Genomic DNA, 115,343 nt, shown 5'->3' on the forward strand with positions numbered 1-115,343 from the left:
CACCAGAAGCAGACTCCGCACCCCATGCTCGGCCACCAGATGCCGGGCCACCCGCGCACCCAACCCACCAGTACCACCCGTGATCAATACGGTCCCGCCCGCATCCCACACAGGAACCGTCTCATCACCCGGCCCAGCGAGCACCAGACGCGGCACCCACACCTCACCCTCACGCACCAGCAACTCCGGCTCGCCCAGGGCGACCAGCCGACCGAGCGGAACCGAGTCGTCGGAGTCGATCAGCACGAACCGGCCCGGGTTCTCCGCCTGCGCGGCCCGCACCAACCCCCAGACGGGAGCCTGTCGTACGTCCACCCGTCCAGCGCCGGCCGCACCGCGCGTGAGGACCGCCAGCACCGCACCCTCGGGCCGGTCCACCGCCAGCCACTCCTGCACGGCCTCCAGCGCACGGCCCACCACGCCTCGTACGGCATCGGGCACGGCCGCGTCCTTTGCCTCCACCACGCACTCGTAAACAGCGGGTGTCGGCCCCTCGGGAGCCTCGTCGCTCAGGGCGACGGGCTGCCAGTCCACCCGGAACAGCGAGTCGGCGGTCCCGGAGGCGGACTGCTGGTCCCAGACGGGCCGGGAGAGCAGGGACTCCACCGACAGCACGGGGGTGCCGTGCTCGTCGGCGACGGTCAGCGACAGGCCGTCCTGCTGGGCGACGGGCCTGATCCGGACCCGGAGCGCCTTCGCCCCGGCCGCGTGCAGGGCGACACCGTTCCAGGCGAAGGGGAGCAGGGTCTGCCCGCCGTCCTCGCGGCCCGGTATGCCGAGCAGCCCGACGTGCATCGCCGCGTCGAGGAGGGCGGGGTGGAGGCCGAAGCGGGCGGCGTCCTCGTGGGCGGACTCGGGCAGGCGGACCTCGGCGTACAGCTCCTCACCGAGGCGCCAGGCCGCGGTGAGGCCCTGGAACACCGGTCCGTAGTGGTAGCCGGCCTCCGCGAGGTCCTGGTAGGCGCCGTCGACAGTCAGCTCGTCGGCACCGGCCGGCGGCCAGTCCATGAGGCCGTCCGGCCCGGCCTCGTCCGTCACGGGTGCCAGGACCCCTTCGGCGTGGCGGGTCCACGGCAGGTCCGGCTGGTCGTCGGCGCGCGAGTGGATTGCCACGGTCCGGCGCCCGGTCTCGTCCGCCGCCCCGACCGCCACCTGGACGGCGACGCCGCCGAGGGGCTGCAGGACGAGGGGCGCCTGAAGGGTCAGCTCCTCCAGCAGTCCGCAGTCGAGCTGCTCGCCCGCCCGGACGGCCAGTTCGACGAAGCCGGTACCGGGCAGCAGGACGCTCCCGAGGACGTTGTGGTCGACGATCCAGCCGTGCGTACCGGCCGACAGCCTGCCGGTGAGCACGGCACCGCCGTCATCGGGCAGGATCACGGCCGCACGGAGCACCGGGTGGTCGAGCGCGACCTGCCCGGAGGCGGCGACGGCGCCCCCCTCGGACACAGGCGCTTCGAGCCAGTAGCGGCTGCGCTGGAAGGCGTACGTGGGCAGCTCGACGGTCCGCGCCCCGGCACCGGCGTAGAACGCCCGCCAGTCCACCTGTCCGCCGCCCACGAACACCTGCGCCAGCCCTCCGGCCAGGGACTCGGGCTCGGGACGGTTCCTGCGGACGAGCGGGACGAACGCGCTGGTGTCCTCGGCGGCCGAGCCGGCGCCGAGGGCGGTCAGGATCGCGTCCGGACCGATCTCGACGAACGTACGGGCTCCGAGGGCTTCCGCGGCGTTCACGGCGTCGGCGAAACGGACAGGACGACGGACCTGATCGACCCAGTACTCCGGCGACTGCCAGCCGGTGGACGGAGCGCCGGTGACGGTGGAGACGACCGGGATGCGGGGCTCGTTGAACGTCAACTCGTTGGTGACCGCCCGGAACTCGTCGAGCATCGGGTCCATCAGCGAGGAATGGAACGCGTGCGAGACGGGAAGACGGCTGGTCTTCCGCCCGGATGCGGCGAAGTGCTCGCCCACGGCAAGCGCCTCGGACTCGACACCCGAAACAACCACTGACTGAGGTCCGTTGACGGCGGCGATGGACACCCCGTCCGTGAGGAGGGAAAGCACCTCGTCCTCGGTCGCCTGGACAGCGACCATCGCGCCGCCGGCGGGCAGCGCCTGCATCAGACGGCCCCGGGCAACGACCAGCTTCGCCGCGTCCGCCAGAGAGAGCACCCCAGCGACATGCGCGGCGGCCAGCTCACCGATCGAGTGACCCACCACAACGTCGGGCTTGACGCCCCACGCCTCCACCAGCCGGAACAACGCCACCTCGAACGCGAACAACGCAGGCTGGGTGAGGGCGGTCGCGTTCAGCGCGTCCGCGTCCTCCCCCCACACCACGTCACGCAACCCACGACCGAGATGCGCGTCCACCTCACCGCACACCGCGTCGAACGCCTCGGCGAACACCGGGAACACGTCATACAGCTCACGACCCATCCCCAGCCGCTGCGCACCCTGACCCGTGAACAGAAACGCCGACTTGCCCTTGGCCACCGCACCCCGTACCAACCTCGGGTGCTCCTCGCCCGCCGCCAGCGCGGCCAGCGCACCCGTACGGTCGTCGAGGACCACCGCCCGGTGCTCGAACACCGAACGCGAGGCAACCAGCGAGTGGCCGATGTCCTCGGCCCGGTGGTCACCGGCCACGGACAGCAGCCGCGACGCCTGCTCGGCCAGGGCCTCGGGGGTCTTCGCGGACAGCACCCACGGGGCGACAGCCAGGTCCGCCCCCGCACCGCCGCCCGCAGGGGCCTCGGGGGCCTCCTCCACGATCACGTGCGCGTTCGTCCCGCTCAACCCGAACGACGACACACCGGCCCGCCTCGGACGCCCCGTCGGCGCCCACTCCCGGGCCTCCGTCAACAGCTCCACCTCACCCGCCGACCAGTCGATCTGGTCCGAGCGCTCCTCCGCGTGCAGGGACGGCGGCAGCACACCGTGGCGCATGGCCATGACCATCTTGATGATGCCCGCCACACCGGCCGCTGCCTGCGTGTGGCCCATGTTCGACTTGATGGAGCCGAGCCACAGGGGCAGGTCCTCCTCGCGCCCCTGTCCGTAGGTCGCGAGCAGCGCCTGCGCCTCGATCGGGTCACCGAGCCGGGTGCCCGTGCCGTGCGCCTCGACCGCGTCGACCTCCGCCGCCGTCAGACCCGCGTCGGACAGGGCATTGCGGATCACGCGCTGCTGGGCCGGACCGTTGGGGGCGGTGAGGCCGTTGCTGGCGCCGTCCTGGTTGAGGGCCGAGCCACGGACCACGGCGAGCACGGGGTGCCCGTTGCGCCGGGCGTCCGACAGCCGCTCAAGCAGCAGCACACCCGCGCCCTCGCCCCAGCCCGTACCATCCGCACCCGCGCCGAAGGACTTGCAGCGCCCGTCCGGGGAGAGGCCGCGCTGCTCGCTGAAGTACACGAGCATGTCGGGCGTCGACATCACTGTCACACCGCCGGCCAGGGCGAGTGAGCACTCACCCGACCGCAGCGCCTGCGCCGCCGAGTGGAGGGCGACCAGGGACGAGGAACAGGCGGTGTCGACGGTGACCGCAGGGCCTTCCAGACCCAGCGTGTAGGCGACCCGGCCGGACACCAGGCTTCCCGCCGTGCCACCCGCGTAGTCGTGGTACATCACCCCGGCGTACACACCGGTACGGCTGCCCTTGAGCGTCGTCGGGTCCACGCCCGCCCGCTCGATCGCCTCCCAGGACACCTCGAGCAGCAGCCGCTGCTGCGGATCCATGATCGCGGCCTCGCGCGGGCTGATCCCGAAGAACGCGGGATCGAACTCGGCCGCGTCGTAGAGGAATCCCCCGTCACGCGCGTACGACTTCCCCGGCGCGCCCGGTTCCGGGTCGTACACGTCCGGGTCCCAGCCCCGGTCGTCGGGGAGCGGGGCGATGGCGTCCACACCGTCCGCGACCAGGCGCCACAGCTCGTCGGGGGTGGTCACACCGCCCGGGTAGCGGCAGGCCATGCCCACGATCACGACCGGGTCGTCGGCGCCCGCCCGGGCGACGGCCGGGGCCTGTTCGCGGTCCGCGTCCGGGGTGCCGTCGAGGAGCGTCAGGACGAAGGCCGCGACGGCCTCAGCGGTCGGGTGGTCGAAGATCAGCGTCGCCGGGAGCCGCAGCCCGGTCTCGGTGTCGAGCCGGTTGCGGAGCTCGACGGCCGTCAGGGAGTCGAAGCCCAGCTCGTCGAAGGCGCGGCCCGGCTCGATGGCCTCGCCCGAGGCGTGTCCGAGGACGGCCGCGATCTTCGTACGGACCAGGTCCAGGACGGCCCCGGCGCGGTCGGCGCCGGTCAGGCCCGCGAGCCGGGTCCGCAGGACCGGCGAACCACCGCGCGCGGCACGGCGGCCGGGGGCCCGGACGAGTCCCCGCAGCAGGGCGGGGACCTCGTCGGCGTGGGCGCGCAGGACCGGGAGGTCGAGGCGTACGGGCACCGAGGCCGGGACGTCCGATCGCAGGGCGGCGTCGAAGAGGGCGAGGCCTCGGTCGGCGGGGATCGCGGGGGTGCCGGCCTCGCGCATGCGGTCCAGTTCGGCCGCACCGAGTCCGGTGCCCATGCCTCCGGGGGTGTCCCAGAGCCCGAAGGCCATCGCACAGGCCGGAAGGCCCTCGGCGCGGCGTTCGGCGGCGAGCGCGTCGAGGAAGGCGTTGGCGGCGGCGTAGTTGGCCTGGCCCGTGGAGCCGAGGGTGCCCGCGATGGACGAGAACAGGACGAACGCGGTGAGGTCCAGGTCGCGGGTGAGCTCGTGCAGGTGCCAGGCGGCGTCCGCCTTGGGCGCGAAGACGCCCCGGAGGCGGTCGGCGGTCAGCGAGGTGATCATCGCGTCGTCCAGGACGCCGGCGGCGTGGACGACACCCCGCAGGGGGTGCGCCGGGTCGACGCCCGCCAGGAGCGCGGCCACGGCCTCACGGTCGGCCACGTCGCACGCGGCGAAGGTCACGCTCGCGCCCGACTCGGCCAGCTCCGCCCGCAGTTCCCCGGCCCCGGGCGCCTGTTCGCCCCGGCGGCCGGCCAGCAGCAGGTGGCGTACGCCGTGTTCGGCGACGAGGTGGCGGGCGACGAGCGCGCCGAGGCCGCCCGTTCCGCCGGTGATCAGCACGGTGCCGTCCGCGTCCCACACCGGCCCGGTCCTGGGAGACTCGGTGACGCGGGCCAGCCGGGGGGTCAGCGCCCGCCCGTCGCGTACGGCGGACTCCGGCTCCTCGCCGGGCCCGGTGTGCGGCAGTCCCTCGGGGGCGTCCGTGTCGAGCAGCACGAACCGGCCCGGGTTCTCCGCCTGCGCGGCCCGGACCAGGCCCCAGACGGACGCCTGCCGTACGTCGACCGGCTCACCGTCCACGGCGGCGACCGCGCCTCGTGTGACGACGAGGAGAGTGGCGGCGGCGAACCGCTGGTCCGCCAGCCACTGCCGTACGACGTCCAGGACGTGCACCGCCACGGTGTGCGCGGCCGAGGGCACGTCGTCCCCCGCTCCCGCAGCGACCGGGGCGCAGTCCAGGACGACCGTGCCGGTCAGGGGACCCTCGGCGGGTATGTCCTCCCAGCGCTGCCACTCACCGGGTGCGGACGCGGTACCGGCCGGCTGCCAGACGACCCGGTACAGCGGGTCCGTGGCCGTACCCGTACCGCCGGGCGTCGAATCCATCGCCCGGCCGACGACTCCGCCGACCGAGGCGACCGGGGCGCCCGAGGCATCCGCGATCTGCAGGGCCAGGCTTTCCGGAGTGGGCCGCGAGATGCGGACCCGGGCCGCCGCCGTGCCGTCCGCGTACAGCCGCACGTCCTTCCAGACGAACGGCAGGACCGTTCCGCCGCTCTGCTCGCCGGCGCTCTCCACCAGCGCGGCGTGCATCGAGGCGTCCAGCAGGGCCGGGTGCAGGCCGTAGTCCTCGGCCGGTACGTCGTCGTCGAGCGCGACCTCGGCGTAGAGGTCTCCGTCGAGCCGCCAGGCAGCCGTCAGCCCCTGGAAGGCGGGGCCGTACGCGAGGCCCTGCTCGCGCAGGCTCTCGTACGCGCCGTCGAGCGCGACCGGCACCGCGCCGGCCGGCGGCCATGCGGACAGTTCGAAGGCGGGCGCCTCCGCCTCCTCGGCCAGCACACCTTCCGCGTGCAGCACCCAGTCGGCATCGGCACCGCTCTCCTGCCGCGCGTACACCCCGACCGTGCGCCGGGCGGAGTCGTCCGCCGCCCCCACGACGACCTGCACGGCGACGGCACCGGCCTCGGGCAGGACGAGCGGCGCGTGCAGGGCCAGCTCCTCCAGCACCGCGCAGCCGACGTGGTCGCCGGCGCGCACGGCGAGTTCGACGAACCCGGCACCGGGGAAGAGCACGGCCTCCCGCACCACATGGTCCGCGAGCCACGGCAGAGCGGCCACGGCGAGCCGTCCGCTCAGGACCGCGCCCCCGGAGTCGGCCAGGGTGACCACGGAACCGAGCAACGGGTGCGGGTGGGGCGTGCTCCCCGGCTTCACCGCGTCGAGCCAGAACCGGGTGCGCTGGAAGGGGTACGTGGGAAGGTCGACCCTTCCCGCGCCCGTACCGGCGTAGAACGCCTGCCAGTCGATCCGCACCCCGTCCACGTACAGCCGGCCCAGCCCTCCGGCCAGGGACTCGGGCTCGGGACGGTTCCTGCGTACGAGAGGGACGAACGCGCTGGTGTCCTCGGTGGCCGAGCCTGCGCCGAGGGCGGTCAGGATCGCGTCGGGCCCGATCTCGACGAACGTACGGGCTCCGAGGGCTTCCGCGGCGTTCACGGCGTCGGCGAAGCGGACAGGACGACGGACCTGGTCGACCCAGTACTCCGGCGACTGCCAGTCCGAGGACAGCTCGCCAGTCACCGTGGAGACGACCGGGATGCGGGGCTCGTTGAACGTCAACTCGCTCGCGATGGCCCGGAACTCGTCGAGCATCGGGTCCATCAGCGAGGAATGGAACGCGTGCGAGACGGGAAGACGGCTGGTCTTCCGGCCGGCCGCCGAGAAGTGCTCGCCTACGGCGAGGGCTTCCGCCTCGATGCCGGAGACCACGACCGCCTGCGGACCGTTGACAGCCGCGATGGACACCCCGCCCGTCAGGAGCGGAAGCACCTCGTCCTCACTGGCCTGCACGGCGACCATCGCACCACCGGCCGGAAGCGCCTGCATCAGCCGGCCCCGCGCGACGACCAGCTTCGCCGCGTCCGCCAGAGACAGCACCCCGGCCACATGCGCGGCGGCCAGCTCACCGATCGAGTGACCCACCACGACATCGGGCTTGACACCCCACGTCTCGACGAGACGGAACAACGCCACCTCGAACGCGAACAGCGCGGGCTGAGTGAACGCAGTGCTGTTCAGCGCATCCGCGTCCTCCCCCCACACCACCTCACGCAACACAGTTCCGAGATGCGCGTCCACCTCCGCACACACCGCGTCAAACGCCTCGGCGAACACCGGAAACGCCTCATACAACTCACGCCCCATACCGAGCCGCTGCGCACCCTGACCCGTGAACAGGAACGCCGACCTGCCGACCGCCCGCGTCACCCCCTTCACCAGCCCCGGATGCTCCTCGCCCGCCGCCAACGCCGCCAGCGCACCCGTACGGTCACCGAGCACCACCGCCCGGTGGGTGAACGCCGTACGGGTAGTGACGAGAGACAACCCGATGTCCTCGGCCCGGTGGTCACCGGCCACGGACAGCAGCCGCGACGCCTGCTCGGCCAGGGCCTCGGGGGTCTTCGCGGACAGCACCCACGGGGCGACAGCCAGGTCCGCCCCCGCACCGCCGCCCGCAGGGGCCTCGGGGGCCTCCTCCACGATGACGTGCGCGTTCGTCCCGCTCAGCCCGAACGACGACACACCGGCCCGCCTCGGACGCCCCGTCGGCGCCCACTCCCGGGCCTCCGTCAACAGCTCCACGTCACCCGCCGACCAGTCCACCTGGTCGGAGGGCGCGTCGACATGGAGGGTCTTGGGAAGGACGCCGTGGCGCATGGCCATGACCATCTTGATGATGCCCGCGACACCGGCCGCTGCCTGCGTGTGGCCGAAGTTCGACTTCACCGAGCCCAGCCACAGCGGCCGGTCCGCGGGCCTGCCCCGGCCGTAGGTGGCGAGCAGCGCCTGCGCCTCGATGGGGTCACCGAGCCGGGTGCCCGTGCCGTGCGCCTCGACGGCGTCGACCTCCGCCGCCGTCAGACCCGCGTCGGACAGGGCATTGCGGATCACGCGCTGCTGGGCCGGACCGTTGGGGACGGTCATCGCGGCCGAAGCGCCGTCCTGGTTGACCGCCGAGCCGCTGACGAGGGCGAGCACGGGGTGCCCGTTGCGGCGGGCGTCCGACAGCCGCTCAAGCAGCAGCACACCCGCGCCCTCGCCCCAGCCCGTACCGTCGGCCGCCGACGCGAACGGCTTGCAGCGGCCGTCCGGGGAGAGGCCGCGCTGCCCGCTGAAGTACACGAGCATGTCGGGCGTCGACATCACCGTCACACCGCCGGCCAGGGCGAGTGAGCACTCACCCGACCGCAGCGCCTGCGCCGCCGTGTGCAGGGCGACCAGAGACGAGGAACAGGCGGTGTCGATGGTCACCGCCGGACCCTCCAGGCCGAGCGTGTAGGCGACCCGGCCGGAGACGAAGCTCCCGGCCGCACCGTCGGCGTAGTCGTGGTACATCACACCGGCGTAGACACCGGTACGGCTGCCCTTGAGCGTCGTCGGGTCCACGCCCGCCCGCTCGATCGCCTCCCAGGACACCTCGAGCAGCAGCCGCTGCTGCGGATCCATGGCCAGCGCCTCGCGCGGGCTGATCCCGAAGAAGTCCGGGTCGAACTCCGCCGCGTCGTACAGGAACGCGCCGTCCCGGGCGTACGACTTGCCGGGCAACCCCGGCTCGGGGTCGTACACGTCCGGATCCCAGCCCCGGTCGGCCGGGAAGCCGGACACCGCGTCGACACCCCCGGCCACCAGCCGCCACAGGTCCTCCGGCGTGCCGGCCCCGCCGGGGTAGCGGCACGCCATGGCGACGATCGCGATCGGGTCGTTGCTCGCGGCGGTGAGCCGGGCGTTCTCCTCGCGCAGCCGCTCGTTGTCCGTGAGCGACTTACGGAGCGCCGCCACGACCTGTTCCATCGATGTGCTGGTCACGTCATCCTCATCATCCAGCGTCGGGATCAGCTGAGTTCGCCGCCGGCCAGGGCGGCTCGTACGAGGTCGTCCACGGCCATCTCCTCGATGGCCTGCCCCGGTTCTTCGGTCGTGGCCGCAGCGGCCCGGTCGGGTTCGGTCCGCGCCAGGCCGAGCAGCGTGTCGAGCAGCCCCGCCTCGCGCAGGCGGGCGGTGGGGATCGACAGCAGGGCCCGGCGTACGGCCTCGTCGTCCGGCGCCTCCCCGCTGCCCGTGGTGTCCGCCGCCGGCTCGGGCGCCAGGCCCTCGCGCAGGAATCCGGCCAGAGCGGCGGAGTTGGGGTAGTCGAACATCAGGGTGGCGGGCAGGCGCAGCCCGGTCGCCTTCTGGAGCCGGTTGCGCAGCTCGATCGCGCCGAGGGAGTCGAGGCCCAGTTCGGTGAAGCCCCGGTCGGCGGCGACCCCGGACGGGTCGCCGTGACCGAGCACGGCGGCGGCGTGGCCGCGTACCAGCTCCTCCAGATAGCGGTCCTGCTCAGGCCCGGTGCGCAGCCCGGCCAGCTTGGCGCGGACGAGGGAGCCCCCGCTGTCGCCCGCACCGGCGGCCGGTACGGCGGCGGGCTTGGGCCCCTTGCGGGCGGGCGGTCCGGCCAGGCCGCGCAGCAGGGCCGGGATCTCGTCGGCCCGCTCGCGCAGTGCGGCCCGGTCGAGCCGGACCGGGGCGAGCAGCGCCGCGTCCTGGGCCATCGCCGCGTCGAACAGCGCGAGCCCGTCGGGGAAGGACAGCTCCAGGACCCCGGAGCGGCCCATGCGGCGCAGGTCCGCGTCGGTGAGTTCGGGTCCTTCCCCGACCGTGCCCTCCCACAAACCCCAGGCGAGCGAGACGGCGGCGAGCCCGGCGGACCGGCGTTCGGCGGCGAGAGCGTCGAGGAAGACGTTGGCCGCCGCGTAGGTGGCCTGTCCGGCGGGAAGGATCTGGCCCCCCGCGGAGGAGTACAGGACGAACGCCGTCAGGTCCATGTTCCGGGTCAGCTCGTGCAGGTGCCAGGCCGCGTCCACCTTGGGCCGCAGCACCTTGCCGACCTGTTCCGGAGTGACGGCGCCGACCAGCGCGTTGTCCATGACACCGGCCGCGTGCACGACCCCGGTCAGCGGGTGCCCGGCCGGGATGTCGTCGAGCAGTGCGGCGAGCGCGTACCGGTCGGCGGCGTCCACGGCGACGATGCGCACGGATTCGGCACCGGCCTCGGTGAGTTCGGCGTGCAGTTCCGCCGCGCCCGGTGCGTCCGTGCCCCGCCGGCTGGTGAGGACGAGATGGCGCACGCCCTGCTCGGTGACCAGGTGCCGGGCGAGCACCGCGCCCAGCAGGCCGGTGCCGCCGGTGATCAGCACAGTGCCGTCCCGGCGCCACTCCGTGGCCTCGCCGCCGCCGGTGGCGGGGGCGTACCGGGGGACCAGGACCTTGCCGCCGCGTACGGCGATCTCGGTCTCGGCCGTGGCCAGGGCGGCGGGCAGGGCTGCCAGGGACTCGGGGGCCGCGTCGAGGTCGACGACGGTGAACCGGCCCGGGTTCTCGGCCTGCGCCGCGCGCAGCACACCCCACAGCGGTGCCTGTACGCAGTCCGTCTCGTCCCCGTCGCCCGCAACGACGGCGTCACGGGTGACGAGCACCAGCCGCGCGTCCGCGAACCGGGCCTCGGCCAGCCACTGGCCGAGCGTGTCGAGGAGCCGGCCGACGGACGTACGAACCTGCTCGGGCACACCGCCCGTGGTGCCGAAGACATCGGAGACGTCCGGTGCGGTCAGCAGCACCGTCCCCGGCACCCCGGGTTCCGCGATGGCGTCGGCGAGCGTGGAGACCGACCGGAGGCCCGGCAGCGCGCTCCCGACGACGAGCCAGTCGTCGGTGCCCGTCACCCTTGCGCCGGGCTGCGCCGCCTGCCAGTCGATACGGAACAGCTCGGCGCCCTTGCCGTTCCCGTCGCCCGCCAGCTGTGCGGCGGACACCTCGCGGACCACCAGCGACTCGACGGTGGCCACGGGCTCGCCGGTCGGCGCGGTGATCCGCAGCGACACGGCGTCCGGGCCTGGCTTCGTCAGCCGTACGCGCAGGGCAGTGGCCCCGGTGGCGTGCAGGGTGACCCCGTTCCAGGCGAACGGCAGGGCCGCGCGGACGGGCCCGTCGTGGTCCCCGTCGAAGACGCGCTCCACGTGCAGCGCCGCGTCGAGCAGCGCGGGGTGCAGGGCGAACGCGGCGGCCTCGGTGCGGGCGTGGTCGGGCAGGCCGATCTCCGCGAACAGCTCGTCCCCGCGCCGCCAGGCGGCCGTGAGCCCCTGGAACACCGGTCCGTACCCGTAGCCGAGCCCGGCCAGGTCCTCGTACATTCCGCTCACGTCCACTGCCCGGGCCCCGGCCGGCGGCCAGGACTCCAGGTCCGGCACGACGGGCGCGGGCTCCACGGCGAGCACACCCCGGGCGTTACGGGTCCACGGCGCGTCGGCCGGGAGGTCCTCGGCGCGCGAGTACACGACGACGTCGCGCCGCCCCGCCTCGTCGGCCTCGCCCACGGTGACCTGGACGGCGACGCCGCCCTTGGCCGGCAGCAGCAGCGGGGTCTCCTGCGTCAGCTCCTCCAGCTGCGCGCACCCGGCCTCGTGCCCGGCCCGGAGCGCCATCTCGATGTACGCGGTGCCGGGCAGCAGCACGCTGCCGTGCACGGCGTGGTCGGCGAGCCACGGGTGCGTGGCGACGGACAGCCGGCCGGTGAGCACTGGGGCCCCGGTCTCCGCCGACACGACCACCGCACTGAGCAACGGGTGCCCTGCGGGCAGCTGGCCGAGCCCTGCCGCGTCCCCGACAGCGGCGGGGGCGTCGAGCCAGTAACGGGTGCGCAGGAAGGGGTACGTGGGAAGGTCGACCCTGCGCGCCTCCGTACCCGCGTGAACCGTCTCCCAATCGACCTCCACGCCCCGGGTCCAGAGCGCTCCGGCACCGGACAGGGCCGTGGCGGCTTCGTCGCGGTCCTTGCGTACGAGAGGAACGAAGGCGGTGGTCTCGTCGGTGGCCGAGCCTGCGCCGAGGGCGGTCAGGACCGCGTCCGGACCGATCTCGACGAACGTACGGACACCGAAGGCCTCGGCGGCGACTACGGCGTCGGCGAAACGGACAGGGCTGCGGACCTGGTCGACCCAGTACTCCGGCGACTGCCAGCCGGAGGAGGACAGCTCGCCACTCACCGTGGACACGACCGGGACACGCGGCTCGTTGAACGTCAACTCGCTCGTGACCGCCCGGAACTCGTCGAGCATCGGATCCATCAGCGAGGAATGAAACGCGTGCGAAACGGGAAGACGGCTGGTCTTCCGCCCGGCCGCCGAGAAGTGCTCACCCACGGCAAGCGCCTCGGACTCCACACCCGAAACAACCACAGACCGCGGCCCGTTCACCGCCGCGATGCCTACCCCGTCCGTGAGGAGGGGAAGCACCTCGTCCTCGGTCGCCTGCACAGCGACCATCGCGCCGCCGGCGGGAAGCGCCTGCATCAGCCGGCCACGCGCGACGACCAGCTTCGCCGCGTCCGCCAGCGACAACACACCCGCCACATGCGCGGCGGCCAGCTCACCGATCGAGTGACCCACCACAACATCGGGCTTAACACCCCACGCCTCGACGAGACGGAACAACGCCACCTCGAACGCGAACAACGCGGGCTGAGTGAACACAGTGCTGTTCAGCGCATCCGCGTCCTCCCCCCACACCACCTCACGCAACACAGTTCCGAGATGCGCGTCCACCTCCGCACACACCGCATCGAACGCCTCGGCGAACACCGGAAACGCCTCATACAGCTCACGACCCATCCCCAGCCGCTGCGCACCCTGACCCGTGAACAGAAACGCCGACTTACCCTTGGCCACCGCACCCCGTACGCCCTCGCCCTCCACGAAGGCGCCCAGCTCACGCAGCGCGCTCTCCGTGTCCATGGCCAGGACCACGCCACGGTGTTCCAGGCGCGCCCGGCCGGCGGCCAGGGTGTGGGCGATGTCGCGAAGGTCCAGGTCGGGGTGGGCGAGCAGGCGGTCGCGGAGAGCGGCGGCCTGGCGGGCGGGGGCCTCGGGGTCCGAACCGGACAGCACCAGGGGCAGCGGGTGGACGAGGTCCGGGCGCGCCTGAGGCTCCTCGGCCGGGCGGGCCGACTTCGGGGCCTCCTCGACGATCAGGTGGGCGTTCGTCCCGCTGAGCCCGAACGAGGAGACGGTCGCGCGGCGCGGCCGGCCCTCGCGGCGCGGCCACGGCCGGGCCTCGGTGAGGAGGCGTACGTGCCCGGCCTCCCAGTCCACCTCGGGCGAGGGCTCGTCCACGTGCAGGGTCTTGGGCATCAGGCCGTTGCGCAGGGCCATGACGGACTTGATGACGCCACTGACGCCGGCCGCCGCCTGGGCGTGGCCGATGTTCGACTTGATGGAACCGAGCCACACCGGGTCGTCGGCGGTCCGTCCCTGACCGTAGGTGGCGAGGAGGGCCTGTGCCTCGATCGGGTCGCCGAGCCGGGTGCCCGTGCCGTGGCCCTCCACGAGGTCCACGTCGGCGGTGGTGAGACCGCTCGCGGCCAGGGCGCGCTGGATGACACGCTGCTGCGAGGGGCCGTTCGGGGCGGTCAGGCCGTTGCTCGCGCCGTCCTGGTTGATGGCGGAGCCGCGGATGACGGCGAGGACGTCGTGGCCGAGGCGTTCCGCGTCGGACAGCCGCTCGACGAGGAGCAGCCCGACGCCTTCCGCCCAGCCCGTGCCGTCGGCGCCGCCCGCGAACGCCTTGCAGCGGCCGTCCGCGGCGAGCCCGCGCTGCTGGGCGAACTCCACGTAGATCTCGGGCGTCGACATCACGGTGACACCGCCCGCGAGCGCCATGCCGACCTCGCCGCGCCGCAGCGCCTGGCAGGCCATGTGCAGCGCGACCAGCGACGACGAGCACGCCGTGTCCACGCTGACGGCGGGCCCTTCCAGGCCGAGGGTGTAGGCGACCCGACCGGTGAGGATCGAGGCCGCGGTGCCGTTGCCGAGGTAGCCGGCGACGTCGTCGGGGATGTTCTGGAGGCGGGAGGCGTAGTCGTGGTACATCACGCCGGCGTAGACGCCGGTCTGGCTGCCGCGCATGGCCGTCGGGTCGATGCCCGCGTCCTCGAACGCCTCCCATGCCGACTGGAGGAGAAGCCGCTGCTGCGGGTCCATGGCGACGGCCTCGCGCGGGCTGATCCCGAAGAAGGCCGGGTCGAACTCTGCGGCGTCGTAGAGGAAGCCGCCTTCCCGCGCGTACGTCTTTCCGTGCAGTCCGGGCTCGGGGTCGTAGATGCCGTCGGTGTCCCACCCGCGGTCGGCGGGGAAGCCGGCGACGGCGTCACGCCCCTCGGCGACCAGGCTCCACAGGTCCTCGGCGTTGCGGACCCCGCCGGGGAACCGGCAGCTGATGCCGACGATCGCGATGGGCTCGTCGTCGGAGAGCCCGTTCACCGGTACCGTCTCGGCGGCCGTCTCCTCCTGCGCGCCGCCGAGTTCGCCGTCCAGGTAGTCCGCGACGGCCCGGGTGTTCGGGTAGTCGAAGACGAGCGTGACGGGCAGCCGGAGGCCGGTGGCGGCGTTGAGCGCGTTACGCAGTTCCACCGCGGCCAGCGAGTCGAAACCCAGCTCCTTGAACGCGCGGTCGATGCCGACGGTGTCCGCGGACTCGTGGCCGAGGACCGCCGCGACCTGTCCGGCGACCAGCTCGCGCAGCGTCCGGACCCGCTCGTCGGCGGTGAGGGACGACAGCCGGCGGGCCAGGGTGTCGACGGCCGGTGCGGCGGCGGCCGTACGGCGGAGCGCGGGCCGGGCGGCGGCCGCGGCTGCCCGCAGCAGCGGCGGTACGTCGGAGCCGCGGGCGTGCAGGGCCGCCGCGTCGACGAGGAGCGGGGCGACCAGGGCGTGCCGGGTGCGCAGCCCTTCGTCGAACAGGGCGATGCCCCGGTCGGCGGGCAGGGCGGGCAGCCCGAGCCGGTTCATCTTCTCGACGTCGGCGTCGGTGAGTTCGCCGCCGAGCCCGGTGTTGACGGCCCACAGTCCGTACGCGAGCGAGGTGGCGGGCAGTCCCAGGGTGTGCCGGTGGGCGGCGAGGGCGTCCAGGAACACGTTGGCCGCCGCATAGTTGCCCTGTCCGGCGGGAAGAACGAGGCCGCCGGCGGAGGAGAACATCACGAACGCGGACAGGTCCAGCCCGGCGGTGAGCTCGTGCAGGTGCCAGGCCGCGTCCGCCTTGGGCCGCAGCACGGTGTCCAGGCTCTCCGGGGTGAGCGCCCCGATCAGGCCAGGGTCGACCACCCCGGCCGCGTGCACGACACCGCCCAGCGGGTGCGCCTGCGGGACGGAGTCGAGGACACTTGCCAGCGCTTCCCGGTCCGAAACATCGCAGGCGGCGATCCGGACGTCCGCCGCCCCGGCCCCGATGAGCCGGTCGCGGAGCTCGGCCGCGCCGGGCGCGTCGAGGCCCCTGCGGCTGGTGAGCACGAGGTGGCGGACGCCGTGGCGCTCGACCAGGTGCTGGGCGACGCGTGCGCCGAGTCCGCCCGTGCCGCCAGTGACGAGGACGGTGCGCTCGCCGTCCCAGGGCGCGTCGGCCTCGGGCACGGCCGTCCGGACGAGCCGGGGGATGAGGAAGCGGCCGTCGCGCCGGGCGAGTTCGGGCTCGCCCTGGGCCAGCGCGGCGCCGGCGACGGCCGGGAAGTCCTCCGCGTCCAGGTCGTCGCCCGGGTCCACGTCCAGCAGGACGATCCGGCCCGGGTTCTCGGCCTGGGCCGCCCGGACGATGCCCCACAGGGGGGCCTGGGTCAGGTCGGGGGCGGTGGTCCGGTCGGTGGCGACGGCGCCCCGGGTGACGACGACGAGAGTGGTGGACTCGAACCGCTCGTCGGTCAGCCAGGACTGCAGCAGGTCGAGTACGTACGAGGTGGTGGCGCGGGTGGCCTCGGGCACCGGCCAGCCGCCCGGGGTCGGGCAGCAGGCCAGGACGACGGCCGAGGGCTCGGAGAGGATCGCGAGCCCGTACTCGTCCAGCACGGCGGCCGACGAGGGAAGCGGCTCGGCAGGCTGCTGGAGCGGCGTCCACTCGATGTGGTGCAAGGCGTCCGAGAGCGGCCCGTCGGCCGGGGCCAGCTGGGCGGCGGAGACCGGGCGGCAGATCAGGGACGACACGGTCATCACGGGGCTGCCGGTCTCGTCGGCGACGACCATCGCCGACTCCTCCGCGCCCCGGATGCGCCGCACGTACACGCGCAGCGCGGCGGCGCCCGTCGCGTGCAGGGACACCCCGCTCCAGGCGAACGGCAGCAGGGCTTCGGTGCCGCCCTCGCCCTGGTCCACCAGGACGTCCACATGCATGGCGGTGTCCAGGAGCGCCGGGTGCAGCCCGTAGTCGGCGGCCTCGGCGCGCACGGACTCGGGCAGCGCGACCTCGGCGAACAGTTCGTCGCCCCGCCGCCAGGCCGCTGTCAGCCCCTGGAACGCGGGGCCGTACCCGTAACCGCGCTCACTCAACCGCTCGTACGCGCCCTCGACCTCGACGGGGGTGGCGCCGCGCGGCGGCCACTGGGTGAGGTCGGCGCCGGGCACCTCGGGCGGTGCGCCGGTGGCGAGGAAGCCGGTGGCGTGCCGCGTCCAGGCGTCCTCGGGGGCGCCGTCGAGGCGCGAGTGGATGTGCAGGGGGCGGCGACCCGACGCGTCGGGGGCCCCGGCGGCGACGCGCAGGGACGCGCCACCGTGCTCGGGGAGGACGAGCGGCGCCTCCAGGGTCATTTCCTCCAGGAGGTCGCAACCGACCTGGTCCCCGAGGCGCACGGCCAGCTCGACGAACCCGGTACCGGGCAGCAGCACTGCCCCGTGCACCCCGTGGTCCGCCACCCAGGGCTGCCCGGCGGCCGAGAGCCGGCCGGTCAGGACGACCGAGCCGGATTCGGGCGCGAACACGGCGGCGCTGAGCACCGGGTGCTCGACGGCATCCAGCCCGGCCGACCCCACATCACCGGTCTTCGCGGTGACATCGAGCCAGTAGCGCTTGCGCTGGAAGGCATACGTGGGCAGGTCGACGAGAGGCCCGGTGGCGCCCAGGAGCGCACTCCAGTCCACCTCGGCACCCCGGGCCCACACCGCCCCGAGACCGCTCAGGGCCTCCCGGGCTTCGTCGCGGTCCTTGCGGACGAGCGGGACGAACGCGCTGGTCTCGTCGGTGGCCGAGCCGGCGCCGAGGGCGGTCAGGATCGCGTCCGGACCGATCTCGACGAACGTACGGGCTCCGAGGGCCTCGGCGGCGTTCACGGCGTCGGCGAAGCGGACAGGGCTGCGAACTTGGTCGACCCAGTACTCCGGCGACTGCCAGCCGGAGGAGGACGCGGACCCGGTGACGGTGGACACGACCGGAATGCGGGGCTCGTTGAACGTCAACTCGCTCGCGATGGCCCGGAACTCGTCGAGCATCGGGTCCATCAGCGAGGAATGGAACGCGTGCGAGACGGGAAGACGGCTGGTCTTCCGCCCGGCCGCCGAGAAGTGCTCACCGATGGCAAGCGCCTCGGACTCCACACCCGAAACAACCACAGACCGCGGTCCGTTCACCGCCGCGATGCCCACCCCGTCCGTGAGGAGGGGAAGGACCTCGTCCTCACTGGCCTGTACGGCGACCATCGCACCGCCGGCCGGCAGCGCCTGCATCAACCGGCCCCGGGCAACAACCAGCTTCGCCGCGTCCGCCAGCGACAACACACCCGCCACATGCGCGGCGGCCAGCTCACCGATCGAGTGACCCACCACAACATCGGGCTTGACGCCCCACGCCTCGACGAGACGGAACAACGCCACCTCGAACGCGAACAACGCAGGCTGAGTGAACGCAGTGCTGTTCAGCGCATCCGCGTCCTCCCCCCACACCACCTCACGCAACGCCGTTCCAAGGTGCGCGTCCACCTCACCGCACACCGCGTCGAACGCCTCGGCGAACACCGGGAACGCCTCATACAGCTCACGCCCCATACCGAGCCGCTGCGCACCCTGACCCGTGAACAGGAACGCTGTCTTGGCCTCCTGCACGCTGTCCGCGCCGGCCAGCAGCTCCAGCGCACCGGCGAGTTCCGCGCGGTCGGCGCCGACCGCGAGGGCGCGGTGCTCCAGGGCGGCGCGGCCGGTGACGAGGGTGAGGGCGGCAGGGGCCAGGTCGTCGTCGGAGAGCTGGGCGAGCCGGTCGCGCAGACGCTCGGCCTGTGCACGCAGGGCCTCGGGGGTGGCGCCGGAGACGGGCCAGGCGAGCAGCGCGGGGGCGGGCGCGGCCACGGGCGCGGCCGGCGCCGCCTCCTCCTGCGCCTCCTCGATGATCACGTGCGCGTTCGTCCCGCTGATACCGAAGGACGAGATGCCCGCACGCCGAGGACGGTCCGTCGGCTGCCACTCCCGGGCCTCCGTGAGCAGTTCCACGTCACCGGCCGACCAGTCGACCTGGTCCGACGGGGTTTCGGCGTACAGGGACTTGGGAAGCACGCCGTGGCGCATGGCCATGACCATCTTGATGATGCCCGCGACACCGGCGGCAGCCTGCGTGTGGCCCATGTTCGACTTGATGGACCCCAGCCACAGGGGCCGGCCCTCGGGCCGCTCCTGCCCGTAGGTCTCCAGGAGCGCCTGCGCCTCGATCGGGTCACCGAGCCGGGTGCCCGTGCCGTGCGCCTCCACGACGTCGACCTCGGCGGCCGACAGCCCGGCGTTGGCGAGCGCGCCACGGATCACGCGCTGCTGGGCCGGCCCGTTTGGGGCGGTGAGGCCGTTGCTGGCACCGTCCTGGTTGAGCGCGGAGCCCCGGACCACGGCGAGCACGCGGTGGCCGTTGCGGCGGGCGTCGGACAGGCGCTCAAGCAGCAGCACACCCGCGCCCTCGCCCCAGCCCGTACCGTCCGCGCCCGCGCCGAAGGACTTGCAGCGGCCGTCCGACGAAAGACCGCGCTGGCGGGCCATGTCGAGGAAGGTGTCGGGCGTGGACATGATCGTGACGCCGCCGGCCAGGGCGAGCGAGCACTCGCCCGCCCGCAGCGCACGGGCCGCCATGTGCAGCGCGACCAGCGACGACGAGCACGCCGTGTCCACACTGACCGCAGGGCCTTCGAGCCCCAGCGTGTACGCGACCCGGCCCGACACCACGCTCGCGAGGCTGCCGTTGCCGTGGTAGCCGGCCACGTCGTCGGGAAGCGGGCCGAGCCGCAGCCCCCAGTCGTGGTACATCACCCCCGCGAACACGCCGGTCGAGCTGCCCTTCACCGAGCGCGGGTCGATCCCCGCACGCTCGAAGGTCTCCCAGGCGACCTCCAGGAGGAGCCGCTGCTGCGGGTCCATCGCCTGGGCCTCGCGCGGGCTGATCCCGAAGAACGCGGGGTCGAACTGGGCGGCGTCGTAGAGGAACGCGCCCTCCGTGGAGTACGTACGGCCCGGCTTGCCGATCTCCGGGTCGTACAGGTCGGTGTCCCAGCCCCGGTCGGTGGGAAAGGGCCCGATGGCGTCGGAGCCCTCGGCGACGAGCTGCCACAGCTCCTCGGGCGAGGTCACCCCGCCCGGATAGCGGCAGGCCATGGAGACGATGACGATCGGGTCGTCCTCCGTGGCACCGGCGCGGGCCACCGGCGCCGCCGGACCGGCCGCCGTGGCCTCGCCCACCAGCTTGGTCACCAGGTGCTCGGCGAGAGCCGTGGCGGTGGGGTAGTCGAAGGTCAGGGTGGCGCTGAGACGCAGCCCGGTCGCGGTCGCGAGCCGGTTGCGCAGCTCCACGGCTGCCAGCGAGTCGAAGCCCGTCTCCATGAACGCGCGGGTGGCACTGACCTCGTCCGCGCTCTGGTAGCCGAGGACGGCGGCCGTCTCGGTGCGCACCATCCGCAGGACGTGCGCGAGCCGGTCGGCGGCGCCCAGCTCCGCGAGGCGCGCCGCGAGCGGGGCGGCCCCGGTGGCGGCGGGCGCCCCGGCCGTCTGTGCGGCGGGGACCGTGCGGGGGCGTACCAGGGCGCGCAGCAGGGTGGGCGTGCCGTCCGTACGGTTGCGTACAGCGCGCTGGTTGACGCGTACGGGGACCACGGCCGGCTCGAAGGTGGTGGTCAGGGCCTTGTCGAGCTGGGCGAGGTTCTCCTCGAAGGACAGCGAGTCCAGGCCGAGGCGTTCGATGCGGGTCAGCGCGGCGGCGTCGAGCGTCGCGCCCATACCGCCTCCCCCGGCCCACAGGCCCCACGCGAGCGAGGTCACGACCTGCCCGGCGGCGGCCCTGCGGGCGGCGAGAGCGTCCAGGAAGAGGTTGGCGGCGGCGTAGTTGCCCTGTCCGGCGCCGTCCAGAACGGTCGAGGCGGAGGAGAAGAGGACGAAGGCCGCCAGGCCGAGGTCCGCCGTCAGCTCGTGCAGGTGCCAGCCGGCGTCCACCTTGGGCCGCAGCACGGTGTCGAGCCGGTCGGCGGTCAGGTGGCCGACCAGGCCGTCGTCGATGACGCCCGCCGCGTGGACCACGGCCCGCAGCGGGTGCGCGGACGGGATGGCGGCGAGCAGGGCGGCCAGGGCGTCCCGGTCCGCGACATTGGTGGCGCTGACGGTGGCCTCGGCGCCCGCATCGGCCAGATCCGCGAGGAGTTCGCGCGCACCGGGGGCGTCCGCGCCGCGGCGGCTGGTGAGGATCAGGTGGCGTACGCCGTGCTCGCGGACGAGGTGGCGGGCGAGTTCGGCGCCCACGCCGCCCGTGCCGCCGGTCAGGAGCACGGTTCCGGTCGCGTCCCAGGGCGCGGGGCGCTCCTCGTCGAGGGCGGGCACCGCGGCCAGCCGGGGGACGTACAGGCGGTCGCCGCGCAGGGCCATTTCGGGCTCGGACGAGGCGGCCAGGGCACGGCCGAGGTGGCACGCACCGGTCTCGTCGGTGTCGACGAGCACGAAGCGGCCGGGGTTCTCCGCCTCCGCCGAGCGTACGAGGCCCCACACGGGTGCCTGACCGAGGTCCACATCGGTGCCGGGCACGGCGGCCCCGCCCCGCGTGACGACGGCGAGCTTCGACCCGGCGTACCGGTCGTCCGCCAGCCACGTCTGTACGGCGGCGAGCACGTCGGCGGTGACGGCACGCACGGCGGCGGGCACATCGCCGTCCGGGGTGGGCGGGGTGCGGTAGACGACGAGGGGCGGGACTTCCTCACCCGGGTCCTCACCGAACACGCCGAAGCCGGCTTCACCCGAAGGGAGTTCCAGCTCGTTCCACCGCACGGCGAGCAGCGGGTCCGAGCGGTCGGCGGCGAGCTGGTCGGCGGTGACCGCGCGCAGCAGCAGGGACTCGACGCGGGCGACCGGGGCGCCGGACGCGTCGGCGACCGTCACGTCCAGTTCCTCGGCACCGCGTGCGGTGATGCGTACGCGTACGGCGGACGCCCCGGCGGCGTACAGCACGGCCCTGTTCCAGGAGAACGGGATCCAGGTGCCCTCGGGCCGGTTGCCCGCCGTCGCGAGGGCGTGGTCGGCGGGGTGCAGGGCGGCGTCCAGCAGCGCCGGGTGCAGACCGTAGCCCGGCGCGTCGGCGCGTACGTGCTCCGGGAGTTCGACGTCGGCGTAGACCTCGCCGTCGAGCAGCCAGGCGGCACGGACCCCGTGGAAGGCGGGCCCGTAGCCGTAGCCCTCGTCGGCCATGTCGGCGTACAGGGTGCTGACATCGAGCGGGACGGCACCGGCCGGCGGCCAGGCGCCGGACAGGGCGGTGGTATCCGGTGCGGGGGCTGCCGGGGCCAGCACACCGGTGGCGTGACGGGTCCAGGCGTCCTCGGAGGTTTCCGAGCCGTCCGGACGGGAGAAGCACTCGACGCTCCGGCGGCCCGACGCGTCGGCCGGCGCCACGACGACCTGGAGGTCGACGCCCCCGGTCGCGGGCAGCACCAGCGGGGCCTGGAGGGTCAGCTCCTCGACGAGCCCGCAGCCGGTCTCCGTACCGGCGCGCAGGGCGAGTTCGACCAGGGCCGTGCCCGGAAGCAGCGTGACGCCCGCGATGGTGTGGTCGGCGGTCCACGGGTGGGTACGCGGCGACACCCGGCCCGTGAGCACGGTGGTACCGGTCCCGGCGAGGTCACCGGCCGAGGTCAGGACGGGGTGCTGCGAGGCGAGCCGGCCGAGCCCGGTGGCGGCGGACGGCTCGGGGGTCAGCCAGTAGCGGCGGGTGCGGAAGGCGTACGTGGGCAGTTCGACACGGTGCGTGGCGCGGCCCGCGTACAGGGCCTCCCAGTCGATGTGCGCACCCCGGGCGTGGGCGAGACCGGCGGCGCCCAGCGCCTCGCGGACCTCGTCCTTGCCGGCGCGAAGCAGCGGGGCGAAGAAGGTGTCGGACTCGCGTTCCTCGGGAAGGCAGCCCTGTCCGAGGGCGCTGAGGACGCCGTCCGGGCCCAGCTCCAGGAAGGTGCGGGCGCCGCCCTGTCCGACGAGCCAGTCCATGGCGTCCGCGAAGCGCACGGCGCTGCGGACGTGCCCGGTCCAGTAGTCCGGCGAGCACAGCTCCTCGGCGATCGCCAGGCGCCCGGTGACGGTGGAGACGAGAGGGATCGTGGGCGCGGAGTAGGTCAGGACCCCGGCGACCCGGCGGAACTCCTCCAGCATCGGCGTCATGAGCGGTGAGTGGAAGGCGTGGCTGACCTGGAGCCGCTTGGTCTTGCGGCCCTGCGCGGCGAACCGCTCGGCCAGCGCGACGGTGGCCTCCTCCTCACCGGAGAGCACCAGAGCGCCGGGACCGTTGAGCGCGGCCACGGCGACCCGCTCCCCGAGGAACGGAAGCACCTCCTCCTCGGTGGCCTGGACGGCGATCATCGCGCCACCGGCCGGGAGTTCCTGCATCAGCCGGCCCCGGGCACCGACGAGGATCGCCGCGTCCTCCAGGTTCAGCACCCCGGCGGCATGGGCGGCCGCGATCTCCCCGATGGAGTGACCGGCCAGGAAGTCGGGCCGGATGCCCCAGGACTCGACGAGGCGGAACAGGGCGACCTCGACGGCGAACAGCGCGGTCTGCGCGTAGCGCGTCTGGTCGAGCAGGGCCGCTTCCCCGGAGCCCTCCTCGGCGAACAGGACGTCCCACAGCGAGACGTCGAGCTGGAGGTCGAGCCAGCCGATGGCGTCGGCGAGGGCGTCCGCGAAGACCGGGTAGGTGTCGTAGAGCCGACGGCCCATCGCGAGGCGCTGGCTGCCCTGGCCGGTGAAGAGGAACGCGAGCCGTCCGGCGGGCAGCGTGCCCGTGCGGACGTCCGCGGTGCCGGTGGTCCCGGTCCCGGCGGCCAGGGCGCGCAGCCCTGCGAGCAGTTCGTCGCGGCCGTCCGCGACGACGGTGGCACGGTGTTCGAGGGCGGCGCGGCCGGTGCCGAGCGCGTGCCCGAGATCGGCGGCGGTGAGGTCGTCCCGCCCGTCCAGGAAGTCCGCCAGCCGGGCGGCCTGGGCGCGCAGCCCGTCCTCGGACCGTGCGCCGACGGGCACGAGCACGGGCCCGGTGACGGACTCTTCCGCGACGGGGGCCTCGTCCTCCGCCGGCGGTTCCTCCACGATCACATGGGCGTTGGTGCCGCTGATGCCGAAGCCGGAGACGCCCGCCCGGCGCGGCCGGTCCTCCGTCTGCGGCCACGCGACGGGCTCGGTGAGCAGCTGGACGGTCCCGGCGGACCAGTCGACGTTGCCGCTGGGGGTGTCGACGTGCAGGGTGCGGGGAAGGACCCCGTTCCGCATCGCCATGATCATCTTCATCAGGCCGGCCACACCGGCGGCCGCCTGGGTGTGCCCGAGGTTCGACTTGACCGAGCCGAGCCACAGCGGCCGGTCACCGGGCCGGTCCTTGCCGTAGGTGGCGATGAGGGCGCTCGCCTCGATCGGGTCACCGAGGGTGGTGCCGGTGCCGTGCGCCTCGACCGCGTCCACCTCGGCGGCGGTCAGCCCGGCGTCGGCGAGGGCCTGGGTGATGACGCGCTGCTGGGCGGTGCCGCTGGGGGCGGTGAGCCCGTTGCTCGCGCCGTCCTGGTTGATGGCCGAGCCCCGGACGACGGCGAGGATGTTGTGGCCGTTGCGCCGGGCGTCGGAGAGCCGTTCCACCACGAGCAGCCCGACACCCTCCGCGAAGGAGGTCCCGTCGGCACCGTCCGCGAAGGCCTTGATCTGCCCGTCCGGGGCGAGACCGCGCTGCCGGCTGAACTCCGTGAACAGCCCGGGGGTGCTGAGGACGGTGACCCCGCCCGCCAGCGCCATCGAGCACTCGCCCCGGCGCAGCGACTGGACGGCGAGGTGCAGGGAGACCAGGGACCCGGAGCACGCCGTGTCGACGGTGAGCGCGGGACCCTCCAGGCCGAGCGCGTACGCGACCCGCCCCGAGGTGACGCTGAGCGCGCCGCCGGTGACGAGGTACCCGGTCAGGTTCTCGGGGGCGTCCTGCACGCGGGGCCCGTACTCGGAAGGACCGGCGCCGATGAACACGCCCGTACGACTGCCGCGCAGCGAGGTCGGGTCGATCCCCGTACGTTCCAGCGCCTCCCACGCCGTCTCCAGGAGGAGCCGCTGCTGCGGGTCCATGGCCAGCGCCTCGCGCGGGCCGATCCCGAAGAACTCGGCGTCGAACTCGGCGGCGTCGTGCAGGAACCCGCCGGTTCGCGTGTAGCAGGTGCCGGGAACGGTGGGGTCGTCGTCGAACAGGGCGTCCAGGTCCCAGCCCCGGTTGTCGGGGAACGGCCCGACGGCACTCCCGCCCGCCTCGACCAGGTCCCACAGGTCCTCGGCCGAGCGGATGCCGCCGGGGAAGCGGCCGCTGATGCCGACGACCGCGATGGGCTCCCCGTCGAAGGCGGGCGCCTGCTCCGCCACGGGCTCCGCCACGGCCCGCCCGGCGGGCGCGCCGAGCAGCTCCGTACGGACGCGGTCGGCGAGCAGTTCGGGGCTCGGGTGGTCGAAGGCGGCGGTCACGGGCAGGGCGAGCCCGGTCGCCGCGTTGATGCGCGCGTGCAGGTCGACGAGGGCGATGGAATCCAGCCCCAGTTCCCGGAACGAGGTTTGGGCGACGACCACCGGATCGGCGTCGGGACGCACCTTGCGCAGGCACTCGGCGGTCTGCTCGCAGACGAGGTCGGTCAGGAGCCTGGTCTGCTCGCTCCCGGGTAGCCCGGAAAGCCGGCCGGCCAGGGCGGCCCCGGGGTTCTCCCCCGGACGGACCTCCGAGCGGCCCCCCGGACGGACCTCCGCGCCGGACATGTCATCAGCGACAGGATCGAAGCCCGCGGACATCTGCACGCTCCCAGCTCGTATCGAATGCCCCGCGCCATTCCAGCCACGGGGTGTCCGCACGCTAGGTCGCCCCCGAAGGGCGGCGACACCCCTATCCCCCCAGGTGTTGACCCTGCCCACAGGGCCCTCGCGCCCCTGCGAAACCGCCGGTGACAGGGGTGGTGACGGACGAGATGCCTGCTGGGCCCGGGTCCCGGCGGGCCGGGGAGCGGTCAGGGGGGTGGTCGGTGTTCTCCGCGCACGCCCCGGACCCCTTCAATGGCACGCACTGCCCAGGGCGCCGCCATCGGCGGGCCCGATGGCCGAAGAGACGGGTGGATCATGACCGTTGCCGATGTCAGTGTCCGAGTGGCCGAACGAGGAGCGATCAAGGAGGCCGTGGAGCTGGGCCCTTCGCCGAGCGCCACCGAGGCGCAGCGCGCACGGGGCAAGCTGACCGTGCGCGAACGGCTGGACCTGCTGTTCGATCCGGGGACCTTCCGCGAGATCGAACAGCTGCGCCGCCACCGCGCGGCCGGATTCGGCCTGGAGGACCGCAGGCCGCACACCGACGGCGTCGTGACCGGCTGGGGCCGGGTCGAGGGCCGGAAGGTGTTCGTGTACGCGCACGACTTCCGGATCTTCGGCGGCTCGCTCGGTGAGGCGCACGCCCAGAAGATCCACAAGGTGATGGACCTCGCGCTGGCGGCGGGAGCACCGCTCGTGTCGCTGAGCGACGGCGCGGGCGCCCGTATCCAGGAGGGCGTCACCGCACTCGCCGGCTACGGCGGCATCTTCCGCCGCAACGTGGCCGCGTCCGGGGTGATCCCGCAGATCAGCGTGATGCTCGGCCCGTGCGCGGGCGGGGCGACGTACTCCCCGGCGCTGACGGACTACGTGTTCATGGTCCGCGACATCTCACAGATGTACATCACGGGCCCCGACGTCGTGCAGGCCGTCACCGGCGAGAAGATCACGCACAACGACCTCGGCGGCGCGCAGGTGCACTCCACGGTCTCGGGCGCGAGCGCCTTCCTGTACGACACCGAGGAGGAGTGCCTGGAGGAGGTACGTCACCTGCTCACCCTCCTCCCCTCCAACAACCGCGAGCTCCCGCCGTCGATCCCCTGCGAGGACCCGGTCGACCGCCCCGGCGACGCCCTGTCCCGCCTGGTCCCCGCCGACCCGAACCTCTCGTACGACATGCGGGCGGTGATCGAGGAGATCGTCGACGACGGCGACCTCTTCGAGGTGCACGCCAACTGGGCGACCAACATCATCTGCGGCCTGGCCCGCCTCGACGGCCACGTGGTCGGCATCGTCGCCAACCAGCCCGCCTCCCTCGCCGGCGTCCTGGACATCCACGCCTCCGAGAAGGCCGCGCGCTTCGTGCAGACCTGCGACGCGTTCAGCATCCCGCTCGTCACGCTGGTCGACGTCCCCGGGTTCCTGCCCGGCAGCGACCAGGAGCACAACGGGGTCATCCGCCACGGCGCGAAGCTCCTGTACGCGTACTGCAACGCCACGGTCCCCCGCGTACAGGTCATCCTGCGCAAGGCCTACGGCGGTGCGTACATCGTCATGGACTCCCGCTCCATCGGCGCCGACCTCTCCTTCGCCTGGCCCACCAACGAGATCGCGGTGATGGGAGCGGAGGGCGCCGCCAACGTGGTCTTCCGCCGTGAGATCGCCGCCGCCGACGACCCGGAAGCGGCGCGCGCCCAGCGCGTCAAGCAGTACCGCCAGGAGCTGATGCACCCGTACTACGCGGCCGAACGCGGCCTGGTGGACGACGTCATCGACCCCGCCTCCACCCGCCAGGTGCTGGCCGACGCCCTGGACGTCCTGCGCACCAAGCACGTGCCGCTACCCGAACGCAAGCACGGCAACCCTCCGTTCTGACATGGCCGACTCCCACATCCGCATCGAAGGCGGAACCCCGACCCCCACGGAGCTCGCTGCCGTCCTCCTGGTCCTGCTCTCGGCGACGAGGGCCCAGGAGCCCCCCGCGAACCCCTCCCCACCACGGGCCGACTGGGGCCCCGCACGCGGCTGGCGCCCCCCGGGAACCTGGCCGGCCCTGTAACCCGACTGCGTAAGGAACTCCATGCCCACGCCCACCACGCTGAAGGCCAACAGCGCCTGGCTGCGCCGCTTCCACCCCTCGGACGAGGCCCCGGTACGCCTCTTCTGCCTGCCCCACGCGGGAGGCTCGGCGAGCTACTACTTCCCGGTGTCCCGAGCCCTGGCCCCGGCCGCGGACGTGATCGCGGTCCAGTACCCCGGCCGCCAGGACCGCCGCACCGAACCGTGCGTGGACGACGTCCACCGCCTGGCCGACCTGGTCACCGCCGAAATGCTGCCGTGGTGCGACCGCCCGATCGCCCTGTTCGGCCACAGCCTGGGCGCGACCCTGGGCTTCGAGGTCGCCCTCCGCCTGGAAGCGGCCGGCACCACCCCCGTCGCCCTGTTCGCCTCAGGCCGCCGAGCCCCTTCCCGCCACCGCGAGAACGAAAACGTCCACGCCTCCCCCGACGCCCAACTCCTGACCACCATCCGCCGCATGAGCGGCACCGACCCCGCGGTCCTGGCCGACGAAGAACTGCTCCGCTCCATCCTCCCGGCCATCCGCGCCGACTACAGAGCCGCAGAAACCTACCGCTACCAGGGCTCCACCCCTCTGACCTGCCCGATCGAGGTCCTGAACGGCACGGAGGATCCCGAGGTGACGGAGAGCGAAGCCACAGCCTGGACCACCCACACCACGGGCCCCTGCACCTTCCACACCTACAAAGGCGGCCACTTCTACCTGAACGACCACGCCCCGGCAGTCATCAACCTGATCCGCGAACGCCTCGTGTAGAAGGCCGTGAAGGGCGAAGACCAGACCGGGCCTTCGCCCTTCCCCGTTCCGCCGGACCTACTCCTCGTCCGCCGCCTCACCGGCGGCTTCGGAGTCGGGCTCGGGAAGCACGCTGACCCGCAAGCACCCATCCGTACCGACCATGTCGGGCAACTGGGAAAGAGGGGCTCGGCCCGCGCTGCGAACGGGACTCTTCTCGGGGGCGCCCGCGCCCCTCCAGATCAGCCCACACGACCTTGCCCCAACGACGCGTGTCCCTCCCCCCCATCGGATGCCGGGGCCGCGACGAGCAGGAGACCCCGCCCGCTCTCGTCACCGTCCTCCGCTCGACACTCCACGGGCAGCGCGCGGGAGAAGTCCGTAATGGCCACACGGACCCTCCGTTCGATGACGCGCTCCACTGCCACCCGGCTGGACTCCCGACAGCCGTGCTGCACAGCCTTGGCCATCAGCTCGCTCATCACCAAGGCGCCGTCCTCGACCAGCTCCTCCAGCTCCCAACGGCAAAGGGCGGTATCGGTGAGGCGCCTGGCGGCTGCGGTGCTCTCCGGCTTGCGCGGCAGTGTCCGGCTGCACCCGGGTCATGGCGCGCCTTCTTCACTCACCGGCGTCGCGCTCTCCCCGAAGTCAAAGCGCGATCGGCTTGTAAGTCATCGCTCGATCGACAACCTTGTCAGCGCTCAGGTCTGGATCGAAGTCCCAGTAGATGTAGTCGCTGATGTGAGGGCACCCGAGCCCGCGGTGCAAAGCATCCAGGATCGCACTGTCTTCAGCTTCATCGGCGACGTCGCCGTCCAAGAGACGCTGGATGAGCGGCAACGCTTCTTCGCGGCTCATTCTCCGGTGAGGATCCGACGTCGTCACTGTGTCTCGTTCGGTCGACGGCGATCTTGGCTCCGCCCGCGAGGGCCATTCACGTGCATGGCAGCACCTGCCAAAGAATCGCTGCCCGCGGGCAGCGGCCGTGCGGCCTGAAGGCCATAGCTCATGTGCGAGAGCCTACGAGGGCGAGCAGGCAGAGGGGAACGACCGCGGAAGGGGCAGGGGCCCGCCCTGGCACGTTCGGATCGTCGGCGCGATCGTTCGGCACCTCCGGGCCGGCGACCTCGCCTCGCGGCGGGCGGTGGCCCGGTTGCGCGCCTCGTCACCCCTACCCGGCAAACGCCAGAGGCCCCGGATTTCTCCGGGGCCTCTGGCCTGCTGTGCACTCGGCAGGATTCGAACCTGCAACCTTCTGATCCGTAGTCAGATGCTCTATCCGTTAAGCTACGAGTGCTTGTGCTTCCGGGGTTTTTTTCTGCCCCGTCGGCGTTGCGAGAACAACATTACATGACCTGCGCCGGGACGCGAAATCCATTACCCGCACCCCGCCTGACCTGGGCAAACGCCGGGCACATGGCCGGGAACGACCGAAGCCCCGGGCCTGGGGCCCGGGGCTTCGGTGGTGGTGCGGAGGCGGAGGGATTTGAACCCTCGATGGGGTGTAAGCCCCAAACCGCATTAGCAGTGCGGCGCCATAGACCGGACTAGGCGACGCCTCCAGCGCAACAGTTCGCGCGAGCGCGAGTGGTGCGTGCAGATGATGACACAGTTACACGCTGCGCCACCAATCGCGGCCTACGGTACTAGGCCGTCGGCCGGGAGGGCAAAGCGGTTGCCGTGCGCAACGCCGGGGCCGGTGGCGCGTTAGTCATGCCGGGGGCGCCGCCCCCGCAGGTTCTTCCGCCACAGGAGTCCGCAATGATGCGCCGTCTCGCCCTCACCGCTGTCGCGTCCCTCGCCGCGCTGTCCGCCGCCGCGCCCGCCGCCACCGCCGCCTCGGCCGGGCCCCTGCCGTTGCCCCTGGGGCTCCCCCTGCTCCAGGACGACGGGGCGGGTACCCGGCTCACCGTCGTCGTCGCGGGGTCGGGAAATCCGGAGGCGGACGGGAGGTACGAGCTGCGGTGCGAGCCGGCCGGAGGAAGCCACCCGGTCGCGGCGCAGGCGTGCGAGCGGCTGGGGCAGCTGGAGGCGGAAGGGGCGGACCCGTTCGCGCCGGTGCCCCGGGACGCGATGTGTACGCAGCAGTACGGCGGGGAAGCCACCGCCCGGGTCACCGGTACCTGGCACGGTCACCAGGTCGACGCCACGTTCAAGCGGACCGACGGGTGCGAGATCGCCCGGTGGAACGGCCTGCGCCCGGTCCTGCCGAACCTGCGGTGAACCGCCCCCGGGGCCCGGCTCCGGGTCTCCGCGGGGCGCGGCGCGGGTCGGAGCCGTACACCAAATGCACCAAACCTTGGTGAGAGCTCCCCCCATCCGCAGTCCCACGCCCCTCCCCTGCCTTTAGACTCCTTCAGTGACAGCCTGAAGGCCCGAGGGCAAGATGGGGCCGCTGTCGGGCAAGGTGCAGTAATCAGGGAGGAAGCGTCGTCGTGAGCAGCAGGCCATCCCGAGGCACTGCTCGCCTCGCAGCCATACTCGATGCCCTTCCGGACGGGCTTCTGCTCGTCAACTGCAACGGCACGGTCGTCAACGCCAACACCATCGCCCTCGAAATGTTCGAGACGCCGGGCACCGCGCTCGTCGGTCGCGGGCTGCTCGATCTGCTGCCGGAGTTCGACTCCAAGCTGATCCCGGGGTCGATGCGCCGGCCCGAGGCTGCGGACGAGCGGGGCCGTACCAAGCCCACACGCATGATCGCGCGGCGTACCGACGGACACGAGTACCCCGTCGAGGTGACGAGCGCCAGCCTGGAGGACGGGCACGCGGCGTACAAGGACGTCCAGGGTTCTTACGGGGGCAGCTACACGGGTGACGAGCTGCTGATGCTCGTCGTGCGCGACCTCTCCGGCACCGTCGACACCGAGGCCGAGCTGGCCCGCTCCCAGCGCCAGACCGAGATGATCCTGCGGGCCGCGGCCGAGGGTGTCGTCGGTACGGACACGGACGGCCGGGTCGTCCTGGTCAACCCCGCCGCCGCGCAGATCCTCGGCTTCCGGGCCAGCGATCTCGGCGGCCAGGAGCTGCATCCGCTGGTCCTGCACTCGCGTGCGGAGGGTGAGCCCTTCCCCTACGAGGAGTCCCCCCTCGCCGACACGCTCAAGTCGGGACGCAAACATCGGGTGCGCGGGCAGGTTCTGTGGTCCAAGAGCGGGGAACAGGTGCCGGTCGACCTGACCACCGCGCCCGTCCGTGACGGCGACCAGCTCGTCGGCGCCGTGATGACGTTCACCGACCGCCGCCCCTACGAGGAGCTGGACAAGCGGCGCAAGGCCGAGATCGCCGAGCTGACCGCGAGCCACACCGCCGAGGTCACCGAACTCACCGAACGGCACGCCGCCGAAATCGCCGCCCTGACCGAGGCGCACGCCACCGAGCTGGCCGACCGCACCGAGCGTTACGCCTCGGAGCTGGAGAAGCAGACCGAGCGGCTGACGGAGCTCACCGCCCGGCACACCCAGCTCACCGCCGTGCTCGACGAGTCGCTGCGCGGCCCCCTGGAGGAGCTGCGCGGCGAACTCTCCACGCTCGCCGCCGACCCGGCCGGCCAGCTGTGGCCCGAGGCGAACCAGATCCTGCACCACCTGGCCGCGGGCTACGCGCGTATGACGACGCTGATCGACAACGTGCTGAGCTACCAGCGCCTCGACGGCGGCGCCGAGGCGCTCGTCAAGACGCGGGTGCTGCTCGACGGGGTCGTCACGGCCGGCATCGACGCCTCGGTCGAGCTGATCGGACCCGGGCGCGCCCAGTTCGCGGTGCACGCGCCGCCGATCGAGGCGGAGGTCGATGCCGGACGCCTGGTGACCGCCCTCGCCCACCTCGTCGCGGACGTGGCCGGTGTCGATTCGACCGGCAAGGCCCGGGTCGTGCCCGGCGGCGGTTACGTCGACTCGACCGTCGTGGTCGCCGCCGCCCAGCGCGGTGACGTCGTCCGCATCGAGGTGCGCGGACCGTTCGCCGGGGGAGACCCGGTGCACGTGCCGATCGTGAGCGGCATCGTCCGTGCGCACGGCGGTGTGCTCCAGACGCACGAGATGCCGGGCATGAGCGGCAGTGCGTACGTGCTTGAGGTACCGATCGGCGCCGGTGCGGGCACCGTGGCGCCGGAGCCGCCCGTGGCGGCGGTACCGGCGGTGGAGGCCGCCCCTCAGGTGGCGCCCGAGACCGTTCCCCTGGGGGAGCCCGATCATGCGGACCCGACACCGGCGGTGTCGGACGCGCCCGAGGCGGGCAGGGGGCGGCGCCGGGCGCGGCGTTCGTCCACCGACGCCTTCCTGGAGAGCCCCGTGGGTGGCTCCGACGACACCGGTGAGCTGGAAGCGGCACCCGGGGACACCGGCGCGGCCGCGCCGACCGGGCGCCGGCGTGCACGCCGTGCGGCCCCCGCTCCCGAAGGGGCCCCGCACGAGCTGATCCCCGCCCAGCAGGCCGAGGGCTCCGGACGCCGGCGCGGGCGGCCCAGCCCCGCCGAGACGGCCGCCCAGGTGCCGGGACAGGCCCTCGCGCTGCCCTCGGCCGCTCCGTCGGAGGGGTCCGTGGTGACCGCCGCCGAGGGTGCGCAGGGTGCGGGTGCCCGGCCGCAGCGCGGGCAGACCGTGCCGCCGCAGGGCGTTCCGGCCGAGGCGCAGGTCCCGGTCGCGGCCGGCGGACACCAGGGGCACCCGGGCGGGGAGAGCCGGCTGGCCCTTCCTCCTGTCGTGAACGCCGTGGAGTCCTCTGCCCCCGCCGCCTTCTCGAACCTCGACGAGGCCGCCCGCACGGCTCCCGGCGCGGTGGCCCCCTCCCCGTCGCTGCCCGCACCGGCATCGCAGCCGACCGGCCGACGCGCCCGCCGCGCACTGGCCGCCGCACAGGACCGCGTCGCCGCAGACGCGGGACCACGCGTCCCCTTCGCGCTCCCGCCCGCCGACGCGGACCGCACGCCGACGGGCGGCGAGGAGCCGGAGGGCTCGGGACTTGCTGCCGCCGGCACGACGGGGACCGTCGGTACGCGCGAGTCCGGGAGCGGTTCGTACGAGGTCGGCGTGGGTACGCGTGAGGCCGCGACCGGTACGTATGAGCTTGGGTCCGCGCTGCCCGGCACGCACGCCGCCTCCGCACCCGAGGCCCTGACCGGTGCGCCGGAGCACTCCCCCGTCACGCCGCAGGCCCAGCCCGTCCCCACCGGCCGGCGCCGCGCCCGCCACGGGGACACGGGCCCGCAGGAGGCACGGGCCGAGTCCTTCGCGCTGCCCGCGCAGACACCGGGAACCCCGGTCGCCCAGCCCACTGCCGACCAGCCCGCACCTTTCGCACTGCCCGCACCTTTCACACTGCCCGCGCAGACCACACCGCCGGGCGCGGCGGTACCGCCCGCGCCGGCCACCACGGCCGCCCGGCCCGCAACACCCGCGTCCAGCCCGGGTGCCCCGCCCTCACCCTCCACCCCGCCCACCGGCACCCCGGTCGTCGACCCGAGGCTCGGCGCGCCCGACGCGCCCTTCGCGCCGCCTGCCCAGTCCGGCGCGCGCGCGGAGCATCCCGCGCAGACCGCCCCCGGTGAGCGAAGCGCGTCGCCGTCTGCCCAGCCCGGCGGCTGGGGGGAGGACGACGCCTCCGGGCATGGCCCCGCCGCGCCGGAGACGCAGAGCACCGGACGTACCGCCCACACCACCGGTACGGCGGCCCCCACCGCGGCCGCCCCCGCCGCACCCCCGGCCCGTCCCCGTACGCTGGCGCCCGCACCCGACGCGCGGCGGCAGCCGTTGCCCGCCGAGGCGCCCATGCCGGGATCGCCGGACTCGACCCATGGGCGCGCGTTCAGCGTGCGCACGCTCGGGCAGGGCGTGCCGTTCGCCCAGCACATCGCCCACCAGCAGAACCAGACCCTCGGCGGCGGCAGCAGCGTCGGGCGGCGTCGCAAGCTCGCCGCGCCGCCCGAGCCGGAGCCCGGTCAGGAGGAGCGCGCCGCGCTCCCCACGCCGGCTCCCGCGGCCCCGCAGCCCGGTCCCGCGGCCTCCGGCCCCACGGCCCCGGCCAGCGGCGGCACGGTGCACGGGCAGGGGTCCGGGCAGCTCCTCTCCGCCCCTGCGGCCGAGGGGCGCGCGTACGCCATAGGGGCGCCCGACGAAGGCGCGGCCGAGGGGCCCGAACCGCTGGACGGTCCCGGTGGCGCGGTCGAGGTCGCCAACCGGCCGTCCCCGCAGCCCGTCGACGACGAGCTGCCCCCCGAGCCACTGGACAACCCGCGCCGGCTGCTCGTATGGCCCGCGCCCGACGTCTCCACGCAGCAGGCGCTGAGCGATCGCGGTTACCGGCCGGTGATCGTGCACTCGCGCGAGGAGGTGGACGCGCAGATCGCGGCGTTCCCCGCCGCACTGTTCGTAGACCCGTTGACCGGGCCGATCACCCGAAAGGCGTTGCAGTCCCTGCGACAGGCGGCGGTGGCCGCCGAGGTGCCCGTGCTGGTGACGGCCGGTCTGGGGCAGGCCTCGCGGGAGGCGGCGTACGGCGCCGATCCGGCCGTCCTCCTGAAGGCGCTCGCTCCGCGCGACAGCGAACAGCACCCGCCGCGCGTGCTGCTGATCGAGGAGCACGAGGGCATCGCGGTCGCGCTGACCGAGACGCTGGAGCGGCGGGGCATGCAGGTGGCATGCGCCGCGACGGACAGCGAGGCCGTGTCGCTGGCGACCCGGATGCGGCCGAACCTGGTGGTGATGGACCTGATGCAGGTACGCCGTCGCCGGGCCGGCATCGTGGACTGGCTGCGCGCCAACGGGCAGCTGAACCGCACGCCGCTGGTCGTCTACACCTCGGCCGGCATCGACCAGTCCGACCTGCCCCGGCTCAGCTCGGGCGAGACCGTGCTGTTCCTGGCGGAGCGCTCGACGAGCGACGAGGTGCAGTCCCGCATCGTCGACCTGCTCGCGAAGATCGGCACGAACTGACCGGCGTGAAACGGCATACGACGAGGGCGGTACGGGAACGCACCCGTACCGCCCTCGCGCTGTCCGGACAGTGGCTCAGAGCTGCGTGATGTCCAGCTCGCCCTGCGCGTATTGCTTGCGGATAACCTTTTTATCGAACTTCCCCACGCTCGTCTTCGGAACGGACGGGATGACCGACCACCGCTCCGGCAGCTGCCACTTCGCGATGCCGGACTCGGCGAGGAAGGCGCGCAGCGCCTCGTAGTCGGCGGTGGCGCCCTCCTTGAGGACGACCGTCGCGAGCGGGCGCTCGCCCCACTTCTCGTCCGGGACGGCCACGACGGCGGCCTCCGCGACGTCCGGGTGGGCCATCAGGGCGTTCTCCAGCTCTACGCTGGAGATCCATTCGCCGCCGGACTTGATGACGTCCTTGGCGCGGTCGGTGAGCGTGAGGAAGCCGTCCTCACTGATGACGCCGACGTCACCGGTCTTCAGCCAGCCGTCCTCGCTGAACTTGTCCTCGGGGCGCAGCATCTCGCCGTCCGCGCCGCCGTAGTAGGCGCCCGCGATCCAGGCGCCGCGCACCTCCAGCTCACCGGCCGATTCGCCGTCCCACGGCAGGTGTTCGCCGCCCGGGCCGACGAGCCGCGCCTCGACGCCGGCCGGGAAGCGCCCCTGGGTGACGCGGTAGGGCCATTCCTGCTCCTCGGTCAGGCCGGCGGGCGGATTGGCCATGGTGCCGAGCGGGGAGGTCTCCGTCATGCCCCAGGCGTGGCAGAGGCGCACGCCGAGCTTGTCGTACGCCTCCATGAGGGAGGGCGGGCAGGCGGCGCCGCCGATCGTGACGTTGGCCATGGAGGTGAGGTCGCGCGGGTTGGCGGTGACCTCGGCGAGCAGGCCCTGCCAGATGGTGGGGACGGCGGCGGCGTGCGTCGGGCGCTCGCGCTCGATCATGTCGGCGAGCGGGGCGGGCTGGAGGAAACGGTCGGGCATCAGCATGTTGACACCGGACATGAACGTCGCGTGCGGCAGGCCCCAGGCGTTGACGTGGAACTGGGGGACGACGACCAGGGTGGTGTCCTTGTCGGTCAGGCCCATCGACTCGGACATGTTGACCTGCATGGAGTGCAGGTAGATCGAGCGGTGGGAGTAGACGACGCCCTTGGGCTCACCGGTCGTGCCGGAGGTGTAGCACATCGCGGCGGCCTGTCGCTCGTCCAGCTCGGGCCAGTCGTAGCTGGTGGGGCGGCCGGCGAGCAGTTCCTCGTACTCGTGCACGCGCACCGCCGCGCCGTCCAGGACGGAGCGGTCACCAGGACCGGACACGATCACGTGCTCGAGCGACGTCAGCTGGGGAAGCAGCGGCGCGAGGAGCGGCAGCAGGGAGCCGTTGACGATGACGACCTTGTCGTCGGCGTGCTTGACGACCCAGACCAGCTGCTCGGCGGGGAGGCGGAGGTTCAGCGTGTGGAGGACGGCGCCCATGGACGGGATGGCGAGGTACGCCTCCACGTGCTCGGCGTTGTTCCACATAAGGGTGGCGACGCGCTGATCGGCGTCGATGCCGAGTTCGTCGCGCAGGGCGTTGGCGAGCTGCATGGCGCGCCGGCCGATCTCGGCGAAGCTGCGCCGGTGCGGCTCCGGCTCTCCGGTCCAGGTCGTAACCTGCGACTTCCCGTGAATCGTCATCCCATGCGTCAGGATGCGGGTGACAGTCAGCGGTACGTCCTGCATGGTGCTGAGCACGGCGTCCTCCCGGTGGGCGCTACGCGGCAGTAAGGTACCGCTGATTCTGCGCACATACCGAGCGGTATGTCACTACTCCCGAGGGTACGAATCGGTGTCGTCCCGCAATGTCACACCGGCCGGGACCGGGCCGGATCGCCCTGTCCCATCTCTCCTGTCCCACCTCTACGGAGGCCACCGCTCAGCGGACCGGCGTCAGCTCCGGGTCCTGGCGCAGCTTGCCGAGCGCCCGGGAGACCGCGCTCTTGACCGTACCGACGGACACGCCGAGCACTTCGGCTGTCTGCGCCTCGCTCAGGTCTTCGTAGTACCGCAGGACGACCATGGCCCGCTGGCGGGCCGGCAGCTTCAGCACCGCGCGCCACATCGCGTCGTGCAGCGACTGCCGCTCCGCGGGGTCGGGGCCGGGGACCGCCTCCTGCTCGGGCAGTTCCTCGCAGGCGAACTCGTCGACCTTGCGCTTGCGCCACTGCGAGGTCCTGGTGTTCAGCAGGGCCCGGCGGACGTATCCGTCGAGGGCCCGGTGGTCCTCGATCCGGTCCCAGGCGACGTACGTCTTGGTGAGCGCCGTCTGCAGCAGGTCCTCGGCGTCGCTGGGGTTGGCGGTGAGCGAGCGGGCCGCCCGCAGCAGCACCGGCCCGCGCGCCTGCACGAACGACGTGAACGAGGGATACGGAAGGTACGGCGCCGCCGACGCGCGCGCCCCGCGCGAAGCGCGGCCGGGAGTTCCCGGCGTGCCCGCCGGGGCGGAGGTGCGCGCCGGCGCGAAAGTGCGTACCGCGGCCGACGTGCATGCCGGTGCGGCTCCCCTGGAGGTCCCCGTGCGGACTGGCGTGGTCATGGCTCCACGCTAGGAGCGGGGTCCGCCGCCCGGATCGCCCCCAGGTCCCGAAACCGCGTCCGCCTCAGGGTGTAGAACCGGACCCCCCTCCACCTCCTGTAGGTGGAGGGGGCCGCGCTCCGGTCCTCCGGGTCGCGCCCGAGGTGTGCCCGCCCGCGGGCCCGGCCCCGGCCGGCCCTGCGCCGGGCCACATGCCGGACGGCCCGCCCGTACGCCGAAGGGGCGTACGGGCGGGCCGTCATGGTGCGTCCGTCGCGGTCCGGCCCCCCGACCGGGCCGCGCACGGAACCGGGACTCACCAGAGATTCGTGAAGTTCACCGCCAGGTTGTACGTGGCCTGATCGATGTCGGTGAAGCCGGAGCCGTTCGCCTGGGCGGAGTTGCTCTGGTTCGACGCCCCGGCACCGGTCGCCTGCTGCTGCGAGGTCGACGAGTTGCCCGCGTTGTTCCCGCCGACCCCGCTGCCGCTGATCGTGGCCACGCCCGCGTTCGATCCGTTGCTCGCGAACGAGCCGTTGTCCGCCTGGGCCACTCCGCCGAGGAGAACGGCGGCCAGAGGCAGCGCGGCAACGACGGCGAGGACACGAGCGGTACGGATGCTTGCCATGTCTGTTCCTCCAGGAACCGGAAGTAGGGCTGAGGCTGAACCCGGGCCGGCGGCCGACCGCCCGGCGATGATCACGACGTCGCGGACCAAAGCTGCCCACCGCCGTACCGGCGAATCACCCACAGCTTCCGGTTCCCCCGCAAGCGTGAGGAACGAGAACCAAACCCTCGGCCCGGGGCGAACCGCGCGCCCCGCGCTCGCATAAGAGACGCCCGGAGGGGGAAGGCGGGAGCGGACCCGCCCGGATTCGAACCGGCTTCCTCACGGTTCTGGAGACCCCGCGTGACGACCTCTGCGCTACGGCTCCGCCCCCGCCGGCCGTCCTGGAAGCGCGGGCGCATACGGAAACGGCCCCCGACCGGTTCTCCCGGTCGGGGGCCGTTCACCTGGCGGTGGGTGTGGGATTTGAACCCACGGTGACTCGCGCCACGACGGTTTTCAAGACCGTTCCCTTAGGCCGCTCGGGCAACCCACCCCGCGCCGGCGCGGTCGGTGAGGACCGGTGCGGCGCGGGAACAGCCTAGCCGGTCAGCTGTCGCCCTTGCGCTCCCCCAGGGTCACTTCGGCCGTCGCCGTCTTGCCGTCGCGTTCGTAGGTCAGGGTGACCCGGTCCCCCGGCTTGTGGGTCCAGATCTCGCCGATCAGGGTGGGGCCGCTGTCGATGACGGTGTCGTTGAACTTCGTGATGACGTCGCCCGCGCGCAGGCCCGCCTTGGCCGCCGGGCCGCCCTTCGTGACCGCGTCCGTGCCGCCCGTGCCGCGGTCCGAGATGACGGCGCCGCCGCTCTCCTCGCCCATCGTCACCGTGGCGCCGATGACCGGGTAGACCGGCTGGCCGGTCTTGATCAGCTGCTGGGCGACGGTCGTCGCCTGGTTGATCGGGATCGCGAAGCCGAGGCCGATGGAGCCGGCCTGGCTCTGGCCGGAGCTGCCGGTCGACTGGATCGCCGAGTTGATCCCGATGACCGCGCCGCCCGAGCTGAGCAGCGGGCCACCGGAGTTGCCCGGGTTGATCGACGCGTCGGTCTGCAGGGCGCTCATGTACGAGTTGCTGCCGCCGTTGCCGTCCCCGGAGGCGACCGGACGGTTCTTCGCGCTGATGATGCCCGTGGTGACCGTGTTGGACAGACCGAACGGGGCACCGATCGCGATCGTCGAGTCGCCGACCGCCACCTTGTCCGAGTTGCCCAGCGGCAGCGGGGCCAGGGACTGCGGGGGGTTCTTCAGCTTGATGACGGCCACGTCGTAGCCCTGGGCACGGCCGACCACCTCGGCGTCGTACTTCTTGCCGTTGGAGAACGTCGCCGTGAGCTGGCCGCTGTCCGCCGCGGAGGCCACCACGTGGTTGTTGGTGAGGATGTGGCCTTCCTTGTCGTACACGAAGCCGGTGCCCGTACCGCCCTCGCCGTCACCGCCCTGCGCCTCGATCGTGACCACGCTGGGCAGCGCCTTGGCGGCCACACCGGCGACCGTGCCCGGATCGCGCTTGAGGTCCTGCGGGTTGGCCGAGGCCGAGACCGTCGTCGAGCCGGAGCCGTCGTTGCTGTCCGCGGCCCAGTAGCCGAGGGCACCGCCGATGCCACCCGCCACGAGCGCCGCCACCACCACGGCGGCCACCAGAGCTCCCGCGCCCCGCTTGCGCGGCGACTCGGGCGTGTGCGTTCCGCCGGGCGGGCCCCAGACCGGACCGCCACCGCCGCCGTGCGCCCCCTGGGCGTAGGCGGGGACGGCGGGCGGAGGCGGGGGCCAGCCCGCGTCGGCCGCGGACTGCGGCGGGGGCGGGGGCGCGTACTGCGGGGTCGCCGGGAACGCGGCCGTCTGCTCGGGTGCGTGCGGCGCGGGCTGCTGCTCCGGCGCGGGCCGGACCGGCTGCTGCCGGGTGTCCGGGGCGTCCGGGTGGGACGCGGCGGGGGGCGCGTCCTGGGGGTGCGCCTGGGGAGCGTCGGCCGGCACGGGAGGTGCGGACGGAACGGACGAGGCGGCCTCGGCCCCGGTGCCCTCGTTGCCCTCGTTCTCTGTGCTCACAGCTCTTTACTCCTCGGTTCCACATCAGTCATTCGGCAAGAGATCCGCTGTGTACGTGTCTGGAGCCAGCTTTTCCCAGGACACGTCAGGCCACTGTAAGCAGGACCTGTGGATCTGCGCACGGCCCTTACATCGGACAAAAGGACCCCTCGTAGCAAGGTGCGCACGGCCGTGTTCCCGCGGTGACACCATGACCCGCGTGACCCAAGCACGGCAGCAGCACCCCATGCAGCATCCCATCCAGGTCATCGCCCACCGGGGCGCGTCCGACGACGCCCCCGAGCACACCCTCGCCGCGTACCGGAAGGCGATCGAGGACGGTGCCGACGCCCTGGAGTGCGACGTACGCCTCACGGCCGACGGCCACCTCGTCTGCGTGCACGACCGCAGGGTGAACCGTACGTCCAACGGCCGCGGCGCGGTCTCCGCCCTGGAGCTGAACGCGCTCGCCGCCCTCGACTTCGGCTCCTGGAAGGACCGTGACGAGACGGAGTCACCGGACTGGGACCCGGTGCCGGGCGAGCTCACCTCCGTACTCACCCTGGAGCGGCTGCTCGAACTCCTCGTCGAGACGAGGGCGTCCGGGCGGCCGCTCCAGCTGGCCATCGAGACCAAGCACCCGACCCGCTGGGCGGGGCAGGTCGAGGAACGGCTCCTGCATCTGCTGAAACGCTTCGGGCTCGATGCGCCCCCGCCGGCCGGCACCCCCGCGCCGGTACGCGTCATGAGCTTCTCGGCCCGCTCCCTGCACCGCGTCCGGATCGCCGTACCCCATCTGCCCACCGTGTACCTGATGCAGTTCGTGTCGCCCCGGCTGCGCGACGGACGCCTGCCCGCCGGGGCGCGGATCGCCGGCCCCAGCATGCGGATCGTGCGCAGCCATCCCGGCTACATCGAACGGCTCCACCGGGCCGGGCACCGGGCGCACGTCTGGACGGTCAACGAACCGGAGGACGTCGAACTCTGCGTACGGCTCGGGGTCGAGGCCATCATCACCAACCGCCCCAAGCAGGTCCTGGCCCAGCTGGACCGTTCGTAACATCAGCGAACCGGCACATCTGCGCATGAACCCATCTGTGCATGAACCCATCTGCGCATGAGCTCATCTGCGCATGAGCCCATCTCCACCTCACCGGATCAACTACGGGGAGTACACCGGCGCACTCGGACCGTGCCTGTTCGTGACGAGTGCGTCACTGACAGACCATTGGCCGGTTTCCGGCACAGCTCAGGAGGGCATCCACTCCGTGGCGTGGGGGCAAAGGAGGTCTCGGGGGTGGCGTTGGTGGTGGCACAGGAGGTGCCCACGTCGTCGAGCATGGCCGTACCCCATGGTCCTGCGGGCGTGGGCCAGGCGCGGCGCCGGATGCGCGAGCAGTTGCGCAGCCACGGGGTGTCGGATTCGGTCGTCGACGATGCGGTGTTGGTTCTTTCCGAGTTGCTCAGCAACGCCTGCCGGCACGGCAGGCCGCTGGGCAGGCACAACGAGAGGGGGGACGGCGCCGTGCGCGCCGCCTGGCGCGTCGACAGGACGGGTGGACTGACCGTCGAGGTGACGGACGGCGGCGGCCCGACCCGGCCGGTTCCGGCCACACCTTCGGTGACCGCGCGTGGCGGCCGGGGGCTCAACATCATCAGCGCTCTGGCCCAGGAGTGGGGCGTACGCGACGGCGCCTCGGGCGAAGTCACCGTCTGGGTACTGCTCGACGGGGGCCACGGCTCCCACCGCCGGCCCGGTGGACGGGAGGGCGGACGGGGCGGTCGGCGGACGGCCGGCATGGCCGGACTGCCGAGCGCGCAGAGGGCCGCCGTCATCCCGGGATTCGAGGGGCTGGATTTCACCGGCGCGTTCGATGACGCGTTCGACGACGTGGGCTGAGGACGCGGACCGGGCCGCCCGCGCGGCCGGTTGTGCCCGGGCGGGCTGCGGGACGGCTAGGCTCGCGGGCCAGACCGCACTGTCGCAATCGGGAGTAAGCCCACCATGGCGAAGAAGCGCCCTCAGACCAAGGCCGGGAAGCAGCAGCTCAAGGACGGCGAGATCCCGGTGGTCGGGGCTCGCGAACCCTGCCCGTGCGGTTCGGGCCGCCGCTACAAGGCATGTCACGGCCGCGCCGCGGCCCAGGCCGTGACCGAGCTGGTCCAGCGCCCCTTCGAGGGCCTGGCCGGGGAGTGCGACTGGGTCGCGCTGCGCGAGCTGGTCCCCGCGGCCACGGCCGAACTGACGCTCAAGGGCGGCCTGCCCGAGGGGGTGCCGTCGGTGACGCTGGCGACGGTCCTCCCGATGGCGTGGCCCGCGCTGCGCCGCGACGACGGTTCCGTCCTGCTCGCCCTGCAGAACGACACCTCCTCCGGCGACCTCAGCCGGGACCTCGCCGACACCCTGCAGCGCGCGCTGGAGGCGGAGCCCGGTTCGCCCGTCGCCGCCCGCCGCGTGCCGGCCGACGGCCCCCGGCTGCAGGACCTCCTGGACGCCGATGCGCCGTTCGAGCCGGTCGTCCACTCCGGCTTCGAGTTCTGGGTGCCGGACGCGGAGAACGCCACGGCCGAGGTGACCGCGTCGCTGGAGCGTGCGAACGAGGCGGCGATCCCCACCACCCTGCTCTCCGGTACGGATGCCGCCTACTGGTGCGAGACGCCGGAGAAGAACCACCTGCGCTGGGTCATGCCGCACGCCGAGGAGCAGCTGCTCGACGCGCTCGCCCGGCTGCACGCCGCGGGCGAGTCGTCGCTCGGCGATGACACCCGGCTGGTCGGCTCGTTCCGGGCGCACGGGCTGATGGTCCCGGTCTGGGACCTGCCGAGCGTGATGGGGGCCGAGGACTGCGAGAAGCCCGCCGCCGCGTTCGCGGAGCGGCTCGCGACGGCGCTCGCGTCGACCGCGCCGCTCACCGCCGAGGAGCGGCGGGCCCGCGGCGGCCTCACCAACCGCCAGGTGACGCTCAGCTGACCGTGTCCGCCGCTCGGGCCGGACGGTGACTCCCGTCACAACTCACCGTACTGACAGGTAAATCGCTGTCCGAATACCCGAGATCGAATTTGCGAACGGCAGATCTCTTGTTACCGTTCTAGAAGCCCGGTCGCTGGTGCATCCCCCGTCGCCAGCGATCGGGCGTCCTCATTTCCGGGTACGGCGCGCATCGCGCGCCCGGAACGCGCGGCTCCGCGCACGGGCTCCGTACAGGCGGCGCACAGCCCCGCCGCCACTCCCTCCGCCCCAGCTCCCTCCGCACGATGTCCCGGCGTCATCCCTGCGGCGGACGAAGCCGGTTGGAGCCCCCGGCCGTCGGGGAACATCGCCCGAAACGCCGTCAGAAAGCCCGGCGCCGGCCCGCTTCGCGGCCGACCGAATTCATGCGACGACCCCATCACGGAACAAACGGATGCCACGCGAGCAGTCCGGTCGTTTACGTGGAAATCGTGAAACGGAGTGGAAGAGCGGAGGGAAGGATGGAAGTTTTTCGCCGGAGATCGGACAGGGAAGCGGCAGAACTCCGTAATGAATGCCGCCCGCAAGGGCAAACATGCATCGGAATCCGGCCAACCCTGCCATCGACCGCTCAGTGCGCGAGTCTGCTGCCGCCGTCCGGGGCACCCGTGCTCGCCTCGACCAGCGCGTCCAGCACGTCCCCCACGTCCGGGAGCCAGGGCGCCGCGGCCGGCGCGGCGGCGCGCTTGGGGCGCGGGCCGGTAGCGCGACCCGGCGCGCGCTCCCAGCGCACCTGCCCCGTCCCGATCTCCGACGGCGGCAGGACGACATAGCCGCCCTCTCCGTGGAACCGCAGCGAGCTGGGCACCCAGTCCTGCGCGTACAGCAGCTCGCCGAGCCGTTCGAGGGTGTACGGGGCGACCAGCAGCGCCCACCGGGTGGGCGTCGCCACCACGGGCCCCGGCCGCAGCCCCGCCCGGTCGAGCCCGGCCAGGGCCCGGGCACCGGCCACCGCCGGGAGGCTCAGCGCGCACGGCGCCCGCCCACCCGTCGCAAGCAGCACCGGTGCGGCCGGCCGGTTCGTCCACCACCAGCGCACCATCCGGGCGTCGGTGGTCGCGGCGAGCGGGCCGGGGTCGAACGGGTGCGCGCCGGGCACCGCGCACTCCGGATCGGGGCACGCGCAGCAGCGGTCGCGGTCACCGCCGCCGCCCGCTTCCCGCAGCCCCGCGCCGGGGACCACGGGCCACTGCCACACCGTGGCGCAGGTCAGGGCCGCTTCGAGCCGGGCGGAACCGCCCTTGCGACCGAGCCTGCGTCGCCTTCCGAGGATCTCGCGCATGAGCGCTCGTTCCTTTCCGTTGAACGCCGAGGGTCCGCCTCACACCGTGCGCGGTCACACCATGCCTGCGGATCTTCTGGGTGTACGTGCTCGTCGAGCCTGCGGTACGGGTCGTTCGTCGGTACCGAGCGTGAGCTGTGCTGAGCCGGATCGAGCTGCTTGCAGTCGACATCGTGGCGCGTGCGGGGCGCACGGCGCGCCTGCCGCCCGCGCGTACGGCCTCACCACTCGGGGGGTGGGGCGCGGCCGTCACAGGAGAGGACGTCCGGGCCTGCTGCCGGGTTCCGGGGGCGGGCGGACCGCCCCTGGCCATCCAAGAATTACGTACCCAGCATGCCCGGAATGACGCTCCCCCTGGGACTTCACCCGGAGGCGCACCCCCGTCGGGCAGACCCAGTCGACCGCCAATGGTCACTACTGGGTGCGGTTTTTGGCCAAGTTGTTTAAGGCACGGACACCGCGTTTCCCGTGGGGACAATGCTGGACATCGCCTCACTTGTACGTGTACATGTGGATGCACTGGTAGCGGCGCAAAATGACATGGGGGTTTGCGATGCTATTCGACGGAACACACCGCTCGGAAAGCCGACGAACATGAGCGCTCCGCACCTGCCAAAAGTGGCTGGAATCGATCCCACAGTTCCGGTTTCGGCGCACACTGCCGAGCCGATCGACGAGGTCCCGGCCGCGCCCGGCGCCTTCATCCAGGACCGGCTGGCCGGCTGGGTCTCCGACCTCACCACGCTCCACGAGCTCACCGAGCGGCTGGCCAGAACCAGCACGCTCGACGACGCACTGCACGAGTTCCTCGACGCCGGGGCCGCATTGGTCGGCGCCCGCCGGGGGCTGGTCGCCTTCGAACCGTCCGACCGCCGCGGCCCCGTCAGCACCATCGGGCTCGGGCTGGCCCACGCCGAACTGGGCCAGATCGAGACCGTGCCGCGCAGCGCCACCTCCTACGGCCGCCTCCTGGAGGGCCTGCCCGGCCCGGACGCCCCGCCGGCCGCCCCCGATCTGCTCGGCGACAGCGACCTGGACCCCCGCAGACGCGAGGTCGCCGCCCGCCTCGGCTACGCCGCCAGCTACGCGCTCCCCCTCACCACCGATACGACCGGCCGGCTCGGCGCCGCCGTCTGGCTCTACGACGAGCCCGCGGAACCGCTGGAGCGCCAACGCCACCTCGTGGGCCTGTACGCCGGATACGCCTCCGAGCACCTGGCCCGTCTCCTGGAACTGGAACGGGCCAGAACGGATGTCGCCACCGTGACCGAGGAGCTCCTGCCCAGCCGGCTGCCCCGGGTCCCCGGCGTCCAGCTCGCCGTCCGCCACGAGGTGGCCCCGCGGGGCGGCAACGACTGGTACGACGCGCTGGCCCTGCCGGAGGGCGCGCTCGGTCTCGCCGTCGGCTCGGTGGACGGCTCGGGCCCCAGCGCGCTGGCCGCCATGGGACGGCTGCGCGCCGGACTGCGCGCGTACGCCGTGATGGAGGGCGAGGACCCGGTCGCCGTGCTCTCCGACCTCGAACTGCTGCTCCGGCTGACCGAGCCGGCCCGCTCGGCGACCGCCCTCTTCGCTTACTGCGAACCGGCCCGCCGCAGGCTCCTGCTGGCCGGGGCCGGGCACACACCGCCGCTGATCATCGGCGAGCGCCGCACCTCGTACGTGGAGACCACGCTGTCCGCCCCGCTGGGCATGCTCTCCTGCTGGGAGGCGCCCAGCGTGGACATCACCCCCGCGCCCGGCGAGACGGTTCTGCTGTACACCGACGGGCTGCTGCGCCGGGCCGGTGACTCGATGGACCGGGCGTACGCCCGGCTCCACGCGGCGGCGGCGAGCGTCCCGAAGGTGCTGCGCCGGGACGCCGCAGCGGTGGCCGACCACGTGGTGCGCACCGTGCTGCCGGAGGGAGCCGGGCCTGCGGACGGCGCCGAGGACGTGGTCGTACTCGCGGCCCGGTTCGACTGAGCCGTTCCCGGTGCGGCGCGCACAGGTCCTTCCCGTGTAAGAGGTCTTCCGGCCCTGGGCCCCCTTCCGTACGCCCGTACGATGGAGGAGGTCCAGTGTCGTATCCAAGGAGAACAGTCGTGTCTGAGGAGTTCCCGGAGACCCCGGAGACCGAAGAGACAGAGCCGGTCAAGCAGCGGAAGAACGGCCTGTACCCGGGCGTTTCCGACGAGCTCGCCGCGAGCATGCAGTCCGGCTGGGCCGACACCGAGCTGCACGGCCTGGAGCCGATCGCCCAGGCCGGTCACACCGCCGACCGACGCGCCGCCCTGTCCGCGCGCTTCCCCGGCGAGCGGCTGGTCATTCCCGCGGGCCGGCTGAAGACCCGCTCCAATGACACCGAGTACGCCTTCCGCGCCTCCACCGAGTACGCGTACCTCACCGGCGACCAGACCCAGGACGGCGTCCTCGTCCTGGAGCCGACGGCCGACGGCCACGAGGCGACCATCTACCTGCTGCCCCGCTCCAACCGGGAGAACGGCGAGTTCTGGCTCGACGGCCAGGGCGAGCTGTGGGTCGGCCGCCGCCACTCCCTCGCCGAGGCCGAACAGCTGCTGGGCATCCCCGCCAAGGACGTGCGCGAACTGCCCGCCGCACTCGCCGAGGCCACCGGTCCCGTCCGCAACGTCCGCGGTCACGACGCCGGCATCGAGGCCGCGCTCACCGACAAGGTCACCGCCGAGCGCGACGAGGAGCTGCGGGTCTACCTCTCCGAGGCACGCCTGGTGAAGGACGCCTTCGAGATCGCCGAGCTGACGAAGGCCTGCGACATCACCGCGCGCGGCTTCGAGGACGTCGTGAAGGTCCTCGACAAGGCCGAGGCCACCAGCGAGCGCTACATCGAGGGAACGTTCTTCCTGCGTGCCCGCATCGAGGGCAACGACATCGGGTACGGCTCGATCTGCGCCGCCGGCCCGCACGCGACCACCCTGCACTGGGTGCGCAACGACGGCGCCGTCCGCTCGGGCGAGCTGCTGCTGCTGGACGCCGGGGTGGAGACCAACGACCTCTACACGGCCGACGTGACCCGCACCCTTCCCATCAGCGGCACCTTCACACCGCTCCAGCGCAAGATCTACGACGCGGTGTACGAGGCGCAGGAGGCGGGTATCGCCGCGGTCAGGCCCGGCGCCGACTTCCGCGACTTCCACGACGCCGCGCAGCGGGTGCTCACCGAAAAGCTCGTCGAGTGGGGCCTGCTCGGCGACCTGTCGGTGGACAAGGTCCTGGAGCTCGGCCTCCAGCGCCGCTGGACCCTGCACGGCACCGGCCACATGCTCGGCATGGACGTCCACGACTGCGCCGCCGCGCGCACCGAGGCGTATGTGAACGGGAAGCTGGAGCCGGGCGTCTGCCTCACCGTCGAGCCCGGTCTCTACTTCCAGGCCGACGACCTGACCGTGCCCGAGGAATACCGCGGCATCGGCGTCCGGATCGAGGACGACATCCTGGTCACCGAGGACGGCAACCGGAACCTCTCCGACAAGCTGCCCCGGCAGGCCGACGAGGTCGAGGCGTGGATGGCTCGGCTCAAGGGCTGACTCATCACCTGCCGTACGCAGGGGAGGGCGCCCCGCTCAGGACACCATGAGCAGGGCGCCCTCGCGCCATTTCAGGATCTTGTCGAAGCTCACCACCGCGCCGGCGCACCCCGGGCGGTTGCCGAAGTGGACATGGTCGGCGAGCTGTTCGATCAGGCACAGACCCCGTCCCTCCTCGGCGGTGACGGGCGGGTACGACGCGTACTGCGGATCCGGCAGCCCGCTTCCGGGCTCCCGCTTCGGTGTGTGCGGTCCGCCCCGGGTGGGAAAACCGGGCCCCGAATCGGCGACTTCGATGCGGCACTTCTCGCCGTCCAGATACGCGGTGACCCGGTACTGGCCACTGGCCGTGGCCGACGGCTCCTCCCAGGCGTCCCGGGCCTTCCCGGTGGCGCCGGAGGTTCCGGCGTGCTCCCCGCCGTGCTCGACCGCGTTCGCACAGGCTTCGCTGAGCGCGAGAGACAGGTCGAAGGAGATGTCCGGGTCCACGCCCGCGGATTCCATCGTGCCGAGCAGGAACCGACGGGCGAGTGGGACGCTCGCAGCTTCGCGCCGCAAATGCAGTGACCACCAGATGCTCATGCTCCGGCCTCCTGGCTGCGGCTAGACATACCGATACGTATTGCCGCACCGGGGCGGTCGTAAGCACGCGCGTGCTCTGATGCCGCTCATTCGGCGGATAGCCGGATGTGCCACACCGGTGTATTCGCACCCCACCCGCCCGTTCCGCCCCGTCCAGGCCGGCCGCAATCCGGCCGAACGGCCCTGCTCACGCCCAATCCGCCCGGAAGGCGACCTTCCGGACCTGCCGTACGGGGGCGGGGGGCCGGGTGGGATGATGGGCCCGCCATGTCTGTGTCTGTGGGACGCGCCGGAGCCGGTCTGCGGCTACTGAGGGCCGCGGTGTTCGCCGCGGTCTGCGTCGCGTTGTCCGCGGCCGGGCATGCGCTGGCAGCCTGCGCGACCGTTCCCTGGTGGACCCTGCTCGCCGCGTTCCTCGGCGTGCTCGCAGTGGCCGTCCCCCTCGCGGGTCGCGAACGCTCCCTCCCCTCCATCACCGCGGCCCTGGCCGGCGGGCAGCTCGCCCTGCACACCCTGTTCGGGATGGGCACCCACGCCACGGCCTCCGGGACGGCGGGCGGCGAGGACGCGCTGATCCGGTTCGCGGCGAGCCTCGTCTGCGGGGCCGGACCCCACCGGCTGAACGCCGCCGAGGCGCGGCACATCGTCGGCACCGCGGGGATCGACCCGGCGACGGTGACCATCCAGGCGCACCAGCACCTGGCCGCGGCCCCCTCCGGCGGCATGGGGCCCACCGGCCCGGCCGGTCTCTCCGACACGCTGCCCAGCCTGCCCATGCTGCTCGGGCACCTGCTGGCCGCCCTGGCCACCGGCTGGCTGCTGCGGCGGGGCGAGGTCGCCCTGTTCCGCCTCGCCCGGCTGTCGGCCCACGGCGCCCAGCAGGTCGCGGCCGGGGCCAGGCTCAGGGCGCTGCGGGACGCGTTCCGTCTCGTCGCCGCCCTCCACGCGGGCCTGGCCGGCGAGTCGGCGACCGGGCCGCGCACGCCTCGTACGGCCGTGGACGCACCGCGTCCGGCCACCGGCGATCCGTTGCAGCACATGGTGATCAGGCGCGGACCGCCCTCCGCACTCGTTCTCGCAGCCTGACGCGACACCCTCCACGCGATGCGTACCGGCCCCATGCTCCGCACCCCTCGGTGCGGGGTACGGACCGGGCACGCGTCCCACCCGTACGGAGGTGTGCCGCGATGCCGGTGCGCATCCGCGCGCCGGAGCGCCTTCCCTTCGTGCCTCTGTGGAGTGATCCCTGTCATGAACGTTTCCCGCATCGCCCTCGCCGGCGGCGTCGCCGCGTCCACCGTGCTGCTGCTCGCCGGTACGGCCTCCGCCCACGTCAGCGTCCAGCCGCAGGGCGAGGCCGCCAAGGGCGGCTACGCCGTCATCAACTTCAAGGTCCCCAACGAGCGTGACAACGCCTCGACGACCAAGCTCGAGGTCAGCTTCCCGACCGACCACCCGCTGGCGTCCGTCATGCCGCAGCCGGTGCCCGGCTGGGACATCGAGGTGACGACGAGCAAGCTGGCCAAGCCGCTGGAGATGCACGGCAAGACGATCAACGAGGCCGTCTCCAAGGTCACCTGGACCGGCGGAAAGATCGAGCCCGGCCGCTTCCAGCAGTTCCCGCTCTCCGTCGGCCAGCTCCCCGAGGACGCCGACCAGCTGGTGTTCAAGGCCATCCAGACGTACTCCGACAAGGAGGTCGTCCGCTGGATCGAGGAGCCGAAGGAAGGCGCCGACGAGCCGGAGAGCCCCGCTCCCGTGCTCAAGCTGACGGCCCCGGCCGGTGACGCGCACGGTGCCACCGCCGCGGCCGGTTCGGACTCCTCGAAGTCGTCCGGCTCCTCGGACTCCGCCGGGAAGAACGGGGAGACCACCGCCGCTTCGTCGTCCTCCCAGGACAACACCGCCCGGGTGCTCGGCATCGTCGGCATCGTCATCGGTGTGGCCGGCGTGGCCTTCGGTGTCCTGGCCGGGCGCCGCCGTACGACCTGACCGGCCCCAGGGGGCCAGGACCCTCCTGGCCCCATCTGCTCCACCGACCCACCAGGAAACAGTGCTCCATGGTTAAGAAGATCGTGCCGGCCGCGGCGCTCGTCGTCGCGGCCGCGCTCACCCTGTCCGCCTGCGGCGGCAGTGACAACGACGGCAAGAAACCCGTCGCCGACGTGTCGATGGAGGCGAAGACGCAGGCCGCGACGGTGCTCGACCAGCCGTTCACCAAGCCGGACCTCGTCCTGACCGACACGCACGGCAAGAAGTACGACCTGCGCAAGGAGACCAAGGGCAAGCCGACGCTCATCTACTTCGGCTACACCAACTGCCCCGACGTCTGCCCGCTCATCATGAGCAACATCGCCATCGCCAAGAAGTCCCTGCCCGCGGCCGACCAGGACAAGCTCCGGGTCGTCTTCGTCACCACCGACCCGGAACGGGACACCCCCGCCTCCCTCGGCAGCTGGCTCAAGGCGCAGGACCCCTCCTTCATCGGTCTCACCGGCGACTTCCCGGCCATCCAGGCCGGCGCCCGGCAGATCGGCATCGGCATCGACGCGCCGAAGAAGGAGAAGGACGGCACGGTCGTCTCGATGCACGGCTCGCAGGTCATCGCGTTCTCCCCGAAGACCGACAAGGGATACGTGCTGTACAGCGAGGACACCACGCCCGACGACTACACCAAGGACCTCCCCAAGATCGTCGAGGGGGAGAACCCGTGAACCACCGCACGGCCCTCGCCGGTGTCCTGGCCCTGACCACGGGCCTGACCCTGGCGGGGTGTTCGTCCTCCGCCGACAGACCGGAGCTGAAGGTCGTCGGCGGGTTCATGCCGCAGCCCGTCAACGACATGGCGGCCGGCTTCCTCATCGTGCAGAACCACGGCACCGGGGACGACCGCCTCACCTCGGTCACCAGCCCGCTGTCGGACGACGTCACCATCCACGAGACGAAGAACCAGGTCATGCGCAAGGTGACGTCCTTCGACGTGCCCGCGGGCGGGGAGCTGGATCTCGAACGCGGTGGCAACCACATCATGTTCATGAAGCTCAAGCAGCAGCCCAAGCAGGGCCAGAAGGTGTCCGTGGAACTGCACTTCGAGAAGGCCGGCGCGATCGAGGTCGACCTTCCCGTGAAGGAGACCACCCACAACCCGAAGAAGCAGTGAGGGACTGACACGCCATGACAGCCACCGCCCCGCCCTTCGGGCCGTCCCCGTCCGCCCCGCGACGGCCGCTCGCCGCGGCCGGACTCCTCACCGCGCTGCTCGGCGCGGTATTCGGTCTGCTGCTGGCCGTCGCGGCCCCCGCGTCGGCCCACGCCGCACTCACCGGGAGCGATCCGCAGGACGGGGCGGTGGTCGCCACGGCACCCGAGGAGGTCACCCTCACCTTCTCCGAGCAGGTCGCCCTCGGCGCGGACTCCATCCGCGTCCTGGACCCGTCGGGCAAGCGCGCCGACACGAAGGCCGCCCCGCGCGATCTGCACAGCGGCGCCACCGTGAAGTACGGCGTCGCCCTGCGCGACGGCCTGCCCGACGGCACGTACACCGTGGCCTGGCAGGCGGTCTCCGCCGACAGTCACCCGGTCTCCGGCGCCTTCACCTTCTCCATCGGGGCACCCTCCGAAACCACCGTCGCCCTCCCCCGCGACGAGGCCGGAGGCGGTCTCGTCGGCACGCTCTATGACATCGCGCGCTACGCCGCGTACGCCGGGTTCATCGTGCTCGCGGGCGGCGCCGCATTCGTCCTGGCCTGCTGGCAGCGCGGTGCGGGCGCGCGTCCGCTGCAGCGGCTGGTCGTACACGGCTGGATGACGTTCACCGCGGCGACGCTCGCGATGCTGCTCCTGCGCAGCTCGTACACCGGTTCCGGCAAGCTCGGGGACGTCCTCGACCTCGACGGCCTGAAGGCGGTCCTCGACACCAAGCCCGGGGCCGCGCTGGTCTCCCGGCTCCTGCTGCTCGGCGCGAGCGCGCTGTTCGTCGCGGTGCTGTTCGGCGCGTACGCCAAGCGCGAGGACCCGCGCGAGAAGAAGGACCTCACCTTCGGCCTCGCCATCGGCGGCGCGGTGATCGCCGCCGGTCTCGCCGGCACCTGGGCGCTGGCCGAGCACGCCTCGACCGGCATCCAGCCCGGCATCGCCATGCCCGTCGACGTGCTCCACCTGCTGGCCGTAGCCGCCTGGCTCGGCGGGCTGGTGGCGCTGCTGACCGCGCTGTACCGCACGCCCGACCTGACCGCGGCAGCCGTACGCCGCTTCTCCACGATCGCCTTCGTCAGCGTGGTCGTCCTCGTGGCGACCGGGGTCTACCAGTCGTGGCGGCAGGTCGGCACCTGGTCGGCGCTGACCGGAACGGGTTATGGACAGCTGCTGCTCGTCAAGGTGGGACTCGTCGCCGTCCTGGTGGGGATCGCGTCCGTGTCGCGCCGGTGGACGGGTCGGCTCGCGGTGGGCAGCGGGGTGGACGCCGGTGCCACGGAGGAGGACGTGGTCGAGCCGGTCACGGCCCAACGGACAGAAGCGGAGGCTGCGGAGGATCCCGTGCGGGCCGCCCAGCTCGCCCGGCAGCGGGCCGCCGTGGCCACCGCCGAGAAGAAGCGGATACGCGACGCCGACCCGGGCCGGTCGGGGCTGCGCCGCTCCGTGCTGGCCGAGGTCGGCGTCGCGGTGGCCCTGCTGGCGGTGACCACCGTCCTCACGTCGACCGAGCCGGGCCGTACGCAGGAGGAGGCGGCGCGCTCGTCGGCGGCGGCCGCGCCCGTGGAGAGCGGTCCCGTCACCCTCGCCCTGCCCTTCGACACGGGCGGCGAGAACGGCAAGGGCACGGTACGGATGGACATCGACCCGGCCCGTACCGGCGCCAACGTGATCCACCTGTGGATCGAGGGCCCCGGCAGGAAGCCCATGGACGTCCCCGAGGTGAAGCTCGCCTTCACCCTGGAGTCCAAGGACATCGGCCCGCTCCCGGCCGTCCCGGTCCGGCTGACCGAGGGGCACTGGACGGCCACGGGCCTCCAGCTCCCGATCGCCGGCGACTGGCACGTCGCGGTGACGGTGCGGACCTCGGACATCGACCAGACGACGGTCACCAAGAACGTGAAGATCGGCTGAGCAGGACCGTGAGCGGAAACAGCACAGGCAGCAAGGGCAGCGACGACAGCGGGACCGGTGCCCTCACCCGGCGACGGTTGCTCGGCACCGCCGGCGCCGCCGGCACGGCCGGACTGGTGCTCGGAGCGGTCGGCGGCGCCACCGGCTATGCCGCGACCCGTGAAGAGGCACCGACCTCACTGTCCACGGTCGGCTCCACCGAGGTGATGTTTCACGGGAAACATCAACCGGGGATCACCACTCCGCTTCAGGCGTGCGGCCATCTGGTCGCCTTCGACCTCGCCGCCGGCGCCGGGCGCAAGCAGGCCGCGGCCCTGATGCGCCGGTGGTCCGCGGTGGCCCAGCGGCTGATGGCCGGCGAACCCGTCGACGGCGCGGCGGACGGGCCCGGACACGACACCGGTGTCGCCCTGGACGCCGGCCCGTCCTCGCTGACCGTCACCTTCGGCTTCGGCGCCACCTTCTTCGAACGCACGGGCCTCACCGCGCGCCGCCCGCCGGGGCTCGACCCTCTGCCGCCGTTCTCCTCCGACCACCTCGACGCCGACCGGTCCAACGGTGACCTGTGGGTCCAGATCGGCGCCGACGACGCGCTCGTCGCCTTCCACGCGCTGCGGGCCGTACAGAAGGAGGCCGCTTCGACGGCCACCGTGCGCTGGCAGATGAACGGCTTCAACCGCACCCCCGGTGCCACCGCGAAGCCGATGACGGCCCGTAACCTGATGGGCCAGATCGACGGCACCGGCAACCCGAAGCCCACCGACAGCGACTTCGACAAGCGCGTGTTCGTCCCCGGTGGCCAGGACGCGGCGTACGACTGGCTCGCGGGCGGCTCCTACGCGGTGGTCCGGCGGATCAGGATGCTGCTCGACGACTGGGAGAAGCTGTCGGTGGAGCGCCAGGAACGGGTCATCGGCCGGCGCAAGGCGGACGGCGCCCCGCTCAGCGGCGGCACCGAGACCACCGCGATGGACCTCGACAGGGCGGGCCCGGACGGCAAGCCGCTGATCCCGGCCAACGCGCACGCCCGGATCTCCTCCCCCGAGCGCAACAGCGGTGCGGCGATGCTGCGCCGGCCGTTCTCGTACCACGACGGGATCGCCTCGGACGGCACCCCGGACGCCGGGCTGCTGTTCATCTGCTGGCAGGCCGACCCGCTGCGCGGATTCGTCCCGGTGCAGCGCAAGCTCGACCGGGGGGACGCGCTCTCGCCCTTCCTGCGCCACGAGGCGAGCGGGCTGTTCGCGGTACCGGGCGGTGCGTCGGCCGGGGAGTACGTGGGCCAGCGGCTCCTGGAGTCCTGAACGGTCCTGCGCAGTCGTGCACCACCGGGGCTCAACAGTCCGGGGCCCCGGGGTGCTCACCGCGCATTAGGGTGACGGTATGTCCGCCACGCGCTACGTCTATCTCGGCCCCGAGGGCACCTTCACCGAGGTCGCCCTCCGTACGCTCCCGGAAGCCGCCACCCGCGAACTGGTCCCGATGGTCTCCGTACCGGCGGCTCTGGACGCGGTGCGCAGCGGTACGGCCGCCGCGGCACTCGTACCGATCGAGAACTCCGTCGAGGGCGGCATCACCACCACCCTCGACCAGCTGACCAGCGGCGAACCGTTGATGATCTACCGCGAGGTACTGCTCTCCATCACCTTCGCGCTGCTCGTACGGCCCGGCACCAAACTGTCCGACATCAAGACGGTCACCGCTCACCCGGCCGCACAGCCGCAGGTGCGCAACTGGATGGCCGCTCACCTCCCCCAGGCGGTCTGGGAGTCGGCGGCGTCCAACGCGGACGGCGCGCGGCTCGTGCAGGAGGGCCGGTACGACGCGGCCTTCGCAGGGGAGTTCGCGGCGGCGAGGTACGGGCTCGAACCGCTGGTGACCGAGATCCACGACGCGGAGAACGCGCAGACCCGCTTCGTGCTGGTGGGGCGGCCGGCCCGGCCCGCGGCGCCGACCGGTGCGGACAAGACCTCCGTGGTCATCTGGCTGGGCGACGACCGGCCCGGTGCCCTGCTGGAGCTGCTCCAGGAGTTCGCGGTGCGCGGGGTCAACCTGATGCTGATCCAGTCGCGGCCGACCGGAGCGGGCATCGGCAACTACTGTTTCGCGGTGGACGCCGAAGGCCACATCTCCGACCGCCGGGTCGGCGAGGCGTTGATGGGGCTCAAGCGCATCTGCCCGAATGTCCGGTTCCTCGGCTCCTACCCGCGGGCCGGTGTGACGCCGTCCGATGTGCGCCCCCTGCGCGCGGGCACGTCCGACGCCGACTTCACCGAAGCCTCCGACTGGCTGGCACGCAACCAGGACGGGCGCGCCTGACAGCACCCCGACGCCCGGCCGTCCGGAGTCGGCGGCCGAGCGCCGTCGCTTGCCCTCATGGCCGGTGGGATCAGCGGATTGTCCTCGCCGAAAAGTTATCCACAGGCATGGGCCGGCACCTGGGGACAAGTCGACACCGCAATCCGACATGGTCGACAAATCAACGCAGCACCCCCAGACCCGTCCACAGAGCTTCAGGTCGCCCGCTGTCAGCCCAATTCCATTGATCAACCCTTTAGAGCTAGCAATTCCCACCCGAACGAGCGTGTGAAGTGGGTTTGAACTCTGAATCCACGCGCTTTCCGCAGCCTGTCGCAATGACCCCCTCCGCATCCACAGACTTCCCCCACAGCCTGTGGATAACTTTCCCGAACCGCCCACCCCTGTGGACAAGTGGCGACCAACTGCCCAGCCCCGCAAGGGTGGTGCGTCAAGAAACCGCACCCTTTCTGCCCCCTTCAGGGGAATAGGGCGCCTTTTCCCCGACGCGCGGCCGGACCCGCCTCCCGACCCTCTCCAGAATGCCAAATACTGCCAATTCGGGCAAAACCCCACGCTTGTCCCTATCGGTTCAAGTGGGGGAAGCCCACACCGGTAGCCTGGAGCAGTGATTGACCTTCGCCTGATTCGTGAGGACCCCGACCGTGTTCGCGCCTCCCAGCGCAACCGGGGAGAGGACGTCGCACTCGTCGATGCCCTGCTCTCCGCCGATGAACGGCGCAGGTCGTCCGGGGTCGCATTCGACGAGCTCCGTTCCGAGCAGAAATCGCTCGGCAAACTCATCCCCAAGGCTTCTCCCGAGGAGCGCGCCGAACTCCTGAAGCGCGCCGAGCAGCTCAAGGCCGACGTCAAGGCGGCCGACGCGGCCCAGGACGAGGCCGACACGGAGACCAGGAACCTGCTGCTGCGGCTCGGCAACATCGTCCACCCGGACGTGCCGGTCGGCGGCGAGGAGGACTTCGTCGTCCTGGAGACCCACGGGACGATCCGCGACTTCGGCGCCGAGGGATTCGAGCCCAAGGACCACCTGGAGCTCGGCGAGGCACTGGGCGCGATCGACATGGAGCGCGGCGCCAAGGTGTCCGGCTCGCGCTTCTACTACCTGACGGGTGTGGGCGCTCTGCTGGAGCTCGCGCTCGTCAACGCGGCGATCACCCAGGCCACCGAGGCCGGCTTCACCCCGATGCTGACCCCGACGCTGGTCCGCCCGCGGGCCATGGAGGGCACCGGATTCCTCGGCCAGGCCGCGGAGGACGTGTACCACCTGGACAAGGACGACCAGTACCTGGTCGGCACCTCCGAGGTACCGCTCGCCGCGTACCACATGGACGAGATCATCGACGCGGACAAGCTGCCGCTGCGCTACGCCGGCTACTCGTCCTGCTACCGCCGCGAGGCCGGAACATACGGCAAGGACACCCGCGGCATCTTCCGGGTCCACCAGTTCAGCAAGGTCGAGATGTTCTCGTACGTCGACCCCGCGGACGCGGAGGCCGAGCACCTGCGCCTGCTGGACTGGGAGAAGCAGTGGCTCACCGGCCTGGAACTGCCCTTCCAGGTCATCGATGTCGCCAGCGGCGACCTGGGGGCCTCGGCCACCAGGAAGTACGACTGCGAGGCGTGGATCCCGACCCAGGGCAAGTACCGCGAGCTCACTTCCGCGTCCAACTGCGGTGAGTTCCAGGCGCGCAGGCTCTCGGTCCGGATGCGTGACAACCGCGACGGCAAGAAGGTCATGCAGCCCCTGGCCACGCTGAACGGCACGCTCTGCGCCGTCCCGCGCACCATCGTGGCGATCCTGGAGAACCACCAGCTGGCCGACGGTTCGGTGCGGGTGCCCGAGGTGCTCCGCCCCTACCTGGGCGGGCGCGAGCTCCTGGAACCGGTCGCCAAGTGACCTTTCCCTACAAGCTCGTCGCCACCGACCTCGACGGCACCCTGCTGCGCGACGACGAGACCGTCTCCGCACGGACGCGCGAGGCCCTGACCGCCGCCGCGGCAGCCGGCGCGGCGCACATCGTCGTCACCGGCCGCGCCGTGCCGTGGACCCGGCACATCCTGGACGACCTCGGCTACGACGGCCTGGCCGTCTGCGCGCAGGGCGCGCAGGTCTACCACGCGGGTGAGCGCAGACTGCTGACGTCGCTCACCCTGGACCGGCAGCTCGCCGGGCTCGCCCTGTCCAAGGTCGAGGCCGAGGTCGGTCCGCTGGCGCTGGCCGCGAGCCGTGACGGGCTCGACGGCGAGGTGCTGGTCGGGCCGGGCTACCGCGTGCAGGAGGGGCCGCGTCCGGCCGTCTTCGTCCAGGACCCGGCCGAGATGTGGGCCGCTCCGCTGAACAAGGTCTACATACAGCATCCGGAGCTGGACGACGACGCGCTGGCCAAGGCCGCGCGGGCGGCGGTCGGGAATCTGGTGGATGTGGTCATGGCGGGCCCGGGGGTCGTGGAGATCCTTCCGCTGGGACTGAGCAAGGCCACCGGCCTCTCGCTGGCGGCACGCCGGCTGGGCGTGAAGGCGGCGGACACGATCGCCTTCGGTGACATGCCCAACGACATCCCGATGTTCGCCTGGGCCCGGCACGGGGTGGCCATGGCCAACGCCCACGACGACCTGAAGGCCGTCGCTCAGGAGACGACCACGTCGAACGAGGACGACGGCATCGCGGTGGTACTGGAGCGGCTGCTCCGGGAGTCGTGATCCACCGCTCTCCTCGCGCGGCTCAGGGACCGGGGCGCCGCCTCGGTCCCTGAGCCTTTCTCCACGCCTCCCGGGATCGGATCAGCGCTGGTTGCGGCGGTTCGGCTCCTTCGGATCGCGCGCGAGAGCGTCCATGCGGTCGTCGAGCCGGCCGATGTCCTCGGAGACCCCGCTCAGCCGCACGCTCATGGCGCCGACGACCTGGTGGGTGGCCTCCAGCCTGCGGTCGAGGCTGTCGAGCCGGTGCGACATCCGGTTGAGGACCGGGCCGAGCTCCTGGAGCGCGGTGCCCACACCGGCCAGGTGGCTCTCGACCCGGGTGACACGGTGTTCGAGCGACGCGTACCCGGCGCGCAGGTCCTGTTCGGCGTCGAGCAGATACGTACGTACGCACCGCGCGACGTCGCTGTCGCGAAGAAGCATGGCGACGTTGAGCACGGTCCGCCGGGTGAAGAGACGGAGCTGAGTGACTGCCTGTGGATAACTTTCGGCGCCTTCACCGCCCCATAGGGACACCATGTCCCTATGGAAGACCTCCAGTTCAGAGCCTCGAAGCGTTCTGAGTCCGTTCTCCTCCAGCTCGGCTCGATGGCGCTGGGTCACCTTTTTGACGACCTCTGTGGATACTTCGAAGTAACGAGCCACGTCCTCTGTGCGAAGGTGAATCCCGTCTGGGAGCATGACAAGGCATTTCACCTTGTCCAGGGCGTCGACGCGCCCCATCTGTTCGACGCGCAGCGCGCGTGATTCGAGCAAAGCGACTTCCGTCGGCATGAGCTGTCTTCCGTTCGTGAAAGCTACGGGGGAATGGACAGCCCTCTCCCCGGGCCTCAGGGGCGGAGGACGCTCACGGTTGCCACTCACTCACGGAACCGACCGGCGGGTGCTCCCTCGCCGTATCGGCCATCTGTACTTTCACGAACGCTACGACGCCACGGATTCCAGTTGCCTCCACGCACCGTGAACAACGCACCGATAACCGTACAGTTACGCGGAGGACTGTCCGGCATGTGAAAGTCCCCGGCCGATCGGCCGGGGACTTTCACATGCCGGAAGGGCAGGCGCTCACTCCTCGCCGGCGAGCTTCAGCGTGCGCAGCTTCTGCCCCGCGTACCAGGTCGCCGCCACGGTGACCACGGCCAGCAGGACCGTGGCGAGCGGCAGCCCCACGTCCGAGGTGATCGTGCCGTTGCCGCCGGTCTTCTCCGCCAGCGCGAGCGACCACTGCTGCACGCTGAGCGTGCGCGCGCCCGGCACCAGGCTGCCGAACAGGGCCTCCCACACCAGCGCGTAGACGAGGCCCAGCACCACCGCGTGCCGGCTGACCGTGCCCAGCAGCAGGAACAGCGCGCTGTAGGCGATGGAGGCGACCAGGGCGGCGATCGTGTAGGCCACCGCGATCTGCTGGCCGTTGCCGTTGAGGATCAGACCGGCGACCAGCGTCGGCACCGCCGAGAAGACCATGGTCACCGCGATCGCGACGATCAGCTTGGTGAAGATGATCGTCGGCCGGCTCACCGGCTTGGCCAGCAGGTAGACGATCGAGCCGTCGTCGATCTCCGGTCCGATGGCACCCGTACCGGCGATCACACCGATCAGGGGCACCATGGTGGCGATGGCGAATCCGCCCAGCACGTCCGAGGCCACCTGGTCGTCGGCCCCCGCGAACATCCGTACCGCCACCGCGATGACGATCAGCAGCGCGGGCAGGACGAAGAGGATGGCGGCGCGGCGCCGGCCGAGCAGCGCCCGGTAGGTGAGCCGGGCGACTGTGGGGTCGTACATGACGTCACAGCTCCTTGTCGGCCTCAGGCCGCTACGAGATAGGAAAAGACCGATTCGAGGGACTCGTCGGACGGTGAAACGGTCAGCAGACGGATGCCCCGCTCGCGTGCGACCTTGGGCAACAGCGTGGTGAAGCGGCCGAAATCGACCGCCTGGATACGCAGGGCGTTCTCGCTCAGATCCACTTCGATTCCGGCTGTGGACGGGTCGGCGATGAGCGCGGCGGCCAGGGCCCGGTCGTCACTGGACCGTACGAGATAGCGGTGCGGACGGTCCGTCATCAGCCGGCGGATGCGGCGGAAGTCACCGGACGCCGCGTGCCGGCCCGCGACGATCACCTCGATGTGCGAGGCGAGCTGTTCGACCTCTTCGAGGATGTGCGAGGAGAAGAGGACCGTCCGGCCCTCCGCGCCCATCCGGCGCAGCAGGTCCATCAACTGCATCCGCTGGCGCGGGTCCATCCCGTTGAACGGCTCGTCGAGCAGCAGCACGGAGGGGTTGTGGACCAGCGCGGACGCCATCTTCACGCGCTGGCGCATGCCCTTGCTGTACGTCGCGATCTTGCGGTCCTGCGCGTACTCCATCTCGACCGTGGCCAGTGCCGCGGCCGCCTCGGCGTCGCCCAGCCCGTGCAGTTCGGCGTTGGCCACCACGAATTCGCGGCCGGTCAGGAAGTCGTACATCCCCTCCCGCTCCGGCACGATGCCGATCTCCCGGTACACCGTCTCGTTGCGCCAGATCGGCTTCCCGTCGAGCGTGACCGTGCCCGTGGAGGGGGCGAGGAACCCGGCCATCATGTTGATCAGCGTCGACTTGCCGGCGCCGTTGGGGCCGAGCAGACCCGTGACACCGGGCCCCACGGTCATGCTGACGTCGTTGACGGCGACCACATTGCCGAACCAGCGGGAGGTGTGGTCGATCTCGATGGTGGTCACAGCCCGACCCTCCGGTAGCGGCGCATCAGCACGGCGTACGAGCCGGCGACGAGCGCGAGAACAACGAGCAGGTAGACGACGCCGGCGCCGGCGCCCGGACCGTTCCCGCCGGGGAAGGCCGAGGACGCCCCGAGGAACGCGGTCTGCACCCCGTCGACCAGCGTGATCGGGGAGAACAGCCCCAGCCACGGCACCGCACCCTCGGAGCCGGTGTTCCAGGCGATGCCCTGGATGGTCGAGACCGCCCCGTACGTGATGGTCAGCAGCGCGATGACGGCCGCGACGCCGAAGCCGCGGCGCGGCGTCAGCGCGGCCATCACGAGACCGAGACCGGCGAAGAGCACGGAGAGCAGCAGCACGGAAACCATCCCCTGGGCGAACCACTCGGTCTGGTCCCCGAAGTCGAACTTCCCCAGCAGCGCCCCGATGTAGAGGATCACGACCGGCGCACCCGTGAGCACGAAGACCGCGGAGGCCATGGCGGCGAACTTGGCGAGGACGTAGTCGCCGTGCTCGATCGGCCGCGAGAAGTACAGCGGGACGGTCTTGAACCGCAGGTCCCTGGAGACCGCCTGCGGTGCCTGCGCGGCGATGAACAGGCCGATGACGGCCTGCAGGTAGATCGCGAACGACGTGTACTTGATCGGAAGTTTCGTCGTCCCCGGGGTGGCAATGGCGACGGCCACGATGATCGCCGCCACCAGGCACATCACGCCGAACAGCAGCATGGGCAGCACCTTGGACTTGGCCGACCGGCCCAGGCCGAAGGAGCCGCGCAGGGTCTGCGAGTACAACGAGCGGCGGGCGTAGGCGCGCCCGAGCCGCGGGCCGTCGTAGGCGCGGTAGCCGATGTTGTGGATCCGGGAGGTCTCGCTCCCGGCCGCGGCGCCGGTCTCAGTGCTCATCGCGTCCGCTCCCCTTCTCCAGTACGGGTCCGGCCGGCACGGCCGCGGGCCGCGCCTCGTCGCTGCGGAACACCTCGGCGATGTGGTGGCGGCGCTGTTCCATCCGTACGAGGCCGAGTCCGAGCTCCGCGACGCTGTCGCGCACGAGGTCGTACGTCTCCTCGCCGGTCGCCTCGATCAGCAGGATGTGGCCGGCGCCGGGCAGTCCCTGTGCGTCCAGCCCGATGAGTTCGACGCCCGCCCCGGTGAGGGAACGGCGCAGGGCGTCCGTGCCGTCCGGGTGGGCGTCGCTGTCGGTGACCTCGACCGCGAGGGTCGCGGTGGTCTGGGTGAAGTCACTGGTGGAGCTGGACCGCAGCAGCTTTCCGCCGTCGATGACGACGACGTGGTCGCAGGTGCGTTCCAGCTCGCCGAGCAGGTGCGAGGTGACCAGGACCGAGATGCCGAAGTCGGTGTGGATCCGGCGGATCAGGCCGAGCATCTCGTCGCGCCCGACCGGGTCGAGCCCGTTGGTCGGCTCGTCGAGCAGGACCAGCTGCGGGTCGTGCACCAGCGCCTGGGCCAGCTTCACCCGCTGCTTCATGCCCGTCGAGTAGCCACCGATCGGGCGGTAGCGCTCCTCGTACAGGCCGACGTGGCGCAGGGTGTCAGCGGTGCGTTCGCGGGCGGCGGTCGGCGGCAGCCCGGACATGCGCGCCATGTGGACGACGAACTCGGTGGCCGAGACGTCGGGCGGCAGGCAGTCGTGCTCCGGCATGTAGCCGACCCGCTCGCGGATGGCGGCCCCGCTGGTCGAGACGTCGAGGCCGAGCACCGCGGCCCGGCCCTCGGTCGCGGGGGACAGACCCAGCAGGATCTTGATCAACGTGGACTTGCCGGCTCCGTTGGCACCCACCAGCCCGGTCACACCCGGGCCGATGTCCAAGGAGAGCCGGTCAAGTGCGGTCACCCGGGGGAACCGTTTGCTCAGGCCTTCGGCAGCAATGACATTCACAGGTCCGACGGTAGTGGCGCGGGCCGCAGCAGTCGTCAGACCTGACGGCTGGATCGGCGTCAGACTCGAGTTGTAGGGAACCCGTAAGGGGACCTCACGAAGGACTACCCGAAAGCCCCCGGCGAAAGCCGCCGGCGAAAGCCGCCGCGGCCTGCACAGAGGGTTGTCCACAGGCCGCACACCCCACTTGACGCGACCCGCCGGGCGTTGTCAGATTCATCAGCGTCACGTTACGGGCACGTACCGCACACGGCAGGGAACGGACGGTGGCATGGCGTCACGAGGGAAGAACGAACGGCCGTCGGGCACGGGGGAGTCCGGAAGGAGCGGCGGCGCGCGGCTGCGCGAGCTGCCGGGGGCGCGCGAGCGCCGGGTGGCCACGGGCGGCATCGAGCTGTGCGTGGTCGAGCTGGGGGAAGCGGAGCGGCCGACGATCGTTCTCGTGCACGGCTATCCGGACAGCAAGGAGGTCTGGACCCAGGTCGCCGTGCGGCTCGCCGAGGAGTGGCACGTCGTGCTGTACGACGTACGCGGCCACGGCGCTTCGACGGCTCCCAAGCCCCTGCGCGGCGGCTTTACGCTGGAGAAGCTGACCGACGACTTCCTGGCCGTGGCCGACGCGGTGAGCCCGGACCGCCCGGTGCATGTCGTCGGGCACGATTGGGGATCGGTCCAGTGCTGGGAGTTCGCCACGGTCGGTCGTACGGAGGGCCGCATCGCGTCCTTCACCTCTATGTCCGGCCCGTCCCTGGACCATTTCGGCCACTGGATCAAGCGCCGGGTGAACCGTCCCACCCCTCGCCGGGTCGGCCAGCTCATCGGCCAGGGCGCCAAGTCCTGGTACGTGTATCTGCTGCACACCCCGGTCCTGCCGGAGCTGGCCTGGCGCGGACCGCTCGGCAAGCGGTGGCCGGGCATCCTGGAGCGGCTGGAGAAGGTGCCTCCGGGCGACTACCCGACGTCCTCGCTGCCCGACGACGCGGCGCACGGGGCCTGGCTCTACCGGGACAACGTGCGCAGCCGGCTGCGCAGGCCGCGCACCGACGCGTACGCGCACGTGCCGGTGCAGCTGATCACGCCGACCGGGGACGTGTTCCTCTCGGAGCAGCTCCACGACGAACTCGACACCTGGGTTCCGCAGTTGACCCGCCGGTCGCTGACGGCCAAGCACTGGGTGCCGCGCACCCGGCCCGACCGGCTGGCCTGCTGGATCGGTGAGTTCGCGGCGGCCACCGAGGCGGCCCGCGAGACAGGTGTTCCGGTGGAGGCCCGCCCGACGGGGCCCTACGCGGAGCGGTTCGGCGGCCGGCTCGTGCTGGTGACGGGCGCCGCGGGCGGGATAGGGCGCGCCACGGCGCTGGCCTTCGCGGAGGCGGGCGCCCGGGTGGTGGCCGTCGACCGGGACGCCGAAGGCGCCGAGCGGACCGCGGAGTCGGCCCGGCTGGCCGGGGCGCCCGAGGCCTGGGGCGAGGCGGTGGACGTGAGCGACGAGCAGGCCATGGAGAAGCTCGCCGCCCGGGTGGCCGCTGAGTACGGCGTCGTGGACGTGCTGGTCAACAACGCGGGCATCGGCATGTCCGGCCCGTTCCTGGAGACCACTTCCGAGGACTGGAGGAACGTCCTCGACGTGAACCTGTGGGGGGTCATCCACGGCTGCCGCCTCTTCGGCCGGCAGATGGCGGAGCGCGGAGAGGGGGGCCACATCGTCAACACCGCTTCCGCGGCCGCCTTCCAGCCGTCCCGCGCCCTGCCCGCGTACAGCACGTCGAAGGCCGCCGTGCTGATGCTCAGCGAGTGCCTGCGCGCCGAGCTCGCCGAGAAGTCGATCGGGGTCAGCGCGATCTGCCCCGGGATCGTCAACACCGGCATCACGTCCACCGCACGGTTCGTGGGGACGGACGCGGCGGAGGAGCAGCGGCTGCGCAAGCGGACCGGAAAGCTCTACGGCGCCCGGAACTACCCGCCGGAGAAGGTCGCGGCCGCGGTTCTCCGGGCGGTCGTGCGCAACCAGGCCGTCGTACCGGTGACGCCGGAGGCCCGCACCCTGCGTTTCCTGTCACGCGTCGGCCCCGGCGTGCGGCGGGGCATCGCCCGGCTGAAACCGCCGCTGTGAGCCGGGGGGTCCGGGGGCGGCGGGAGTGGGTTCCTGCACGGAGGTACCCAACTCGCCGAACATCGAGGGGGAACAACCGACACGCAGGCAGTATTCGGGGCCGTGGAGCTGAGCACTCTCGCACCGGTGCCGGAGCACGAGGGCGAGTTCATCGCGCCGAGCCCCCAGGAATCGCCGGCGGCAGCCGAGTTGTACGCGGCAGACGGGCCGCTGTACGCAATCGCCGCTCAGCAGGGGGAAGTTCGAGACCAGGTAGAACAGATCTCTTCCCGTTCACCGGAGTTCCTCGCCGAACACGTTTCGCGCGACAGTCCGGCCGCCGGCCGCCCACCGACGCGGCTGCAGCCCTCGCGGCGTCGATGATGCGGCGGCCGCGTCCCCTCGCCCCCACAAGCCCTCACCGCCGAACAGGTCCGCGCCATAAGGTTGTTCGCCATGATCTGTCCGGAGGAGCACCTCGCGGCGGACGGAACGACCGTCACGGGCTCCTCCGGACAGCGCGAAGTCTCCGTTGCACTGCCGCCCTCCCCGATCGAGGCGGTGGAAAAGCCGGTTGGCCGCGAGGGCAGGGCGGGCTTCATCGCGGTCGCAGCACAACGGGAGGTGAAAAAGAGGACGTTGGACGCGCTCGCATCAACCACTCGCAATTGACAATAACTTGGGCAAAAGGCTCATTTCGCAAGCCACTTGTCCACAGAAACGCCAACCAACCTGTGGATAAGTCGAGTTGGCTGTGGATCAAACCTCTGAGCGAGAATCGTTCCGGTGAAGCCCGGCCGAAATGCGGATGCGTCGGGACCGTGTCAGGGGCACGCTGAAGGGATGGATGAAAGACGCACCGTCAAGGTGTCCAAGTACCTCTCCAAGCACCTGCGGCACCAGCCCGAGCGGATCGGGCTCACGCTCGACGCCCAGGGATGGGTGCCGATCGACGAGCTGCTGCAAGCGGCGGCCCGCCATCACTTCCCGATCAGCAGGGCGGAGCTCGACCAGGTGGTCGCCTCCAACGACAAGCAGCGCTTCGCCGTGGCCGGGGGCCGCATCCGGGCGAACCAGGGGCACACCGTGGCCGTGGACCTGGGGCTGCCGCCGGCCGAACCGCCCGCGTACCTCTATCACGGCACGGTCGGCCGGGCCCTGGACGCGATCCGCGCCGAGGGGCTGCGTCCGATGAACCGCACCCATGTGCATCTCTCGCCCGACCGCGAGACCGCCACCCACGTCGGGGCCCGGCGCGGCCGCCCCGTCGTGCTGTCCGTGGACGCGGGCGCGATGCACCGGGCGGGCCACACGTTCCGGGTCAGCGCCAACGGGGTGTGGCTCACGGATGCCGTGCCCGCCGAGTTCCTGCGCCTGCCGGGCTGAAGCGGAGCCCGAGAACGCAGGCCCCCCGGGTCTTCGTCAGCCGGCCAGCTGAGCCGCGCCCCGCGTCGCGATCTCCTCGAACAGCTTCTCGTCCGGCACCGCCGCGTCGAACCCCGGCCCGTCGGCGGGCACCGGTGCATGGATGACGATCTCGGTGAATCCCCGCTCCGCATGCCTGCCCGCGAAGTCCACGAACGCGTCGACGGAGTCGAAGGGCCGGCCCCCGCCCGAGGCGAGGACCGGGTTGAACTCCGGGGTGAACCCGGTGAGCAGGACCTTGTCGAGCTCCGCCACATCCCGGCCGGCCTCCGCACAGGCGCGGCCCAGCCCCTCCATCTGCCGGCCGAGGGCGTCGAGCGACTGCGCGGCGCTGCCCTCCTGGTACAGCTTCGGGCTGCCCGTGGTCACCCACGCCCGGCCGTGGCGCGCGGCGAGCGCCAGGCCACGCGGCCCCGTGGCGGCGACGGCGAAGGGCAGGCGGGGGCGCTGCACGCAGCCGGGCAGGTTCCGCGCCTCGGTGGCCGCGTAGAACTCCCCCTCGTACGACTTTCCGGCCGGCTCGCGCAGCAGGGCGTCGAGCAGGGTGACGAACTCACCGAAGCGGTCGGCACGCTGCCGCGGCGTCCACGGCGCCTCGTCGCTCCTCAGCAAGGTCGTCGCGTCGAAGCCGTCGCCACCCGCGCCGATGCCCAGCGTGAGTCGGCCTGCCGAGATGTCGTCGAGGGTGATCAGCTCCTTGGCCAGGGTGACCGGGTGGCGGAAGTTCGGCGAGGTGACGAGGGTTCCCAAGCGCATACGGTGTGTCACCGTCGCTGCGGCCGTGAGCGTAGGGACCGCGCCGAACCACGGTCCGTCCCGGAAGGCCCGCCAGGACAGGTGGTCGTAGGTGTACGCGGCATGGAACCCGAGGTCCTCGGCCCGCTGCCAGATCTTCTGTCCTTCGGCCCACCGGTGGATGGGGAGGATCACCGTGCTCAGACGCATGGCCTCGACGATACGCGGGCCTCCCGCTGCCACGGCTGTGCCGACGGAGCGGATTCGGGGAGCCGCGTCGACGTCGCTGCGGGACCGCTACCGTGGCGCCACTGGGCCGGCTGAGGCCGGACACCTCCCAACTTCACGCGGAACCGGTTCGCACGAAAGGGCTGAACGTGACTGAGGCTGTGCAGGGCGGACCTCAGGAGACCGCTGAGCCGTCCATGACCGATCTCATCGAGCACAGTGCCGAGTTGAAGGGTGAGCTGGTCGCCTTCGCTCAGAGCGCCCGCTTCGACCGCTGGTTGACGCCCCTCCTGCTGGCGGCGGCCGGGCCTGAGCGGCTGCTGGACGAGGGCGAGGCGATCCGGATCACCGACCACTTCATCCTGCGCCACCGCCTGCCGGACGGCTCGACCGTGGTGGACCGGTTCGTCGCCGGACGGAAGGGCTTGACCCCGTCGGACCGGGAGATGCTGCTCGGCTGGCGCGACCCGGTCGAGGGCATCTTCGAGATCCGGCGCAAGGACGGCGATGCCCTCGTCCTGCTGAACCTGATCGATGACCTGGAGTACCGCACGTACTCGAATGTCGGGCGGGCGGCGTTCCGGGGAGTGTCCAAGGGGGGATTCCTTCACACCAGCCTGGTGCCCGTCCACTCGGCCGGTGGGACGTGGCTGGTGTCCGGGTCGATGTCGTACTACCCCAGGTCCAGTGCCACCGGCATCGCGCAGGCGGCGCTCGAACTGGCCACCAGCCACCCCGAGCTGGTCTTCCGTAACCCCGCGAAGATCGAACAGGGATGGCAGTGGATGCGGGAGGACCGGGCAGCGTTCGTCGAGTTCTGCGGCGCCGACGAACTGGTGCTCCCGCCTGCCGAAGCCGAGGACCTCCTCAACGCCTACTACCGCCACCGCCAGGAGGCCGCTCTCGCCGCACAGCCCGGCCGTGCCCGGCGCAAGCGGCTCCCCGGCCCGGACCCGGCCTTCTTCGGACTTCCGCGGGAACTGGCGGACTCGGACACCATCGGCGTCCTCTACGACCAGACCGAGGGGCTCAACTTCTACGCCGACTACGGGATGCTGCGGGAGCTCTTCGCGGACCCCGGCCTCCCGGGTCGCAGAAAGCACCAGGACCTGCTGCGCACGTACCTGCGCGAGGAGTCGATCACGCCGCTGCCGATCCGCCGGCTGGCCGAGGCCCACCCGGAGACCGTCGACGCGGTGTTCCAGAAGCTCCTGCGGAAACCCGGCTTCGCCTGGAGCGAGCATGGTGAGGCGCTGCTGCGCCGGCGCAAGCCCTGGTACTACGAGAAGGAGCCCCGCCCGGCTGTCTCCGTCATCGGAGACCGCCTCAGCAGGCTCGCCGCAGGCCACCGCTGAAGCCGTCCGGGGCCCGGTCGGCCCACAGGGGCTGTTGCGGGTGCCGGGCAGCCCGTAGGGCGTGGAGCCCCCTGGACCACCGGGAACTGCGCGGTGTAGTGCCGCAGCCGGCCCTCCGCCTCGCGCCGCCCCCGGGGTACCGGCGGCCGGCAGCCAGGGCCCTGGCCATCCACGGGCAGGAGCTGTCCCGGATCTCTCAACCCCTGGAGGCCATACGCCCTTCCCGGGCGGCACCGGCTCGACTCAGTCATATGCCTCCGGAATGTTCGGCAGGTCAGGGGCGCGCGGTCTCAAATGTGCGCCCCTCTGCACGCCCGTGCGCCTGCGTACGGGAGAATGCAGGGGTGACCTCCGTTATCGAACAGTCCGCCCCCGCCGCTCCCCGGCTGATCGCCACGGATCTGGACGGCACCCTTCTGCGCGACGACAAGACCGTCTCGGACCGCACGATCCGTGCGCTCGCCGCGGCCGAGGAAGCGGGGGTCGAGGTCTTCTTCGTCACCGGGCGTCCCGCTCGCTGGATGGATGTCGTCAGCGACCACGTCCACGGCCACGGCCTGGCGATCTGCGCCAACGGCGCGGCCGTCGCCGACCTGCACGCCGGCGGCCGCCTGCTGAAGGTCCGGGGTCTGGAGCGGGAGACGGCCCTCGATGTCGTCCACACGCTGCGTGCAGCCGCGCCCGGCACCTCCTTCGCCGTCGAACTGGCCACCGGCATCCACTACGAGCCCGCCTACCCGCCCTTCCACCTCGACCCCGGTGCCACGGTGGCGGTCGCGGAGAAGCTGTTGCACGAGGAGGCCCCGGGCGACGGCGCGCCCGTGCTGAAGCTGCTCGCGCAGCACGGCGAGCTCGACCCGGACCAGTTCCTGGCCCTGGCCCGTGCGGCCGCCGGGGAGCGGGCCACCTTCACCCGGTCGAGCCCCACCGCGCTCATCGAGATCAGCGGGCCCGGCGTCTCCAAGGCCAGCACCCTGGAACTCTGCTGCGCCGAGCGCGGCATCTCTGCGGCCGAGGTCGTCGCCTTCGGCGACATGCCCAACGACGTGGAAATGCTGAGCTGGGCCGGGGCCTCCTACGCCATGGGGAACGCCCACCCGGCCGCCCTGGCCGCCGCCTCCGCCCGTACCGTCACCAACAACGAGGACGGCGTGGCCGTCGTCATCGAGCGCATCCTCGCGGAACGAGCGGGGAGCCTGGCGGGACGCTGAGCACGGTCGGGCGCCCGGCCGGACGGGGCGCTGAGCCTGGCCGGACGCTGAGCCTGGCGGCCCGCTTACGTGGTTGTGCCCCCGCCACCGTCGGCCGGCCGCGCCGCGCCCGTACTCACAGCGGGGCCTGCCACACCACCGTCGTGCCTCCCCCGTCCTCCCCGATGCCGGGCCCGAACCAGCTGGCCCCGCCCAGCGACTCCGCCCGACGGGCCAGGTTCCGCAGACCGCTGCGCCGCCCGCCCTCCGGCATGCCCACCCCGTCGTCGGCCACCGAGAGCCGCACCGCGTCCCGCCCGTCGTCCAGCGTGACGGTCGCGTCGACGACCACCTCGATGTGCGCCGCACCGGCGTGCCGGAAGGCGTTGGACAGCGCCTCCCGCAGCGCCGCGATCAGGTTCTTGCCCGTCAGCTCGCCGACCAGGGAATCGACCGCCCCCACGAAGCGGTGGGACGGTTTGAAGCCCAGCGGCACGGCCGCCATGTTGATCTCGCGCAGGACCCGGGTGCGCAGCCCGGACGGGGCCTCCGCCGGCTCCTGCTGGAGCGCGAAGATCGCGGTCCGGATCTCCTGGATGGTCACGTCCAGCTCGTCGACCGCCCGGCCGACGCCGGTCCGCACCTCCGGCACGTCCGACCGCCGCTGAGCGCTCTCCAGCATCATCCCGGTCGCGAACAGCCGCTGGATGACCAGATCGTGCAGGTCACGGGCGATCCGGTCACGATCCTCGTAGACCGCGAGGCGCTCCCGGTCGCGCTGGGCGTCAGCCATCATCAGGGCCAGCGCGGCCTGCGAGGCGAACTGGGTGGCGAGCGTCCTCTCCGTTTCCGTGAAGGGCCGGTCGCCCCTGGCCCTGGGCGTGGCGAGCGCGCCGAGCACCCGGCCCCCGCTGTGCAGGGGCAGCAGCATGTTCGGCCCGAACGGATCCGCCAGCCTGGTGATCATGCGGGTGTCGGTGGCCGAGTCGTCGACGAAGACCGCCTCGCCGCCCAGGAGCATTCCCACCACCGGGCTCTGGGCCGGAATGATCACCCCGAGCGAGTCGGTCGGGTCGTCCGCCGAAACGGCGACGATCTCCAGGCCCCCGCCCTCGGCCGGCAGCAGCACGATGCCGGCGGCGGCACCGGCGAGACGGCGGGCCTGCTCGGCGACGACCGTGAGCGCGTCGTCGGCGTCGCCGCCGGAAAGCAGGGCGGTCGTCACGGCGACCGAACCGTCGATCCACCGCTCACGCTGCCGCGCGGCCTCGTACAGCCGGGCATTGCCGATGGCGATGCCCGCCTCCGTAGCCAGTACGCGCACCAGGTGCAGGTCGTAGTCGCTGAACTCGCCGCCACCGTCCTTCTCGGCGAGATACAGATTGCCGAAAATCTCGCCCTGGACCCTGATGGGAACACCGAGAAACGTGCGCATCAGAGGATGGCCGGGCGGGAATCCGGCGAACCTCGGATCGGTGGTCAGGTCCGCGAGACGCAGGGGGCGCGGATCGTGGATGAGGGCGCCCAGCAGCCCCCGGTGGCCGTCCGGCCGTCGGCCGATCTCGCGCGCCACCGGCTCCGGGACGCCGTAGGTGACGAAGTCGGAGAGGCCCTCGCCCTCCTCGTCCACGACTCCGATCGCGGCGTAGCGGGCGTGGGCCAGTTCGGCCGCCGTCTCGCAGATCCGGTCGAGCGTCGAGTGCAGTTCGAGGCCGGTGCCCACGGAACGCATGGCCTCCAGCAGGCGCGGCACCCGGGCGGTGAGTTCGGTGGACAGGCCCCGCAGGCTCCGGGTCACATCCGTCGTCTCCGCCGCTTCCGTCCCCTCGTCGTGCGCATCCTGCGAGGGCCCCGAGTCCTTCGAAGGCTCTGTGTGGTTCGGGTCCTCCTCTGCCATACCCAGAGCGTAATTAGTCCTATTTGAGGGGGAAAGTCGGGAGCTGGGGTCTTCCACCCTCAGGAACGCGCACCCACAGCCGCGCCCGGCTCCCCCACACTCTCGCGTTCCCGCGCCAGCATGCGGCGCAGCGGCCCGTCCACCGCCGCCAGTACGTCGTACGGGCCCCGCTGCACGACCGCGCCCGCTTCCAGGACCACCACCTCGTCCACCGCTTCGAGCCCGGCGAGCCGGTGCGTGATCAGGACCGTTGTACGCCCCAGGGTCGCCCCCAGCAGGTCCGCCGTCAGGGCGTCCGCGGTCGGCAGATCGAGGTGCTCGGCAGGCTCGTCCAGCACGAGGACGGGGAAGTCGGCGAGCAGTGCCCGGGCCAGGGCGAGCCGCTGGCGCTGGCCCCCGGAGAGGCGGGCCCCGTGCTCACCGACGAGGGTGTCCAGCCCGTCCGGCAGTGCGTCCGCCCAGTCGAGCAGGCGGGCCCGGGCGAGCGCGTCGCGCAGTTCCGGCTCGGTCGCGGAGGGACGGGCGAGCCGCAGGTTCTCCCGGAGCGAGCTGTCGAAGATATGGGCGTCCTGGGCGTACAGCCCGACGAACTGCCGGACGGTGTCCCCGTCCAGGGCCGAGGCCTCGACCCCGCCGATCCGGTAAGTGCCTGCCCGCGCCTCCAGGAAGCGCAGCAGTACCTGGGCCAGGGTGGTCTTGCCCGACCCGGAAGGTCCCACGACTGCGATGCGGCGGCCCGCCTCCAGGGTGAGGTCGACGGAGGCGAGCGCGTCGTGTGCGGTACCCGCGTACCGGGCCGAGAGCCCGCGCACCTCCAGCGGGAAGGGGCTGGTCGGTGTGGCGGCCGGAGCGGCCGGCTCCCGTACGGGCACGGGGGCGTCCAGCACCTCGTACACGCGTTCCGCGCTCCGCCTGACCCGTTGCCGGTACTGGGCGGCGAGCGGCAGACCCGTCACGGCCTCGAAGGCGGCCAGCGGGGTGAGAACGACGACGGCGAGCTCCACACCGGCGAGCCGGCCGTCCGCCACTGCGGGCAGAGCGACCAGGGCCGCGGCCACCACGGTGAGGCCGGTGATCAGGGCGATGAGGCCGCCCCCGAGCGCGGTCGCTGTCGCCGCGCGGGAGGCGATCCGCGTGAGGACGGCGTCGGCCGCACGCGTCCGGGCCGCGCGGCCCGGTAGCGCGCCCGCGACGGTCAGCTCGGCCGTGCCGCCCAGCAGATCGGTGATCCGGGTGGCCAGGTCGGCGCGCGCCGGGGCCAGGCGCCGTTCCGCGCGGTGGGCGCAGGCATTGCTGACGAGCGGAACCCCGATGCCGGCCAGCAGCAGCCCCGCGGCCAGGACCAGGCCCGCCTGGGGGAGCAGCCATCCGGTGAAGCCGACGGTCGCGGCGCCCACCAGGACGGCGCTGCCGACGGGCAGCAGCCACCGCAGCCAGTAGTCCTGCAGGGCGTCCACGTCCGCGACCAGCCGCGAGAGCAGGTCGCCGCGCCGGGTACCACGCAGGCCACCCGGCGCGAGGCGCTCCAGACTGCGGTACACGGCGACGCGCAGTTCGGCGAGCATTCTCAGGACCGCGTCGTGCGAGACGAGGCGCTCGGCGTAGCGGAAGACCGCCCGGCCGATCCCGAAGGCACGGGTCGCCGTCACCGCGACCATCAGATAGAGGACGGGAGGCTGTTCCGAGGCGCGGGAGATCAGCCAGCCGGAGACCGCCATGAGCCCCACTGCGGAGCCCAGGGCGAGGCTTCCCAGCAGGAGAGCGAGGCCGAGCCGACCGCGCTGGGCGCCTGCGGCGTTCCGGACCCGGGTCAGTACGTGCCCGCGCTCCGACCTGGTCTCCCCGGGCGCTTCGGCTGCGGGAGCCGGTTCGACGGACCGGATGCCCTCGGGCGCGCTCGCGGGGCGGGGCAGCTCGCCAGGGGCTGCTTCCGGAGCCGGGGCCGCCAGGGTCACCACCCGGTCCGCGACCGCCAGCAGCGCGGGCCGGTGCACCACCAGCAGCACGGTCCGGCCCGCTGCCAGCCTCCGTACGGCCTCGACGATGCCCGCTTCCGTCTCGCCGTCCAGGCTCGCGGTCGGCTCGTCGAGCAACAGCACCGGCCGGTCCGCGAGGAAGGCGCGGGCGAGCGCGATCCGCTGACGCTGGCCCGCGGAGAGCCCGGTGCCGTCCTCACCCAGAAGGGTGCGGTCGCCGTCCGGGAGCCCCTGCACGAAGTCGTACGCCCCCGCAGCACGCAGCGCCGCCGTCACCGCGCTGTCGTCGGCGGCGGGCCGGGCGAGCCTGACGTTCTCCGCGATGGTGCCCGCGAAGAGGTGCGGGCGCTGCGGCACCCAGGCGATGCGCTCCCGCCAGCGTTCGGGGGACAGGTCCACCAGGTCGATGCCGCCGATCCGTACCCGGCCCGCGTCGGGGGCCGTGAACCCCAGCACGACGTTCAGCAGGGTGGTCTTGCCGACACCGCTCGGGCCGACCAGGGCGACGGTCTCCCCCTCCTCGACGGTCAGCGAGATGCGGGCGAGCGAGGGCTCGGAGCGGCCGTCGTGCCGGACGGTCACCTCGTCCAGCTCCAGCCGCAGGGACCCGGGGACCTCCCCCGTACCGTTCGCACGTGGCTCCGTCTCCAGGACGGCGAAGACCTCCTCCGCCGCCGAGAGCCCTTCGGCGGCGGCGTGGAACTGCGCCCCCACCTGCCGGATGGGCAGATATGCCTCGGGCGCGAGGATCAGTACCAGCAGGCCGGTGTAGAGGTCGAGTTCACCATGCACGAGCCGCATGCCGATGGTGACGGCGACGAGGGCCACCGAGAGGGTGGCGAGGAGTTCGAGGGCGAAGGACGACAGGAAGGCGATCCGCAGGGTGCGCAGGGTGGCCTGCCGGTACTGCGAGGTGATCCTGCGGATCGATTCGGCCTGGGCCTTGGCGCGGCCGAACACCTTCAGCGTCGGGAGTCCGGCCACCACGTCCAGAAAGTGGCCGGAGAGCCGGGAGAGCAGTTTCCACTGACGGTCCATGCGCGACTGGGTCGCCCAGCCGATCAGGATCATGAAGAGCGGGATGAGCGGGAGGGTGATGACGATGATCGCCGCCGACACCCAGTCCTCGGTGACGATGCGGGCGAGCACGGCCACCGGCACGACCACCGCGAGCCCCAGCTGTGGCAGATAGCGCGCGAAGTAGTCGTCGAGCGCATCGATACCCCGGGTGGCGAGCGTCACCAGCGAGCCGGTGCGCTGCCCGCTCAGCCAGTCCGGCCCGAGCTCCGCCGCCCGGTCGAGCAGCCGTCCGCGCAGTTCGGACTTGACCGCCGCGCCGGCCCGGTGGGCGGCCAGTTCGGTGAGCCAGGCGACCAGGGCCCGGCCGAGCGCGACCGCCGCGAGCAGCAGGAACGGGGTGCGCAGTCCGCCGGCCGTGAGCCCGTCCTGGAACCCGCCCACCACGATCTCGGCGACGAGCATCGCCTGGGCGATGACCAGTGCCGCCCCGGCCAGGCCGAGAACCACCACCGCCACCATGAACAGGCGGGTGGCACGGGCGTGGCGGAGCAGACGCGGATCGATCGGTTTCACGTGAAACACCCCATGCGGCTCGGCTCGGGCAGGACACTCACTGCGTCAGTGCGCATCGGCGATGTGCTGGGTACCGATCCGCTTGCGGAACACCCAGTACGTCCAGCCCTGGTAGAGCAGCACGACCGGGGTGGCGATCCCGGCGCACCAGGTCATGATCTTCAACGTGTACGGGCTGGACGAGGCGTTGGTGACCGTGAGGCTCCAGGCGTCGTTCAGCGAGGAGGGCATGACGTTCGGGAAGAGCGTCAGGAACAACATGGCGACGGCTGCGGCGATGGTCACCCCGGAGAAGGCGAAGGACCAGCCCTCACGCCCGGCGGCGATGGCGCCGATCGCCGCCACCAGGGCCACCGCGGCGACGAGCATCGCGATCAGGCTCCAGCCGTCCCCGTAATCGGCCTGGGTCCAGATCAGGAACCCGAGAGCGAGAACCGCGGTGGCCGCACCCAGCTTCAGCGCGAGCCCGCGCGCCCGGGCCCGGATGTCTCCGACCGTCTTGAGTCCCGCGAACACCGCTCCGTGGAAGGTGAAGAGAGAGAGGGTGACCAGTCCGCCGAGGATCGCGTACGGGTTGAGCAGATCCCAGAAGTTGCCCACGTACTCCATGTCCGCGTCGATCTTCACGCCGCGGACGATGTTCCCGAAGGCGACACCCCAGAGCAGGGCCGGAATCAGCGAGGTCCAGAAGATCGCGTGCTCCCAGTTGGTCTGCCACTTCGCCTCGGGCCGCTTCGCCCGGTATTCGAAGGCGACTCCCCGCACGATCAGGCAGAGCAGGATGATCAGCAGCGGCAGGTAGAAACCGGAGAACAGCGTGGCGTACCACTCGGGGAACGCGGCGAAGGTCGCTCCGCCGGCGCTGAGCAGCCAGACCTCGTTGCCGTCCCAGACCGGCCCGATCGTGTTGATCAACACCCGTCGTTCCTTGCGGTCCCGCGCCAGCAGCTTGGTGAGGACGCCGATCCCGAAGTCGAACCCCTCCAGGAAGAAGTAGCCGGTCCACAGGACGGCGATCAGCACGAACCAGACGTCGTGGAGTTCCATCTCTCGGCTCCCTGCGCTCTCAGTAGGAGAAGGCCATGGGCCGGTCGGCGTCTTCGTGGTCGCCGCCGATCCGGGTGGGTGGGTTGAGGTCGTCGGCCGTGAGCTCCGGCGGTCCGGCCTTGATGTACTTCACGAGCAGCCGGACCTCGATCACGGCGAGCACGGCGTACAGCACCGTGAACACGATCAACGAGGTGAGCACCTCGCCCTGGGAGACGCCGGGGGAGACCGCGTCACGGGTCTGCAGGACTCCGTAGACGACCCAGGGCTGACGCCCCGTCTCGGTGAAGATCCAGCCCCAGGAGTTGGCGATCAGCGGGAAGAGCAGGGTCCAGAGCGCGACGATCCAGTAGCACTTGGCGAGCTTCGGACTGAGCGCCTTGTTCCTGAACAGGACCAGATGCGGTACCTCGTCCTCACCGGTGCGCATCCCCGGCGGCAGCATGAACTTCTTCCGGGTCAGCCACAGGCCGAGGATCCCGAGACCGAAGGACGCCATGCCGAAGCCGATCATCCACCGGAAGCTCCAGAAGGCGACGGGGATGTTGGGCCGGTAGTCACCGGGGCCGAAGCGCTCCTGCTCCGCCTTGTTGATGTCGTTGATGCCGGGCACGTACGAGTGGAAGTCGTCGTCGGCGAGGAAGGACAGTATCCCGGGAATCGAGATCTCGACGGAGTTGTGGCCCTTGCTGACGTCCCCGTAGGCGAAGATCGAGAAGGGGGCGGAGTTCTGCCCGTCCCACAGCGCCTCGGCCGCCGCCATCTTCATCGGCTGCTGCTTGAACATCACCTTGCCGAGCTGGTCACCGCTGACGGCGGTGAGAAGCCCCGAGATCACGATGGTGATCAGCCCCAGCCGCAGCGAGGTCCGCATCACCGGGATGTGCTTCTTGCGGGCCAGGTGGAAGGCCGCGATCCCGACCATGAACGCCCCGCCGACCAGAAAGGCGGCGGTGATGGTGTGGAAGAACTGGGTGAGCGCGGTGTTCTGCGTGAGCACGTGCCAGAAGTCGGTGAGCTCGGCGCGTCCGCGTTCCTTGTTAATGCGGTAACCGACCGGGTGCTGCATCCAGGAGTTGGCCGCCAGGATGAAGTAGGCGGAGAGGACGGTACCGAGGGACACCATCCATATGCAGGCAAGGTGGATCTTCTTCGGGAGCTTGTCCCAGCCGAAGATCCACAGACCGATGAAGGTGGACTCGAAGAAGAACGCGATCAGGGCCTCGAAGGCGAGCGGGGCCCCGAAGACGTCGCCGACGAACCTCGAGTAGTCGGACCAGTTCATCCCGAACTGGAACTCCTGGACGATGCCGGTGACGACACCCATGGCGATGTTGATCAGGAAGAGCTTTCCCCAGAACTTGGTGGCCCTGAGGTACTTCTCCTTGTTCGTCCGCACCCAGGCGGTCTGCAGGCCGGCGGTGAGCGCCGCGAGAGAGATCGTCAGAGGAACGAAGAGGAAGTGGTAGACGGTCGTCGTACCGAACTGCCATCGCGCCAGGGTCTCCGGCGCCAGAGCTAGCTCCACGTCGTCTTCTCCTTACGTCACCGCCGTCACGTCGGCGATTTGTCCGTTAAATCCCACTGATCACGGGAGGAAGCAGGACACGCTTGTGAACGCGTTCACATTCACAAGCAATTATGGCGCACACGTTTTCGGGATCTTCGACCGGGGCCCCCTCACCCGGGGCCTCCGCACCGGGCGCCTCCGCATCGGGCATACGAAAGAGCCCCGCACCTCTCGCGAGGTACGGGGCCCGGTTGCCGGGGAACGCCGGCTACAGCTCCTCGCGGAACGACTCCGCCACCTTCAGGAACAGGTCGTTCGCCTCGTCCTCACCGATCGTGACGCGCACACCCTCGCCCGCGAACGGCCGGACCACCACACCGGCCTTCTCGCAGGCCGCCGCGAAGTCCAGGGTGCGGTCGCCCAGCCGCAGCCAGACGAAGTTCGCCTGGGACTCGGGCACGGTCCAGCCCTGCCGCCCCAGGGCCTCGTACACCCGGTCCCGCTCGCACACCAGCGAGCCGACCCGGCCGAGCAGCTCGTCCTCGGCGCGCAGCGAGGCCACCGCCGCGTCCTGGGCGAGCTGGCTGACACCGAACGGCACCGCCGTCTTGCGCAGCGCCGCCGCCACCGGCTCATGAGCCACCGCGAAGCCGACCCGCAGCCCCGCCAGGCCGTACGCCTTGGAGAACGTCCGCAGCACCGCCACATTGGGGCGGTCCCGGTAGATCTCGATACCGTCGGGGACCTCGACGTCGCGGATGAACTCCTTGTACGCCTCGTCCAGCACCACGAGCACATCGCTCGGCACCCGGTCGAGGAATCGTTCCAGCTCGGCCCTGCGCACGACGGTGCCGGTCGGGTTGTTCGGGTTGCAGACGAAGATCAGCCGCGTCCGGTCGGTGATCGCGTCGGCCATCGCGTCCAGATCGTGCACCTCGCCGTCGGTCAGCGGCACCTTCACCGAGGTCGCGCCGCTCACCTGCGTGATGATCGGGTACGCCTCGAAGGAGCGCCAGGCATAGATGACCTCGTCACCCGGGCCCGAGGTGGCCTGCAGCAGCTGCTGGGCCACGCCGACCGAACCGGTCCCGGTGGCCAGGTGCGATACGGGCACACCGAAGCGGTCGGACAACTCGTTCATCAGACCCGTGCAGGCCATGTCCGGGTAGCGGTTGAAGTGCGCCGCCGAGGCCAGCGCGGTCTCCATCACTCCCGGCAGCGGCGGATACGGGTTCTCGTTGGAGGACAGTTTGAACGCGGCCGGTCCGTCCGCCGATGCCGGTTTGCCCGGCACATAGGCGGGAACACCGTCCAGCTCGGCACGCAGCTTGGGGCTTGTCTCGCTCACCGCAGGTCCTCCTCGACCATCCGTACACATCAATACTGCTCACCTTATGAGGATTGGGCGCAGCTGCGAACGGGTGGACAGCGGATTCGTCCGGTGGACCCCGGAATGAGGGGGAGCGCGTCCGACCATGGCGCGCGCCGGTGGCTCACTCCGTGGCGCGCGTCCCTCGAAGAGGTGAGTTGAGACCTCTTCGAGACCTCTCTCCGTCAGCAGGCCCATCCAGTCGGATGCATGACACATGACGATAGATTCCACCAAACTCCTTGTTTCGCAAGGCGTTTGACGCTCGATGACCTTGCAGAAACGTGCCTGTCAACGCGTGAATATGCGACCGGGCCAACTGGCCGCCCGCGCCCTACTATCGGCTCGCCATGACAGCAGCAGGGAAGCACCAGGTGAGCCGGACGGAGACCCCCCGGCGCGGCGGCAGGCAGGGACGTGCCGGTATCCGGGACGTGGCCGCCGCCGCCGGCGTCTCCATCACGACCGTCTCCGACGCGCTCAACGGCAAGGGCAGGCTCCCGGACGCCACCCGCCGCCATGTCCGCGAGGTCGCAGAGCGCCTGGGCTACCGCCCTTCGGCGGCGGCCCGCACGCTCCGTACCGGCAAGTCCGGCCTCATCGGCCTGACCGTGACGACGTACGGGGATGAACCTTTCACCTTCACCGAGTTCGCGTACTTCGCGGAGATGGCGAGGGCGGCCACCTCCGCGGCACTCGCCCGCGGCTACGCCCTGGTCATCCTCCCGGCCACCTCGCGCCACGACGTGTGGTCGAACGTGGCGCTCGACGGCACCGTCGTCATCGACCCCTCCGACCAGGACCCGGTCGTCACCGAGCTGGTCCGCCAAGGGCTCCCCGTGGTCTCCGACGGCCGTCCCGCCGGGTCGCTGCCGGTCACCGCCTGGGTGGACAACGACCACCGGGCCGCCGTGCTCGACCTCCTCGACCATCTCGCCGCTGCCGGGGCGCGCCGCATCGGCCTGCTCACCGGCACCACCACCGACACGTACACCCGGCTCTCCACCACCGCCTACCTGCACTGGTGCGAGCGCGTGGGCCAGGACCCGGTCTACGAGTCCTATCCGGCGCACGACCCGTGCGCGGGCGCGGTGGCCGCCGACCGGCTGCTGGCCCGCCCGGACCGCCCGGACGCCGTCTACGGCCTCTTCGACCCCAACGGCACGGACCTGCTGGCGGCTGCCCGCCGCTACGGACTGCGCGTCCCCGAGGACCTGCTGCTGGTCTGCTGCAGCGAATCCACGGTCTACGCGACGACCGAGCCGCCCATCACGACGCTCTCGCTGAAGCCGCGGAGAATCGGCACGGCGGTCGTCCAGCTGCTCATCGACGCGATCGAGGGGGTCGACCAGGACGGTCCGGTGGAGCGGGTCATACCGACGGAGCTCATCGTCCGGACGTCATCGCAACGCCGTCCTCCCCGCACCACGGTCAGTGCGCCTCGTTCCCCGGCAGGGGATTGATCAGCCCAATTGGGACCAATCGGCCGACGAACCTGGCATGCGGAAGGATTCACCACCCCTGGTGCGTCCCAGAGCACGATCCGCATTCCTATGATGGGCGCACGACACCGCGGACCAACCCGACCAGCAGGGCCCGTCAGGTGTACGGCGGCGCGACGGTGGTGTGGAGGGGTCGATGACACAGGGGGCCGGTCAGGAACCCGTGGTGCGGACGGCGACGTTGCGCGACTTCCGCGTACCGCCCTATGCGCAGTCACCTGCGCCGCCCGCCTCGCCGCACCCGGGAAACGCCTTCCCGGAGGGCGACGTGCCCGAGGGATACACGCCGACGGCGCGCGATCTCCCCGTCATCAGTGCCGCCGAACCAGCCCAGGTGCAGCCCGTGTCCGAACCGCGCCCCGCCGCCCATCCCGGCCTCGGCCCGCTGTATGTGGTCGGTGACGTCCACGGCTACCTGGACGAGCTGCTCGCCGCGCTCGGCGAGCAGGGCCTGATCGACTCCGAAGGCCGCTGGGCCGCCGGCAACGCGCGCCTCTGGTTCCTCGGCGACTTCACCGACCGGGGTCCCGACGGCATCGGCGTCATCGACCTCGTCATGCGGCTCTCCGCCGAGGCCGCGGCCGCCGGCGGCTACTGCAAGGCCCTGATGGGCAACCACGAGCTGCTGCTCATCGGCGCCAAGCGATTCGGCGACACCCCGGTGAACTCCGGCGCGGGCACCGCGACCTTCCAGGCCGCCTGGCTGCTCAACGGCGGCCAGAAGGCGGACATGGAGCGCCTCCAGGACGTCCACCTCCAGTGGATGTCCCGGCTCGACGCGGTCGTCGAGGAGGACGGGCACCTCCTGATGCACTCGGACACGACGGCGTACCTCGACTACGGCTCCACCATCGAGGACGTCAACGACACGGTGCACGCCATTCTCACGCGCAACGACGCCGACGAGTGCTGGGACCTGTTCCGCAAGCTCACCAAGCGGTTCGCCTTCCGGGACGACTCGGGCGCCGAGGCCGTCCAGGAGCTGATGGCGGCCTACGGCGGCCGGCGCGTCGTCCACGGTCACAGTCCCATTCCGTACCTGACCGGCGAGGTCGGCTCCGAGGACGGCGAGGACGGCGCCGGTCCCCAGGTCGACGGACCCCATGTGTACGCGGACGGGCTCGCCATCGCCATGGACGGCGGAGTGACCATGGCCGGAAAGCTACTGGTCGTCCAACTGCCGCTGCATGACTGACGTTCGGCGGGGAAGACGCACCCTGAGCTGACCACGCCGAGCACGGGCCTATTTCCGGAAACCCTCTGTCACCCCGTGCTGTGCGCGCTCTACCATCGGCGTATCAGTAGCAGGCTCTCCTCCGTTTCCGCCCAACTGCCCGGCCAGAGCGGGCACACAGGCCCGACGGAGCATCGGGGGATGCACATGAACAGCGCTCCGCACCTGCTGACCGAGGACCGGCCCGAGTACGAACGGCTCCTCGACGACGCACTGCGTCACGCTCATGAACGACCGGAACTGGCCGCCGTCGGCGAACGCCTCAACGCCGCCCAGCTGCGCACCATGGCGCTGGCCGCCGTCGCCCTGATCACCGCCACGGCAGCCTCCGAGTACGAGCAGTACGTGAAGGCCCGTGACGAACTGCGCGCCTCCGACCGCGACGCGGTCCCGGGCACCGCCCCGGACGGCCTCCGCCAGTCGGGTGCCGGCATAGGAGCGGTCGTCACCGTTCTGGCGCCGATGCTGGCGGGCACGGCGGCGGCCATCTTCCTGCTGGCCGGCTACCTCCTGAAGATGCTGGAGCCACCCCCGGCGTTCGCCAGGACCATGGTCGGCGCGGGCTGGTTCTTCGCCGCCGTCACCGCCGCCGCCATCTTCGTCGCCGCGGTCGGCCTGCTCATCACCGCCCTGCGCAACGGCTCGACATCCCTGACGGCCCACGAAGCCGACGAGGAACTGCCCGACGACGTGGCCCGGGCCAAGGAAGCGTGGCGGCAGGCCCTGCTGGAGCGGGGCATCGTGCCCTTCCTGCACGACGCGCTCACCGAGCCCGGCACCGGCCCCACGATCCCCGCCCCGCATCGCCCGGCGGGCCGCTTGCCGAAGATCGGCTACAGCAGGCCCGACTTCGCGGGCCCGGACGCGGGCCCGGCGGCCGCACCCCGCCCCACGTACACCAGCCCGGACTTCACGAGCCCCGACTTCGGCGGCCCCGAACACGAACTGGACTGACCGCGGCGGGAGCCGGCACCGGCCGGGCGCAGGCGCCCCCGAGCCTCGGCCCCCGCCGTCACAGGCTCCGTCCGACCTTCCTCACCGCCCGCTCGACCGGCGCACGGCCGTACACCCGCGCCGGGGCAGGACGGGACGGGGCGGAGAAGCGACGGCACGACCGGGGGCGGTGGGCGACACGGTCGGCACTCAGCAGGTACCTGATCACAGGCACGGGGCGGAAGGGGACGTAGCCGATCGCTCCGGCCCATGTCCGGGAGAGCAGGGAAGTTGATCACTTCGCACTCGGTCTCGCCCCGTCCGTCACGCCCTCCGCGCAGCCCGCACCCGACCGTACGGCCCCGGCAGCCGGTGCCGGGGCCGTACGCCGGCCGTCCCGCGCCAGGTCAGTCGGCCACCGGCAGGTAGACCCGGTTCCCGCCCGCCGCGAACTCACGCGACTTGCGGAGCATTCCCTCGGCGGCCTCCTCGGCCGTCGCCGCCGCGCCGTCCTGAGCGCCGAACTGCTCGGTGATGCTGTGGCTGATCTTCATCGAGCAGAACTTCGGACCGCACATCGAGCAGAAGTGCGCCGTCTTGGCAGGTTCGGCCGGCAGGGTCTCGTCGTGGAACTCCCGCGCCGTGTCCGGGTCGAGCGCCAGGTTGAACTGGTCCTCCCAGCGGAATTCGAACCGGGCGTCCGACAGCGCGTCGTCCCACTCCTGCGCTCCCGGATGCCCCTTGGCCAGGTCGGCGGCGTGGGCCGCGATCTTGTACGTGATGACCCCGGTCTTCACGTCGTCCCTGTTCGGCAGCCCGAGGTGTTCCTTGGGCGTCACGTAACAGAGCATCGCCGTCCCCCACCAGGCGATCATCGCGGCGCCGATGCCGGAGGTGATGTGGTCGTACGCCGGCGCGATGTCGGTGGTCAGCGGGCCGAGCGTGTAGAACGGCGCCTCCTCGCAGATCTCCTGCTGGAGGTCGATGTTCTCCTTGATCTTGTGCATGGGGACATGGCCCGGGCCCTCGATCATGGTCTGCACGCCGAACCTCTTGGCGACCGTGTTCAGCTCGCCGAGCGTGCGCAGTTCGGCGAACTGGGCCTCGTCGTTGGCGTCCGCGATCGACCCGGGACGCAGTCCGTCGCCGAGCGAGTACGTCACGTCGTACGCGGCGAGGATCTCGCAGAGCTCCTCGAAGTGCTCGTACAGGAAGGACTCCTTGTGGTGCGCCAGGCACCAGGCCGCCATGATCGAGCCGCCGCGGGAGACGATGCCGGTCTTGCGGCGGGCGGTGAGCGGCACGTACGGGAGGCGTACGCCGGCGTGCACCGTCATGTAGTCGACGCCCTGCTCGGCCTGCTCGATGACGGTGTCCTTGTAGATCTCCCAGGTCAGCTCCTCGGCCCGGCCGTCGACCTTTTCGAGGGCCTGGTAGAGGGGAACGGTGCCGACCGGTACGGGTGAATTGCGAAGAACCCACTCCCGGGTGGTGTGGATGTTGCGGCCGGTGGAAAGGTCCATGACCGTGTCGGCGCCCCACCTGGTCGCCCACGTCATCTTGTCCACCTCCTCCTCGATGGAGGACGTCACCGCGGAGTTGCCGATGTTGGCATTCACCTTCACCAGGAACCGCTTTCCGATGATCATCGGTTCGCTCTCCGGATGGTTGACGTTGGCGGGCAGCACCGCGCGGCCTGCGGCGATCTCCTCGCGCACCACCTCCACCGCCACGTTCTCCCGGACCGCGACGTACTCCATCTCCGGGGTGGTCTCGCCCCTGCGGGCGTACGCCAGCTGGGTGACGGGCCGGCCGTCCCGGCTGCGCCGCGGCCGGGACGGCCGGCCGGGGAAAACGGCGTCCAGGTTGCGCAGTCCACCCCGCGGCGAGGTGTGCTTGAGCCCGTCGTCCTCGGGGCGGGCGGGGCGGCCCGCGTACTCCTCGGTGTCGTTGCGGGCGATGATCCAGTCAGCCCGAAGGGGCGCGAGCCCGCGGCGGACGTCGGTCGCGGTGGCGGGGTCGGTGTACGGCCCCGACGTGTCGTACAGCGTCACGTCCTTGCCGTTGGTGAGGTGCACCTGGCGAACCGGCACCCGGATGTCCGGGCGAGGCCCCTGGACGTATCCCTTGTGCCAGCCGATGGACTTCCCGGCCTCGTCGCCCTGGCTGGAGGCAGGCGTGCGTGTGTCCGATGTGGTCATGAGACCTACTCCCTACGCCGGCATTACCCGGTAACAGGTTCGGCGGTCGGCGCAGCGTCTCCCGTACGGACGTACGGCGGTCAGCGCCCTCTCAGCCCGGTGCTCCGAGCTCCCGCGTGTGCAAAGGTGCCCCCACGCTAACCCCCGGACGGGCGAGCAGAAAGAGGGCCCCTCCCTTCTTGCGATGATCGGCTGGTGACGCCCCCTCATCGCGACTCAGAACCGCAGGGCCATCAGCATGCCCACACGCACAGCCATGGCCCGGCCGTGCCCGTCTCCGCCCATCTGCGCAAGGTGATCGCCGCCGTGCTGATCCCCTTCGCGGCCGCCGTCCTCGTCGGTCTCGTCGCGCTCTGGCCGGATGGCACGCCGGCGCACGAACGGACCGGTGTCGGTTTCGACCGGCAGACCCAGCAGGGAAAGGTGGTGAGCGTCGTCGAGGTGGACTGCAAGGACGTGAACGCCGCCCAGCTCCCCGTCGACGGCGAGACCTCCCCGCCCGGCGGGGCGCGGAAGGGCGGCGGAGGGCTCTGCGAGAAGGCCACCGTCGAGGTCACCAGCGGTCCCGACGAGGGACGCCGGTTCGTCGAGGTGGTCCAGCCGGACGCACCCCGTCAACTGCGTGAGGGTCAGGGGGTGGTGGTCGCTTACGCGCCCGACGCACCCCATGACCTCCAGTACTCCGTGACGGATGTGAACCGGAAGTTCCCCCTGACGCTGCTGGCCGGGATCTTCGCCCTCGCGGTGGTGCTCGTGGGCAGGATGCGCGGAGTCATGGCCCTGGTGGCGCTGGCGCTGTCGTTCGCGGTGCTGACCCTGTTCATCCTCCCAGCCATCCTGCAGGGCTCGAACCCGTTGCTGGTGGCGATCGTCGGGGCGGGCGCGATCATGCTGATCGCGCTCTACATCTGCCACGGGCCGACCGCCCGCACCTCCGTCGCCGTCATCGGCACCCTGATCTCCCTGCTCCTGATCGGGCTGCTCGGCTCACTCTTCATCGGCTGGGCGAGCCTGAGCGGGAACACCGATGACAACACCGGCCTCATCCACGGCCTGTATCCGCACATCGACATGAGCGGCCTGCTGCTGGCCGGCGTCATCATCGGCTCCCTCGGGGTGCTCGACGACGTCACCGTCACCCAGACCTCGGCGGTATGGGAACTGCGCCAGGCGAATCCCACCATGACTGCGAAGCAGCTCTACCGGGCAGGGATCAGAATCGGACGCGATCACATCGCCTCGGTGGTCAACACCCTGGTACTGGCCTATGCGGGCGCCGCGCTGCCCCTCCTGCTGCTGTTCACGGTCGCGCAGAGCAGCGTGGGCACGGTCGCCAACAGCGAGCTGGTGGCGGAGGAGATCGTGCGCACCCTCGTCGGCTCGATCGGACTGGTCGCCTCCGTGCCGGTGACGACCGCGCTCGCGGCACTGGTCGTCTCCGCGGACCGCACGGGGCCCGGCGCGGAAGCCGAGGCTTCGGCACCCGTGCGGAGCGGCAGGGGTCGACGACGGCGGGCGAAATCCTGACCGGAACACGGAGCGTGATTCACCCGATCGGCAGGTGTCTTGTTCGAGTGTCATGGAGGGCCCGAGAACACGGGCCTCTTCAGCCGGCGTTCTGCTCTTCGGCCAGAATGCGCCCCAGCTCCTCCTCCAGGTTGCCGTCGAAATCACCCAGCGTGCACTCCTGCCCGAGCGGCACCAGCTTGTCCGTGCGGTCGAGGAAGGCGACAAGAGGTGCCGTGCCCGCCCGGAAGAGCGCGCGATCGGCGCCCACCTGCAACCGGATGTGGACATCGGACAAGCCCTCGGGCTCGGTCGGCGCGATGTGTACATCGCCGTCGCCACTGGGGCTGTTGAGGCCGTCGAGCAGCAGCTCACGACCGAAGGCCCAGGTGACGGGGGCGTCGCCGGGCAGATGGAAGGTCATCCGGATCGCGTACGGATCGCACACTTCGTACCGGAGCTCCACCGGGATACGGAATGAGAGCTCCTCGGAGACGAGGAAGCTCATCATGACCTCAGCTTGAACCGACTCGCGCATCGTTCAACCCCGCAGTAGATGAATCTGGCCAGGAATGATCCCCCATGGCCCTATTGACGCCATCGTGGTGCACGCGATAGCAGATCACAAGGAGTGATTTTTCAGATACTGATAGAGAACACGAACGAACGCAAGAGGCTTGCCACTTCACCGCGTAGCCGTTCGACTGCGGGGAGCAACCGTTCTTCCTCGGCGAGGGGGACGGAAATGGCCATCGCGGCGGCGGGGAATCCGGCCGCGATCGGGATGGCCGCACAGACCGTCCCGAGGGCGTACTCCTGTCGTTCGATGACCGGTTCCGTACGCTCCAGCGACCGCAGTCGCGCGAGGAACGCCGAACGGTCGCGCACGGAGTACCGGGTCAGCGGGCGCACCGGGTGCCGGTCCAGATGGTCCTCGCGGGCCTTCTCGTCGAGCCGACTCAGCAGACACTGGCCGATCGCGTGTGCGTGCCCGGTCTCGCGGAAGGTGGCCCACTCGTCCACCGCCGGCTGCTCGGGGGTGTCGGCCACGGCGAGGAGTTCGATCTCGCCCTCGCGGTAGATCGCGCAGTACACCGGGGCTCCGACGATGTCCCGCCAGCGGCCCAGCGACTGGGTCATGGTGCTGCGGCGATTGCACAGGGCGCCGTCGCCCATCAGCCGTTCGGCGGCGGCGCCGAAGAAGAAGACGCCGTTCTCCCGGCGCAGATACCCCTCATGGGTCAGGGTCCGCAGCAGGTGGTAGGCGGTGGGAAGGGGAAGCCCCGCCTCCCTCGCGAGTTGTTTGGCCGGGGCCCCGTCACGATGGGTGCCCACAGCCTCCAGCAGCCTCAGCGCCCGCTGCACCGACCCGATGAGCGTCGGAACAGCCGTACTCGATGCCGTGGTCAACGGTCACCCCCAGGCGTGGTGACGGGCGGTCAGCCCGCCCGTGGGGGCCTCCCCCACAGGTCTGCCGCAGACCTGGGGGTCCGGGGACCGGATCCCGTACAAACCACTGGTCGGGGTGGTGACTTACGGCGCTTTTCCCAGGCGGCGGCAGCGGACTGTCACTGTATCGGCAGCCTTGTGACCGGGTGCAGATTCGCCTTTCCCTTAGCTCAGCTGGGCTAATCCCCCGTCGGGCGTGCGGTCACCAGCCGCTACGGGAGGACGACGACATGAACTTGCGTACGACGAAAACGAGCCCACCGACCAGGATCACGAAGATCAGGATCTTGAAGAGCAGACCGACCACGAAAGCGACCAGGCTGGCGATCAGACCACCGAACACGACGATCGCGAGCACGGGTACCGCGATCCACTTCACCCACCAGGGCATCCCAGCGAATATCTCCCGCACGGCCATCGTCCTACCTCGTCTCTGTGAGTTCCTGACTTCGATGCTAGAGGCGAAGGGGGGCCGGCGGGCCCCGGGAAGCCCTTGTCCTCCCCTGATCAATCCCCTAGGGAACCCGGAGAGACTCCGACCGCGGGCTCATCCCTCGGGCGGCGAGAAGACCACCATCACCCGCAGGTCCTCGGTGATGTGGTGGAACTTGTGGGCCGTGCCGGCGGGTACATACACGACACTTCCCCTTCCCACCTGCGTGGTTTCCATGCCGACGGTGATCGACGCACGACCGCTGACCACGAGATAGACCTCGTCCTGGCCGTGCGGCTGCTGCGGGTCGAGCTCTCCGGCGTTCAGGGCGTACAGGCCGACCGACATGTTCCGCTCGCGAAGGAACTGCAGGTACGCACCGTCGTTGGCGACCCGTTCCGCCTCGAGTTCGTCCAGCCTGAATGCCTTCATGGCCCGTCCGCCCCTTGCCTCTGCCCAGTCGGTGCCCGTCACCGATCATGTCTGCCACGATCAGACACATGAAGAATTTCGTAGTCAAGACGATCGCCAACGCGGGTGCGCTGGCCGTGGCCATCTGGCTGCTCCAGGACATCACGCTGACCGACGGAAGCACCGGCCGCAAGGCCCTCACCCTGATACTCGTCGCGCTGGTCTTCGGACTGGTCAACTTCGTGGTCAAGCCGATCGTGAAGCTGCTCACCCTGCCCCTCTTCATCCTCACCCTGGGCCTGATCACCCTCGTGGTGAACGCCCTGATGCTGATGCTCACCTCGTGGCTGGCCGGGGTGCTGGATCTGAGCTTCCACGTCGACGGCTTCTGGACCGCCGTCCTGGGCGGCCTGATCGTCTCGATCGTCTCCTGGGCGCTGAACGTCGTCCTCCCGGACGAGGACTGATCCGCCCGGCGGGGAACGAACCGCGTCCACCTGAGACAGTGCGATCAGGACCGGTGACCGGCCGGGGAGAGAAGCGAGGACGAAGCATGAGCACCAAGGGCGACGGAACCCGGGCAGTACGCGCGGGACTGCCGGAACCGCAGCAGTACGAGCCCACCCTTCCCGGCCCGGTCTTCGCCGCGCACTATCACCTGTCCGGCGAGCCGACCGGCCCCTACACCTACGGCCGGGACACCAACCCGACCTGGACCCATCTGGAACGGGCCATCGGGGAGCTCGAAGCCCCGGGAGAGAGTGCGGAGACCACCGTCTTCGCCTCCGGAATGGCGGCGATCTCGGCCGTCCTGCTCTCCCAGGTGCGCAGCGGCGACGCCGTCGTGCTCCCCGACGACGGCTACCAGGCGCTTCCCCTGCTGCGGGCCCAGCTCGAGGCGTACGGGGTCGAGGTACGGACCGCGCCGACCGCCGGCGACGCACAGCTGGACGTTCTGGAGGGCGCGAAGCTCCTGTGGCTCGAGACGCCCTCCAATCCGGGTCTCGACGTCTGCGACGTGCGGCGGCTGGTCGAGGCCGCACACGCCGGCGACACGCTGGTGGCCGTCGACAACACCCTCGCCACCCCGCTCGGCCAGCGGCCGCTGGAGCTGGGGGCCGACTTCTCGGTGGCCAGTGACACCAAGGGCATGACGGGCCACGGCGACCTCCTGCTCGGCCACGTGACCTGCCGCGATCCGGAGCTTGCGGCCGGGGTGCGGCGCTGGCGCAAGGTCGTCGGTGCGATCCCCGGCCCGATGGAGGCATGGCTCGCGCACCGGTCGCTGGCCACGCTGGAGCTGCGGATCGAGCGGCAGTGCGCCAATGCCCTCGCGCTCGCCGAGGCGCTCGCCAGGAACCAGGCCGTGTCCGGGCTGCGCTATCCCGGCCTGCCCACCGACCCCTCGTACGCGAACGCGGTACGCCAGATGCGGCGCTTCGGCTCGGTGGTCTCGTTCGTGCTGGCCGACCGGGAGACCGCGGAGCACTTCCTGTCGGCCCTGCGGTTGGTCGAGGACGCCACCAGCTTCGGCGGCGTACGTTCCACCGCCGAGCGGCGGGCCCGCTGGGGAGGCGACGCCGTACCGGAAGGGTTCATCCGCTTCTCCGTCGGCGCCGAGAACGCCGAGGACCTGGTGGCCGATGTCGAGCAGGCGCTTGCCGCTGCCACCGGCGGGAACTGATCCCGCTTCCGCCTCCCGCGGTGCGGTGCGGGCGGTCCGAACCTCCCCCCTCGTGGCTCGGACCGCCCCGATCCTCCGCGTTCTCCGCGTGAAGGACCGCCTCGACAAGGCTAGTTGACTCTGCGTCAGTGTCCAATCACAGTAGCGACAGCGACCTATCGACATATTTATAGTTGTCCGGGTCCAATCGGATGCGTCGCTGCATGAGGGCGGGAGGGACGGGACGTGGATCTGGCCCTGCTGCGCACCTTCGTCACCGTGCACCGAGCCGGCTCCTTCACCCGCGCCGCCGCGCTCCTCGGCCTCTCGCAGCCCGCCGTGACCTCGCAGATCCGCACCCTGGAACGGCAGCTGGGCCGGCCGCTCTTCCTGCGCAGGGCCCGCGGGGTGACCCCGACGACGATCGGCGACGAACTCGCGCACCGGGCCGCTCCCCATCTGGACGCGCTCGTCGAGATCACCGAGACCGGCCTCGACGAGGAGTCGGGGGTACGGACCCTGCATCTGGCGGGCCCCCCGGAATTCCTCTCGCTACGGGTGCTGCCCGCACTCACCCCGCTGGTCGCCCAGGGGCTCGCGCTGCGCGGTTCGTTCTCCGCCGAGGCGAACGAGACCTTGGACGGCCTGGCCGCCGGGCACCACGACCTGGCCGTCGTGACGGCCCGGCCGCGCGGGGAGCTGCTCACCGCCACCCCGCTCTGCGACGAGGAGCACGTCCTGGTCGCTGCACCGCGCTGGGCCGGCCGCCTGGGGCCGGGAACGCTGCGGCGCAACGGGCCCGTGGTCCTGGAGCAGCTGCCCGTGATCGAGGTGCACGAGAGCCTGCCGTTCGTCTCCCGGTACTGGGCCGCCGTCTTCGAGAGCTCGCCCGCGGCCTCCGGCGCCGTCATCGCGCCGGACCTGCGGGCGGTCCTGGAGTGCGCGGCCGCCGGTGCCGGGCTCGCCGTACTGCCACGCTATCTGTGCGAGGAGGCGCTGGAGCGCGGCGAGGTGGTGGCGCTTCTCGATCCTCCGGTCCCGCCCCTGCGTACCTATTTCCTGGCCGCGCGGACCGGCACGCTCACCCTCCCGCATCTCTCCCGGGCCCACGAGTGGCTGCTGCGGGCCGCAGCCGACTGGTGACCTCAGAAGCGCCCAACAGCGCCCCGGTGTTTCAGAACGGGTCGCGCGGGCCACGCTTCTGCCATGACCGAACGCCCTGTGGTCAAGCGCACCGCACGCGCCATCCTGCTCGACGGCGACGACCTCATCCTCATCAAGCGCACCAAGCCCGGGGTGGACCCGTACTGGGTCACACCGGGTGGCGGGGTGGAGCCCGAGGACGCCACCGTCGTCGAGGCCCTGCACCGCGAGGTGGACGAGGAGCTCGGCGCGAAGATCACCGATGTGGTGCCCTGCTTCGTCGACACCGTGGAACACATCGAGGAGGGCGGGGTGAAGGGCGTCAAGGTTCAGCACTTCTTCGTCTGCCGCCTCGACTCCATGGACCTGTCCCTGCGCCACGGTCCGGAGATCGACGCCCCCTGCGGGGAGTACGACGTCGTACGGGTGCCCTTCAGCCGGGTCGGCATCGCCGCGGTGCACCTCGTACCGCTGTCGCTGAGACACTATCTGGACGGCAATATCGAGGGGGTCCGGGCCTTGCACGCCACCGACCTGGGCTGACGCGTCGACCGGTTCACGCGGAGGCGGCTCTCGCCGGGCGCGCAGTGTTTCACGTGAAACCGTTCGTGCACCCTGCCCTGGCGCAATTTTCGGCTGCGGGACTCGGCCAGATCCGGTAAAGCGGTGGACGGCGATCACCGCGTCGGACAGCCTGGCCCGTATGCCCAGCTCATTGCCCCGCCCGCTGTCCGATCTACCCATCCGGCGCCTCACCCGGGACGACTTGATCGCCTGCGCCGATCTCAGTGAGGACCGCGGCTGGCCGCGTGATGAGGAGCGCTGGTCCCTGCTGCTCGCCGCCGGAACGGGCTACGGCATCGACGACCCCGCCGGCAAGGGCCTGATGGCGACCTGTGTGGTGGTCTCGTACGGCCCCGGGATGGCCGCCGTCGGCATGCTGCTGGTCGCCGGGCGCCATGCCCGGCGAGGGATCGGCCGGTATGTGATGCAGAGGGTGATCGAGACTGCCGGGGGCACCACGCTCAGCCTCCATGCGACCTCGACGGGCCGCCCTCTCTACGAGGAACTCGGGTTTGTCGCCGTGGGGCGCACCGTCCGCCTGCACGGGAGCTTCCGACCGCCTGCCGTCCCCGCCTCCTTCCAGCCGACGGCGGTCTCCGGCCCCCGGCCCCCCGCCGGCCCCGGGGCCGTCATCCGGTCTGCTTCCGCCCAGGATCTGCGGGCCTTGGTGCAGTTGGACTCGGTCGTCTTCGGACTCGACCGCACCCATCTGTTGACCCGGCTCCCGATGTTCGCCGACCACCTGCGGGTCGCCGAGGAGGACGGGGAACTGATCGGGTACGCCGCACTCTCGCCGAGCGCCGAGAACCACTCGGTCGGTCCGCTGATCGCCAGGGACACCGCCACGGCGAAGCTGCTCCTGTCCTCGCTGGCCGCGGCGACGGACCGGCCGTTGCGCGTGGACGTCGATGCCCGCCACGAAGAACTGCTCGACTGGCTCGGAGCCTGCGGGCTGCTGGCCGTCTCAAACACCACGGTGATGGTCCTCGGTGAGCGGCAGCACGGGGACTGGCCCCGGTACTTCGCCCCCTTGAGCCTGGCGACGGGCTGACCCCCGGCCCTCGCTCCGGTCGTGTGCGCTGCGCGGGGAGGGCACGGGGCCGTGGCTCAGCTCCGGGACGCGGGCACCGCCGCCGACTCCGGGGTATGAGTGACGGCGAGACGGCTCGGAGCGGTCGTCCGGCGCTCCAGCCTGCTGGCCACGAGGGCGAGTACCAGCCCCGCCGCGGCGAGCACCGCTCCGACCCAGTTGGGTGCGGTGTAGCCGAGATCGGCGCCGATGACGATCCCGCCGAGCCAGGCCGAGAGCGCGTTGCCGAGGTTGAAGGCACCGATGTTCATCGCGGAGGCCAGCGTCGGGGCCTCCACCGCCTGGTCGAGCACCCGCTTCTGCAGCGGAGGCACGGTCGCGAAGCCGAAGGCGCCGATCAGGACGAGAGTGACCGCTGCCGTGACCTTGTTGTGGGCGGTCAGGGTGAAGAGGCCCAGGACCAGGGCGAGGCCGCCCAGCGACACATGGAGCAGAGGCGTGGGGTGACGGTCGGCGAACCTGCCGCCGACCAGATTGCCGCCGACCATGCCGAGGCCGAAGAGGACCAGCAGCCAGGTGACCGCGGAGGCCGAGTATCCGGCGGTCTCCGTCATCATCGGCGTGATGTAGGTGATCGCCGCGAAGACGCCACCGAAGCCGAGAACCGTCATCGCCATGGCGAGAAGGACCTGCACATTGCGGAAGGCTGCGAATTCCTGTCGCAGCCTGAGACCCTCGGCGCGGGGCTGTTCGGGAACGAGCCGGGCAACGCCGAGCAGACCCAGAACCCCCAGGGCCGCGACGACGAAGAACGTGGAACGCCAGCCGGCATTCTGACCGATGTAGGTGCCCACCGGCACACCGACGACGTTGGCGACGGTGAGCCCTGTGAACATCAGGGCGATGGCGCCCGCCTTCTTCTGCGGGGTGACCAGACCGGCCGCCACGACCGCTCCGATGCCGAAGAAAGCACCGTGGGCGAGCGAGGCGATCACGCGGCCGATGACCATCACTTCGAAAACGGGTGCGGTCGCGGTGACCACATTGCCGATGATGAACAGGCCCATGAGGATCATCAGCATCCGTTTGCGGCTGACCTTCGTGCCGAGCACGGTCATCAGCGGAGCCCCGAGCACGACGCCGAGCGCATAGCCCGTGGCCAGGAAGCCGGCGGCCGGGATGGACACCTGGAAGTCGGCGGCCACCTCGGGGAGCAGTCCCATGACCACGAACTCGGTAGTCCCTATACCGAAGGCCCCGATGGCCAGAGCGAGGAGTGCGAGCGGCATGGGTTCACCCTTCCAAACGATTGTTGCAGCGCCTTACAAGCGTAGACAATAATTGCAGACGCGCATTAATTGCAAGCGCCGACTATTGCAGCCGTCGGCTACTCTGGGCGTAAGCAACTCCGGCACGGAGGAGAGACCATGACAGCCACGGACCCGGCCCTGACCGCCCTCTCCCAGGGCTGGATCGCGCTCTCCCTGCTCCACGGCAAGATCGAGACGCGCGTCGAACGGGCCCTGCAGAGCGGTCACGGCCTCAGCGTGCGGGAGTACTCCTTGCTGGACGTGCTCAGCCGACAGCACAACGGACCGGGCGGACACCTGCAGATGAAGCAGGTGGCAGACGCCGTCGGGCTGAGCCAGAGCGCCACCACCCGCCTGGTAACCCGCCTCGAAGACCGCGGACTGCTGACCCGGTACCTCTGCGACACCGACCGCAGGGGCATCTACACCGATGTCACCGACACCGGGGCCGCCCTGCTCTCCGAAGCCCGGCCGACCAATGACAGCGCCCTGCGCGCCGCGCTCGACGAGGCTGCGGAGAACCCCGAGCTGGCCCCGCTCGTCAGGGCGGTCGAGGAACTGAAGGCCATTCCCGTTTAGTCCACCCGCCGACTGCGTAGGCTGCGGATCATGAGCGATCTGGACATACGCCGCGCGACCGCTGACGACCTGGCGGAGATCGTGGCGCTGCTCGCCGACGACCCGCTGGGTGCCCGACGCGAGTCGCCGGACAACCTCGTGCCCTACCGGACGGCGCTCGGGCGGCTGGCCGACGACCCGAACCAGCACATGATGGTCGCTGTGCGCGCGGAGCGCGTCGTCGGAACCCTGCAGCTGAGCGTGATCCCGGGGCTGTCCCATCGTGGCGCCACTCGTTCCGTGATCGAGGGCGTTCGCATCCACGCAGACGAACGAGGCAGCGGCCTCGGCACCCGGCTGATCCAGTGGGCCGTGGACGAATCACGTCGGCAGGGCTGCCAACTGGTTCAGCTCACCTCCGACCTCTCCCGCACCGACGCGCGTCGCTTCTACGAGCGGCTCGGCTTCGTGGCCAGCCATGTGGGTTTCAAGCTCGCCCTCTGACCCTGCTTCCCTCCCGAGGAGCCGACGTGCAACGCATCAGTGACGAACAGCGGCGTATCCGGATCGGCTGCCGCCATCTGCTGGCACCCGCCGTACGGGCCTCATCGCCCGTCGCGGTGGCCGACGCCCTCGTCGGGCTCCATGCGACCGACGCTGCCACCGTCTTCCTTTCCGTCTGCGCCAGGCTCGCCGAGCCCGGCGTCGCCTCAGTGGAGCGGTGCCTCTACGAGGACGTTTCGCTGGTGCGGATGCTCTCCATGCGCAACACCCTCTTCGTCGTCTCGGATGAGATGGCTCCCCGGGTCGAGGCCGCGAACGCGCGCGCTGTGGCCGCCAAGGAGCGCCGCAACCTTCTCAAGCACTTGCGGGAGGACGGCAACGGCCTGGACGAACGCTGGCTCGACGAGGCCGAGAAGAGCGCCCTGGCCTTCCTCGACGAGAGCGGCCCGGTCTCGGGCAGCGAACTCGCCGCCGGCGTGGCCGCACTCCGCACCAGGATCACCCTGTTTCCCGGGAAGAAACAGGAGGCGGTGCAAGGCGTCGCGACGCGGGTGATCCGCGTACTGGCCGCAGAGGGGAGGATCCGTCGGGAGCGGCCGCGGGGCTCCTGGACCTCCAGCCAGTTCCGCTGGGCCCTTGCCCAGCCCCGCGCGGAGGAAGAAACCGCCCCGGCCCAGGCGGAGCTCGCCCTGCGCTGGCTACAGGCGTACGGACCGGGCACCGAGGGCGACCTCAAGTGGTGGACGGGGTGGGGAACGCGCGAGGTCCGTACGGCGCTGGCGGCGGTCGAAGCCACGGAGGTGCTGCTCGACAACGGGGCCGTGGCCTGGGTCGCCCCCGGAGATACGGAACCCGAACCCGAACCCGCCCCCTGGGCGGCCCTGCTGCCCGCGCTCGACCCCAGCGGCATGGGCTGGGCGGACCGCAGCTTCCATCTGTCGGCCGAACACCGGGCAGCCCTCTTCGACCGCTCGGGCAACATCGGCCCCACGGTGTGGTGGAACGGCGAGATCGTGGGTGGCTGGGCGCAGCGCGGCAACGGCGAACTGGTCTGGCGGCTGCTGACCGATCCCGGCCGGGAGGCATCGTCGGCGATCGAGGCCGAGGCATCCCGGCTGGCGGCCTGGGTGGGAGACGCGCGGATCACACCGCGCTTCCGGACCCCTCTGGAGCGGGAGTTGACCTCCTGAGCCGCTGGGCGGCCTGTTTCACGTGAAACGGGCCGCCCCGACTTCCTGAACGGCACTCAGCTCTCAGGCCCTCCTCGGCCCGTGGAGCTCGCTCTCTGGGTCGCGCTCAGTCCCCCAGACCGCGCCAACCCTCCTTGTCCACACCGCCGGGTACCGCTGCCGCTGGGTCGTACGGCTCACGTGTGAAGACGAAGGACCCCAGATCGAGGTGGTTCACGCTGCCGTCGGCGTTCCGTACGATCCGTAGCGTCTCCCCCGCGTAGTAGCCGTCCAGACCCACCCAGGTGCCGTCGGGCCGTGCGGTGAAGCGGGCCCCCCTGCCCTGGCCGTTCACCGGCCGCAGCTCAAGACCTCGATCGGCGGTCAGCCGCAGGATGTTCGGGCGCGTGGCCCAGTACCACTGACCGGTCAGGGCGAGGAGTTCCGGATCGGTCTCGGGCAGCGGGCGCCAGGGCTCCGGGATGCGGGGCTCGGCCTCGGCGACGATGTCGACGAGATCAGCGGCCACCTCACCGATCGCGAGACCGGAGGTCGCGTTGACGAGCACCACGGCTGCCACGTCATCCTCGGCACTGACCCAGAGGGCGGCCAGGAAGCCGGGAAGCGAGCCCGTATGTCCGATGAAGGTGCGCCCCTTCCGTCGGCCCAGCTGCAGCCCCAGACCGTAACCGTTGTCCCAGTCGCCGGGCTCCGGAGCAGCCGACGGGCGCTTCATCTCCTCCACCGACGCGGCGCGGAGCACCCGCTCGTCGCCCTCGGCAAGGAAGGCCGCGAAGCGGAGCAGATCCGCGGTGGTGGACCAGAGCTGCCCGGCGGGCGCCATCAGTCCCAGGTCCTCCGCCGGTTCGGGAAGCATGGCGTCGGCCCACGGATGCACCGCCCAGCCGCCGGCATGCGGAGCCTGTGGGAGGTAACTCGTGCGGTGCATACCGAGAGGCTCCAGCACCTCGCGTCGCAGCACCTCCTCCCAGGACGCCCCGCGCACAGCCTCGACCAGCGAACCGAGCAGGGTGTAGCCGGGGTTGGAGTAGTGGTGCCGGTGGCCGGGCGGGTGCATGGCGATCTGCTCACCGAGCACGTCCGCGAGGGTAGGGCGCAGACTGCCGGGGGTTCGCTCCCACCAGGGCGCGGTCGTCTCGGCACCGAGCCCCGCACTGTGGCCGAGCAGCTGATGGATGGTCACGTCGCCCGCCCCGGTGCCGGGGAGGTGCTTTTCCAACGGATCGGCCAGATCGAGCAGCCCCTCGTCACGCAGCCGCAGCACCAGCACCGCGGTGAACGACTTGGTGAGGGAGCCGATCCTGAACTGCGTGTCGGAGTCCGGGGCATGGCCGTCGACGCAACTGCGCGAGCCCTCCCAGACCGTCCGCCCCTGCCGCTGCACGGCAGCAACCAGAGAGGGGGTACGCCCTTCGGCCTGAGCCGTGGCGACGCGGTGCAGCAACGCGCGCCGGGTACCAGGAAGCAACTGTTCAGCAGGAGAATTCATCATCAACAACTACCGCCCGCACGGACGTATGGCGACTTCATTTCCCGGGCCGGTGCCGGTCAGGTCTGTGCCATGTCCACGAAGCGGGAATAGTGGCCCTGGAAGGCGACCGTGATCGTCGCCGTCGGGCCGTTTCGATGCTTGGCCACGATCAGGTCCGCCTCACCGGCACGCGGTGACTCCTTCTCGTACGCGTCCTCACGGTGCAGCAGGATCACCATGTCGGCGTCCTGCTCGATGGAACCGGACTCACGGAGGTCGGAGACCATCGGCTTCTTGTCCGTGCGCTGCTCAGGGCCACGGTTCAGCTGGGAAAGAGCGATGACCGGCAGCTGCAGCTCCTTGGCCAACAGCTTGAGGTTTCGCGACATGTCGGAGACTTCCTGCTGGCGGCTCTCCGCGCGCTTGGAGCCGCCGGACTGCATCAGCTGAAGGTAGTCGATGACCACCAGCTTGAGGTCGTTGCGCTGCTTGAGGCGACGGCACTTCGCCCGGATCTCCATCATGGAGAGATTGGGGGAGTCGTCGATGTAGAGCGGGGCCGCGGAGACGTCCGGCATCCGCCGGGCGAGCCGCGTCCAGTCCTCGTCGGTCATCGTGCCGGAACGCATGTGGTGCAGTGCCACCCGAGCCTCGGCGGACAGCAGGCGCATGGCGATCTCGTTCCGCCCCATTTCCAGGGAGAAGATCACGCTGGGGAGGTTGCTCTTGATCGAGCAGGCCCGGGCGAAGTCCAGTGCGAGGGTCGACTTACCCATGGCAGGACGTGCCGCGATGACGACCATCTGGCCCGGGTGCAGGCCGTTGGTCAGGGCATCGAGGTCGGTGAACCCTGTGGGCACCCCTGTCATCTCTCCGCTGCGGGAGCCGATCGCCTCGATCTCGTCGAGGGCGCCCTCCATGATGTCACCGAGCGGCAGATAATCCTCGCTGGTCCGCTGCTCGGTGACGGCGTAGATCTCGGCCTGCGCGGAGTTGACGATGTCGTCGACATCGCCGTCGGCCGCGTATCCCATCTGTGTGATCTTCGTGCCGGCCTCGACGAGCCGCCTCAGGACCGCGCGTTCGTGGACGATCTCCGCGTAGTACGACGCGTTGGCCGCCGTCGGCACAGACTGGACCAGGGTGTGCAGGTACGGCGCCCCGCCCACCTTGGTGATCTCGCCGCGCTTGACCAGCTCGGCGGCCACGGTGATGGGGTCGGCCGGCTCGCCCTTGGCATAGAGGTCGAGAATCGCCTGGTAGACGGTCTCGTGCGCGGGGCGGTAGAAGTCATGGCCCTTGATGATCTCCACGACATCGGCGATGGCGTCCTTGGACAGGAGCATGCCGCCCAGCACGGACTGCTCCGCGTCCAGATCCTGGGGCGGAACCCGCTCGAAGCCCGAGGGGCCGCCTTCCCAGTCGTGGCTCTCCCGGCCGCCGCCGTGGCGCTCGCCCCGGTCCCGGTCCTCACCCCGGCGCTGGCGCTGGCGGGAGACGGGCAGCCGGTCACTGGGGCCGGTGTCCGCCCAGGGGTCGTCCAAGGGTTCGGAAATGCTCATCCGGCCACCTCCTCCCGTCCGCTCCGCGGACCTAGCCGTGCTTCTCTTTCTTACGGCACGGCACCGACAAACAAGACCCCCGACTCCGGTTCCGGTGTGTCGAGTTCTGCCATCTCGCAGAGCCGAAACGGGGTGGGGGCGCCGGACTACGGTAGGCGGCTCGGCACCGTCAGCCAATCTGGTTATCCACAGGCCCTGTGGATGATGGCCCAGATGCTGTGGAGAACTCCGCGGAACCTGTGCACGGACCGGGGGACAGCACTGTGGACAAACTCATAGCGCAGCTGCAAATACCGCTTTGACCTGGGCTTTCCCCATCCACTGGCTGTGGGGGAGAAAAAGTTCCGCAGTGGGGCGGAGATCATGGCGTCTCTGGCGGAGGAGTGACCCACAGATGAGCAAATGTAAGGACTCCCAGCCAATTGCATCTCTTACCTGTGGAAGATTAGATTGGCTGCCATGATCCAGCCACCGGGGCCCCCGTCCTCCCGTCGCCGTCGGCATGACCGCGAGATCATCGCGCTCGCCGTCCCGGCTTTCGGCGCACTCGTGGCCGAGCCGCTGTTCGTGATGGTCGACAGTGCGATCGTCGGCCATCTCGGCACCCCGCAGCTGGCCGGCCTGGCGGTCGCTGCCGCCCTGCTGACGACCGCGGTGAGCATTTTCGTCTTCCTCGCCTACGCCACCACCGCAGCGGTCGCCCGACGGGTGGGCGCCGGCGATATGGCCGCCGCGATCCGCCAGGGCATGGACGGCATCTGGCTGGCACTCCTGCTCGGTCTCGCCGTCATCGTGCTGACGCTCCCCCTGGCCCCCTGGCTCGTCGACGTCTTCGGCGCCTCTCCCACAGCGGCCCCCCACGCCATCACCTACCTCCGGATCTCCAGTCTCGGCATCCCCGCGATGCTGGTGGTCATGGCCGCGACCGGCGTACTCCGGGGCCTCCAGGACACCCGCACCCCGCTCTACGTCGCCATCGGCGGCTTCGCAGCCAACGCGGCCCTCAACGCCGCCCTCGTCTACGGCGCCGGTCTGGGCATCGCCGGCTCGGCCTGGGGCACGGTCATCGCCCAGCTCGCGATGGCGGCCGCCTACCTAGTCGTCGTCGTACGGGGGGCCCGACGGCACGGCGCGTCGCTGCGCCCCGACGCTGCAGGTATCCGGGCCTGCGCACAGGCGGGGGTGCCCCTCCTGGTCCGCACGCTGTCGCTACGCGCCGTCCTGCTCATCGCCACGGCGGTCGCCGCCCGGCTCGGGGACACCGACCTCGCCGCACACCAGATCATCCTGTCCCTGTGGAGCCTGATGGCCTTCGCCCTCGACGCCATCGCCATCGCCGGACAGGCCATCATCGGGCGGTACCTGGGAGCGGGCGATGCGCAGGGTGCCCGCGAGGCCTGCCGCCGGATGGTGGAGTGGGGCATCGCGTCCGGAGTGGCCCTGGGGGTACTGATCGTCCTGGCCCGTCCTCTCTTCGTACCCCTGTTCACCGGCGACGCTTCGGTCCGGGACGCTCTGCTGCCGGCCCTCCTGGTGGTGGCCGCCACCCAGCCGATCGCCGGCGTCGTCTTCGTCCTGGACGGCGTACTGATGGGCGCCGGTGACGGGCCGTACCTGGCCTGGGCCATGCTGGTGACCCTGGCCGTCTTCGCGCCGGCGGCCCTTCTGGTCCCGGCCCTGGGCGGCGGACTCACCGCCCTGTGGTGCGCGATGGCACTGATGATGATCGTGCGGATGGCGACGCTCTGGCTCCGTACCCGCTCAGGAAAATGGCTGGTCACCGGCGCGACCCGCTGAACCTGGGCACGCGCCCGCCCGAGGACCGCACATCACCGAGGCGGAGGAGTCCCCGGGCAGCATGTTTCACGTGAAACGGCGAAGGGCCGCACCCCGGAGGGTACGGCCCTTCACTGTTCTGCTGAGGTGCGGCCCGATCAGGCAGCAACGACCTCGACGCCGAGCTTCGCAGCGACCTCGGGGTGCAGACGCACGGACACCTGGTGCCCGCCGAGCGTCTTGATCGGCGAGCCGAGCTCGACGCGACGCTTGTCGACGTCCGGACCACCGGCGGCCTTGATCGCCGAGGCGATGTCGGCCGGGGTGACGGAGCCGAAGAGCCGACCGGCGTCGCCGGAGCGAACGGCCAGACGGACCTTCACGGCCTCGAGCTTGGCCTTGACCTCGTTGGCCTGCTCGATCGTGGCGATCTCGTGGATCTTGCGGGCGCGGCGGATCTGCGCCACGTCCTTCTCGCCACCCTTGGTCCAGCGGATGGCGAAGCCACGCGGAACCAGGTAGTTACGGGCGTACCCGTCCTTGACGTCGACGACGTCGCCTGCAGCACCGAGGCCGGTGACCTCGTGGGTGAGGATGATCTTCATGATTCGGTCACCCTTCCCTTATCGCGCGGTGGACGTGTAGGGCAGCAGCGCCATCTCACGGCTGTTCTTGACTGCCGTGGCGACGTCACGCTGGTGCTGCGTGCAGTTGCCGGTGACGCGGCGGGCACGGATCTTGCCGCGGTCGGAAATGAACTTCCGCAGCATGTTCGTGTCCTTGTAGTCCACGTACTGGGTCTTGTCCTTGCAGAACGCGCAGACCTTCTTCTTAGGCTTGCGCACAGGCGGCTTCGCCATGGTGTTTCTCCTGTGTGATCAAGAAGTGGGGGTACGAGCTTCCCTAGAAGGGGGGCTCGTCCGAGTAGCCGCCGCCGGAGCCACCGGAGCTTCCGCCCCAGCCGCCTCCGCCTTGCTGGCCCCCGCCCTGGCCGCCGGCCGGCGCGCTCGTGGCCCACGGGTCGTCGGCGGGAGCCCCGCCACCACCCTGCTGGCCACCACCGGGACCGCCGCCCCAGTTACCGCCACCCTGCTGGCCGCCGCCGTATCCACCCTGACCGCCCTGGCCACCGCGACCGGTGGTCTTGGTGACCTTGGCCGTGGCGTTCTTGAGGCTGGGGCCGACTTCCTCGACGTCCAGCTCGTAGACCGTGCGCTTGACGCCCTCGCGGTCTTCGTACGACCGCTGCTTCAGCCGGCCCTGCACGACAACGCGCATGCCTCGCGTGAGCGACTCGGCGACGTTCTCCGCCGCCTGCCGCCAGACCGAGCAGGTGAGGAACAGGCCTTCGCCGTCCTTCCACTCATTGGTCTGCCGGTCGAAGATGCGGGGAGTGGACGCGACGCGGAACTTCGCGACCGCCGCACCGGACGGGGTGAAGCGCAGCTCGGGGTCGTCGACGAGATTGCCGACGACCGTGATGACGGTCTCGCCTGCCATGGGTGAACCTCTCGGCGGGGATTTCTTGGCTGCTTGCTGCTACTCGGACCCGATGACCGCTGAGCCGGAAGCTCAGTGAATCTCGGGGCGGAGGACCTTGGTCCGGAGGACCGACTCGTTCAGGTTCATCTGGCGGTCGAGCTCCTTGACGACCGCAGGCTCGGCCTGCAGGTCGATGACCGAGTAGATGCCCTCGGGCTTCTTCTTGATCTCGTAAGCGAGACGACGACGGCCCCAGGTGTCGACCTTCTCAACCTTTCCTTCGCCCTCACGGACGACGGAGAGGAAGTTCTCGATCAGCGGGGAGACTGCTCGCTCCTCGAGATCGGGGTCGAGGATGACCATCACCTCGTAGTGACGCATGTGGAACCCACCTCCTTTGGACTCAGCGGCCACGGTCGTTCCGTGGCAGGAGGGTCGTGATGCGTTGAGCAACGGTGCCCGAGTAAAACAGCTGCCACTGACAGCACCCTCGGTGAGGAGGGGCGGACCGTGTGGGCCTGGGCAGACACCGGTGCAGACCGACCAGAGTACCCGCAGACCGGCTTCCGGTTGAAATCCGGTGGTCAGGGGACGCAATCTGTACACATCGGGTGTGAGCGGCGCCACGACCGCGCCGCATTGTCGGCCAGGAGGTACTCCATGGCACACGTAACGCGGACCCGCCCCTCCGTCTCGCTCTTCGCCACGGACGGCAGGCCCCATCCGCTGCAGGACGCGCTCGTGGGGGTCACGCTCGTCCTCGGTGCCCTCGCCTTCATCTCGGCGATGTTCCACAACCTGCACCTGCTGAGCTCGTGGGCCGGGCTCATCGGCATCCTCACGGGGGCGTACGGCCTGTACATCTCCGTGACGACGCGTGAGAGGTTCCCGCTGATCGTCGGCATGGGGGCCGCCGCCCTCGGGTTCTTCCTCGGCATGGCCCACGGCGGACTCTTCGGCGGCGTGATCGGCTGACCCTGCGGATCCGGGCCGGGCGGCTCCGCCACCGAGCGGGGCCGCCCCCGCACGCCGCCCGGAACCGAGCGGGCCCGATGGGGCCAGACCGCGCGCTTCCCGGTCACAGTAGGCTTCGGCGCGAGAGCCGGAGCCCCTGACCGATGGGGACACACCTGCCGAGGAGCGCCCCGCATGAGCCTGACCCTGAGGACCATCAGCCGAGAGCAACACCTGGCCTACATCCAGAGTCTGCCCGCGGCCAGTCACATGCAGGTCCCGGCATGGGCGGATGTGAAGGCCGAGTGGCGCTCGGAGAGCCTGGGCTGGTTCGACAAGACCGGCCAGCTCGTCGGCGCGGGCCTGGTGCTCTACCGGCAGCTCCCCAAGATCAAGCGGTACCTGGCGTATCTGCCAGAGGGCCCGGTCATCAACTGGTACGCCCCCAACCTGAGCGACTGGCTGCAGCCGATGCTGGCGCACCTCAAGCAGCAGGGCGCCTTCTCGGTGAAGATGGGCCCGCCGGTGGTCATCCGCCGCTGGGACGCCTCGGCCATCAAGGCCGGCATCCAGGACCCGGACGTGAAGCGCCTGCGCGACGTCGAGGCCACACACATCGAACCGCGCGCCTTCGAGGTCGCCGACCGGCTGCGGAAGATGGGCTGGCAGCAGGGTGAGGACGGCGGCGCCGGATTCGGTGACGTACAGCCCCGCTACGTGTTCCAGGTGCCGCTGGCGAACCGCTCCCTGGAGGACGTCCACAAGGGCTTCAACCAGCTCTGGCGGCGCAACATCAAGAAGGCCGAGAAGGCCGGCGTCGAGGTCGTCCAGGGCAGCTACGCGGAGCTCTCCGAGTGGCAGCGGCTGTACGAGATCACGGCGGAGCGCGACCGCTTCCGCCCGCGCCCGCTCGGCTACTTCCAGCGCATGTGGACGGCCCTCAACAGCGAGGACCCCAACCGGATGCGGCTTTACTTCGCCCGTCACGAGGGGGAGAACGTCGCGGCCGCGACCATGCTGATCGTCGGCGGCCACGTCTGGTACTCGTACGGCGCCTCGGCCAACCACAAGCGCGAGGTCCGCCCCTCGAACGCGATGCAGTGGCGGATGCTGCGCGACGCGTACGCCATGGGCGCCACGGTCTACGACCTGCGCGGCATCTCGGACTCGCTGGACGAGACCGACCACCTCTTCGGTCTGATCCAGTTCAAGGTCGGCACCGGCGGTCAGGCGGCGGAGTACCTCGGCGAGTGGGACTTCCCGCTCAACAAGCTGCTGCACAAGGCGCTCGACATCTACATGTCGCGTCGCTGATCCGCGCTCCCCAGCTGACGAAACCGGCTCCATTCGTTTCAATGGGGCCTGAACACGCTTCTCCCCTCCGATTCACCGCAGCCACCAGAAGGGTTCCGGACCGGCCATGGCGCTCTCCCTGTACGTCGACACCGCGCGCTGGCGGGCGCACCAGAAAACCGTTCTCGACCAGTTCCCCGGCATCGTGCCGGTCTGCAAGGGCAACGGGTACGGCTTCGGCCACGAGCGGCTGGCCGACGAGGCGATCCGCTTCGGCTCCGACATCCTCGCGGTCGGCACCACCTACGAGGCGGCCCGCATCAAGGACTGGTTCAGCGGTGACCTGCTGGTGCTCACGCCGTTCCGGCGCGGCGAGGAGCCGGTGCCGCTGCCCGACCGTGTCGTACGGTCCGTGTCGTCCGTGGACGGGGTGCACGCCCTGGTGGGCGCCCGGGTCGTCATCGAGTGCATGAGCTCGATGAAGCGCCACGGCGTCAAGGAGGAGGAGCTCGGGCAGCTGCACGCCGCCATCGAGGACGTACGCCTCGAAGGCTTCGCCCTTCACCTGCCGCTGGACCGTACGGACGGCTCGGACGCGGTCGAGGAGGTCATCGCGTGGATGGACCGTCTGCGGGCGGCCCGGCTGCCGCTGCACACGATGTTCGTCAGCCACCTGCGCGCCGATGAGCTGGCCCGGCTGCAGCAGCAGTTCCCGCAGACCCGGTTCCGCGCCCGCATCGGCACCCGGCTCTGGCTCGGGGACCACGAGGCGACGGAGTACCGGGGCGCCGTACTCGACGTCACCCGCGTCGCGAAGGGCGACCGGTTCGGCTACCGGCAGCAGAAGGCCGCGTCCGACGGCTGGCTGGTCGTGGTCGCCGGTGGCACCTCGCACGGCGTGGGTCTGGAGGCCCCGAAGGCCCTGCACGGCGTGATGCCGCGCGCCAAGGGCGTCGCCCGGGCGGGCCTGGCCACCGTGAACCGCAACCTGTCACCGTTCGTCTGGGCGGGCAAGCAGCGCTGGTTCGCCGAACCGCCGCACATGCAGGTCTCGATCCTGTTCGTGCCCTCGGACGCCGAGGAGCCGCGGGTGGGCGACGAACTGGTGGCCCACCTGCGCCACACGACCACCCAGTACGACCGCCTCGTCGAACGCTGAGCCCGTGGTCCGGCCCCGCCCCGCTCAGTCGGCGGCGGGCGTGCCGGCCGTGCCCCACTCCACCCGTGGTCCGGTCGCCGAGGGAAGCGCCTCACGGCGCGCGGGAGCGGCCTCGATGAGGTGGGTCAGTACGAAGACGTCCTCGGCCCCGTCGAGTACCCCGCCCGACGGGTCGTCCGAGCCGTCGCGCCGCACCGCGTCGTGTTCCGGCATCACGATGTCCCGTACGACGACGGCGCACAGGTAGAGCGTGCCCAGCAGGTGCAGCACGATCGCCAGCTGGTAGCCCTCCGTCGGCAGCCCCTGGTGCTTGTCACCGCTCGTCGTGTACGCCAGGTACATCCAGATCCCCAGGAAGTACAGGACCTCGCACGTCTGCCAGATCAGGAAGTCCCGCCAGCGGGGCCTGGCCAGCGCGGCGAGGGGGATCAGCCACAGGACGTACTGGGGTGAGTAGACCTTGTTGACGAGGATGAACACCGCGACGACGAGGAACGCGAGCTGGGCGAAGCGCGGCCTGCGCGGTGCCGTCAGAGTCAGGACGCCGATCGCGAGGCACAGCGCGACCGTGGTCAGCGTCGAGACGGTGTTGACCGTGCCGACGTCGATGGCCTCGCCGGTGCGCTGCGTGATGACCAGCCAGAACGACCCGAAGTCGATGCCGCGTTCCTCGCTGAAGGTGTAGAACTTCTTCCATCCCTCGGGCGCGAAGATCATGACCGGCAGATTGACCACCAGCCAGGAGCCGGCCGCGCCGAGCGCCGCCGCACCGAAGTCGCGCCACTTCCCTGCTCGCCAGCACAGGACGAACGCGGGCCCCAGCAGGAGAACGGGGTAGAGCTTGGCGGCCGTGGCCAGCCCGATGAGGACGCCGAACGCCAGCGGGCGGCTCCTGGACCACATGAGCATCGCCGCGGCGGTCAGAGCGACCGCCAGCAGATCCCAGTTGATCGTGGCGGTGAGCGCGAAGGCGGGCGCGAGCGCCATCAGGAGACCGTCCCAGGGGCGCCGCCGGTGCGTGCGGGCGACGCAGACGGCGATCACGGAGGTGCAGACCATCAGCATGCCGGCGTTGACCAGCCAATAGGCCTGCTCCTGATCCTGGATGGAGCCGCCGCCCGGCGTCAACCAGGCCGCGACCTGCATGAACACCCCGGTGAGAACGGGGTACTCCAGGAACTGCATGTCGCCCGGCAGCCGGTCGAAGTACGGCACCAGACCGTCGGCGAAGCCGCGTCCCGAGTACAGGTGCGGGATGTCCGAGTAGCACGCGTGGGTGTACTGGGAGCCTGCGCCCCTGAACCACGCCCAGTTGTAGCAGGGAAGCTTCTGCACCATGCCGAGCGCGAACATGCCGATGGCCACCAGGGCGATGGCTCCCACCGGGGTGAGCGCGGTGCTGCCGAGCCGCGACCAGCGCCCCGACCTCCCGCCGATCAGCTCGCTGCCGGCCGCCGCGACCTCGTCCCGGTGCGTGGGCCGTACGACGGACCGTTCCTGGTGCACGCTCGTGTCCTCTGCGCTTGGCATGCCGCACATCCTGCCGTACGGCGCTGTGGAAACGACGAGGGCCGCGGCACCGGGGGTGCCGCGGCCCTCTTCTCTCGTTCGGGTCACCTCGCGGGGGCTGTTCGCCTGGCGCGAGGCGCACTGTGTGCCGGGCGCTACCCGGCCGCGCCACCGAACCAGTTGGTGTTCCCGTTGCTGTTGGCATTCCCGTTGCCGTTGGTGTTTCCGCCGGTGGTGGTGTCGGTGCCCGAACCGGCGTCGCCCTCGGTCGTACCGGTGGAGGTTCCGGTGTCCGTGTTGCCGCCGTCGTCGCCCTGGCTGGTACCCGTGTCCGTGTTGCCGCCGTCGTTGCCCTGGCTGGTACCCGTGTTCGCGTTGCCGCCGTTGTTGTTCTGGCAGTTCCAGTCCCACGTACCGCAGGTCTTGCTCGGCTCGGGGGTCGGAACCTCAGGAGTGGGCGTGGGCGTGGGCGTCGGGGTCGGCGTCGGCGACTCGGACTCGGACTCGGTCGGGGTGGGCGTGGGGGTCGGCGTGGGCTTCTTGGACGTGCCGCCGCCGTAGACCTTCTTCCCGATCGGCTCCGCCTTGGCGAAGTCCTCGGCCTTCACGCCCTTCATGGCCTCGGCCATGTAGTCGTGCCAGACCTGCGCGGGGAACGAGGCGCCGTGGATCTCGTCCTCGCCACCGGTGCCGTACATCTTCTCGAACTGGCGGTTCTTGTGCTTCTCGTCGTCGTCCAGCCGGTACATGCTGATCGCCGTCGACAGCTGCGGGGTGTAGCCGACGAACCACGCCGACAGGTTGTCGTCGGTCGTACCCGTCTTGCCCGCGACCTCACGGCCCGGAAGCCTGGCGGGCGTACCCGTCCCCTTCTCCACGACGTTCTTGAGCACGTCCGTGACGTTGTCGGCGATGACGCTGTCGAAGGCGCTCTTGGTGACCACCTTGTGCTGGTAGATCACCCTGCCGCCCTTCTTCACATCGGTGACGGAGAAGGTCTCGCGTTGCTGCCCCCTGGCCGCGAAGGTGGCGTAGGCACCGGCCATGCGCGTCGCGCTGGGCGAGGACGTACCGATGGAGAAGGACGGCACACTGGCGTCCGCCATGTACTGGTCGTCCTTCAAGCCGGCCGCGATGGCCGTTTCCTTCACCTTGTCCGTGCCGACGTCCATACCGAGCTGTACGTAGGGGGAGTTGGCCGACCACTGCATGGCCTCACGAAGGGTGATGGGGCCGTACGACTCGTGGCCGTCGTTGGCCTGCAGCCACTCCTTGCCCTCCTTGTCGGTCCAGATGTCGCCGTTGTACTTCTTGATCTTCAGCTTGTCGGCGCCGTTGTAGATACTCAACGGGGAGACCTTCGTACGCTGCGACTCGTTCTGCTCAGCGGCGCCGGACGGGTCACGCTTGCCGTACTCCATGGCCGCGGCCAGTACGAACGGCTTGAAGGTGGAGCCGACCGCGGCGCCGGTGGGGCCGGCGTTGCTGGTGTAGTGCTTCGTCGCGTCCTCACCGCCGTAGATCGCCCGGATCGCACCGGTCTTGGGATCGACCGACGAACCGCCGAACTGCACGTGGGTGTCCGTCTTCGGGCGCTTCTTCGGGTCGATCTTCTCGTCGTAGACGCGCTTGACCGCCTTGCTGAGCTGGTTGACCTTCGCCTTGTCGAAGGTCGTGTGGATCTCGTAGCCGCCCTGGGCCAGCTGATCGCTGGTGACGTCGGTGTTGTTGAGGAACTCGGCCTTGGCCGTGTTGACGAGGTAGCCGATCTGACCGCCCAGCTGGGCGTTCTTCTGCGGCTTGAGGGGCATCGGGAACTCCTTGTACCCGTCCCGTTCCTTCTGGGACATCCGGCCGTCCTTCACCTCCTCGTCGAGAATCCACTTCCAGCGCTTCGTCGCCCGGGCGAGGTTCTTCTCCGCGGTCGCCTGCACCGGGTCGATCTCCGGCGCGCCGGCGGGGTCGTAGTAGCTGGCGCCCTTGAGGAGGCTGGCCATGAAGGCGCACTGGCTCGGGTCCAGGTCCTTGGCGTCCTTGCCGTAGTACGTACGGGCCGCGGCCTGGAGTCCGGAGGCACCCCGTCCGTAGTACGAGACGTTGAGGTACCCGGCCATGACCTCCGACTTCTTCATCTCGCTGCCGACCTTGAGCGTGATGAAGAGTTCCTCGAACTTGCGGCTCAGGGTCTGCTCCTGCGACAGCCGCGAGTTCTTGACGTACTGCTGGGTGATCGTCGACCCGCCCTGGGTCTCGCCGCCCTTGGCCATGTTGAACACGGCGCGGGCGATACCCATGGGGTCGATGCCGTGGTCGTGCTCGAAGGACTTGTTCTCCGCGGAGATGACGGCGTTGCGCATCGCCTCGGGGATCTGCTCGTAGCCGATGACCTGGCGGTTGACCTCACCGCCGGTGGCCACCATCTGGGAGCCGTCCTTCCAGTAGTAGACGTTGTTCTCCGCCTTCGCGGCCTCCTTGATGTCCGGCTTGGCGACCATGGCGTACGCGAGGCCGGCAAGACCCATCAGGAGGCCGAGGAAGCCGATGCACAGGCTGGAGACCAGCTTCCACGACGGAATCCAGCGACGCGGGCCCTGACGTCCGGCACGCGGGTAGTCGATGAAACGCTTCTTGGCCGGCCGCCGGCCACCGCGGCCCTCCGGCCCGCCGTCCCCGCCACCGCGGCGTCGGCCACCGCCGCCGGAACCTCCTCCGCCCCCACCGCCCCGCTGGGCCGCCCGTCTGGCGGCGGCGCGGCCCCCATAAGGGGTCTCCTCGCCGTGCACATCGGAAGGTGAGGCTGAAGTTACTCCGCGTGACGGCGCTGCGCGGCGTCCGGAGGACTGCTGGGCGGCTCGTCGGGCCGCGGCACGTCCGCCACCTTGCGGTTGCGACGTCTTGCGACGGTGCTCGCTCATCGAACGACTACTCCTCGGGCAGGCGAGAGCGCCTGGAAGCGGCAGGTGAGATCCGGTCCCCCCGAATGACGGACCAGCCCGGCGACAGGCTCGCCACAGTGCATCCGGCTGGTCCGCGAGCACTGACGCATGCGCGCGTCTCGCGGTTCCCGGTGGTCTGCATGCCGCACAGACTACGCACGGTCAAAACCTTCCCAGGACCGAACTTCACCCCAAATAACGCAAGTCGGTTCCTACGAATGGGCGATGTGACGCCGCTCACTGAGGCTCCCCTTGTCGGCGCGGTCGGTCCGATCTATCGTGCTGATGTATCGAGTCGATACATCAGCTCGGTACATCGACTCGGCACAAGGGACCGCGAGGGCACTCGGAGAAGGAGGGGCGAGGTTGAGCAGACGTTCCGGCATCCTCGAGTTCGCCGTCCTCGGCCTGCTCCGTGAATCCCCGATGCACGGCTACGAGCTGCGCAAACGCCTCAACACCTCGTTGGGGATCTTCCGCGCCTTCAGTTACGGAACCCTCTACCCCTGTCTCAAGACGCTGGTCGCCAACGGCTGGTTGATCGAGGAACCGGGGACCGCTCCGACAGAAGCGGCGCCCGGCTCCGGCCGGCCCGTCGCTCCTGCCTCGTCCCTGGCGGGACGCCGCGCCAAGATCGTCTACCGGTTGACGGCCGAAGGTAAGGAGCACTTCGAGGAGCTGCTCACGCACACCGGCCCCGACTCCTGGGAGGACGAGCACTTCGCGGCTCGCTTCGCCTTCTTCGGGCAGACGGAGCACGAGGTGCGGATGCGGGTGCTGGAAGGGCGCCGCAGCCGGCTGGAGGAGCGCCTGGAGAAGATGAGCGCCTCTCTGGCCCGCACCCGCGAGCGCCTCGACGACTACACACTTGAGCTGCAGCGACACGGCATGGAGTCCGTGGAGCGCGAAGTGCGCTGGCTGAACGAGCTCATCGAGAGCGAGCGGTCGGGACGGGATCAGCGACGATCCTCGCCCGAGGGCTCAGCTCAGCAGAAGACCGCAGGAGAGCCTGACGGCCTGCCCCGGCGGGGAGACAACCCGCCGGATCCGTCCGGCGACACCGCCAAGTGAGTTCACCGCAGATCCGCGGCGGGCTCATCAGAAACATCCATTACACACAGGGAGCAACCGGAATGGGTTCGGTTCGCGTAGCCATCGTCGGCGTGGGCAACTGCGCCGCCTCGCTGGTCCAGGGCGTCGAGTACTACAAGGACGCCGATCCGGCCGGCAAGGTGCCCGGTCTGATGCACGTCCAGTTCGGCGAGTACCACGTGCGGGACGTCGAGTTCGTCGCCGCCTTCGACGTCGACGCGAAGAAGGTCGGCCTGGACCTCTCGGACGCCATCGGCGCGAGCGAGAACAACACCATCAAGCTCTGCGACGTGCCGAACACCGGTGTCACCGTCCAGCGCGGCCACACCCACGACGGTCTCGGCAAGTACTACCGCCAGACCATCGAGGAGTCGGCCGAGGCCCCCGTCGACATCGTCCAGGTCCTCAAGGACCGCAAGGTCGACGTCCTCGTCTGCTACCTCCCGGTGGGTTCCGAGGTAGCCGCGAAGTTCTACGCCCAGTGCGCCATCGACGCCAAGGTCGCGTTCGTCAACGCCCTTCCGGTCTTCATCGCCGGCACCAAGGAGTGGGCGGACAAGTTCACCGAGGCCGGTGTCCCGATCGTCGGCGACGACATCAAGTCGCAGGTCGGCGCCACCATCACGCACCGCGTGATGGCGAAGCTCTTCGAGGACCGGGGTGTCATCCTGGACCGCACGATGCAGCTGAACGTCGGCGGCAACATGGACTTCAAGAACATGCTCGAGCGTGAGCGCCTGGAGTCCAAGAAGATCTCCAAGACGCAGGCCGTCACCTCGCAGATCCGTGACCGCGAGCTCGGTGCGGACAACGTCCACATCGGCCCCTCGGACTACGTGGCCTGGCTGGACGACCGCAAGTGGGCGTACGTGCGCCTCGAGGGCCGCGCCTTCGGTGACGTTCCGCTGAACCTGGAGTACAAGCTCGAGGTCTGGGACTCCCCGAACTCGGCCGGTGTCATCATCGACGCCGTCCGTGCCGCGAAGATCGCCAAGGACCGCGGCATCGGTGGCCCGATCCTCTCGGCTTCCTCCTACTTCATGAAGTCCCCGCCGGTTCAGTACTTCGACGACGAGGCCCGCGAGAACGTCGAGAAGTTCATCCGCGGTGAGGTCTCCAACTGACTCACCTGAGTCAGCAGGACAGGTGAGGTGCGGCAACGCTTCTCCACTGCCGCACCGTTGAGGGTCCCCGGGCAATCCGCCCGGGGACCCTCGCCGTGTGTGACCCTTGCTCCCATGCCCGTCGTGCGTGACCTGCGCGTACTCCTGCGCCTTCGGAACTTCCGCCGCCTGCTGGCCGTGCGGATCCTGTCCCAGTCGGCCGACGGCGTCTATCAGGTGGCCCTGGCCGCGCACGTGGTCTTCGCACCGGAGAAGCAGGCTTCCGCGGGTGCCATCGCCTCCGCGATGGCCGTGCTCCTGCTCCCCTACTCGCTCATCGGCCCGTTCGCGGGCGTACTGCTGGACCGCTGGCCCCGGCGCCAGGTCTTCCTCTACGGCAACCTGCTGCGCTCCGCGCTCGCCTGCTGCACCGCGCTCCTGATCCTCGGGGCGGCTCCCGTCTGGCTCTTCTACGCCTCCGCGCTCTGCGTCACCGCGGTCAACCGATTCGTCCTCGCCGGCCTCTCCGCCGTGCTGCCACGCGTGGTCGACCGGAAGCACCTGGTGCTCGCCAACTCGTTGTCACCGACCGCGGGCACTCTCGCCGCGACGGCGGGCGGCGGCCTCGCCTTCGTGGTGCGACTGCTGCTGGCGGACTCCGACGCCGTGGTGGTGCTGCTGGGCGCGGCGCTCTACCTCGCCTCGGCGCTGGCCACGCTGAGCCTGGCGTCGGGGCTCCTCGGGCCGGACCGCGATGTCGGCCGGGTACCGCTACGGGCGGCGCTCGCCACCGCAGCGGACGGACTCCTCGACGGGCTGCGGCACTTGGCGGAGCACAGGAGCGCCTCCCGGGCGCTGACCGCGATGACGGTGATCCGCTTCTGTTACGGGGCACTGACCGTCATGGTCCTGATGCTCTGCCGGTACGCCTGGACGGACAACGAGGACGACGGGCTGGCCCTGCTCGGTATGGCGGTGGTGGTGTCCGGTGCCGGCTTCTTCGCGGCGGCTGTACTGACCCCGTGGGCCGCGGCGCGGCTCGGGCGGTTCCGCTGGATGGTGGTGTGCGCGGGGGCCGCCGCGGTCCTCGAACCGGCCCTGGGCCTGTGGTTCGCTCCTGCGCCTATGCTCGTGGCGGCGTTCGTCCTCGGACTCGTCACCCAGGGAGCGAAGATCGCCACGGACACCGTGGTACAGACCGCTGTGGACGACGTCTACCGGGGCAGAGCCTTCTCGTTCTACGACGTGCTGTACAACGTCGCCTTCGTCGCCGCCGCCGCAGCGGCCGCGCTGATACTGCCTCCCGACGGGCGGTCTGCAGCGCTCGTGATCGGTGTGGCGGTGCTCTACGCAGCCACTGCCCTGTACCTGGCGCATTGGAGTCGGGGCGGGGATGTCCTATAGCGTGCCCGCGTCAAACAGAACACACGAATCACGGGGGCATTCAGAT

Annotated in this window: 79 protein-coding genes, 3 tRNA genes and 1 riboswitch (1 of these 83 running past the window's edge); of the genes, 44 read left to right on the forward strand and 38 right to left on the reverse strand. The window is 71.1% G+C overall.

Translation table 11 applies throughout. The annotated features are described in order from the left end of the window. Nucleotides 1-9,117 (reverse strand): SDR family NAD(P)-dependent oxidoreductase (locus ABZ564_RS15410; protein WP_360855740.1); only part of this gene is annotated, 9,117 nt, incomplete at its 3' end. Nucleotides 9,118-9,158: 41 nt separating this feature from the next. Beyond that, nucleotides 9,159-25,415, reverse strand: a complete 16,257-nt coding sequence (locus ABZ564_RS15415) for a type I polyketide synthase (protein ID WP_360855743.1) — start codon at nucleotides 25,413-25,415, stop codon at nucleotides 9,159-9,161. A 321-nt stretch (nucleotides 25,416-25,736) separates the two neighbouring features. On the opposite strand from ABZ564_RS15415, the gene ABZ564_RS15420 reads away from it, so the two are divergent. Genes ABZ564_RS15420 through ABZ564_RS15430 form a run of 3 tightly spaced genes read left to right on the forward strand, consistent with a single transcriptional unit; the run spans nucleotide 25,737 to nucleotide 28,257 of the window. Beyond that, a complete protein-coding gene (locus tag ABZ564_RS15420; RefSeq protein WP_360855546.1) occupies nucleotides 25,737-27,296 on the forward strand; it encodes an acyl-CoA carboxylase subunit beta in 1,560 nt (519 codons plus the stop codon). Nucleotide 27,297: 1 nt separating this feature from the next. Continuing rightward, complete coding sequence (locus ABZ564_RS15425; protein ID WP_360855549.1) at nucleotides 27,298-27,480, forward strand: acyl-CoA carboxylase epsilon subunit; 183 nt, start codon at nucleotides 27,298-27,300, stop codon at nucleotides 27,478-27,480. Nucleotides 27,481-27,501: 21 nt separating this feature from the next. Beyond that, nucleotides 27,502-28,257, forward strand: coding sequence for an alpha/beta fold hydrolase (locus tag ABZ564_RS15430; protein ID WP_360855552.1), 756 nt, complete (start codon nucleotides 27,502-27,504; stop codon nucleotides 28,255-28,257). 221 nt (nucleotides 28,258-28,478) lie between these two features. Here the strand turns inward: ABZ564_RS15430 and ABZ564_RS15435 are convergent, their stop codons facing one another. The 4 genes from ABZ564_RS15435 to ABZ564_RS15450 all read right to left on the reverse strand — a co-directional run bounded on the left by ABZ564_RS15435 (nucleotide 28,479) and on the right by ABZ564_RS15450 (nucleotide 29,798). Next, entirely contained in the window at nucleotides 28,479-28,820 is a 342-nt protein-coding gene (locus ABZ564_RS15435) for an ATP-binding protein (protein ID WP_360855746.1), read from the reverse strand. 64 nt (nucleotides 28,821-28,884) lie between these two features. Continuing rightward, nucleotides 28,885-29,094, reverse strand: a complete 210-nt coding sequence (locus ABZ564_RS15440; RefSeq protein ID WP_360855554.1) for an e9imm peptide — start codon at nucleotides 29,092-29,094, stop codon at nucleotides 28,885-28,887. A gap of 366 nt (nucleotides 29,095-29,460) precedes the next feature. Then, a tRNA-Arg gene (locus ABZ564_RS15445) sits at nucleotides 29,461-29,533 on the reverse strand. A gap of 174 nt (nucleotides 29,534-29,707) precedes the next feature. Then, a tRNA-Ser gene (locus ABZ564_RS15450) sits at nucleotides 29,708-29,798 on the reverse strand. Between the two features lie 199 nt (nucleotides 29,799-29,997). On the opposite strand from ABZ564_RS15450, the gene ABZ564_RS15455 reads away from it, so the two are divergent. Both ABZ564_RS15455 and ABZ564_RS15460 read left to right on the forward strand, forming a co-directional pair. Beyond that, on the forward strand, nucleotides 29,998-30,459 hold the full coding sequence (locus ABZ564_RS15455) for an SSI family serine proteinase inhibitor (protein ID WP_360855557.1): 462 nt from the start codon (nucleotides 29,998-30,000) through the stop codon (nucleotides 30,457-30,459). A 212-nt stretch (nucleotides 30,460-30,671) separates the two neighbouring features. Further along, entirely contained in the window at nucleotides 30,672-35,168 is a 4,497-nt protein-coding gene (locus tag ABZ564_RS15460) for a PAS domain-containing protein (protein WP_360855560.1), read from the forward strand. A 75-nt stretch (nucleotides 35,169-35,243) separates the two neighbouring features. Here the strand turns inward: ABZ564_RS15460 and ABZ564_RS15465 are convergent, their stop codons facing one another. The 5 genes from ABZ564_RS15465 to ABZ564_RS15485 all read right to left on the reverse strand — a co-directional run bounded on the left by ABZ564_RS15465 (nucleotide 35,244) and on the right by ABZ564_RS15485 (nucleotide 40,366). Next, on the reverse strand, nucleotides 35,244-36,893 hold the full coding sequence (locus tag ABZ564_RS15465; RefSeq protein WP_360855563.1) for a long-chain fatty acid--CoA ligase: 1,650 nt from the start codon (nucleotides 36,891-36,893) through the stop codon (nucleotides 35,244-35,246). A gap of 181 nt (nucleotides 36,894-37,074) precedes the next feature. Further along, nucleotides 37,075-37,734 (reverse strand): SigE family RNA polymerase sigma factor, encoded by a 660-nt coding sequence (locus tag ABZ564_RS15470; protein ID WP_360855566.1) that lies wholly within the window; start codon nucleotides 37,732-37,734, stop codon nucleotides 37,075-37,077. A gap of 295 nt (nucleotides 37,735-38,029) precedes the next feature. Further along, entirely contained in the window at nucleotides 38,030-38,341 is a 312-nt protein-coding gene (locus ABZ564_RS15475; RefSeq protein ID WP_360855569.1) for a hypothetical protein, read from the reverse strand. A 387-nt stretch (nucleotides 38,342-38,728) separates the two neighbouring features. After that, a tRNA-Ser gene (locus ABZ564_RS15480) sits at nucleotides 38,729-38,816 on the reverse strand. Between the two features lie 53 nt (nucleotides 38,817-38,869). Next, nucleotides 38,870-40,366: a trypsin-like peptidase domain-containing protein gene (locus ABZ564_RS15485; RefSeq protein ID WP_360855572.1), complete on the reverse strand. Its 1,497-nt coding sequence runs from the start codon at nucleotides 40,364-40,366 to the stop codon at nucleotides 38,870-38,872. Between the two features lie 190 nt (nucleotides 40,367-40,556). Between ABZ564_RS15485 and ABZ564_RS15490 the strand changes: the two genes are divergently transcribed. From ABZ564_RS15490 to ABZ564_RS15500, 3 genes are all read left to right on the forward strand, one after another. Continuing rightward, nucleotides 40,557-41,405 (forward strand): glycerophosphodiester phosphodiesterase family protein, encoded by an 849-nt coding sequence (locus ABZ564_RS15490; RefSeq protein WP_360855575.1) that lies wholly within the window; start codon nucleotides 40,557-40,559, stop codon nucleotides 41,403-41,405. Between the two features lie 354 nt (nucleotides 41,406-41,759). Then, a complete protein-coding gene (locus ABZ564_RS15495; protein WP_360855749.1) occupies nucleotides 41,760-42,245 on the forward strand; it encodes an ATP-binding protein in 486 nt (161 codons plus the stop codon). Between the two features lie 105 nt (nucleotides 42,246-42,350). Beyond that, nucleotides 42,351-43,316, forward strand: a complete 966-nt coding sequence (locus ABZ564_RS15500) for a DUF5926 family protein (RefSeq protein WP_360855578.1) — start codon at nucleotides 42,351-42,353, stop codon at nucleotides 43,314-43,316. A 610-nt stretch (nucleotides 43,317-43,926) separates the two neighbouring features. Here the strand turns inward: ABZ564_RS15500 and ABZ564_RS15505 are convergent. Then, the gene (locus tag ABZ564_RS15505; protein WP_360855581.1) at nucleotides 43,927-44,637 is read right to left on the reverse strand and encodes a bifunctional DNA primase/polymerase; all 711 of its coding nucleotides are present in this window, start codon (nucleotides 44,635-44,637) and stop codon (nucleotides 43,927-43,929) included. Between the two features lie 477 nt (nucleotides 44,638-45,114). Between ABZ564_RS15505 and ABZ564_RS15510 the strand changes: the two genes are divergently transcribed. Together ABZ564_RS15510 and ABZ564_RS15515 are read left to right on the forward strand one after the other, a co-directional pair. Next, complete coding sequence (locus tag ABZ564_RS15510) at nucleotides 45,115-46,602, forward strand: PP2C family protein-serine/threonine phosphatase (RefSeq protein WP_360855584.1); 1,488 nt, start codon at nucleotides 45,115-45,117, stop codon at nucleotides 46,600-46,602. A 119-nt stretch (nucleotides 46,603-46,721) separates the two neighbouring features. Then, a complete protein-coding gene (locus ABZ564_RS15515) occupies nucleotides 46,722-48,182 on the forward strand; it encodes an aminopeptidase P family protein (protein ID WP_360855586.1) in 1,461 nt (486 codons plus the stop codon). 36 nt (nucleotides 48,183-48,218) lie between these two features. Here the strand turns inward: ABZ564_RS15515 and ABZ564_RS15520 are convergent, their stop codons facing one another. Beyond that, a complete protein-coding gene (locus tag ABZ564_RS15520) occupies nucleotides 48,219-48,764 on the reverse strand; it encodes an ATP-binding protein (RefSeq protein ID WP_360855589.1) in 546 nt (181 codons plus the stop codon). 267 nt (nucleotides 48,765-49,031) lie between these two features. Here ABZ564_RS15520 and ABZ564_RS15525 point away from each other — a divergent pair, with 267 nt between their 5' ends. From ABZ564_RS15525 to ABZ564_RS15565, 9 genes are all read left to right on the forward strand, one after another. Continuing rightward, complete coding sequence (locus ABZ564_RS15525; protein WP_360855592.1) at nucleotides 49,032-49,850, forward strand: hypothetical protein; 819 nt, start codon at nucleotides 49,032-49,034, stop codon at nucleotides 49,848-49,850. A gap of 165 nt (nucleotides 49,851-50,015) precedes the next feature. Then, nucleotides 50,016-50,756: a YcnI family protein gene (locus ABZ564_RS15530; RefSeq protein WP_360855595.1), complete on the forward strand. Its 741-nt coding sequence runs from the start codon at nucleotides 50,016-50,018 to the stop codon at nucleotides 50,754-50,756. A gap of 68 nt (nucleotides 50,757-50,824) precedes the next feature. Further along, nucleotides 50,825-51,478, forward strand: a complete 654-nt coding sequence (locus ABZ564_RS15535; protein WP_360855598.1) for an SCO family protein — start codon at nucleotides 50,825-50,827, stop codon at nucleotides 51,476-51,478. Continuing rightward, entirely contained in the window at nucleotides 51,475-51,924 is a 450-nt protein-coding gene (locus ABZ564_RS15540; protein ID WP_360855601.1) for a copper chaperone PCu(A)C, read from the forward strand. Before ABZ564_RS15535 ends, ABZ564_RS15540 begins: the two co-directional genes overlap by 4 nt. A 14-nt stretch (nucleotides 51,925-51,938) precedes the next feature. Next, complete coding sequence (locus ABZ564_RS15545) at nucleotides 51,939-53,870, forward strand: copper resistance protein CopC (RefSeq protein ID WP_360855603.1); 1,932 nt, start codon at nucleotides 51,939-51,941, stop codon at nucleotides 53,868-53,870. A gap of 8 nt (nucleotides 53,871-53,878) precedes the next feature. Beyond that, nucleotides 53,879-55,174, forward strand: a complete 1,296-nt coding sequence (gene efeB, locus ABZ564_RS15550) for an iron uptake transporter deferrochelatase/peroxidase subunit (RefSeq protein ID WP_360855606.1) — start codon at nucleotides 53,879-53,881, stop codon at nucleotides 55,172-55,174. Between the two features lie 79 nt (nucleotides 55,175-55,253). After that, nucleotides 55,254-56,189, forward strand: a complete 936-nt coding sequence (gene pheA / locus ABZ564_RS15555; protein ID WP_360855609.1) for a prephenate dehydratase — start codon at nucleotides 55,254-55,256, stop codon at nucleotides 56,187-56,189. 607 nt (nucleotides 56,190-56,796) lie between these two features. Further along, the gene (serS, locus tag ABZ564_RS15560) at nucleotides 56,797-58,086 is read left to right on the forward strand and encodes a serine--tRNA ligase (RefSeq protein ID WP_360855612.1); all 1,290 of its coding nucleotides are present in this window, start codon (nucleotides 56,797-56,799) and stop codon (nucleotides 58,084-58,086) included. Continuing rightward, nucleotides 58,083-58,889: an HAD family hydrolase gene (locus ABZ564_RS15565; protein ID WP_360855615.1), complete on the forward strand. Its 807-nt coding sequence runs from the start codon at nucleotides 58,083-58,085 to the stop codon at nucleotides 58,887-58,889. The genes serS and ABZ564_RS15565 overlap by 4 nt, the downstream gene beginning before the upstream one ends. Nucleotides 58,890-58,970: 81 nt before the next feature. On the opposite strand, the gene ABZ564_RS15570 is transcribed toward ABZ564_RS15565, so the two are convergent. From ABZ564_RS15570 to ABZ564_RS15590, 5 genes are all read right to left on the reverse strand, one after another. After that, the gene (locus tag ABZ564_RS15570; RefSeq protein WP_360855618.1) at nucleotides 58,971-59,663 is read right to left on the reverse strand and encodes a hypothetical protein; all 693 of its coding nucleotides are present in this window, start codon (nucleotides 59,661-59,663) and stop codon (nucleotides 58,971-58,973) included. A gap of 291 nt (nucleotides 59,664-59,954) precedes the next feature. Then, nucleotides 59,955-60,674 carry an ABC transporter permease gene (locus ABZ564_RS15575; RefSeq protein WP_360855621.1) on the reverse strand — a complete coding sequence of 240 codons (720 nt, stop codon included), beginning with the start codon at nucleotides 60,672-60,674 and terminating at the stop codon, nucleotides 59,955-59,957. A gap of 23 nt (nucleotides 60,675-60,697) precedes the next feature. Further along, a complete protein-coding gene (locus ABZ564_RS15580; RefSeq protein ID WP_360855623.1) occupies nucleotides 60,698-61,609 on the reverse strand; it encodes an ABC transporter ATP-binding protein in 912 nt (303 codons plus the stop codon). Then, complete coding sequence (locus ABZ564_RS15585) at nucleotides 61,606-62,514, reverse strand: ABC transporter permease subunit (protein ID WP_360855626.1); 909 nt, start codon at nucleotides 62,512-62,514, stop codon at nucleotides 61,606-61,608. Before ABZ564_RS15585 ends, ABZ564_RS15580 begins: the two co-directional genes overlap by 4 nt. Then, nucleotides 62,504-63,463 (reverse strand): ABC transporter ATP-binding protein, encoded by a 960-nt coding sequence (locus ABZ564_RS15590; RefSeq protein WP_360855628.1) that lies wholly within the window; start codon nucleotides 63,461-63,463, stop codon nucleotides 62,504-62,506. Before ABZ564_RS15590 ends, ABZ564_RS15585 begins: the two co-directional genes overlap by 11 nt. A 385-nt stretch (nucleotides 63,464-63,848) precedes the next feature. Between ABZ564_RS15590 and ABZ564_RS15595 the strand changes: the two genes are divergently transcribed. The 3 genes from ABZ564_RS15595 to ABZ564_RS15605 all read left to right on the forward strand — a co-directional run bounded on the left by ABZ564_RS15595 (nucleotide 63,849) and on the right by ABZ564_RS15605 (nucleotide 66,986). Continuing rightward, on the forward strand, nucleotides 63,849-65,621 hold the full coding sequence (locus ABZ564_RS15595) for an SDR family oxidoreductase (RefSeq protein ID WP_360855752.1): 1,773 nt from the start codon (nucleotides 63,849-63,851) through the stop codon (nucleotides 65,619-65,621). Nucleotides 65,622-66,056: 435 nt separating this feature from the next. Next, nucleotides 66,057-66,272 (forward strand): hypothetical protein, encoded by a 216-nt coding sequence (locus ABZ564_RS15600; RefSeq protein WP_360855631.1) that lies wholly within the window; start codon nucleotides 66,057-66,059, stop codon nucleotides 66,270-66,272. 171 nt (nucleotides 66,273-66,443) lie between these two features. Next, a complete protein-coding gene (locus ABZ564_RS15605; protein ID WP_360855634.1) occupies nucleotides 66,444-66,986 on the forward strand; it encodes an RNA 2'-phosphotransferase in 543 nt (180 codons plus the stop codon). 36 nt (nucleotides 66,987-67,022) lie between these two features. Here ABZ564_RS15605 and ABZ564_RS15610 read toward each other — a convergent pair whose 3' ends face one another. Then, complete coding sequence (locus ABZ564_RS15610; protein WP_360855636.1) at nucleotides 67,023-67,970, reverse strand: LLM class flavin-dependent oxidoreductase; 948 nt, start codon at nucleotides 67,968-67,970, stop codon at nucleotides 67,023-67,025. A 215-nt stretch (nucleotides 67,971-68,185) separates the two neighbouring features. Here ABZ564_RS15610 and ABZ564_RS15615 point away from each other — a divergent pair, with 215 nt between their 5' ends. Next, nucleotides 68,186-69,343 (forward strand): hypothetical protein, encoded by a 1,158-nt coding sequence (locus ABZ564_RS15615; RefSeq protein WP_360855639.1) that lies wholly within the window; start codon nucleotides 68,186-68,188, stop codon nucleotides 69,341-69,343. A gap of 344 nt (nucleotides 69,344-69,687) precedes the next feature. Beyond that, complete coding sequence (locus ABZ564_RS15620) at nucleotides 69,688-70,554, forward strand: Cof-type HAD-IIB family hydrolase (RefSeq protein WP_360855643.1); 867 nt, start codon at nucleotides 69,688-69,690, stop codon at nucleotides 70,552-70,554. 115 nt (nucleotides 70,555-70,669) lie between these two features. Here ABZ564_RS15620 and ABZ564_RS15625 read toward each other — a convergent pair whose 3' ends face one another. The 5 genes from ABZ564_RS15625 to hisC all read right to left on the reverse strand — a co-directional run bounded on the left by ABZ564_RS15625 (nucleotide 70,670) and on the right by hisC (nucleotide 79,904). Beyond that, nucleotides 70,670-72,430 carry a GAF domain-containing protein gene (locus ABZ564_RS15625; protein WP_360855646.1) on the reverse strand — a complete coding sequence of 587 codons (1,761 nt, stop codon included), beginning with the start codon at nucleotides 72,428-72,430 and terminating at the stop codon, nucleotides 70,670-70,672. Between the two features lie 59 nt (nucleotides 72,431-72,489). Next, a complete protein-coding gene (gene cydD / locus ABZ564_RS15630) occupies nucleotides 72,490-75,999 on the reverse strand; it encodes a thiol reductant ABC exporter subunit CydD (protein WP_360855649.1) in 3,510 nt (1,169 codons plus the stop codon). Nucleotides 76,000-76,044: 45 nt separating this feature from the next. Continuing rightward, on the reverse strand, nucleotides 76,045-77,046 hold the full coding sequence (cydB, locus tag ABZ564_RS15635) for a cytochrome d ubiquinol oxidase subunit II (RefSeq protein ID WP_360855652.1): 1,002 nt from the start codon (nucleotides 77,044-77,046) through the stop codon (nucleotides 76,045-76,047). 19 nt (nucleotides 77,047-77,065) lie between these two features. Next, nucleotides 77,066-78,574, reverse strand: coding sequence for a cytochrome ubiquinol oxidase subunit I (locus ABZ564_RS15640; protein WP_360855654.1), 1,509 nt, complete (start codon nucleotides 78,572-78,574; stop codon nucleotides 77,066-77,068). A gap of 250 nt (nucleotides 78,575-78,824) precedes the next feature. Then, nucleotides 78,825-79,904 (reverse strand): histidinol-phosphate transaminase, encoded by a 1,080-nt coding sequence (gene hisC, locus ABZ564_RS15645; RefSeq protein ID WP_360855657.1) that lies wholly within the window; start codon nucleotides 79,902-79,904, stop codon nucleotides 78,825-78,827. A gap of 371 nt (nucleotides 79,905-80,275) precedes the next feature. Between hisC and ABZ564_RS15650 the strand changes: the two genes are divergently transcribed. From ABZ564_RS15650 to ABZ564_RS15660, 3 genes are all read left to right on the forward strand, one after another. After that, nucleotides 80,276-81,388, forward strand: coding sequence for a LacI family DNA-binding transcriptional regulator (locus ABZ564_RS15650; protein WP_026242993.1), 1,113 nt, complete (start codon nucleotides 80,276-80,278; stop codon nucleotides 81,386-81,388). Nucleotides 81,389-81,563: 175 nt separating this feature from the next. Then, nucleotides 81,564-82,622 (forward strand): metallophosphoesterase, encoded by a 1,059-nt coding sequence (locus ABZ564_RS15655; protein ID WP_360855660.1) that lies wholly within the window; start codon nucleotides 81,564-81,566, stop codon nucleotides 82,620-82,622. Between the two features lie 180 nt (nucleotides 82,623-82,802). Then, on the forward strand, nucleotides 82,803-83,615 hold the full coding sequence (locus ABZ564_RS15660) for a hypothetical protein (RefSeq protein WP_360855663.1): 813 nt from the start codon (nucleotides 82,803-82,805) through the stop codon (nucleotides 83,613-83,615). Between the two features lie 386 nt (nucleotides 83,616-84,001). On the opposite strand, the gene thiC is transcribed toward ABZ564_RS15660, so the two are convergent. Further along, nucleotides 84,002-85,795, reverse strand: coding sequence for a phosphomethylpyrimidine synthase ThiC (gene thiC / locus ABZ564_RS15665; protein ID WP_360855666.1), 1,794 nt, complete (start codon nucleotides 85,793-85,795; stop codon nucleotides 84,002-84,004). Then, nucleotides 85,788-85,921, reverse strand: a riboswitch (TPP riboswitch). It overlaps the preceding gene by 8 nt. Before the next feature lie 66 nt (nucleotides 85,922-85,987). Here thiC and ABZ564_RS15670 point away from each other — a divergent pair. Then, complete coding sequence (locus ABZ564_RS15670) at nucleotides 85,988-87,322, forward strand: YibE/F family protein (protein ID WP_360855754.1); 1,335 nt, start codon at nucleotides 85,988-85,990, stop codon at nucleotides 87,320-87,322. Between the two features lie 79 nt (nucleotides 87,323-87,401). Here the strand turns inward: ABZ564_RS15670 and ABZ564_RS15675 are convergent, their stop codons facing one another. The 4 genes from ABZ564_RS15675 to ABZ564_RS15690 all read right to left on the reverse strand — a co-directional run bounded on the left by ABZ564_RS15675 (nucleotide 87,402) and on the right by ABZ564_RS15690 (nucleotide 89,615). Beyond that, nucleotides 87,402-87,839 carry an SsgA family sporulation/cell division regulator gene (locus ABZ564_RS15675; RefSeq protein ID WP_360855668.1) on the reverse strand — a complete coding sequence of 146 codons (438 nt, stop codon included), beginning with the start codon at nucleotides 87,837-87,839 and terminating at the stop codon, nucleotides 87,402-87,404. Between the two features lie 101 nt (nucleotides 87,840-87,940). Next, nucleotides 87,941-88,711 carry a helix-turn-helix domain-containing protein gene (locus tag ABZ564_RS15680; protein ID WP_360855671.1) on the reverse strand — a complete coding sequence of 257 codons (771 nt, stop codon included), beginning with the start codon at nucleotides 88,709-88,711 and terminating at the stop codon, nucleotides 87,941-87,943. A gap of 241 nt (nucleotides 88,712-88,952) precedes the next feature. Further along, nucleotides 88,953-89,162: a DUF5326 family protein gene (locus tag ABZ564_RS15685; RefSeq protein ID WP_360855674.1), complete on the reverse strand. Its 210-nt coding sequence runs from the start codon at nucleotides 89,160-89,162 to the stop codon at nucleotides 88,953-88,955. Nucleotides 89,163-89,297: 135 nt separating this feature from the next. After that, entirely contained in the window at nucleotides 89,298-89,615 is a 318-nt protein-coding gene (locus ABZ564_RS15690; protein WP_360855676.1) for a cupin domain-containing protein, read from the reverse strand. 68 nt (nucleotides 89,616-89,683) lie between these two features. Here ABZ564_RS15690 and ABZ564_RS15695 point away from each other — a divergent pair, with 68 nt between their 5' ends. The 5 genes from ABZ564_RS15695 to ABZ564_RS15715 all read left to right on the forward strand — a co-directional run bounded on the left by ABZ564_RS15695 (nucleotide 89,684) and on the right by ABZ564_RS15715 (nucleotide 94,015). Beyond that, complete coding sequence (locus tag ABZ564_RS15695) at nucleotides 89,684-90,061, forward strand: phage holin family protein (protein ID WP_360855678.1); 378 nt, start codon at nucleotides 89,684-89,686, stop codon at nucleotides 90,059-90,061. A gap of 86 nt (nucleotides 90,062-90,147) precedes the next feature. After that, the gene (locus tag ABZ564_RS15700) at nucleotides 90,148-91,278 is read left to right on the forward strand and encodes a cystathionine gamma-lyase (RefSeq protein WP_360855681.1); all 1,131 of its coding nucleotides are present in this window, start codon (nucleotides 90,148-90,150) and stop codon (nucleotides 91,276-91,278) included. Between the two features lie 225 nt (nucleotides 91,279-91,503). Continuing rightward, a complete protein-coding gene (locus ABZ564_RS15705; protein WP_360855683.1) occupies nucleotides 91,504-92,400 on the forward strand; it encodes a LysR family transcriptional regulator in 897 nt (298 codons plus the stop codon). A gap of 63 nt (nucleotides 92,401-92,463) precedes the next feature. Beyond that, the gene (locus tag ABZ564_RS15710; RefSeq protein ID WP_360855686.1) at nucleotides 92,464-92,943 is read left to right on the forward strand and encodes an NUDIX hydrolase; all 480 of its coding nucleotides are present in this window, start codon (nucleotides 92,464-92,466) and stop codon (nucleotides 92,941-92,943) included. Nucleotides 92,944-93,103: 160 nt separating this feature from the next. Continuing rightward, nucleotides 93,104-94,015, forward strand: a complete 912-nt coding sequence (locus ABZ564_RS15715) for a GNAT family N-acetyltransferase (RefSeq protein WP_360855689.1) — start codon at nucleotides 93,104-93,106, stop codon at nucleotides 94,013-94,015. Between the two features lie 56 nt (nucleotides 94,016-94,071). On the opposite strand, the gene ABZ564_RS15720 is transcribed toward ABZ564_RS15715, so the two are convergent. After that, nucleotides 94,072-95,283, reverse strand: coding sequence for an MFS transporter (locus ABZ564_RS15720; protein WP_360855692.1), 1,212 nt, complete (start codon nucleotides 95,281-95,283; stop codon nucleotides 94,072-94,074). Nucleotides 95,284-95,421: 138 nt separating this feature from the next. Between ABZ564_RS15720 and ABZ564_RS15725 the strand changes: the two genes are divergently transcribed. From ABZ564_RS15725 to ABZ564_RS15735, 3 genes are read left to right on the forward strand one after another with little or no spacing between them, the layout of a single operon-like run. Then, entirely contained in the window at nucleotides 95,422-95,883 is a 462-nt protein-coding gene (locus tag ABZ564_RS15725) for a MarR family transcriptional regulator (RefSeq protein ID WP_360855695.1), read from the forward strand. A gap of 30 nt (nucleotides 95,884-95,913) precedes the next feature. Further along, nucleotides 95,914-96,366, forward strand: a complete 453-nt coding sequence (locus tag ABZ564_RS15730) for a GNAT family N-acetyltransferase (protein WP_360855698.1) — start codon at nucleotides 95,914-95,916, stop codon at nucleotides 96,364-96,366. Nucleotides 96,367-96,392: 26 nt separating this feature from the next. Then, a complete protein-coding gene (locus ABZ564_RS15735) occupies nucleotides 96,393-97,556 on the forward strand; it encodes a winged helix DNA-binding domain-containing protein (protein WP_360855701.1) in 1,164 nt (387 codons plus the stop codon). Between the two features lie 106 nt (nucleotides 97,557-97,662). On the opposite strand, the gene ABZ564_RS15740 is transcribed toward ABZ564_RS15735, so the two are convergent. Further along, a complete protein-coding gene (locus ABZ564_RS15740; protein ID WP_360855703.1) occupies nucleotides 97,663-99,045 on the reverse strand; it encodes a serine hydrolase domain-containing protein in 1,383 nt (460 codons plus the stop codon). Nucleotides 99,046-99,104: 59 nt separating this feature from the next. Next, the gene (gene dnaB, locus ABZ564_RS15745; RefSeq protein ID WP_360855706.1) at nucleotides 99,105-100,589 is read right to left on the reverse strand and encodes a replicative DNA helicase; all 1,485 of its coding nucleotides are present in this window, start codon (nucleotides 100,587-100,589) and stop codon (nucleotides 99,105-99,107) included. Between the two features lie 459 nt (nucleotides 100,590-101,048). Here dnaB and ABZ564_RS15750 point away from each other — a divergent pair, with 459 nt between their 5' ends. Next, on the forward strand, nucleotides 101,049-102,386 hold the full coding sequence (locus ABZ564_RS15750; RefSeq protein WP_360855709.1) for an MATE family efflux transporter: 1,338 nt from the start codon (nucleotides 101,049-101,051) through the stop codon (nucleotides 102,384-102,386). A gap of 137 nt (nucleotides 102,387-102,523) precedes the next feature. Here ABZ564_RS15750 and rplI read toward each other — a convergent pair whose 3' ends face one another. The 4 genes from rplI to rpsF form a co-directional block, all read right to left on the reverse strand. Next, nucleotides 102,524-102,970, reverse strand: coding sequence for a 50S ribosomal protein L9 (gene rplI / locus ABZ564_RS15755; RefSeq protein ID WP_143617560.1), 447 nt, complete (start codon nucleotides 102,968-102,970; stop codon nucleotides 102,524-102,526). Nucleotides 102,971-102,988: 18 nt separating this feature from the next. Beyond that, nucleotides 102,989-103,225: a 30S ribosomal protein S18 gene (gene rpsR, locus ABZ564_RS15760; protein ID WP_003967857.1), complete on the reverse strand. Its 237-nt coding sequence runs from the start codon at nucleotides 103,223-103,225 to the stop codon at nucleotides 102,989-102,991. Nucleotides 103,226-103,268: 43 nt separating this feature from the next. Continuing rightward, complete coding sequence (locus ABZ564_RS15765; RefSeq protein WP_018522065.1) at nucleotides 103,269-103,865, reverse strand: single-stranded DNA-binding protein; 597 nt, start codon at nucleotides 103,863-103,865, stop codon at nucleotides 103,269-103,271. 72 nt (nucleotides 103,866-103,937) lie between these two features. Then, a complete protein-coding gene (gene rpsF, locus ABZ564_RS15770) occupies nucleotides 103,938-104,228 on the reverse strand; it encodes a 30S ribosomal protein S6 (protein WP_018101872.1) in 291 nt (96 codons plus the stop codon). Between the two features lie 279 nt (nucleotides 104,229-104,507). Between rpsF and ABZ564_RS15775 the strand changes: the two genes are divergently transcribed. From ABZ564_RS15775 to ABZ564_RS15785, 3 genes are all read left to right on the forward strand, one after another. After that, nucleotides 104,508-104,822: a hypothetical protein gene (locus ABZ564_RS15775; protein WP_360855714.1), complete on the forward strand. Its 315-nt coding sequence runs from the start codon at nucleotides 104,508-104,510 to the stop codon at nucleotides 104,820-104,822. A gap of 174 nt (nucleotides 104,823-104,996) precedes the next feature. Next, a complete protein-coding gene (locus tag ABZ564_RS15780; protein ID WP_360855717.1) occupies nucleotides 104,997-106,115 on the forward strand; it encodes a peptidoglycan bridge formation glycyltransferase FemA/FemB family protein in 1,119 nt (372 codons plus the stop codon). Nucleotides 106,116-106,221: 106 nt separating this feature from the next. After that, the gene (locus tag ABZ564_RS15785; protein ID WP_360855719.1) at nucleotides 106,222-107,253 is read left to right on the forward strand and encodes an alanine racemase; all 1,032 of its coding nucleotides are present in this window, start codon (nucleotides 106,222-106,224) and stop codon (nucleotides 107,251-107,253) included. 24 nt (nucleotides 107,254-107,277) lie between these two features. On the opposite strand, the gene ABZ564_RS15790 is transcribed toward ABZ564_RS15785, so the two are convergent. Continuing rightward, nucleotides 107,278-108,783, reverse strand: a complete 1,506-nt coding sequence (locus ABZ564_RS15790) for a glycosyltransferase 87 family protein (protein ID WP_360855722.1) — start codon at nucleotides 108,781-108,783, stop codon at nucleotides 107,278-107,280. Between the two features lie 134 nt (nucleotides 108,784-108,917). Then, nucleotides 108,918-111,677 (reverse strand): transglycosylase domain-containing protein, encoded by a 2,760-nt coding sequence (locus ABZ564_RS15795; RefSeq protein WP_360855725.1) that lies wholly within the window; start codon nucleotides 111,675-111,677, stop codon nucleotides 108,918-108,920. Between the two features lie 387 nt (nucleotides 111,678-112,064). Here ABZ564_RS15795 and ABZ564_RS15800 point away from each other — a divergent pair, with 387 nt between their 5' ends. The 4 genes from ABZ564_RS15800 to ABZ564_RS15815 all read left to right on the forward strand — a co-directional run. Beyond that, a complete protein-coding gene (locus ABZ564_RS15800; RefSeq protein ID WP_360855728.1) occupies nucleotides 112,065-112,769 on the forward strand; it encodes a PadR family transcriptional regulator in 705 nt (234 codons plus the stop codon). 62 nt (nucleotides 112,770-112,831) lie between these two features. Continuing rightward, nucleotides 112,832-113,914 (forward strand): inositol-3-phosphate synthase, encoded by a 1,083-nt coding sequence (locus ABZ564_RS15805; RefSeq protein ID WP_360855731.1) that lies wholly within the window; start codon nucleotides 112,832-112,834, stop codon nucleotides 113,912-113,914. A 114-nt stretch (nucleotides 113,915-114,028) separates the two neighbouring features. Continuing rightward, complete coding sequence (locus ABZ564_RS15810; RefSeq protein WP_360855734.1) at nucleotides 114,029-115,297, forward strand: MFS transporter; 1,269 nt, start codon at nucleotides 114,029-114,031, stop codon at nucleotides 115,295-115,297. 44 nt (nucleotides 115,298-115,341) lie between these two features. Continuing rightward, nucleotides 115,342-115,343, forward strand: a 2-nt sliver of a protein-coding gene (locus ABZ564_RS15815; RefSeq protein WP_360855737.1) for a hypothetical protein. Its footprint extends 556 nt past the window's final position; only 2 of the gene's 558 nt are visible here; its start codon straddles the right edge of the window (only 2 of its three bases are visible, at nucleotides 115,342-115,343); its stop codon lies beyond the right edge, outside the window.

Origin of the sequence: Streptomyces sp. NPDC019224 (assembly GCF_040632605.1) — a bacterium.
Classification (GTDB): Bacteria; Actinomycetota; Actinomycetes; order Streptomycetales; family Streptomycetaceae; genus Streptomyces.

Coding starts and splice junctions, on each gene's coding strand:
- rpsR (WP_003967857.1), bottom strand. CDS start 103,225: ATGGCGAAGCCGCCTGTGCGCAAGCCTAAGAAGAAGGTCTGCGCGTTC.
- ABZ564_RS15520 (WP_360855589.1), bottom strand. CDS start 48,764: ATGAGCATCTGGTGGTCACTGCATTTGCGGCGCGAAGCTGCGAGCGTC.
- ABZ564_RS15505 (WP_360855581.1), bottom strand. CDS start 44,637: ATGCGCGAGATCCTCGGAAGGCGACGCAGGCTCGGTCGCAAGGGCGGT.
- ABZ564_RS15430 (WP_360855552.1), top strand. CDS start 27,502: ATGCCCACGCCCACCACGCTGAAGGCCAACAGCGCCTGGCTGCGCCGC.
- ABZ564_RS15545 (WP_360855603.1), top strand. CDS start 51,939: ATGACAGCCACCGCCCCGCCCTTCGGGCCGTCCCCGTCCGCCCCGCGA.
- ABZ564_RS15715 (WP_360855689.1), top strand. CDS start 93,104: ATGCCCAGCTCATTGCCCCGCCCGCTGTCCGATCTACCCATCCGGCGC.
- rplI (WP_143617560.1), bottom strand. CDS start 102,970: ATGAAGATCATCCTCACCCACGAGGTCACCGGCCTCGGTGCTGCAGGC.
- ABZ564_RS15725 (WP_360855695.1), top strand. CDS start 95,422: ATGACAGCCACGGACCCGGCCCTGACCGCCCTCTCCCAGGGCTGGATC.
- ABZ564_RS15650 (WP_026242993.1), top strand. CDS start 80,276: ATGACAGCAGCAGGGAAGCACCAGGTGAGCCGGACGGAGACCCCCCGG.
- ABZ564_RS15440 (WP_360855554.1), bottom strand. CDS start 29,094: ATGAGCCGCGAAGAAGCGTTGCCGCTCATCCAGCGTCTCTTGGACGGC.
- ABZ564_RS15775 (WP_360855714.1), top strand. CDS start 104,508: ATGGCACACGTAACGCGGACCCGCCCCTCCGTCTCGCTCTTCGCCACG.
- ABZ564_RS15510 (WP_360855584.1), top strand. CDS start 45,115: ATGCTGGACATCGCCTCACTTGTACGTGTACATGTGGATGCACTGGTA.
- ABZ564_RS15585 (WP_360855626.1), bottom strand. CDS start 62,514: ATGAGCACTGAGACCGGCGCCGCGGCCGGGAGCGAGACCTCCCGGATC.
- rpsF (WP_018101872.1), bottom strand. CDS start 104,228: ATGCGTCACTACGAGGTGATGGTCATCCTCGACCCCGATCTCGAGGAG.
- ABZ564_RS15490 (WP_360855575.1), top strand. CDS start 40,557: ATGACCCGCGTGACCCAAGCACGGCAGCAGCACCCCATGCAGCATCCC.
- ABZ564_RS15530 (WP_360855595.1), top strand. CDS start 50,016: ATGAACGTTTCCCGCATCGCCCTCGCCGGCGGCGTCGCCGCGTCCACC.
- ABZ564_RS15605 (WP_360855634.1), top strand. CDS start 66,444: ATGGATGAAAGACGCACCGTCAAGGTGTCCAAGTACCTCTCCAAGCAC.
- ABZ564_RS15790 (WP_360855722.1), bottom strand. CDS start 108,783: ATGCCAAGCGCAGAGGACACGAGCGTGCACCAGGAACGGTCCGTCGTA.
- ABZ564_RS15780 (WP_360855717.1), top strand. CDS start 104,997: ATGAGCCTGACCCTGAGGACCATCAGCCGAGAGCAACACCTGGCCTAC.
- ABZ564_RS15720 (WP_360855692.1), bottom strand. CDS start 95,283: ATGCCGCTCGCACTCCTCGCTCTGGCCATCGGGGCCTTCGGTATAGGG.
- ABZ564_RS15575 (WP_360855621.1), bottom strand. CDS start 60,674: ATGTACGACCCCACAGTCGCCCGGCTCACCTACCGGGCGCTGCTCGGC.
- ABZ564_RS15765 (WP_018522065.1), bottom strand. CDS start 103,865: ATGGCAGGCGAGACCGTCATCACGGTCGTCGGCAATCTCGTCGACGAC.
- ABZ564_RS15805 (WP_360855731.1), top strand. CDS start 112,832: ATGGGTTCGGTTCGCGTAGCCATCGTCGGCGTGGGCAACTGCGCCGCC.
- ABZ564_RS15690 (WP_360855676.1), bottom strand. CDS start 89,615: ATGAAGGCATTCAGGCTGGACGAACTCGAGGCGGAACGGGTCGCCAAC.
- ABZ564_RS15415 (WP_360855743.1), bottom strand. CDS start 25,415: ATGTCCGCGGGCTTCGATCCTGTCGCTGATGACATGTCCGGCGCGGAG.
- ABZ564_RS15730 (WP_360855698.1), top strand. CDS start 95,914: ATGAGCGATCTGGACATACGCCGCGCGACCGCTGACGACCTGGCGGAG.
- ABZ564_RS15810 (WP_360855734.1), top strand. CDS start 114,029: ATGCCCGTCGTGCGTGACCTGCGCGTACTCCTGCGCCTTCGGAACTTC.
- ABZ564_RS15600 (WP_360855631.1), top strand. CDS start 66,057: ATGATCTGTCCGGAGGAGCACCTCGCGGCGGACGGAACGACCGTCACG.
- ABZ564_RS15655 (WP_360855660.1), top strand. CDS start 81,564: ATGACACAGGGGGCCGGTCAGGAACCCGTGGTGCGGACGGCGACGTTG.
- cydB (WP_360855652.1), bottom strand. CDS start 77,046: ATGGAACTCCACGACGTCTGGTTCGTGCTGATCGCCGTCCTGTGGACC.
- ABZ564_RS15610 (WP_360855636.1), bottom strand. CDS start 67,970: ATGCGTCTGAGCACGGTGATCCTCCCCATCCACCGGTGGGCCGAAGGA.
- ABZ564_RS15710 (WP_360855686.1), top strand. CDS start 92,464: ATGACCGAACGCCCTGTGGTCAAGCGCACCGCACGCGCCATCCTGCTC.
- dnaB (WP_360855706.1), bottom strand. CDS start 100,589: ATGAGCATTTCCGAACCCTTGGACGACCCCTGGGCGGACACCGGCCCC.
- thiC (WP_360855666.1), bottom strand. CDS start 85,795: ATGACCACATCGGACACACGCACGCCTGCCTCCAGCCAGGGCGACGAG.
- ABZ564_RS15470 (WP_360855566.1), bottom strand. CDS start 37,734: ATGACCACGCCAGTCCGCACGGGGACCTCCAGGGGAGCCGCACCGGCA.
- ABZ564_RS15795 (WP_360855725.1), bottom strand. CDS start 111,677: ATGAGCGAGCACCGTCGCAAGACGTCGCAACCGCAAGGTGGCGGACGT.
- ABZ564_RS15750 (WP_360855709.1), top strand. CDS start 101,049: ATGATCCAGCCACCGGGGCCCCCGTCCTCCCGTCGCCGTCGGCATGAC.
- ABZ564_RS15420 (WP_360855546.1), top strand. CDS start 25,737: ATGACCGTTGCCGATGTCAGTGTCCGAGTGGCCGAACGAGGAGCGATC.
- ABZ564_RS15425 (WP_360855549.1), top strand. CDS start 27,298: ATGGCCGACTCCCACATCCGCATCGAAGGCGGAACCCCGACCCCCACG.
- ABZ564_RS15525 (WP_360855592.1), top strand. CDS start 49,032: ATGTCTGTGTCTGTGGGACGCGCCGGAGCCGGTCTGCGGCTACTGAGG.
- ABZ564_RS15740 (WP_360855703.1), bottom strand. CDS start 99,045: ATGAATTCTCCTGCTGAACAGTTGCTTCCTGGTACCCGGCGCGCGTTG.
- ABZ564_RS15615 (WP_360855639.1), top strand. CDS start 68,186: ATGACCGATCTCATCGAGCACAGTGCCGAGTTGAAGGGTGAGCTGGTC.
- ABZ564_RS15675 (WP_360855668.1), bottom strand. CDS start 87,839: ATGCGCGAGTCGGTTCAAGCTGAGGTCATGATGAGCTTCCTCGTCTCC.
- ABZ564_RS15695 (WP_360855678.1), top strand. CDS start 89,684: ATGAAGAATTTCGTAGTCAAGACGATCGCCAACGCGGGTGCGCTGGCC.
- ABZ564_RS15660 (WP_360855663.1), top strand. CDS start 82,803: ATGCACATGAACAGCGCTCCGCACCTGCTGACCGAGGACCGGCCCGAG.
- ABZ564_RS15535 (WP_360855598.1), top strand. CDS start 50,825: ATGGTTAAGAAGATCGTGCCGGCCGCGGCGCTCGTCGTCGCGGCCGCG.
- ABZ564_RS15475 (WP_360855569.1), bottom strand. CDS start 38,341: ATGGCAAGCATCCGTACCGCTCGTGTCCTCGCCGTCGTTGCCGCGCTG.
- ABZ564_RS15785 (WP_360855719.1), top strand. CDS start 106,222: ATGGCGCTCTCCCTGTACGTCGACACCGCGCGCTGGCGGGCGCACCAG.
- ABZ564_RS15625 (WP_360855646.1), bottom strand. CDS start 72,430: ATGGCAGAGGAGGACCCGAACCACACAGAGCCTTCGAAGGACTCGGGG.
- ABZ564_RS15455 (WP_360855557.1), top strand. CDS start 29,998: ATGATGCGCCGTCTCGCCCTCACCGCTGTCGCGTCCCTCGCCGCGCTG.
- ABZ564_RS15570 (WP_360855618.1), bottom strand. CDS start 59,663: ATGCCGACGGAAGTCGCTTTGCTCGAATCACGCGCGCTGCGCGTCGAA.
- ABZ564_RS15500 (WP_360855578.1), top strand. CDS start 42,351: ATGGCGAAGAAGCGCCCTCAGACCAAGGCCGGGAAGCAGCAGCTCAAG.
- pheA (WP_360855609.1), top strand. CDS start 55,254: ATGTCCGCCACGCGCTACGTCTATCTCGGCCCCGAGGGCACCTTCACC.
- ABZ564_RS15700 (WP_360855681.1), top strand. CDS start 90,148: ATGAGCACCAAGGGCGACGGAACCCGGGCAGTACGCGCGGGACTGCCG.